This window comes from Chryseotalea sp. WA131a (assembly GCA_025370075.1).
Classification (GTDB): domain Bacteria; phylum Bacteroidota; class Bacteroidia; order Cytophagales; family Cyclobacteriaceae; genus ELB16-189.
In genome coordinates, this window is record CP073016.1 from 1,960,833 (window position 1) to 2,076,175 (window position 115,343).

Below are 115,343 nucleotides of genomic sequence, written 5' to 3' on the forward strand. Positions count from 1 at the left end.
AATAGTAACAATGAATTAAATTTTGGAGCGGAGGCGATCTATTACAACTTTGAACCGGCCAATGCAGTGGGCGTGAGCAATGGGGTGCCAACCGATGTCAGCATTCCAAAAAAATATAACCTTGAAACTTCCGTGTACCTGAGCAACTCCCAAAAAATCAGTCAAGCTTTTTCCATTGATTATGGTTTGAGGTATTCAATATTCAATTCATTCGGGCCTGACTCTACGTACACTTATAGTAATGAAGTGCCCGGCAAGAGAAGAACGCCTATTGGTTCTCAATATCACAAGAGTGGTGAAATAATCGCCACCTATGGAAATTTTGAGCCGCGGCTTTCCTTCAAAATTCAAGCAACACCCAGTTCATCTATAAAAGGAAGTTACAATCGGATGGTTCAATACTTGCACTTGATTTCGAACACCACTGCATCAAATCCTTTGGATGTTTGGAATCCTAGTTCAAAAAATATTAAGCCTCAGATTGGAGATCAATACACCTTGGGCTGGTTCAAAGATGTAGGAGAAAAAAAGCAATATGAATTATCATTGGAAGGATATGTGAGGTTCAATCAAAATCAAGTGGATTATATCAACGGAGCCGACTTGCTCATCAATCGATACTTGGAAGGTGACTTGTTGGTAGGTGATGGAAGAGCGTATGGATTGGAAACTTACTTCCAAAAGAAAACAGGTCGGTTGACGGGCTGGGTAAGTTATACACTTGGCAGAACCGAATTAAAAGTGGAAGGTATCAACCGTAACGAATGGTTTCCCACCCGCTTCAACCAAACACACAATTTAAAAATTGCGGCCTTCTACGAAATCAACAAACGTTGGTCGTTTTCTGCAGACTTTATTTATACATCAGGAACGCCAGCCACCTTCCCTACTTCGCGGGCGGTAGTGCAAGGCATTGTGGTTCCTTACAACGCCAATGAATCGCGTGGCAACGTAAACTTACCCGACTACCACCGTTTGGATATTTCATTTCGATTGGAAGGCAAGAAAGAGAAACATGGTAAGACTCGAAAGAACAGCGATTACTGGGTATTTGGTCTCTACAATGTGTACGCCCGACAAAATCCATTCTCCATTTATTTTTCTCAGAACGACAAGCGCGTGCCAGAAGGGCAACCGATCAGTTCGCAGGCTACACAGTTGGCCATTATTGGAACCATTGTGCCTTCTATCTCTTACAATTTTAAATTTTGATGATTATGAAAAACTCAACCTATATCCTTTTGTTTTTTGTTAGCGTACTATCTCTTTTTTCGTGCGAAACAAAGATTGATCCCGCTCTAGAACAAGTTGAACCAGTTTTGGTGGTGGATGCATGGCTTACCAACAAGCCCGGAAATCAAACTATTATCTTAACGCAAACTCAAAACTATTTTGATTCTTCTACACCGCCTCCTGTAACAGGAGCAACTGTTTCAGTCACTGATAACAACAATAAAGTTTTTTCATTTGTTGAAAATACGGCAAAGCCAGGTTACTATATCTGGAAACCAGTTAGTAATGAAACGATTGGTGTGGTAGGAAGTTCCTACAAGCTATCGATCCTCACCAATGGTGAAACTTATTCTGCTGAATCGCGCATGGGGCCAACAACGCCCATCGATAGTATTACGTTCAAGAAAAACGAGCCCACACAACAAAACCCAGATTTCTATCGAGGGCAGTTTTATGCAAAAGATGTGATTGGGAAAGGTGATACCTATTGGATTCGTACTTACAAAAATGGCGTGCTATTAAATAAGCCAAGCGATATCAATATTGCTTATGATGCAGGGTTTGATGCAGGTGGCAGTTTCTTTAGTAGGATCGGTAAAACAAAAGACGGCAAAAGAGATTCAATCATTCTTGTAGATTTTATTCCACCTATCCGCGGGCGGATTAATCCGAACGATACCGATGCCAACGATAACGCATTGTCTCCGTATGTACCAGGTGATTCTGTTTATGTAGAGATTCACTCTATCACCGTGGCTGCATTTGAATACCTCAATCAAGTAAGTCAACAGACCAACCGGCCTGGTGGGTTTTCAGAGTTATTTGCCCGACCTATCGATAATGTTTCTACGAATATTGTAAATGTGAACTCGAAAGAAAAAAAAGCCGTTGGTTTTTTTAATGTGGCCGCTGTATCTGGTAAAGGACAGAAGTTCAAACAATAAGTAGTGGTGTGGTGTTGCACGTTATTATTTTGCCGATGCGTTTTACGGTGTGCCAGCTACCGCTGAACAAGCCCATTCCTGATTGGGTATATGCGTCTTCATTTTATTCTATTTCCAAAACAACGGATGAATTATCTGTAGTTTGTGAAGAATATTTGGTAAAAGGCGAGATCAAAAAAAGTATTGGTTGGAAATTGCTAAAAATTAATGCGGAGCTCGACCTTTCATTGACGGGCATCACGGCTCAATTTTCAACGGCTTTAGCAAAGGCAGGCGTGAACCTTTCGGTGATTGCCACTTACAATACAGACTATATTTTGGTAGAGAACTTTAAGTTGGATGTAGCCATTCAGGCACTACGAGGTGCAGGGTTTGAGGTAAGTGAATGATAATCTGAACTTTTTTTACTGTACTTTTGTCTTGCCCTTCGTAGCCTAGGCGAAGGAGGGCTTTCCTCACTAACAGAGGCTTTGTTTAGTTCCACCTTTGCTAAAGCTACGGAGGTTAAACCCTCCTACGCTAAAGCTACGGAGGTTAAAGGGGCTGACCGGTTTTGACAGGATGTGTGGGGGTGTGAGTAAGCATGCAGGCTCATGGGATGAGAGCCTTGAAAGATGGTCCCAACAATTTACGTGGCGAAAATACTTACGCCATGGCTGCTTAATCTGACGTATCGTTAGATTAGCTTGTCCCGCTTAAGAAGTGGGAGGCCATCATCGCCCAAACCTCTGTTCTGCGGGTTTGGATCAGCGGTGTCGACAGCTTGAACTGGGCCGCTCCGTTGTTGCGCGGGGCTGTCGAGAAAACAGTAACTAAGGAATTGATGAGGCTGTTGCCTGCCTTTTAGTTCCCGACAATCAAAGTCAACTAAGCATGTAGAAGGTACACGTTCATCTTCTCTGGACCAGGGTTCGATTCCCTGCAGCTCCACAAGCCCGCCATAGCTTTAGCGAAGGCGGGCTTTTTTTTATTTAGGTGTTAAAGTGTGCCTTCTTCGTTTTTCTTGATTGATGTCATGGTCATGGATTGCTAGTCCAACGAGCAAATCTACAATCCAACTTTCTTCACGAAGCATTATGCCCACCGAAACGAATGCGCTGAGGGTAACGATCACTGATTTATTGACTTTCTCCCTAAGTAGTACGTTGAATGATCCTGGCAGCGCAGTCCTAAAAGATGAGTAGATCAATTAGCTCTTTTCCAACTCTATTTAACTCCGAGCAACGGGCTGCCAATGTATCCTAAAACCTCCAGCGCATTTTCGTTTACCAATTTAATCTGGCAGTTGTAGGTTTTTCCGCTCTCCGGATCATAGATAGTACCCTTCCATTTTCCATCTGCATAAGCAAGATTCGAAATGATTTCGAGGCCTTCTAATTTTCTGTTGCGCTTGGGAGGGGATTTGGAACTGCGTCTCATCTCCAACACCAACGGAATATAGATAACATAACTATGAAATACACGTCAACCCCACGAAGTGCTAATATAATGTTGTGCACCGTTTCTCTATTTCGTCAAAAAGTCCTCAATTATTTTAAGCGTCTCTTTTGGTTGTTCCTCGTGCGGTGTGTGTCCGCAGTTTTTCATTATTGTCAAGTCTGATGTCATAATTTTTGAAGCATATATAATTGCATATTTTACCTCCAGATAGTTGTCTTGATCGCCCCAAATTATCTTTACTGGAATTCTAACTTCGCTCATCTTATTTTCTGTAACTGTCCATTTGCAATTTCGCTTTATTTTATAAGCTGCTCTTTGGTTTTGCCTAATTTTTAAAGGCTTGTATGTTTCATTTATGAGTGAATTATCAATGAGAGTTTGGTTAACGTAAACTTTTTGGTATGCTTTTTTAACTGCATTTTTTATAGCCATTTTTGATGCTAACTCCCCAATCAATGGATATTTTAAAATTTCCCACTCAAAAACATCTTTAACATTTAGTCCCGATGGGTCGATGAGTATTAGTTTTTCAACTTTGCCTGGAAATTTCTCTGCGTAATACAAAGCCCAACCACCACCCCAAGAGTTTCCAACAATACTTATTTTGTCAATTTGAAAATGAGTTAGGAAATGGTCAATAAAATTCGCAAAGTCGTCTAACTCATATTTTGGTTCATTTTCGGCAACAGTATAACCATGCCCTGGCATATCACAAGCATAAACAGTATGGTTTAGAGAAAGGCTATCAATAATATTACGCCAACTGTACATCCAAGTTCCACCACCGTGAATTAACAGTATTGGACTACCAACACCCTTTTTTAAACAATGTACTTTGTAATTGTCAAAAGTCAAAAACTTAGTTTCAAATTTAGTTTTAAAATCTATATGTTGTCCTTTTGCATTCATTGCGAAGATTGTCAAAGCGAGTAAAAATGTTCTTTGCATATAAGGTGTTTCTAGAGTCTGCAAAAGGGCGAACAAGGATTCATAGTCTATTCTTTATTATGAATACTTCTTTTCCAGGTTTCAGTTAGACCAAACATTGGTAAACCCACATAACCAGTTAGCTCCACGGTATTTTCGTTTACCAACTTTATCTGACTGTTGTAGGTTTTGCCACTCTCAGGAACATAGATAGTACCTTTCCATTTTCCATCTGCATACGCAAGACCAGAAATGATTTCGAGGCCTTCTAACTTTCTGTTGCGCTTGGTCGGATCGGGATTTTCGGAATCAGTTAGTGGCTTGCCGTTTCCGTCCACATCGGGTGTAAGCCAAATCATTTTGCCAAAATAGCGGGATTCCTTTTGATAGATTTCAATTTTTGCATCCTTATCTGAAGTAAGCCACACTCCTATTATGCGATTTGGTTGGGCGTTGACTTGCCCTAGAGAAATAAAGATGCCGATGCCGATTATCCTTTTCATATCCTTTTTTCTACCAAAGATGAAACAGCCTAGTTTTTTTGAGGGAAAGAAAATCACTGAAGCGTAGAAAATGCGTACTGAAGCGAAGGCAAGTCACTCAAATACCCAACCATGTTTTGAATTCAGGGGCGCTCTCGCGACTTACCAAAACTTCTTCTTTGGTTGGTAAGGTCAGCAGCACTTTAATCTTGCCATTGAAATGTTGGTGGTTGCTTTTTATGGAGCTGAAAGAAATAATGAATTGCCTGTTAGCCCTGAAAAAAAACTGCGGATTAAGTTGATCTTCTAGCTCTTCCATGTTCTGATCCAGAATAAACATTTCCCCAGCCTTTGTATAGAGGTGCGATGTTTTGTTCTCGCTATGAATAAATGCAATGTTGTCTGTAGGAATACTTTTCAACTCATCGCGAAAATGAACCAGCAGCCTTGCACGATATACTTTTTCCTGACCTACAATTTGCTTTATTAACTTCTCGACATCCAACGGAGGTTGATTGTTGTGATTAAAAAGTGTTTTGTATTTTTCAATCGCTTTGCCGAGCTCCTCCGCTTTTACCGGCTTTAGTAAATAGTCGATGCCATTAACTTTAAATGCCTCAATGGCATACTGATCAAATGCCGTGGTAAAAATAATTGGTTTAGTCATTTTCACCTGTTGAAAAATAGCTAAGCTTAGTCCATCTGAAAGCTGAATGTCGCTGATAATTAAATCATAATCCGTATTGGATTGAAACCAGTCGATGGCACTTTCCACCGCATCGAAATGCGCCACTATCGCTGCGTGTGGGGCAACTTGTTCGATCATCCGCTTCAAATGCCGAAGCGCAGGTTGTTCATCTTCTAACAAAACCAGTTTCATACATCTAGTAAGGGTAAAGTAACACGAAAGAGTTGACCTTTATTTTCCACTTTGATTGATTTCTTACTCAATAACTTATACCGATCTTGAATATTTTTCAGCCCCACTTTAGTACTGTTCTCTACGTGAAGCTTCGGCTGAAAGGTGTTTTCTACAACGAGAGCGTCTTTATCAGCACGAATGGTAATTACCAACGGATGCTGCCCATTGATCGTATTGTGCTTGACCGCATTTTCTACGAGATTTTGAAGTGCCAATACGGGTAGTGACAACTTTTGCTGAAGCGGTGGAATGTCCACAGTAACTTGAAGGTGTTCACCAAATCGCTCTTTTAGCAAATGGGTATAAGCCTCAATCATTCCCAGCTCTTCTCTTAGCGACACTACCTTCTGGTCGCGGTTCGACAAAACATATCGGTACACATCACTCATCTTTGATAAAAAATAATTTGCACTTTTTGGATCTTCCTCTATCAAAGATGAAAGCGTATTAAAATTATTAAATAGAAAATGGGGGTCTAATTGCTGCGTTAAAATCTGAATTTGATTTTCCAGATTAGCTTGCTTCAATTGCTCAGCCTCCAATTGCGTAGCTTGCCAGCGTTGAAAAAAGAAAACCCCCACATTTAGGCCCATTACCAATAGACTTAATAAACCTGCTAAAATAGCAGTCGGAATAAAAATAAGTGAAACCTCATGATCGTTCCATTGCTCTAATTGAAACACATATACATACGAAACTAAGCAACAGAACACCACAACCACCGTAAGGCAAAGTTGAATGGTGCTTTGAGTGAGAAAACGCCAAAAGGGTTTTGCTGTCCAAGGGAACACTTTATCAAGCGCATCGCTTACCATGAAACTGATCTCGAGGTTAATTGCCGACCAGGCAATAGCAATGATCAGGTCATAAAAGTATGCCCAGATCCCATATTTTTCGTAGTATTCGTCAAAGCCTTCGTCCGACACCAAAAAGAAGGAAACAATGTAAAGCACAATCCCAAACAGAGGCGATCCGAAATAGCGCATCCAGGTGCGAAGTGAAAATGGAAAATCTTTCATTCGTTGACTTTTGTTGTTTGGAAGAAACCCAAGCTAAAGTTAAATAATCATTTTACTCAAAAGTAGCATTTCCGCAAATCAAAGGGGAGTCTTTATGCCCATTTGAAAACTCATACCATTCAATGCTTGCTGCTGGAGTGGGCTTGTATCTGGAATGGATAAAAATTGACCCTCCAAATAAACGATGAAATTTTTAGTGATCTCAAAATCAAAACCTGAGCCAGTGCGAAATGCAAATGTTTGAATGGATGGTTTATCAATTTGAACACGGCTACCCACCGTTGTTGTAATCTGTGGTAGATTGACCAACCCAAGCCCTAACCCTCCGTAAGCATAGGGCGAAAATCGACCGATTTGCCAAGCATAACCAAAATCCCCACCTAGATTTAATGTCTGCACTCGATCATTGAATGCAAGTGTGATTCCTTGAGTAACCAGCTCATTTTTGTAACCGATATCGTAAGAATCGATAAAGGGTCGTGTAAAGAAGCGGTCTTTGTAATTAATCTGCAGCTGAAAGCTAAACATATTGCCGTTATAGTCAGATTCTTTTGGGCCTTTGGTTGGATAGTAAGCTCCTACTGCACCGTTGAAATAATATTCAAAACGGGAAGGCTTTTTGTTTTGCGCTTCTGCTTGAAAGCATAACCAGCAGCCACCGAACATTACGATTATCTTCTTCATTTGCTGGGATTAATTTTTTCTAATTCGATGAAGGTGCTGTTGAGTTGCATTCTAATACTTGCAATGCCGAACTGTGCCTGAGTTAAGACCAATTCAGAATCTTTCACTTCCAACCATTTTACTAACCCTTTCTTGTATCGATCGGCTTGTGATGCCAAAGAGCGTTGCGCGGATTCTACCACTTGCTTTTGAACATCTAGTTTACGCTGCAACTCTTCATACTTATTCAGTTGCTGTTCATACTCGAGCACCGACCGATTGATGGCGTCCTGATACTGCAACGTGCTTTGCTGTATGTCTACATTCGCCTGCTGCGTTCTTGCTTCACGTCTGAACCCGTTAAACAATGGTATGGTGATACTCGCGCCTACAAACGAACTTTGCGGGAATTTCCAGGTCGCAAGATTTAATCGATCATCTTGCCCTTGCAGTTGCCAATTGCCTGTGAGTGAAAGGATGGGCAAGCTGGCAGATTGTGCTACACGCAAACTCTGCTTTGCCAACGTAATTTGGGATTGGTACACATCCAAGTCCGCCCTATTTGCAAAGTTCGGGTCGCGCTTCTCTTCACTTACGTCATGCGAGAAATCTTCATCGGTTAACTTGATCAACGTTTTGGCTTTCAAACCCAATTGATAACGGAGCAGATTCAATAAATTTTCCTCTGCATAGCGAAGCTGAATCAAATCCAATTCTTGCAATTGCCTATCCGTAAAAACGCGAAGAGTATCGTTGGGGATGGCGAAGCCATTTACCAACATGCCCCGCTGAAACGCAAGTGCCAACGTGTATCTTCTAATTGACTCTTCTACTACGCTGCGCTGCGATTTAATAAACAAGATATCGTTATATGTTTTCTTGATCTCGTAAGTCACTTGTTGCTCGGAAGCCCTTACCTTCTTTTGTGCCATTTCGCTACTGATGGCAGCTTGCTTTATGTTGGCAGACGTTTGTAAATTAATCAGGTCGAAAGTTGCATTGACCCCTGCAACGATAGCATGGTTGCTACCCGCTTTAAGGGCTTGCACGGGGCCAAATATCAATTCACCTGTAGCCGGATCTGCCGAGAGCGAAGGAAAAAACACAACTGGAATCTGCGTGGCATGAAGGTAATTCCCAAAGCCATTCAATTGTGGCAGCCGATAACTAAATGCTTCGCGTTGCAAGGCTTGTTGCTTCAACGGTTCTAGCTTTGCTATTCGCACGGCCGCATTATTTTCCATGCCCAAAGCCAATGCACTTTTTACAGAAAGCTGTAACGTGTCTTGTGCTTGCACAGACGATGGAAGGAAGTTGAAAAATAGAATGACAACAACTGCCGCTGCCTTCAACAGTACTCCTCTATAATTATTGAACCTCGTTGTTAAGTTTTGAATGATGGCATACACCACCGGTACAATCACTAACGTAAGAAACATACTGCTGGTGAGCCCGCCCATAATGGCCCAGGCTAATCCGTTTTTTACTTCCGCTCCGTTGCCCTTCGCGATGGCAATCGGTAACATGCCCAGCACCATAGCGATGGTGGTCATCATGATCGGTCGCAGTCTCGTCTTGCCACTTTCCTCGATGGCGTTCGCTAGTGATTCTCCTGATGCTAAATTTTGATTGATGCGATCTACCAATAAGATACCATTCTTCGCCACCAGCCCCGTCATCATGATCATTCCGAAGATGGAAAAAATGTTGATGCTCTCGCCCGTAAGACCCAAAGCGAGCAATGCCCCAATCACCGCGAGTGGAATAGAGAATAGTACTACAAAAGGATCAATCCATGAATTATACAACGCCACCATGATAAAATACATGAGCAAAATGCCCGCGCCAAAGGCAAGCCCGAGCGGGCCGAAGCTGTCATCCTGATTCGCCAAGTCGCCTTGAAAATCTAACGATACACCTTGTACATCTTTGAGTTGTGCAATGGCGGTTTTGATATCTTCACCGACATCGCCAACAGGCCTGCCTGCCACTCCACAAAAAATCGTCACCGATCCATTCTTGTTGGTGCGCTCCAACATAGCCGGTGTGCTTAATGGTTCAATCCTTGCGACTTGTCCTAACTCAACGAGTTGACCAGATGAACTGTACACTTCTAATTGTGTTAACGTATTGATGTCTTGTTTTGCAGCAGGGTTCAGCGTGATGCGAATGGGAACACTCTCGGTCTTCTCTTCTATCTTCAATTCATCATAACCTACCATCGCGATGCGAACAGCGGTACCGAGGTCGGTAGCGTTTACGCCAAACCGTGCCATTTTATCCTTGTCGGGAATAATTTGTACATCGTATTTTCGGGCTGTGCCGCTGATGCGGATGTCATAGGTGCCTTGAATGGAACGTATAGCAGAAGCCAACTCCTTGGAAATCTCACTCACTTTTTCGCGGTCTGTTCCACTTACTAATAATTGAACCGGTGCCTCATCGGCTGTGCCGAATAAGCCGATCATTGCGATTTTTACTTTTGTACCGGGAGAGGATAAAATACTTCGTTGGATTTCCCTACCCAATTGTTGAATAGACTTAGTACGCTTCTCTTTGCTTTGAAAGTTGAGGCTGAATTCGAAGTTCTTCTCTTCGGGCGCGCCCCATGCTTCGGCTGCAACACCATGGTTCACCATGATGCGGGTAATTTCAGGAAACTGCTTCGTTAAGTTGGTCTCTATTTTTTTGCTAAACGATTCCGTCTCCAACAAGGTAGTTCCAGTAGGCAATTGCACGGTCACGGCCATTTCACCACGGTCGATGCGTGGCGCAAACTCACTGCCAACATAACCCAGTATGGGTAATAGTAGCGAGGCCACAAACAAGGCAAACGCCAGTGCAATTACTTTCATTTTATTTTGAAGAGACCATTGCAATAGTTTGCCATATCCCTCTTCCAATGCTTTAAAGTATTTTTCGAACCACAATCCAAACCGCCCCGCCCAAGTAGCAGCCGATAAATGTTCGAGCCGACCAAAGCGGCTGGCCAACATGGGTGTGATGGTAAAGCAAACGATCAAACTAAACAGTGTGCTGATTACAATCACCATGGCAAACTCGCGCACAATATCACCCACCAATCCGCCTGTCAATGCGAGCGGAAGAAAGACAACCACATCGACAAGCGTAATCGCGAAAGCGGTAAACCCAATTTCTTCGCGTCCATCAATAGTGGCTTTGATTTTATCTTTTCCCATCTCTAAGTGGCGGTAAATATTTTCCAATACCACTATTGAATCGTCTACCAATATGCCCACCACCAAACTCATGGCCAATAGCGTCATCAGGTTTAAGGTGTAACCCAAAAAATACATGAAGATGATTGTACTCAACAATGAGGCGGGCAACGAAACAAGTACAATCATAGAACTACGCATGCTGTGAAGAAAAACCAACATCACCAGCGCCACCAAACCGATGGCCAATAGCAAATCTACTTTTACGGCCGTAGCGGAAGCAGTAGTAAAGACCGAACCATCTTGAGCGATGGCAAACGTTAGTTTCTTATCGGCATAGGTTTGCTCTAACTCCTTTAACTTTTCCTGAATTTGAGCACTCATCTCTACCGCGTTGGCATTGTTTTGTTTAAATAAAATAAGTCCCACAATGCTTTTTCCATCTAAGCGACTGGTTGTTTCTTTTTTCTTGGCATAGCGCACAATTTCTGCAACATCCGCTAACCTAATATCACTTTTCGCCCCGCTAGCGATAAGTGTATTTTTCAATTCTTCAATGTTGATTACTTTGCCTGTGACACGAATACCTTGCTGATAGCCATTGGAGGTGACGTTGCCGGCAGGCACGTTGATTTCTGCTTGCTCTAGGGATGCTACAATTTGTGAAACAGAAATGTGGTAATGCTTTATTTTTTCCGGACTAATCTGCACTATGTATTCCTTCTCTTCCAATCCGATAAAATCAATTTTACCCATCCCCTTCAACCGTGCGAGTTGTGGCTTGATTTGGTTCTTTAGCAATGCGGACAATTCATCGTTGCCCATGTCTGCCGAAGCGGCTGCTTTGATTACGGGAACTTCGTTGATATTGAATTTACTCACCACCGGCTTCTTTGCTTGCGAGGGAAGCCTGTCCACTACTTCGTTCACTTTACGCTGCACCTCTTGAAATGCCTGCTCTACCTCCGCGCCATAAATAAATTCAATATTGAGTAACGAGAAATCTGGGTTGCTGCTGCTGGTGATTCGCTTCACCTTTTCTACACTGGCAACAGCTTCCTCGAGTGGTTTAGTAATCGATTGCTCAATCTCTGCCGGAGAAGCCCCCGGGTACAATGTGCCAATGCTGACATAAGCAATGTTAAACTTTGGCAAAAGTTCGTAGTTCAATTTTTGGTAGGCGAATATTCCACCCAACCCTAAAATGATGAAGATGACCACTACAATAAGTGGGCGCTTAATTGATATTTCTACTATTGACATAAACTGGATTATTTAGTTGAATTGGTTGTGTTGGCAATTGTTAGAATCATTCCCTCCATCACATTCTCAACACCTCTGGCTACTATTGTCGTGTTGGCTGCAATACCTTGTGTTACTTCCACTTGATTTTCGCGAGAGTTACCCAGGGTTACAGATTGAAGGCGTGCCTTGTTTCCTTCCAACACATAAACGGCAGGAGTTACACTATTCAATACCAGCGCGCTTTTAGGAATTAATAAGACGTCAGTGGTATTCCCTTCTTGAAAGAAAGCGCGCAGCGTCATTCCTGCCTTGGCGTTCATGGTGTTGTTAAACTCAACCTGCACTTGAAACTTTCCCGACTCATTGGCTTTGGGGTTCACAAAAATTACTTTCCCTGAAATCAAAACATCGCGCATGGCATCAAGTCGTATTCTCACTTGATTGCCAATCTTAATCGAAGCAATCGCTTTTTCATCCAGCCATAGCAGCGCCTTTAACTTTTCAATATCAATGAGATTAACTACCGGTGTGCCGACTTGGAGATAACCACCAACGTCTGCCAGTTTTTCAACAATCATTCCCGTGAATGGCGCATGAACTGAACTTTCTTTGATTTGTTGCTCGAGTGATTTTATGTTATATCCCCATTGCATCATTTGCAATTGGGCATTCTCCACTTCGGCCGTTGATGTATTATTGGCAGCTTGTAACCGTAAATATTTTTCGTAATCATTCTTTGCTTTATCGTATTGCACATTGGCCGATTTCAATTCTATTTCTTTCAGCGTGGCGTCTACCTTACAAAGTAGTGCGCCCGCCTTCACCACATCACCTTGCTTGACACATAATTGAGAAATCTTGCCGGTGGCCTCGCTGGCTACCACCACTTCTTGAAAGGGCTGGGTGATACCCTGAACAGAAAACCCACTCGATATTGTTTGAGGCAATAGCTGAAGCGATTCTACCGTAGTAGGAATGGGTACTTGTGCCTCCTTTGCCTCACGAAGCTTAGTGTTTTGACTATTTCTTAACTGCCAGGCTAAAACACCTGCTGCTAAACCGACAATAACAACGGCAATGATAATTTTGATAGACTGTTTCATAGTTTTTCTCTTTTGTTGCTCAAAAGTGAAAAGCTTTAGACAGCCGTGTGTTCAGAATATAACCGAAGCGTAGAAATGGGGTACTGAAGTGGTGTCGCGCATAACTATCAAGTGGGCTGCGCAATTGTCGCCCAGGCAATTCAGCTATGATCCGGTCGCAAAATTTAGTTGACCATGAACTGGAAATCCTTTTATCTGCATTGCAAAGAATAGCCTAGCCAACGCATTCTAGGCTGTTCTCAACCAATCCTGCTAGGCTGATTTCTTTCCTAGCATAAAATAGCCGAAGCCAAAAAATACAATTAGGTACACTGGAAAAATAGCCATCGCCCAAACGGAAAACTCAACCTTAAAAACAGTTAGAAGAACCGCAAAATCTAAAAGTGAACAAATCACCACAAACAAGATGGCATACGCATACCACGGGCTTGCTGTGTCGGAAGCTTTTATTTTTCTAAAGAAATAGTAAGCAAGAAGTGCAGTGAGTGCAATCATCACCGACTTGAAAACCGGTATGTTGGGTAGGTACTGATTTGTTTTCGGGTCGTACATAAAAAAACTTACAACAATGGGTATTAACCAAGTAAGCACAGCATATAAATAGGTTTTGCCTTTGAAGTTCATGGTAAAAGGGTTTAGGGTTAGGTATAATGTGAAAAAGAAAAAAGAGCCACCGCTCAGGTAGCTCTCTTACTGGTTATTTCATGGAGTGAAATCCAATCTTGTTGCCTTCCGTATCTAGGAACAAGGCCATAAATCCATTAGGACCCAGCGGTGTTTTTGGTAACAATACTTTGCCACCTGCTTTTTCAACCCTACTCAGTGGAACATTGAGGTCATCACCACCATTTAGGTAAACAACACTTCCATTGGCTGCCGGTACATAGCCATCGGATTGTACAATGGCACCTCCCACGGTTTCAGTCATACCTTGTGCTGTTCCGGGCAAGAAGCCCCAGATACCTTGAGGATTGTCCATTCTTCTTACTTCGCCACCAAGCACCGTACCGTAAAATGTAGAGGCTTGCTCGAAATTTTTGGCTGGAATTTCAAACCAGTTAATCACGTTTGCCATACTTAATTGTGTTAGTTTATTGTGAAATTGATTCCTTGAACATGGCCTAAATGTAGAAGGATAATGTAGAATACTAAGTGAATAAATCTTAAAAACGTAAAGTGGTTAAAACAAGCAAAAGTGTTATTTTTGAAAGAATAAATGGATTTTAGCATCTCATAGCCTCAAAAAACGTAAAGTTGATGTCTAGAAAAGACGGCCTGTTTAGGTTGATTAAATCGCTCACTACAGTCGAGAAGCGATTCTTTTTGCAAATGGCATCCAAAAACAAATCGGAGAGCAATTACATTACGTTGTTTAGGGCCATCGAAAGACAAGAACTTTATGACGAAGCCGCAATCAAGGCAGCTTTCAAAGACAAAAAGTTTGTTACTCAACTCCATGTCACTAAGATCAATCTGACCGAATTGATTTTAAAATCACTCAAAACCTTTAACGCTAGAAATTCTGCGAACGCCTCAATACTCGAACTTCTACGGGAAATAGAACTCTTGTTTGTAAAGGAACTCTATGATTTGTGTTTTCAACGATTGCATAGGGCGCTACACCTCGCAGAAAAGTTTGAAAAATTCCCTTTGCACATGGAGTTGTTGGCATGGCACCGAAAACTCATAGCGGCCACCGCCTCGGTAAACTTGCCGGGGGTCAGCGACATCTTACGGCAGGAAAAAGGTCTGATTGGGAAAATCAGTAATCTCAACAGCTTCTGGAGTGAATCAATGCGCGCCTACGATTCAACTGCTGCTGAAAATGAATTCACCACGAAAGATATCTGCCAAATTGAAAAAGCAGATTCGGTGCAGTCAAAAATTCTTCACCACCATTTTCTTTTTACGCGATTTTACATTGCGGGCAAATTGGAAGACGCCAATCTGGAAGTTAGCAAGTTGATTGCCATGCTAGAGCAAAGTGCTGCCCGAATTGAAGATGACCCCACTTCGTACATTACCGCCATAATGAATAAAGTAGTGCTCTTGTTAAGCTTTAAACGATGGAATGAGCTGCCTCCTCTGCTTCTAAAAGTTAGTGGCATCATCAATTCAAGCCGATTTCAAAACGAAAGCCAATTGACCGTACGCTTGTGGGTTAGACTATATAATGTGGAATTGGAAATGTATCGCGATACCAAAGATCTGGAAAAGGGAATGCGACTGATTGGCGTTATTCAATCGTACATCCAGGCAAGAAAGGCTGCCATCACAGCAGATTATTTGATTATGTTTTATTTTCAATTTGCGAGCATTTTTTTCTTGGCCAAGGATTTCTCCAAATCACTCAAATGGATAAATGAAATCATTAACACCAATTTTGGTTCGATCCGCCTAGACATCCAAAAGTACACACGCATCTTAAACCTGATGGTCCACTTTGAACTTGGCAATACTTCCCTTTTGCAATACGCCACCGATAGCAGTAAGCGCTTTTTAAAGAAGAACAAAATACTGTTTCCGGCCGAAGAGTTGTTGCTACAACTTTTTTCGAAACTTGATCAATTGCAAATTGAAATGCATTCTGTCATATTTAAAAACTCATTGGCTGCTTGGCAGTCGCTGGATCACGCAAAGCGCACACAAATAGAAGACTATGTGGATATCTCAGCTTGGTTAAAGGAGAATCTAATTCAATAAGAAAAATTATTTATCCTTGCTCCTGTTCAGAAATTAGGTGCAGAAGTGGCTTGAGCTACCTATCTAGGCGCACCATTTATAATTTCGTCCCAACAAAGAGGACAAAAAGGGGTAGTTTTTGCATTCAATTTGTTTCAAAAACTTTAATCTTGAGTTTATACTCTTCAATTGCACCCAAAGCAAAGCCTTTTGTGCTTTGTGATGGCAGGGGGCATTTATTAGCAAGTGACTTTGAAATAGAAATACTTGATGAAATGGCAAAGAAAATTTTTCTTAAATATTTAACTCGCGAATCACTGATTAAGAAATAACTCAGCGCCCTTATTTGTTGTCGCGCATGAGCATTTACGCCTAAGCTCACCCGAACGAAGGTGACCAATCTTTGAAGTCGAAATTCACTCCAACTCTTTATCTTTGCAAAAAAACTCCTTGAACAGAACCCTCAAAATTGGCGGGGCCACAGTCAATCAAACACCCATTGATTGGAAGAACAACGTGGCCAATATCATCGAAGCCATAGAAGCCGCCAAAAAAGAACAAGTAGCCATTCTCTGTTTGCCAGAACTATGCCTAACCGGCTATGGCTGCGAAGATTTGTTTCTCAGCAATTGGTTGAGTGCCAAAGCGTGGCAACATCTTGAAATGATTATACCGCATTGTAACAACATCACCGTTAATGTGGGTTTGCCTATTCGAATCAACAACATTACCTACAATGGGGCGTGTGTTATCTCCAATCAAAAAATTCTGGGCATTGCCTTAAAACAAAACTTGGCTCGCGATGGTGTGCATTACGAACCGCGCTGGTTCGATGCCTGGACACCCGGAGTGGTTAAGGAAATTGAAATCAGGGAACAAAAAATAAACGTGGGCGACCTGATTTTTGAAGTTCACGGAATCAAGTTTGGTTTCGAAATCTGTGAAGATGCGTGGCGAAAAGAGAAACGCCCCGGCTATCGCTTGTGCGAACAGGGCGTTGATTTAATTCTGAACCCAAGTGCCAGTCATTTTGCAATGGGCAAAAGCTTACTGCGCGAAAAAGAAGTAGTGATCGATGGCTCGTTAATCTTTCACTGTGTTTACGTTTTCTCCAACCTGCTGGGCAATGAAGCCGGACGCATGATTTACGATGGCGATATTATCATCGGGCAACACGGAAAAATCGTTGCGCTCAACAACCGTCTTTCGTTCAAAAATTTCAACCTCGTTTCCACGGAAGTGAATTTTGATCAACCCGGGTTAACCAAATCGTTGCCCCTCACCGATGGCAAAGAAAAAAACGAAGAGATGGTGCGAGCTGCCTCACTCGGATTATATGATTACCTACGAAAAAGTAAAGCGAAAGGATTTGTTTTAAGTTTAAGTGGCGGTGCCGATTCATCGCTCTGCGCAGTGTTGGTCTCCGAAATGGCCAGGCGTGCAATTTCAGAAAACGGAATCGAAAAATTTCAGCACCAGCTATTGCTCTCGGAAATCAAAAATTCCGCGGAAGCGATAAAACAACTTTTGGCCTGCGCCTACCAAGGTACGCGCAACTCATCAGAGACTACGCTGACTGCCGCAAAAGAATTAGCAAACTCCATTGGAGCAACTTTCCATCAATGGAATGTAGATGACGAAGTAGAAGCTAATAAAGCCACAATAGAAAACGCACTACAACGAAAACTGACGTGGGAAACGGATGATATTGCCTTGCAAAATATTCAAGCCCGTACACGGTCGCCTTTGATTTGGCTACTGGCCAACGTGAAGCAATGCATTTTGCTCACAACTTCTAATCGCAGTGAAGGCGATGTAGGTTATGCCACCATGGATGGCGATACCAGTGGCAGCCTCGCCCCTATTGCGGGGCTTGATAAACCTTTCATTATTCAGTGGTTGAAATGGGCAGAAAAAAATTTAGGGTATACAGGGCTATCATTTGTCAACAACCTTCAGCCAACAGCTGAGCTCCGACCGCTAGAACGCTCGCAGACAGACGAAAAAGATTTGATGCCCTATACCTTATTGGTGGCCATTGAAGAGCAGGCAATCCAATGGCGAAAGTCCCCTACGGAAGTTTACTTGGAACTAACAAAAACCATCCAAGACCCATTGTTGAAACCGTACATCAAAAAGTTTTTCAAGTTATGGTCTATCAACCAATGGAAGCGCGAGCGGATTGCCCCCTCTTTTCATTTGGACGAAATCAATGTAGACCCACGCAGTTGGTGCCGCTTTCCGATTTTATCAGGCAGCTTTGCCGAAGAACTGGCCGAATTGGACAAACTTTAACGATTTCATCATTCGGTTAAACGCCAATCGTGTTTATCTTTACCCGATTGATTTTAAATTATTAACGACCTTTAGCTCTAATGTACACCATGCTTAGTTATTTTATTTGGAATGGCAGCCCCGAAATCTTTTCAATCGGCTTTTTCTCCCTCCGTTGGTACGGTTTGCTTTTTGCACTTGGCTTTTTGATCAGCCAGCAATTGTTGTACTACATCCACAAAGTAGAAGGCAAACCCGAAAAAGACGTGGAGACGCTCACCATTATTATGATTGCAGCCACTATCATCGGTGCACGCTTGGGCCACGTTATTTTTTATCAACCCGAAATGTTGTGGAAAGATCCATGGGGTGTTTTTATACCCTTCGGTTTTTCATCCATTCGATTCACTGAATTCAGTGCCTTGGCGTTGATTGGTAGTTCATTGCCGGTTCTACTTTTTGTCTGGATTTATCTTCAATACAAAAAATCAAAGCATGCGGACATTGTTGGATATGTTTTGGTCGGGTTGGTATTGTTTTTCGTTGCCATGAAATTCTTATTTAACAAACCCATTGGTGATTTCTTTCCTATTGAATTGGTTAACTTCCGATTTACGGGATTCGAAGGATTGGCCAGCCACGGTGGTGCCATTGCCATTCTTTTTGCCTTGTGGCTCTACAGCAGAAAAAATAAACCAGGGCAATCTTACCTTCAAGTATTGGACAGAATTGTAATTCTTGTTTTCTTAACAGGTGCGTTGATCCGATTAGGAAATTATTTCAATTCAGAAATCATTGGTAAACCTACAGATAGCCCCTTGGGTGTTTTAATGGTGAACCCGGTGACACATCAATTGATGATGAAAACCGCCAACGGACCAGCCCCTGTTAGTTCTATTGAATACAAAAAAGACACTGAAAAAGGAGTAACTGCAAATGGAAAGGTTGGGTTAAACATGTATCTTTTTTTTAACAAAGGCGTATCGCCCGATAGGGTTGTATCTTTTCTTGAAGCAGAAGTAAAAAGTGCACTACTAGACCAGAATGAGTTTATTGATGAGCCCATCGGTTCGTTAAACTACAAAATTTCTCAAGAACCGGATGGTTCCTTCGCGGCAAAAGTAATTACCACTGGCATTGTGCGCCATCCTTCACAATTGTACGAATCCATCTCTTGCTTCTTGTTGTTTCTTTTCTTTTGGTGGTATTGGTCCCGTCTCAAAAACGCTTTGCCCGAAGGCAGAATCTTTGGCTGGTTCATGGTGATTTTGTGGAGCTTGCGTTTTGTCTACGAGTTTTTAAAGAAGAACCAGGTTTCGTTTGAAGATGCCATGGATCTGAACATGGGGCAACTATTGAGTATCCCGTTGGTGTTAGTGGGCGTTTGGGTGTTGGTTCGTTCGTATCGAAAACCAACTGCCAACGCTACTTCGTAATGAATTTGTAACCCGAGCAAAATTGAAGGCATGTTGTTGTTGATCTGTGCATTATTGTTTGCTCCCGCTGCGCAGGCTCAAAGCGAACAAGATACCGTCACCACCACTACGGCCGAAGATCGTTTGCTGACCGTGGGCAGGGTGCTCATTATTGGAAATAAAAAAACCAAAGACCGAATCATTTCACGCGAGCTAACGCTGAAGCCAGGCGACACCATCCGTGTAAGCAAACTGACGGAAACACTTCTTTGGGACAAGCGTAAAATTTACAACCTGCGCTTGTTCAATGTGGTCAACATCCGTAGCTTAGAAATGTCGCACGTTACCATTGATCTGCTGGTAGAAGTGGAAGAGCGATGGTACATTTGGCCAGCCCCTATCTTCGAACTTTCGGATCGGAATTTTAACGAGTGGTGGCAGAACTATAACCATGATCTGAACCGGATTAACTATGGACTAAAACTCGATCAATTTAATTTTCGCGGAAGAAACGAGACGTTGAGGCTCACCGCACAATTTGGTTTTAGTCAACGCTTCGAGCTGAGTTACACCATTCCGTATTTAGACAAAAAACAAAAAGGCGGACTCATTTTCGAACTTGGATATAGCGATCCAAAAAATATTGCCTATCTCACACAAGATCATCGTTTGGTTTTTCTGCGAGGCAACCAACCTTTGCGAACCTCCAAAAACATTGGCATTGGCTACACCTATCGCAAATCGTTTTTTGAAACGCACACCATATCGCTTGGCTATCGTAGCAATGAAATTCAAGATACGGTAAGCCTGCTCAACGAAAATTATTTTCAATCCACAGACATCCAAAAATATGCTTCCATTTCTTATGCTTTTAAGGCCGAACATCGAGATGTGATTTTATATCCCTTAAAAGGTTATCAGATCACGGCCACCCTACAAAGAAACGGGCTTGGCTTTGAAGGAAATGTAAGCCAGTGGGTTGTGAACGCTACCTATGCACACCACTTGGATTTAAAAAAGGGTTATTACTTCTCTAACTTCTCGTCCCTCTATTGGAGTAACCCTACTGTGCAACCGTATAATTTGTTTGGGGCACTTGGGTATCAACGACAATTGGTAAGAGGATATGAAGTCTACGTAATAGAAGGGCCTCAATTTTTTGTAAACAAAACAACTCTCAAGAAAAAAATATTTTCACGCGTGTGGCGATGGGAAAAAATGCCAATGGAACAGTTTAGGCATGTACCACTTTCCATCTATTTAAAAGCATTCGCAGATATTGGATTCATTGATAACTACCCGTACTACACGGATCGGAACTTAAACACACGACTGACAGACAAACTTTTGGCTGGCTATGGCACTGGCTTCGATATGGTTTTTCCTTACGATGTGGTTTTTCGATTTGAGTACACCTTCACACGAGAAAATACCCAAGGGTTTGTGTTCAACATCAAAAAAGAGTTTTAGTCTTTTCAATATTTGAGTTACCTTCATCTCATTGAAAGGTACATGAATTACATTCTTCTACTACTTTCATTTTTGATAGCCAATATTACCTTGGCTCAAAGCACCTCTACTTTGATGGGTGCTCGGCAATTGGGCATGGCCAATGCCTCTTCCGTAACTGCGGACGAATGGTCGCTTTGGAATAATGTGGGTGGGATTGGCAAAGTAAAAGAACGAGCAGTGGCAGTTGCCTACGAGGCAACGCCCACACTCGTGGGTGCCAATCGGATGGCCTTGGTTGCCACTAACCCATTCGGTTTTGGAACATTAGCCGTTGGAGCTTTTCGTTTTGGTGATAATGTTTATTCCGAACAATTGATCTCCATCGGCTTTGGAAACCAAGTGGGCATTACTGCCCTGGGAGCAAAGGCAAATATTGTGCAGTATCGTGCCGAAGGATTTGGTACGCGAACCGCGTTGAGTTTTGATTTCGGTGGCATTACACAAATAACTCCTCTCATAAGTATTGGTGCCTATATCACCAACTTGACACAGTCATCTTTTTCTGGCTCTGACAATTATCGCCTACCCACCCGCCTAACTGTTGGATTGGGGTTAAAGCCAACGGAAAAAATTTTCATTGCCACTGAATTAGAAAAAGATTTAGATTTTAAACCCACGTGGCGAACAGGAATTGAATACACAGCTTTAAAAAATTTCTTCATTCGAACCGGGTTCAACTTCAATCCTCAAAACATTTATTTGGGGCTAGGAGGAAAAAAGAAAAACATCAGATTCGATTATGCACTTCGCTATCATCAACTTTTGGGCACCAGTCATCAAATTTCTGCCGCTTATTTTTTACCCTCCAAAATCAAAAAATGAAGCGGCTATTACTAGGTGGTTGCATTTTCTCTTTCGGATTACTACAAGCTCAAGATGATCCCCGAAAAGACATTGATCCATCCACGCTGGTGGACGAAGTTTTTTCGGTGCAAGACCTAAACATCAACTACCAAGATCTGTACGAAAACTATTTGCAACTGCTTTCCAATCCGCTTGACTTGAACAAAGTAAAGGATGAGCAACTGCAATCACTCTATTTGTTAGATGTAGCTCAAATTCAATCATTTCTTACCTATCGCAAAGAAGCCGGCCCTTTTCTTTCCGTGTACGAACTTCAAAACATTCCTGGCTTCACAAAAGAACTTTTTTTAAAGCTAGCACCCTTCGTTACCGTAGAGGATCCCAGCAAGAGTTTCAACAAAAGCATTTTCAAAAGAATTGTAGAAGAGCGAAACAACTACCTGCTCATGCGTTGGGCGCAAACATTGGAGCAGCAGCGAGGCTACTCATCGCAAACAGATTCAGCCAGCCGATACCAAGGTTCGCCAGCCAATTTATATGCGCGCTTTCGTGTGAGCAAGCCCGGGGATTTTAGTTTAGGATTTACATTAGAGAAAGATGCGGGCGAAGTCATTCGGTGGGATCCCGCCAAAAAATATTATGGCTTTGATTATGTGTCTGTTCATGCACAAGTTTTGAACAAGGGAAAAATAAAAAACCTGATCGTGGGCGATTACCAAGCACAATTTGGTCAAGGTATTGCGCTTGGTTCGGTATTTGGAATTGGGAAAAACGGAGAAGCCGTGGCCACAGTGCGGAGAAGCAACGTGGGGTTCTCTCCTTATACTTCCCAATACGAAGCGGGTTATTTTAGAGGGGCGGCCGTTACGTATGAGATGCAGCGAAATTTGTTTTTGCATGCACTTTTTTCTAATCGTACCCGCGATGGAAATATACAGTCAGATACGATCCAAAACACCGCTGATGTGATTTCTTCATTTAGCTATACAGGCTTGCACCGAACACCCAATGAATTGGCCAATCGCGCCAGCATTACCGAAAATAATATTGCCACCATTTTAAATTTCAAGAACCAATCCATCGATGCCGGTTTACTTTTTCACCAAACCAATTTCAATTCACAACTTGTTAGGAACCCAACACCCTACAATCAATTCTACTTCAACGGTAATCAAAACACAAACCTGGGCGCTTTTCTAAACTATTCTTTCCGAAACGTTTCGTTTTTTAGCGAGTGGGTTCATACACTAAATAATGGAAATGCCTTGGTAGCCGGAATATTGACCAGCTTAACCAATAAGTTGGACATGTCGTTTTCATACCGAAATTTTGAACGGAACTTTTATAGCTTTTATAGCAATGCCTTGGCGGAAAACTCAATACCTCAAAATGAAAACGGAATGTATTGGGGATGGAAATACAGCTTCAATAAAAAATATTCAATCTCAGGCTATGCCGATATTTTTGCATTTCCTTGGCTGAAGTTTAGAAGTTACGCTCCTTCGGAGGGAAGCGAATGGCTCTTGCGATTCAATTATAAACCCACCAAAACCATCAGCCTATTCCTTCAAGTACGAGAAGAAAACAAACAACGCAATACAGGCAACGATACCAATTTATACCAAACAAGTTTGGGCACACGCAGAAACTATTGGGCAAACATCGACTATGCGGCCACACCTCAACTTAACTTCAAAACGCGTGTTCAATTCAACACCTTTGATTTCAATGGAAGTCAAACACAGGGCATTGTTCTGCTGCAAGATGCTTCGTTTACGAAAGGAAAGTTCTCCATCACGGGAAGGTACGCCATTTTTGATACCGATAGCTTTGATAACCGATTGTATGTGTACGAACGCGATGTGTGGCTTGCCTTTTCTTTTCCGGCTTACAACGGAAAGGGAACCCGGAACTATGTTTTGCTTCAATATCAAATCAGCAAAAACCTTGACATTTGGCTGCGCTGGGCGCAAACCCATTTTTTAAATCGCAACACCGTTGGAAGTGGTGGAGAAACTATTGTTGGAAATACCGAGAATGATGTTAAATTTCAGCTTCGGTTAAGATTGTAATATGCACGCTACAAAATTGGTAAATGGACAGGTAATATGGATGCTGTGCCTTGGCTTGATAGCATTTATTTTTGTTTTTAGAACAATTTTCAACAAAAAAAGAAAATAGTTTAATTGGGTGCATTTCAAATTGTCGCTCTTAGGCTGCTTTTTTGAATTCGGTTTGCACGAGTTTACTGACCTTGTTCCATTGCCCATTCATCTTTGTTACCCGTAGGTTGAGCATGTTTTGAGCTCCTCTTTTAGTCCACCTTTGCCCTCAGAGTTTAAGTCTTTTTGTACGACTGTCCGATGGGCTGATTCTATGGCGCCTGATCCAATAAGTCCGCACCCTATGGTTGAATATCTCTAGGGAAAGTATCCGTTATCCAGTTCCGGGTCCACGGTGGGCCATCGCAGATAAAGACCAGCCGCCCACCCAATGGGCCATAGGATTCGATGAGCCCATCGGTTTGTCCGATGAAGGAACGATGATCCCCTAAATGGGCGATATACTGTGATTGCTTGATCCAGCCAGGCTTTTCATCTGTTTTAACGCAATCAGAGGAATTGAATATCCGGCCCACCTTTACCTCTTTCCATTTCTCTCCCCGTGTCAATATCATTGATCCATCAACCTCCACATACAGAGTACCTTGTTGTTTTATGGGTGGGAGCGTTCTTCCTTCATTTACTGTTTTGCCAAGTTCCGCCCCATAGGTATCGGTGACCCGATAGACCTGTGCGGCACTTACTTCTGCTTGTAAAAATTGTTTGAGCACCTCATGGCCCTTGCCATAACGATCCAGTTGGCCCGCATACACCATGAGTTCTTGCATCATTGGGCTGATTTGAAAACCATTCTTGCCTTCACTAAAGGCATTGCGCTTGTCAATTTCTATTTGGCCCAGGGCCATGGATCAGAAACTGGATAGCAGATACTTTTCCAGGTGCACTATCAATCTTGGATTATTATCATGCCACTCAATACCTGTACCCCTTTTCGGAATCATGTTTCAAGGACAGGCAAAAGGCGGATCACATTCAAAAGTTGGGGAGTAAAGGCACTAACGAGCTTTTATAAAAATGGGTTGATATTGAAATGTGGATAACTCCACAGATTGGTTTTTGGCTCTTTCAAAGGTTTGACTGTGTGGGAGTTACCCACATTCCAACATCACTATTATTACAATTGGATTTTTAAATGTTTAGATATGGTTTGATAAGACTTACTCCCCAACTTTTAATGCTGACCCCAAAAGGCACAACAGTGGACCGAGGCACAAAAAAAACTTCTGTTGAACAGTGAAGTGGATCGGGTAATGGATACCATCAGGGAATTATTACCCGGCCATCCACAAGCCAGAAAAATTTTGGACTGCTATCAAGCCAATAAAGACAGAATGGACTATAAAAAATATTTACAAATAGGTTGCGGCCTTATTGGTTCAGGCGCCATTGAATCCGCTCATCGAACCGTGGTGCAAAAGCGACTTAAACTCTCCGGACAGCGCTGGACCAAGAGAGGAGCACAGAACATGCTCAACTTACGCGTAACGCACATGAATGGCCAATGGGACAAAGTAGTTAAACTCGTACAAACTGAATTTAAAGCCGCAGCTTAACCGCGTCAATTTGAAATGCACCCTTTGGCATCAATATCTTTCTGGCGTAGCTTGTTTTCTTTATCTTTCCAATCTGGGGGAATAATCCCCTCATTGAGTTGTTGGTTCTCATCGCGGCTGTTTCGTTGAATAGGGACTTCCACAATGGAGGCATCTATCATTCGGCCTTTGTTAAGAATTACACCCCGTTGGCTCAAGGTTTTATCCAGCAAGGAAAACAATTTCTCCACCATCTTGCCTTTGGCAAGTTCATTTTTAAAGTTCCAGATTGTTTTGGCATCGGGCACCGTATCAGATATGGTCAACCCTAAAAAACGCATGAACGATAAACGATCTAAAACCGCATATTCCGTGCCGTCATCGCTTAAATCATAATAGCGCTGCAAAATCAATATTTTGAACATCATCAGATAATCAAAGGAAGGGCGACCGCCCTGGCTTCTGTCTTTTCCCGATTCAAAATGTGCCTCCAAGGGTTTGCGGAAAATCTCAAAGTCAATGTGGGCTTGCAATTTTAACAATGGGTCGTTTTGCTTACCGATTTTATCCAACCGAAACTGCTCATCAAATAATCCTCTCGATTTATTTTTCATCTATTTTCTCCTTTTTCTCAAGAAACAAAATTTATAGATAACTTCGTAGGGTTTTTAGAGATACCCTTAATTTCGTTTTTCTGTTTTTCGGTCAGCCCGTTTATTAGTTTAATAAATTCCTGTTCTCCTATTCTGTTAATTACTTGCGTCAAAACATAACCGAGGTCATAGCAACCAGCAGCCCCACCACACGAAAACTCAGTTAGTTCAATTAAAGCTTGCTGGTCTTTTTCAAGTGTCCGATTTATAATGTTGCAAAATCGCTTATTGGTTGGGTAGTCCTGATTTTCAAATAATGTGTTGCCGATTATAACTCCGTCAATATTGGATTGTCTGCAAGAAGTCAACAGTATAAAGGTGATCGAAGCTACTGTTATGGTAATAAGTTGTCGTGGTGACATAGGTCTGTTCAAAAATGGCAGCTAACGTGAGTATTTGCGTTCGAGCGGGCTTTCGAAGCCGCGTCCTGTCCCCGACACCGAACGCATTAAAGATACGAAAACGTTGGATTACGCGTCAACCCCGCTTGACGCAAATACAGTGTTACCGCCAGTGCCCTTCCTTCATGTCAGTCGTTGTTTGATGTCCACCAATCAAAGTTGTCAGAAATAATAATTTCATTTTTCTCTAAATGATGTGTCGTCTTCATTGGAATTGTCCTGAAGTCCAAATTGTATTTAAAGGCGAGATGTCTTATTTCAGAAGTATCGTCATATGTCAACATATACTTACCCTTCAGCTTTGACGTCAAGTAAAATAGTTTTTCGTGGTCAATGTCAAAGTGAGTGTAAAGACGTTTTCCTGCAACTGTGTAAGGAGGGTCAATGAAGAAATAAGCGCTTGGGTTGTCTCTACTATCTTCTAATATTTCAAAGGCGTCTCCATTTATAAAATCTATTTTACTCTTCACATAGTCAATTGCAATTATTCTGTCGTGTAGTGTCTTCGGATACCAACGAGAAGAAATTCCTTTTCCGTTTTCTCCGTTTTTTATCATTCCTGAACCTTTGGCAAGAATGCCTCCATGAAAGATTCTGTTTTTCAGGATTGTACAAAACGCAACGTCATGAATTTTCTTATTGGGCTTGTCGAATTCTAACTTAACGTTTTCATGATTAAGGTCAAATTTCAATATCTTCTCCGCGAGCCACTTATTTTTTCCGTTTAACATTACTTCCCATACGGCAGCAATTTCTTCGTCCATCTCGACCATTGTTATGTGGTCAGCCAATTTCTCAAATGCAGCTGTCAAACTAACAATGCCACCGCCAGCAAATGGTTCAATTAAAATGTTTGCCGATTTATGATTTTGTTTTAACCATTGTCTAACCGTTGGAATTAACCATGTCTTTCCACCTGGATATCTGAATGGACTTCGCTGTGGAACTGAGGCGACATTTATTACTGCACCTCCTGTCGGAGTTTCTGGAATGTCAAAAATATTTAGTTGACTTCTCATTCCGCAACAATGTTTTCAAGATTGTCAGGGTCAGTCTTTCCAGCTCGCTTTGCATCAAGTTTCTTCTGAAGTATTTTAGTAAACTCTTTTATTGAACCCGCTTCAAATTTTGCGATCTGTTCTAAGGCTTTTGCAAACTTGGTATAAACTACTCTTTGTAGTTTTAGCTCTCGGGTTTTGCTCTTCTTTACTGGAACAAGATCATAGAGGAAAAAAGCAAAATCAGATTCAGCTTTGTCAAACTCTGGTAATTCTGGTAGAGTGTTGTAAAAACTAGTTTGGAGAGCAACAACTTGCTTTTTCTTCCACTGTTTTAAGATAGAACCTTTCGCAATTATTTGAGGAATGAGTCTTTTTCTTGATGATGAAAGATAGTCCGGCTTTGGAAACTTAAACGCTTGAGTCCAAGCAAAATCGGGCGAAGGATTTTCTAAATAAGCTGTAAAAGGCCCTGTTAAATTTCCCGAAATGTAAACTGCTTGAACCTCTAACGAACCAAAATCGACAACACGACCTTTGTCGTCATATGAAACGAGAACGTAGTCAATATTACCTGCTGATTTACCATGTTTATCTTTTAGGCGAACTTCACCCACATGTGTCCATGTTGCCTTTTTGTCAAAAATGAAATCAGCGGCATCGCTAATAATACTCCAGTCTTCCCTAAATCTTATTGGGCAAATGATAACAGGTTTTCCTTTATGATGTAAGCTGCAAACTCCTAAAGGGAACTCTATACTATTTTTAGTGCAGTTGGAAACTATGTTATTGAATGGACAAAGCTTATTGTCTCTATACCGCTTTGCTCTTTCCGACTCGTTATCTATAGGAAACCCAAAGACTTCTGCCAAAGGTTGTTGGGTAGGTGCTTTTTCATTAATCATTCCTCAAATTTAATCAAATCTCGGAGTTTATAGACCCGAATTTTATCCTGTACTAGAGTCTTTAGTGTCTGACTGTCAACCAATTAATTTCTTGTCTGCGTAACAATAATTTTTAAATTTGGTCGTCACTGTCTGCGGGCTCGGGGCATTGGCGGTAGTCGAGTCACCCAAGGGAGTTTCACCCTTAGGTTCTCACGGAACCGTACGTGAAAGTCTCCCTTCATACGGCTCTTCCTGTTTAATCACAAATGTATTTCTACATTATGGATATACCAATTGCTTGGCTGTGATCTCGTTTCAAATTAAAAAATCTTCCCATTGCTGGTTGTCGTTAGATCTGAAACCAAACAGGCTAAGTCCTTCGCTCCATTGCCTTTCGGCAACTTCTCAACTACTACAACTTAGTCCGTCACTGCTATCTCGTGTTACCCTTACACGATCAATGGCTTTTCTGCTCATCGATACGATAGCAACTTCTCTTGTTCCATACAAAAGCCTATGTTGAAGTCTTGTTCGCTTTACCCCGGATGGTATGTCATCGGTAATCAGATCGCCCTTGACACTCTTAACAGGCGTAAACGTAACCACCTGCTTTCACCATCGCTTCTTTAACATTACGAGGCGTCAGTCGCGAATTCACTCTATTCAACTCTTCAACACGCATCTTCGGGAATCTTTGTTCCCATTTTTCCTTATCGTTCACCACCAAAAGCATTTCTACTTTTAGCAGCATAAGGTGATTTGCAAACTCCTTCTGATAGGCGTCTGCGGAAGTCCTTTCCTTCTATCTTAAATTATTCGTTGGCCAGTTCGGTTCGCTCGACTTCCACACGGGGGTAATCTAATTGAGAAGCCTTCCATCTCTTGTACAGCATCATCGTCCTTACAACTGGACTTTGTTCAAGACACACACGTTTGTGTTTGCGCAGTGGTGCGGTTTCGAAGCCGCGTCCTGTCCCCGACACCGAACGCATTAAAGATACGAAAACGTTGGATTACGCGTCAACCCCGCTTGACGCAAATACAGTGTTGTGGGCAGTATTTTTACCCCGACTTTATTTTTCCCGTTTCTAAAAAGTCCAGCCAGTCTTGCTTTGAAAACTCTACATTTCCAGTCCACAATGTCGCTGCTGGCAGGTCTGCCAATACTAAACTCAGGTCTTTAAAAATATTTGAAAGTTTCTTGTCAAAGGTCTCAAATTCAATTTTCACCTGTCCGTTTAATTTTTCAATCCCCTTTATTAAAATACCCATTCCATTCTTTGTCAGTCTAGACTTGAGTTGTAACAGGTAGCCTGCATAATTTTCTGTTTTTAGTTTTTCAGGGTTTGTCTCAAGCTCTCCAAGTAATCTCAAGGTCACGTCATGACCTTTCTTTCTTAGTTCATTTATCCAGAATTCAGCTCTAGGAATTTCTATGGAATTAAAAGTCGCTCCAATCTTTGATGGGTCAATTTTCTTGGGTCTTATTCTCTCAGACTCGTATTCTGTATGTTCAGAGAAGACCTTCCAAAGCTTGGGGAATCGAGTCGGCAATTCATTCTCGTCCCATTTTCGTCCAGTGGGTTCTGTTACATTTTTTTCATTGTCACCTGGGTTGTCGGGCAGCCTAAATTCTTCTCCGGTCTTTTTTTCGTAAGCATCAATTGCACAGTACTCAAGTCCTTCCCATTCGTACTCTTCTTTTGGTTTCAATACACCAATCAAAGTCTCAGGGCTTTCAATGCTTTTGTAAAAAATACTTTCTCCTTGTCCGATTAGCCAAGATCTAAAATAGTCAAACGTGTCGTCCGAGCAACCACCGTTGATTATGTAAGCCGCTCCCCATAAGTCCCAGTTGTAACTTTTAGAAAGCAAGTCACGAAACAGTCTATCAAATTCTAGAACGTCCGCCTTGTCGTGCGTGGATAGAATCTTCGTAAGGTTTTTTATCTGTCGGTCGTGACTAATCTTGCTCGTTGTCCCACGTGACTGTTGTATAATGTCCCAGAACCATTTTCGTCTTTACTGTTCGAAGCACTCATGTTCTTAAAAATATTGCCCACAACGGCCAAGTTTGTGACGGCTGCGGTCTTCGGAGCGCGTCCCTGTCGCACGTGGCAGAGCTAAATTAAGAAAAACAAACCGAATAACCGCACCGACCCCGCAGCTGGCATAAACTTTTTGTTATGCGAACAGCCCCAGAAACTGTTCAGGGGCCGAAAAACCGTCCAACGTGGCGGGTGCGCCTGTGTCCCTGTCCCGGAGCCGTGAAGCGTGGCGCGGTGAAGAAATTGCCGACCGCGTCACCTTCCCCACGCAATGGTGAACCAATTTGAAAAGCTGCAAAACAAATAAGCAAAGGCGCGGGATGAATTTTGTTTTGCGGTCGCAAAATCCTGCGCGTCCGCGGGGCTTGCGCATAACGTTCCCACGCTTGGCGCAGTGGGGGATTTTGGAAAACTAAATTGTCAACCAGCACGAATTTACAATAGAAGCACAAACTTTCTATGAACGGAGTTAGCCCCCATTGCGCCAAACGTGTGTAACCAGTAGTGCTTCTTTTCGGTCGAAGGACTGTCGTGTCAGGTTTGCAGTATCCCTGTGCGGTTGCTTGCAGGCTCTTTTGCTTTTTTTGTGTTGGTTCAAGCGTTGGCAAAAAAGCAAATGTGCCTGCAAATGCGTTGGCATTATAGTAAGTTGTCAGGGTTGAAAACTTCGTCTGCATTTGTCCTGATATTATAAATTTGAAATGCGTCACCAACTCTCCAAATGACTGAAATGTTTTCTGCTGAACAGAATTCAATAATTCCAGTTTCAGGTCTGCTTGAAAACACAATAGCTTCTTTGATATTTGCCTGTCTCATTTGCCTAATAACAATTGAAAACTTGTAATACTTCAATTGTCCAACACCCTTTACGGTTTGTTTTTCTTCGTCCGATGCACTTGCAAGAATTGTTTTTACTTCATATAGCATTGCTGTGTCGTTTTTTATTGCAAGGCAGTCAAATTTTCCTTCATAAAGTCTGAAACCATTTTGCTCATTTAGGTTAGCAAGCAAACGGACAATTTCTTGATGTTCGGCTAACCGTCTTTGCCGAATCCGAATAGCCTCAGCATAATCAACAGTTACTGATGTAATAATATTTAAGTTGGGGTCTCTTGCTATTTCTCCTGCGTTGGTCTCTCTGTAATCTGCTCTTTGCCTTCTATCAGGTCGTTCTTCTGTCGTTACTTCATCTTCAGTAATTATGATTTGACCTACAGGATAAGTATTATTATTTTCTCTAATTATATCCCCTAATTGCTCTGCTATTCCAGGCAATATTTTAACTGCATTTGCAGCCATTGACCTACTTGTTCCAGTATCGGTAATAATTTGCTCGTAACTGAGTTGTGCAAGGTTTGTTATCCTTTCAAACTCTTCATCTGAGTCATTTTCAGCCTCTAATGCAAGCATTAATTTTTTTGTCTCAATTCCCGGAAATGAGTTAACAAGTTTCAATAATATCTTGTAGGGATGACTAATTTCTCCATCTCTGCCTTCCAGTCCTATCTGTAAAAAGGAATTCTTCCAAATTTCAATTCGCCTTTCGGGAGAAACTTCATTTAGAAGTTGGTTGCCAAGGTACTAGGCTGCTTTTTTTGAACAGGTTAAAAGTAGAGTTTTTTTAATTTTAACCTAACAAAACAAGTCAAATGAAAAAGATGAGCTTTACCGAGGCCCAGATTATTGGGATACTCAACGAACAGTCACAGCAAGATCAGAAGGTTTCCGAAGTGTGCCGCAAACACGGCATCAGTGAAGCCACGTTTTACAACTGGCGAAGGAAGTATGTCGGTATGAAGGTGGACGAACTCAAACGGCTTAAGGAGCTTGAGTATGAAAACTCTCGACTGAAAAAGATTGTGGCCAACCAAAGTTTAGAGATCGATGCCATTAAAGATTTGCTCACAAAAAAGTTTTAACGCCTGATCAAAAAGAACACGGCTTGGAGTATCTGGCAGGCCACTACCAGATGAGCCATGCTCAGGCGTGTAAGCTGGTGGGGTGTTCGCGCACCAAAAAGTATTACCAAAAGCGAATGCCCGCCAAAGATGCCGTAGTAAAAAAAGCGATAGAGGAAGTTATTGGCAGCAGTCGGAAAGGAAGAATGAAAGTGATCAAACTGGTGCAGAAAAAGCACCCCGGGATGGGAGATAGTAAAATTCGCAGGGTGTATGAGAACGAAGGTTTTTCGTTGAGCAAAAAGCCACGTAAGCGTATCAAGGACAATCCTTCTAATCCTATCTCTATTCCATTAAAAGCCAACCAGGAATGGGCGATGGACTTTATGAGCGATGCGCTGAGCAATGGGCGAAGGATTAGAACACTTAACATTGTCGATCATTTCAATCGACAGTGCAAAGGCATTGAGGTCGATTTCAACTTACCAGCTCGAAGGGTGATTGAAATAGTGGAGTTGGCTATTGAACGTTATGGTAAACCGCTTAAGGTCCGTACTGACAATGGCCCAGAGTTTCGCTCCAAACGGTTTCAGTTGTGGATGCAAAACAACCATATAGAATGGAGCCGCATACAGAAAGGAAAGCCACAGCAGAACGCCATCATTGAGCGGTTCAACAAAACGTACCGTGAAGATGTACTGGATGCGAATCTATTTCACTCTATTGAACAAGCCAATGAAGTAACTGCTAAATGGGTCGATGATTACAATCATGAAAGGCCACATCAATCGCTCAACTATCAAACCCCGATGGCTTATGCAGCGTAAGGTTTTCTTAAGGCATAAAGCTCTTGGAATGATCCAAAAGAAAAGCCCTGCGCTTCAGGCAGGGCTTGACCATTCCAGTCGGTTGAACGTAACCCTGGCAGGTTGCTCCTCAGCAGAGCCCGCTTCCGTTTCAGTTCAACTATGCAAAATTCAAAACAGTAATCTATATTTACAACCTGTCAAAATTCTCAGCCATTTACCGTTCCAATCTGAATATTTAATGAACGGACTTTATAAAATATTTGGTATCGAATCGGACAACCTAAGTGAATTTCAACAATCGGACATAGTGGACTGTGAGACTATTGATGGAGAACTTGTTGCAGTTAGACTAATCGAAAGACAAACAAAAATATAAGTGTGGACATGCGGCAACTACAGCCAACAAAAGCTTATTGCAAGCGGGCGGGACAGTGCGTCATTGCAGTTTGTAGTTCTTTATTTATCTTTATCTTGTTGGACAGGGCGCAGGTTTTAATTGCCCGCCAGCAATAAGCTAACCGTTGTGGGCAATTGGGTGGACACCTTTGACGTTGACGAGTTGACAAATGGATTATTTAAAGACCAACTTGAAAGATTTAGGTTTCGAATTTATCATACCTGAAAATATTCGGCTAGATTGTATTGATTTCCAATTTAAGACCAAGGACTGGGGCGGAGTTAAGTTTGATCAAGGACTTCTGGAGAGTAGCTTTGGAAATAATTTTAAACTAATAAAGACACCAGTTCCTATTTCTCACCTTAGACGACTTCCAAAACAATACAGTAAAGACAATTGGGTTTGCATTTCAGTACAAGGAGACGGGCTTGAGATTTACGCAATGAATTTGTTGGGCGAGAGAGAAGAAGAAACTGGATTTGCGCTGAAAGACTTAATTGAAAATATTTTAAAATTTAAGGGACATTGGGCAGTTGTTTTTGAGCCTGACTATGATTCCGAATCAATAGTGTCCTAAACGTTTGGTCAGGAATTGGGATTAATGGAATCAAGTTCCAAGGTAATGGTTTTTAAAGATTGTCAGAATAGTATCCCCTGTATGGTTATTGGTGTTGATGTTTGAGGTGGTTCTTCGAAGGGTTTGTCAAGCCAATCTTGCAGGGTTATCTTTACAAAAATGTTCAGCCTTATAAAGGCCACCAAGTTGGACAAATGCCAGTTGAACTTGGCTATTGCCCTCAAGGCTTTCAGTACCAGAATGGTTATCAAGGCAGTCCATATTTGTATCATCACGGCATTTTCGGTGGTGCCTATAAATGTTTTGATGTGGAGCAGTTGTTTGATCTCGCGGAAGAATATTTCTATCTGCCAACGGCTTTTGTAGAGTTCGCCAATTGTGGAGGCAGTCCACGAGAGTTGGTTGGTAATGATTTCTATGGTCTGCCCATTGACATCATCCCAAAGTGCCACCCGTCTTAATTTTTTTGGGTACTTCTCTTTAGAGCCCGTATTCTTTAGTTCAATGATCTCGTCTTTAAGGATGTTGTTGTGGCGGTTTTCAGGCAACTCGTTTTCTTTTAGGGTAGTGTACTGAAGGTTCCCTTTGTGGCGGATGACAAAATATACCCCCTTGCTGTCCCAGATGTTGAGCAGGGCGAAGTCGTTATAAAACCGATCGGCCACGATGACACTGCCCTTCAGCAACGGCACATCGTATGCGCCTTTATTGTCAGCGGTTTTGCCATCGGTAATGTTTACATAGGCCGGCAGATTGCCATCATAATCGAGCAGCGTGTGCATTTTCACTGCGCCTTTCGCGGTCTTGTACTTGGCCCAGTCGAACAAAGACAGGCAAAGGCTGATGGTGGTGGGGTCCAACAGAAAAATCTTCGACTTGATCTTGAACTTCACTTGCTTAAAGCGCGCCTGCTGTCCTAAACTTTCCAACAGTGAAAAGTAGTAATCCCTGAAAAGCTCCCAGGGGCGATGCTTGTTCTGGTAGCTGATGGTTGACTTGGAAGGGGCTTTGCCAATGCCCAGGTGATTGAGATTGCCGGTAGCCGAGCGGAGCCCATTGCTGATATCACGCACCGATTGGCTTTTTGCAAATTGACAAAACAACATCGATACCAAATGAGTCCAGCTATTAAAACCTTTGTTGTGCTTATCGGATTGCTTTTCCTCGACCAGTGCAGAAAACTTTCTGCGATCCAGCTTAGAAATAATTTGGGAGAATAGGGTTATGTTTGACATGGGAAGGGGGATAGTTTTTTTGTGCTCCTCAAAGGTAACTTTGAGTTAAAAAACTTCCCTTCCTTTTTAAAACGTTTAGGACGCGATTGATTCCGAATTGGAAATTAAACAGGCGACAATTGACGACATACTCGAGAGTATTAAATTTTCGCTGACCATAAAGAAGAGAGGTTTCTTGTATTACGGAGAATCATAAGGAGCGGGAGTTCCAACTGCCCACAACAAAAGCTTGTGGCAAGCGGGCGGGTCTGTGCGTCATTGAAGTTTGCAGTTCTTTATTTATCTTTATCACGTGGGACAGGACGAAGGTTTTTAGTTGCCCGCCTGCCACAAGCCAAACGTTACCACCAATGCAAAAAGACGCTGATGAGTAGACCAACAGTAACAGTTTTAATCGGACTGACTTTATTTTTTAATCCAACGTTTGGGCAGACGTTTAAACAACGGTTTGCTGACCTCGTGTCAAAACAAGACACAATAGGACAACGACAACTTTTGCAAAAATGGGAAAAGGCCGACAGCAATGACCCCGAACTTTATGTTGCATATTTCAACTTCTATGTAACCAAAAGTAAGAAGGACTTCATTGAATTGGGCAATAATCCAAAGGGTGAGAATGTTTTCAAAATCATGGACAAAGACACCTCAAAAAGTGAACCTGTGGGTTATATGTATGGCAATTCAAATTATGATCCAAAAATAATTCGAAGAGGTTTTGACTATGCCGACAAAGGAATTCTTAAAAATCCGACAAGACTTGATATTCGCTTTGGAAAAGTTTACATGTTTGGTGAGTTACAGGACTTCAAAGATTTTACAAACGAAATCTTAAAGACAATCGACTACTCAGAAAAAATAAAAAACAAATGGACTTGGACTGATAATAAACCGGTGGACGACCCGAAGCAATTTTTGTTAAGCTCAATTCAGACTTATCAATTACAACTCTACAATACAAACAATGACGATCTTTTGGACAACATGCGCCAAATTGCAGAGACCATTCTTAAATATTATCCCGACCATGTTGAAAGTCTATCAAATCTTTCAATTGTTTACCTTATCAAAAAGGAGTACGACAAAGCGTTGACGGCACTTTTGAAAGCGGAGAAATTAGCGCCAACCGACTACATTGTATCAAGCAATATCGCTCAGGCTTACAAGTTAAAAGCGGACTATAAAAATTCAATAAAGTACTAGGAGCTGACAATTAAATACGGGGACGACCAAGCTAAGAATTACGCAAAGGGACAGATTGAGGAACTCAAAAAGAAGTGAGTTGCACTGGTGGTAACAATGTATTTGCGCCAGGCGGGTTGACGTGTAGTTCAAAGTTTGTTATCTTTATTCCGTTCGGTGTCGGGGACAGGACGCAGTTTCAAATTCCCGCCCGATCGCAAATATTGCCGTTGGTGGCAAGCCCTGGGACGACCGAGTTAACAAGATGAATTTCGAACAAACTAAATACCCATTAATATGAAAAGGACAATCAAGAGAATTCTAGCAGTGACGACATTGGCAATTGTTGTTACTTTTTCGGGACTGTTTACAATTGTTTTGTTTCCGCAACCATTATTTGCTAACAAAGTGGAGCACAAACAATTCTCTGTCTACTCCAATGATAAAATAACCAGCGACATCATTCCTCTTCTGGACAATGCGCTGGCTCTGGTTGAGAAATCCGAAATTAACGACCCTAACTATAAATACGACATCTTACTTGCTTACAATTCCCTGTTCAATGAACTTGACGACAAGTTATTGGGACACGGCCCAACTGCTAGGGGGACTGACAATAACGTAACAATAAAAGTTGAAATTGACGCGAAGAGAGATCTGTTCTTTCCTACTTTTCATGGAAAATGTCAAGCAAATCTTACAACTCTGTTAGCACATGAAATGATTCATTGCTTGCAGGCAAACAAATATGGAATCTTAAAATTTAATCCACTTAGTCATCCTGAAATGTGGAAGCTTGAAGGATATCCTGAATACATTGCACGACAACCAAAACTTACAGCAAGTGATTACAGATTGACAGATGAAATAGACAGGTATATTGAACTTGAGAGCAAAGCGAGCGACATATGGATTCTAATTGAAGACGGAGCATGCGAAGCTCCGAAATACTATTATAAAGGCAGGTTGATGGTAGAATATCTAATGGACATAAAGCATTGGTCTTACGACAAGATACTCAGTGACACGACTTCAACAAATTCAGTTTATGCCGACATGCTAAACTGGAGGAATAAAATTAAAGGGCAAAAAAATTAGACTGGACTGGGGCCAGCCACCAACACTGTGCTTATGCAATAGCGGGGTGACGTGTTGGCAAGTTCGTTTTGTTTTCTTAAATTTAGTTGTGCTTGTGGGACAAGGCGCAGTTTCAAAATTCCGCTACTGACATAAGCACAAATCGTTGGTGGCCATAACATGTACGATAGATGAAGCTTCGACTTTTCTTAATTGCCATGGGACTGTTTATCGCGACAATTATTATAATGCCTCATTAGTGGCCAGTTAAAACAGGTCGAAATTTAATTGAATATAGTTTTGTTCTTTGACATCTTGATAATTTGGGTTTGACAGGAGTTCCTTCAAAGGGATTTTGTCGAGCAAGGCAACGCTGAGGATTTGCAATATTTCGTAATTCGAACGGGTTGATTTGAGCTTGCTTTTCACGATCACTATTGAACAATAGGTGATGATGGCGGTATAGATTTGAACCTTTACTGCATTAGGTGAAGTTCCCCAAAAGGATTTCACTTTCAGGTGTTGCTTTATCCATTTGAAGAAAAGTTCGATCTTCCATCGATACTTGTAAAGCAACGCGATGTCTTCTGGGGCAAGCGTAAAATTGTTGGTAATGAAAACGAACCGTTTTTCTGTTCCCTTGTCGATAAACCTTATCCTGCGAAGAGGCACTGGATATTTCTCTGAAGAATGGAAGCCTTTGAGATTGATGGTCTGGTCACAGAGAACACCTTTTTTCTTTTTCACTTTACGTGAACTAACGCGAACAAAATCCAAGTTCTCCTTGGCACGCGTTACAAAGTATGCCCCGCATTGATTGATCTTAAACAACCTTTTAAAATCTACATATCCTCGATCCAGTACGTAAAAACCGCCTGTTTCGTATTTTAGGACATCCAGGCCATGGACATCATGGGTTGCACCATCAGTGATATGGACAAAGCATGGGATGGAAGTTTTTACATCAATGAGGGTATGGATTTTAACAGCCGCTTTTGTTGTGCGGAATTCAGCCCACCAGAAAACGCTAAGGCATAAATCGATGAGCGTTGAATCAAAGGCGTAAACAGGCCCAGCGATTTCCAAAGTGAAATCAGCATCGGGCAACGAACATGATCTTGCCCGATCGATCATCGCGTAAGCAAATTCCTCAAAGATCCTGTAGTCCCTTTGCTCGTTTGCAAGCTGTAGGTTTGACCTGGTCACACTTTTTCCAAAACCCAAATGGTAGAACTTTGCCTTGTGCGGGATTATGCTGACGAGCAGATCCCGAAGGCTATCCCGTCCACAGAGTTGACCGAACATCATACACATCAGCTGGTTCCAACACGTGAAATGTTTTACATATCGGTTTCCTTTGTAACGGTCCACGCAACGGTCAAATATCCGCGAGGGCAAATAGAGACTTATCTGAGAGAAAACATATTTGCCAGAGTACATAAATTCGATTTTTCTCGAATCTACGGCTCAAGTCGTCACCGTCATTTTAAGAGCCTAAACCCTTGTAAATCAAGATTTCAAAGAACATTTTAAATGCTTTTAATGGCCACTAATGATAATGCCTATTTATTTTTCATTTAAACACATGGCTGACATACTTGAATTTGACCACCCAAGTCAAAACATAGAACATTCGGTTAAAAAGAAAATATTTATTGACAGCTTGTTAGTTTTAAATCCTGACACTATCAGAACAAATAGGACCGAAAATATCGGCATCTTGCCAACAACATCGTGGATTGAAAAAAGGGCTTTTTGGAAATCTCAAGTTGTGGACTTGGACTCTCTTGGTTTCTACTCGGACACACTAGATCTAATAGTCAATTTTGAAAACTATGTGGATGGACAACGCTGGAAACCAAAAAACAATGGGTTCAACATTGCTGAATTTCAAAATATCAATGGCGACAGACAATCGGTTTATATGGATGACAATATGACTCAACTTGCTTTTAAAATGACTATCAAAGAACTTAAAGACTCAATTAGACTTAAAGGGACTGACGGGCAAGAAATATTGCTTAGACGAGTGAGGTAGTTACGGCCGCCAACAATATATTTGCGCCAGGCGGGGTTGACGTGTGATTCAAAGTTTTGTTATCTTTATTATGTTTGGTGTTGGGGACAGCACGTAGTTTCAAAATCCCGCCCGATCGCAAATATTCACGTTAGCGGGCATTTTCGCGGACGTACCAAACGACAGCTTATGCAAAGTGACAAATTATATTATCGACTTTTTAAATACGGACTTCTTTTCGTTGGACTCTTAATCCTGGTACTCGCTTTGACATCTTGGTTCATGCCAGATTCAATGACAATCAATGGCGAAAAAGGAACTAGAGACATTTTCGTAACTTCTATACTTGGACTTTTTGGACTGTTTTTTATCCTGACTTTCATTGCCATTAAGGACAAGTTTGCAGTTGTAAAACTTGGTAACCAGACAATTCAAATTGAACACCACGGACAAGACGTTGTCGTTAACTGGTTGGACGTAGAAAGCATTTCGCAAATCCAGTTTGTTCACCCACCACTTTATAAAATTAAAACTAGGGGCAACGAAAGTATTTTATGGTTTAACACAGAACCAAAATACTTTAATATAGCGGGCTTTGTGACGGACATAAGCGACATGGGAGAATTTATCAAAAAGAAAAAGAAAGAACTGGGTATATGAAAACGCCCGCTAACAAAATGTCCTATGTATATAGGATAGTTGTCAATAGCGAGAAGTAAATTTCTTTTGAAAGCAAGAGGTTGTTTTAGCCCCCTGCCTTCTCAAGTTATTCTGTTGGTCGTTTAAAATTAGTTTTACGTTTCCATATCTGCAAGTTTTTTTTCATTATCCATTACCAGCATCCTATGAGTAGATACCACAAGGGTTGGCACTACAAGCTTCTTTGATTAAACTGATAATTTTATAAACAAACTGCTACATGCTTTGCTGAAGTCAATACTTCGCTGTTTGGGTATGTCACGATGACAAATTTTGTTTTGTAGTCAGCTTGTTGTACCAGTCAGCCTTTTGGCTGTTAATCTTTGTTTTGTTAAGGCAACGGATAAGTTATTTATTTAATAATTTAATTTTAGACTAATCTATTTAACCACGGCACATTGATAGGGCTGATTGGTTCGCCACACGCAGCGGATGCGGCTTACCAATTTGCGGGCCACCTTGACGATGGCCGCTTTTCCATTCTTTCCCTTTTTTACTTGTTCGGTGTAATATAATGCCAGTGCGGGGTCGGTCCGTTTGGCCGTCCAGGCGCACTCAATGAGATCGCTGCGCAATTGGCGGTGCTTTCTAATGGTTATCCTGCTGCGGATCTCTTTCTCCCCGCTGCTGTGCTCCATGGGCAGCAAGCCTATGAAACTGTTGAGGTGATAAAAACCTTCAAACCGGTTGATGTCCCCAATCTCGGTGATCAGCGATGCGGCCGTGAGCGGGCCAATGCCGGGCACGGAGCGCAACAAGTAATACAGGTTATTGTATTTCTTGCCCCTCATGAGCTTTCGGATGGCATTACAGATGCTGAGCATTTGCTTTCGCAGGGCTTCCAATTCGTCCAACTGATAATTTAATGTGACCCTGCTGGCGGGATGTTCAAATTCAAGTCCCCGCAGCCAGCGGATGAAATTGAGGCTCCAGTTAGGGTTATCGAAACGGGCAGGGACAATGGTCCCCATGTAATCCAAGAAAGCTTTGATCCTGTTTTTGCAACGCACCAGGTCAGCCCATAATTTTTTTCGTTGCCTGACCAGTTGGCGGTCAGCTTCTTGTTCTTTATCGGGCACAAAGATGCCCCTTAGCAAGCCACTGCTCAGGGCTTGGCCAATGCCTCGGGCATCGCGGGCATCGGTTTTATAGACGTTGTCCTTGTGGGTGCTGGGTATATCGGCAGGGTTGACGACCAGACAGTCAATGCCCATTTGTTTGAAGTGGCGTTGGATCCAAAAGCCGAACTTTCCACTTTCATAAGCGCAGGTGCAGTGTGCCCCCGGGTAGTTGGTAGCGAGAAAGTGTTGTAAAGCTTGGGGCTTGGGGGTTGGTGAATGTTGCGGATGAAATGGTCACCAAGGAAAATGGCAGCGTTCCAACTGCGTTTGTGCACATCTAATCCAACAAACACTTTTTGGTTTTCGAAATTTGCTTTAACTTTAATCATGGCGTTTAGGGGTTGATATTTGAAACATATATTTTGTAGCCTTCGCTAATTTAGTGAAGGACTACTTTTCTCCCTAGACGCCTACTTTTTTATAGCATAGAAGCTTTGCGCAATGGTGCGTTGACGTGTAGCCCAAAGTTTATATCTTCGTTCAACGTTTGGTATCGGGGACAGGACGCGGCTTCGAAACCGCACCACTGCGCAAACTTTAGCGTTGCCAGCAATGGGGCCGGAAAGATTAACGTTATCAAAATGAAATTGACTAAGCGACAAAAAAAAATCGGAATCATTGGACTGGTAATCGTGACATTGACCATAGGGACAAAGACTTACCTCCGACAAGAAAAAATTCGCGTAGCACTTGAGTTCGGCCATCTTGCAAAGCTACCCGACAATTCATCAAACATTCAAGTTGACACTAAAGGAGGAATGTTTTCGAGGACGTTCTGGCTGACATATGAATCAACACAAGACGAAATCAAGACTTGGCTAACAAAATCAAAGCAATTAAGGAAAAAAGGGAAACCTGTTGATATGGACTTCAAAATCATTACGAAAGACCCAGAGACAGGAGAATTGAAAGAGATAACAAAACCAAAAAAAAGCGGACTGCCTAAATGGTTTTCCCCTGACGACTCGTTGGACACCGTGGACGTGTTTGAAGTTTCTATTCCCGAAGAAGCTCTTTACGGGACGGTTTGGATTGACTGGAAAGAGAACAAAGTTTATATCCAGACAAGTTACAGTTGACATCCCACTGCTGGCAACAATAGCTTGTGGCAAGCGGGCGGGACTGTGCGTCATTGAAGTGTGTAGTTCTTTGTTTATCTTTATCACGTGGGAAAGGGCGAAGGTTTTTATTTGCCCGCCTGCCACAAGCCAAACGTTGTGCGCCATTGCTTCGGGACAGATGAGAGTAAAATGTAAATATTGTGACGTTGATTTAACGGACGACTTAAAAGAGGTTCAAGCACCTAGACAATTGAAAGAAGTGGACGGAGAAGATTTCATCGACCGTGGACAATTTTTCATAAGTGACGGAGAATATTACTCAGGGACCAAGAATCAAATAATTATTAACAAGGACGACTTAAGAAACTCCAAAAATCATCCTGACCTTTCAAGACTAAATGGTTGCTGTGGACTAGACGGTTTAGACGGACTAAACAAAGTCTGTGTAAACGGACATGAAATTGGAACTGAGAAGTCGGACTGCTGGATTGCTCATTCAATAATATTTGACAACGAGAAAATAAAAATAGAGTGAAAGCAACGGACGCACAACAACTGTATTTGCGTCAAGCGGGGTTGACGCGTAATCCAACGTTTTCGTATCTTTATTGCGTTCGGTGTCGGGGACACCACGCGGCTTCGGAAGCCCCGCTCGAACGCAAATACTCACGTTATGCACAATGCCGCGGGACAGACTCGGTGCTTCGAACATTGGCACTTTTGCTTGCCGCACATTCCCGCGCGACACCAAAGCAAGCAAAAGAGCCAAGTTTTCTTTAACACTTAATCTTGAAATCTAAAAAATACTGTAAATTTACTTATCAAAAATTTGAGGGACTAATTCAACTAGCGAAGAAAAACTGTGACGATTTAAGCAACATAAAAGAACAAACTATGAAAACTCTTATTTCAATTGGGCTAACGGCTTTATTGCTGTGCTGCCAAAAAAAGGAAGTAGCGATTAGTGACTTTGAGAAACTATGCTCATATAAGGGGAAGGCGACCGATGCCCAATCTGAACCATGCAAGTCATCGGAGTTTATTGTCCAGTTAAAAGATATCAATGGAAGTATCGCTTATGTTGACGAGTTGAAAAGCTATTGTGTCATTTCGAAGTTAGACAATACATACGATTGCCAATTTATCGGGATACTATGCGGTGATTACAAAGACGTTCTGAAAAAAGATATTAGTTTTTCAGCAAAGTTCAACTATTACAACGGTGACTATCGACCGCCTATTGGAGGGCAGAGTGTTTACGTTATTAGTGATTTAATTTACACGCTAAAGTAGTTTTGATATATGAAAATTTATACTCGGACTCTCTTCGTGATAGTCATATTTTTTTCGACTACTCTATCCAACGTTAAGTTGTTCGCCCAGATTCTTTATGATAATGGCCCAATCTTTGCCCCAAGCATTCCTCCACCTAATGGCTTTGTTACTGATGGCAGAGCTTGGGATTGTAGAGTAGTTTCGTTCATGTTTATGAATGGCACTAACGACATAGTCGGTGATGGAGAAAGAGCGCCTGTTAGGCAGGCTTTTCAACTTTGGCAACAAGAAGCTGGCTTAGTATTTAGAGAGGTTTTCAATGAAAATGAGGCTAACATTAGGATAAGTTGGGTTACTTTCGAACATGGCGACCCCTGCGTTTGCGCCTTCGATGGTCAGAATGGTACATTGGCTCATGGTTTTTTCCCTCCACCCAATCTAGACGCATTTGCTGGAGATATTCATTTTGATGACAGTGAAGATTGGACGATTGACACTAGAAATAATTCTGACCAACCTATTGATTTGATGACCGTTGCTGCTCATGAAATTGGCCATGCGCTTGGTTTAAATCACACCACCGTTGCAAATTCATTGATGAATGCAAGTTACAATGGGTCACATAGATTTTTAGGGCAAGATGATATTGACGGAATACGTTCAATTTATGGTTTGCCTATGGTAATTCTTGGGGTGAACCTTTTATGTAATGCAAACTTAAACACTTTTTCTGTTCAGAATCAGCCTGCCAACTCAGTTATCACTTGGTCTTCCTCCAATCCGCTTGCCCTGTCATTCAACCCGGCTATGGGCAATAACACAATTCCAACTCGATTGAATAATTTCAATGGAGAAGTCACTATCACCGCAACTTTAGGCGGGGCGTGCGGTAATGTGAACTTCATTAGAACAATTTGGGTTGGCACCCCAGTCATAAATTCTTCTTTCGTTTCATTAAACGAGCTAGACCAGTGTGAACATTGGATGGTCTTGGGTGCCAATGTAACCCCCAGTAGCAATAACGGGATAACAAGATTTCATTGGACAGAGAACGACCCAATCGGCAATTCAACGAGTATAGGTGAGGTACAACTATGGTCGCTGACATTTATGCCCCACCCCTGGCCGGCATCAGCAGGACAGTCTATGCCTTTGCAAGTAATGCATGTTCCTCACCTATACAATTAGGTAGTAAAGAATACGAATATCGGGATTGGGACACTTGCACCTCACCCCCACCGTACGGTTGTGGAGCTTTTGTTTGCCTAACCTCTTTTCCCAACCCAACAAGTAACGAGTTGACAGTATCATTCAAGGGAAATAGTGATAACATCAAGGAAAACAAAACCAAGAAATCAAAGCAATCTGGTACAGCCCAAGTTCGGATATTCGATGAAAACCAAAAAAACTGGATATTCCTGTCTGCCAAAGACAATGATGAATTAAAAATCTCGGTAAGCCAACTGCCCAAGGGAACGTATTATTTGGACGTCACCCACTCTAAAGGTGACCACTTTAGAAAAAGAATTCTTATCGAATAGCAGTTGATGACATCTGGCTAAACAGGAAAGATTGCGGTTCGTTCATTAAGCTCAAGTTAGCGAAGTATTTTTAAGTGCTTCGGAAAAACACACCAATGCCAGTACCGCGCATGCCGACACGCAACCAAAGCACTGGCATCCGTGTGTTTTAGTACAGTGACTGCGGCACATGTGCATAACAAGATGTATCGTATATGGCCGGGTACGGTGTTGCGATCAAGAATAGTTTTCTTAACTTAGTCCCTCCACGTGGGACAGATTGGCGTTTCAAAAGCCCGCCACATCCGATACACACACGTTGGCGGCAAGGCGGGGACGGGTTGACGACAAAGGACTCCAACGACAACGCGACTTCAATTTCACTTGACGGACTTCAAAAACTCAACCGGACTTTGAAATAAAAAAAGACTTAAGACACAAAATGATTCAAACTATCCTTGAATATTTTGTGTCTAACAGAACAATATGAAAACAACCGTACTTACATATTTTGTCTTTCTATTAATCGGGACGGTTTTGACTAGTTGCGAAAGCAACAAAGTAAATCCACAAATTAACACCGTGACAGAGATGTCATTTAACGGGACTTTTAGAACAAGTAATTCGGACAACGTAACTGGGACTGTTACACTTGAAATCTCGAAAGGCTACTATAAAAGCTCAACTAATTTGCCTTATGGTGTTGGTGCAGGAAAATTGAGTGTAAATGGTTCAACAATAAATTTTATTGACACTCTATTCTTTGCAATTCCAGCATTATATGGACCTTCATATGTTCTTAGCGGACAACATCAATATGATTTTGACGGGAACAACTTAAAAATTTGGAGAACCAAAAATGTCGGGGAAGTAGAATATAATTTGAAAGTAAAAAAATAGAAAGGAAACAGATAAATCGAGTTGCCAATGAAGCTCAAAAACCTGTTCGGCTGGAAGGCCAGTTCGACCTAGATTTCAACTGCGACAAAGATTCGTTACGCGACAACGACTTTTTTAAGCGACTACGACTGGAGGAATAGATTTCGGTCGACTGACCGCCCAGCCGCCAACAATGTATTTGCGTCAAGCGGGGTTGACGCGTAATCCAACGTTTTCGTATCTTTAATGCGTCCGGTGTCGGGGACAGGACGAGGTTTCACAAGCCCCGCTCGAACGGAAATACTCACGTTGTGCGTCATGCCAATGAGACCTTAGCGAAGTATTACATATTTAGAAAAATGATTTATGAAAAGATTTATTTTAGTTTTTATCATTTGTGGAAAAACTCTTTTTGCTCAAGAAAGATTGCCGATAATAAATGCAACCTCAATATCAGTTGACATTCGTGATGGCGACAATTTTCAGAAGAATGTTTGGACAATAACTCCCGAAGCTCAACCTGATATTTACACAACCTCTTCCAAAGGGAAATTGGTAACATTTTATACTGACAAAGATTCTATTTCAGTAAAGGTAACGACTACTACAAAGTTTAACTTTATCATTTTATTAAACGGAAAGAAGGCGTTGACGCAGATTAAATATGAACCAAGCTATCTGGAGATTTTAAAAGGAGCCGATAAGTATGACTTTAAAGACGTAAGACCAATTCCAACCTTTACCTACCAATCAAAGGATGACAATAATTTGACCGCCCTTCGCAAAGGATTCAAATTGGACTCTATTGCTGGAGAAGGTAGTGAAGTCTCTAAAATACTCAACCTTTTGCGTTGGGTACATAATATTATTCCTCATGACGGTAACCATGAAAATCCAGTTGTGAAGAATTCGTTGAGCATGATTGCTGAATGTCGTAAGGGAAATCGCGGACTGAATTGCAGAGGACTTTCGACAGTTCTTAATGAATGTTACCTATCTTTAGGTATACCTTCAAGGTTTGTGACATGTATGCCGAGGGACTCAGTTTTTTAGGACTGCCATGTTATCAATATGGTTTATTCTTATGACTTGAAAAAATGGCTTTGGATAGACCCTACTAATGATGCTTATGTGATGAATGAGAAGGGTGATTTATTAAGCATTGAAGAAGTTCGAGAAAGGATAGTTAATGACAAACCTTTGATCTTAAATCCAGAGGCCAATTGGAACCACAAGGTTTCAAAGACCAAGGAGGAATATCTCTACCAATACATGGCGAAAAATTTATATCGAATGGAGTGCGCAATAGCAAGCAAGTACGACACAGAAACCACCGAAAGTGGTAAAGTCATTACTTATGTGGAATTGTTACCTTTAGGTGCATACAATCAATTTCCGCAAAAAATAATTAAGACGTATCCCAAAAGTGGGACAACATTTATTAATTATAAAACAAACAATCCGACATCATTTTGGGCAAGACCAGAGTAGGGAAGCACGAAACGCACAACACTGTGCTTATGCAATAGCGGGGTGACGTGTTGGCAAGTTCGTTTTGTTTTCTTAAATTTATTTGTGCTTGTGGGACAGGACGCAGTTTCAAAATCCCGCTACTGTCATAAGCACAAATCGTTATGGCCAATTTGCGAGACGAGTGTGCGACCCAAATTTCGCTGACGACTAATTAATAGACGACTGACTTTTGCTCGTTGACAATTCATCAATATTCCGCGGACTTTGCTTCACACGACTGACGGGAAATTTTAAAAATCAAAGCCGCACTTGTTTAAACTTTTTTCCTTGTGGACATTTTTCTTGGCGGACGACTCGCCTCGGAAACATTTGCGATCGGACGACCCGTTCGCGCACGACAACTCTTAACGACACTTTGTAACGGACGACCAAACTCTTTCGCTGGACGACTTGCTCGCGAGACTTCTAGGTGGACAATATTTTCTTTTTCCCGGTCGACATTAAAACGCTAATCTCGGTTGCAAACTGGCCATAACACTAGCTTGCAGAAAAGCGGGCGGAGTGTGCGTTAGGAAAGTTCAGTGCGTTTCATTTATTTTATCACGTGGGAGAAGGCGCAGGTTCTAATTGCCCGCCTTCTGCAAGCCAAACCGTTAGCGGCAATTTTTTTTGGACAACTTGGACAATGCGACAACGACTACTAATAATATTTTTGACCTTAATAACCGTGGACACATTCTCTCAAGAATTGGAAATTATTGCTTCCGACAAAACACATGTCACAGTCAAAATTATTGACGATAAGACAAAACAAAAACTTCTGACAGATTTTCAAGGATTTCAAGACAATGACCTAAGAAAAAGGCTGACAGCAAGAACCTTTCGACTTTCCGACAACAGACTAATTGTTGAGTTTGTCTCGTCCTGATCTGGGTTTACACGAATTAACGTGTAAACAAGATGATAAAATCAGAAAAAACAGTTCAGGAACAAGAGGCTATCATTGCAGAGTATTTGCTGGGCGATACGACCTATCGTAAATTGGGGGCCAATCATGGAGTTGACTTTAGAGCAATCCACCATTGGGTCACACAATTTCAAGGAAAGCCGGTGAGAAAAACAAAGCCCAAGATCAAGGTCAAAGACGATCTTCCCCTGGAAGAACTGCCTACCGATGTAAAGCTACTGCAGGAAGGACTCCGAAAAGCTAAGTTGCACAATAAGTTGCTCAATGCCATCATTGACATAGCTGAGGGGCAGCTTAAGATCGACATCCGAAAAAAGTCTGGCACCAAGCAGTAGAGCAGGTGGAACAAAGTACGCCCCGTTGTATCAACGGGCTTTGTTTGCTGCTTGGTTATAGTAGGCAGTCCTACTATCAAGGCATAGATTATATTCATCAGAAGGCTTATGAATCGGATGTTATTATCGAAGAGGTGTTGCGGCATCGAAAACATCTCAAACGTATCGGTACTCGAAAATTGTTAGATGAGATGCAAAGTTTTCTAACGGCCCATGGTTTTAAAATCGGGCGGGACGCAATGTTTGATTTGCTGGCAGACAGAGGCCTGTTGGTCACGAAACGAAAACGGAGAGGCCCAGTGACCACACTATCGAAACACCGCTTTAAAAAGTACCCCAACATTGTCCGTGATTTTATCCCAGTTGCCCCTAACCAGCTTTGGGTCAGTGACATAACCTACATTCACTTGAATGAGGGGTTTGCTTATTTGTCGTTGGTCACAGACGCATACAGCCGAAAGATTGTAGGGTTTTATTTGAGCGAGGGCCTATCGGCAAGAGGGCCGCTGGCCGCCTTGAAAATGGCGTTGGCTTCAAAACCCCCTGCACGATGGGCTTATCCATCACAGCGACAGAGGGGTACAGTATTGCTGCGATGGATATGTGAAATTATTGGAACAGCATGGGGTCAAGATCAGTATGACCGAGAAAGGTGACCCGTTGGAAAATGCACTGGCCGAAAGAGTGAACCCAGATTTTGCAGTAGAACTATCCAGTCAGACTTAGTGGCAGGTTTATTTTTTGGACATTTGAGAATAATCCATCATACCATTGCCTTCTTTTGAGTGGGACGGACATTTTCAGTACCCATTTTTGGGCTTCCTGCTCCACCCAACTTCCAACTGCAAAGCAGTTGAACCTTAATGTGGAAAGCTTGGGCTGTGGCTGTTTTTGATGGGTTATTTGGCGGAACAGGCTCATCAAATTATAGGCTACCATCACAAAGCGCATAGCTGTTTCAGTAGCACAAAAACTATCCATGCAAAAGCCTTCTGTACCGAAATCTTCTTTCAACTCCTTGATCCTGTTTTCGGCATCACCCCTGCGCTTATATTGTTCCCATATTTCTGTTGCCGGCAGGGCTTGGTTAGTGACAAAGGCATGGTACCTTTTGCGGTACACTTTTTCGTCCGCTATGCCCACGCTGCTGAATAATGTCTTGAGCTTCTTACCCGTTGCCCTGGCCCTGATTTCTTCACTTTGTTTGATGACCACAATCCTACGGGCTTTGCCCCAGCCGCCTTGCTGGTAGTTTATTTCCGATACCCATAAGCCTTCGCCTATCGCATTCCATTGGGTGATACCATAAATGCTGGCTTGTAAATTGGCATACAGCTTACAGGCAATGACGTAGGGGATATTTCTCTGCTCAATGAAATCCAAGACTGTACCGGTACAAAACCCACTATCGGCCCTGAACAACCCTACTGTTTTGTTTTTGAGGATGGCAAAGGTCTCTTCTAAAAAATGGATGCAGTTGCTGTTGCTCCCTGTATTGCCGCTGCGGTTCCAGCAATTGGCCACCATGCGTATGTCATTGACAAAAGCAAACAAGGGATGATGGCTGCCACGGCCAGGCTTCTTGGGGTTGTACCCTTTTTTGCTGCCTTCCTGTTCCCCGTAACGGGTGATCACACTGCTGTCCATATCCAACGTATAATTGTCGAATTGGATCTGCTCAAAAAACCACGTGTACAGTTCAATGAAAATTTGGTGGTTCATTGAGGGCGTAAACTTTTTAAAGAACCGCCCGAAGGTGGTCCCCGAAGCAACCCGCTTCCATCCAAATATCTGGCGCAACACTTCATCAACCCGCACCACCGCTGTGTGACTAAAACGAAAGCAACCAATCCAGATGCCCACCCAAAAACTCTCTATTATACCCACGGCATCTATCCGGTTGTTACTCTTGCTCTCAGGCAAACCAAGCTCGGCCAACTTCTTGCTGATCCCAGTTTGGTCAATCAATATTTTCATCTCTTTCATCCCGCCCCACGCTGTTACTAATTTATCGGTATAGTGGTGTTCCATATTCAAATATAAGACACCTTGTCACTATTTCATTCTACTGCAAAATCTGGGGTGAACGGGATTTTGAAGCAAGAGTTACTGGAAGAGGCATTCCCTGATTATGCAACGGCCCAAAAAGAAGTGGCCATTGCGTGCAGCACCTATAACCATCTTCGCCCACATGGAAGCATTGATAACCTAAAGCCTGCCCAAGCGCATCAACAAAGCGGCCCGATCAAGAAGCGGTGGACCAACTATTGGCAGAAGAACAAAGGAAAGGAGGTCTCAATGGCATAGCCCCGCTGCGCGGGGCAGGTTTTAAAAGGCATAAAGGTGTTCAAAAGTATACCCCTCAAAAAAAGCCAAGCGGTTAAACTTGGCTTCTATTGAACAACATACTTCGTCACACACTGGTTTAATTCCTGGTAGGTTGCACCTCTGCAGGGCCTACTTCCGCTTTCACCAGTAACACAAAATTAAAAAATGTAAACGGTATTCAGGATTAACTTAAAGCTGTAAACTTGCAGTAGGATTCTTAACCAAATTGTGTAAACTTTTTTCAGGACGAGACAGTTCTATGACAAACAAGCCATTGTCGTTGACAATCTTGCAGACTTCAAAAGACTTGAAGAGGTGACTTTTGTAAAGAATATAGTTTGGAACTTAAAGAAGAACATTTCATACAAAATTGACTTACCCTTTGAAAAGGGGGCAGAAATTGTAAAAACTGAAAAGCCAAAGCAACTGACACAGTTTGTGAGTGACCTTCCCAAGTATTGGAATTTCGAAGTTTACCAATTGCCGACCAATCAAATACTTTTTATCTACAAGTCTGAATCTGAAACAAACGCGACAATCTATCGAGACTTAAAAACTCTCGCATCAGAAAACTCTAGAATTAGCGAGCAACACTACGCATATGATGACGAATATTTGATGCAGCAGCTTGCGAAGGGCGATAGTCTCTCTGACTATGAACCAAATGAACACCTTGTTTATCCAAAGTATGTTAAGCAAATCATTAAGAATCATAAACTGAAATTGGTTCAGCAGAGAGTATTTGTTAATGATTTTTATGGAAATCTCTATTCATCCGAAAATGGGTACCATGTTCTTATAGATGAAGAAAATCAAAAGAATGGTGCTGGCGACAAAATGCAAATTCTTACACTAAGAATATACTCGACACTTGATGACGTTAGGGGTGCACAAAAAAATATGAACAATTCAAACGTGATTTTAAACCGGGACAGTCAGAGCATTTTTATCAACAATTATCTAAAAGATATGTCGACCAATTTCCGCAACACGTTGTTTCACTAATTGACAGTTTGCCCATTGTACTAAACTTCGACAAAGAGCAATTGACTTTGGACGAAGGAGGTATTGAAATTATTGATGAAGCATTAAAATGGAATGGGACAAATTTCAGTTTGTTTGAGAGTTGGTTTCCTTCTGCACTAGCTTACTACGGACAGTTTTTTATCACCAATAAAAATGAGGGTAAATGGACAGTAAAATTCAACAACGAAAATAAAGTTTGGATACCGGAGGTTTTACTGAACGACAATACAAGTGCTTTCGACAGCAATGACTTTTATAAGAGCATGTACGAAGAACCTATTCCTATGAAATGGGCTGGGGACTTTGACCAAAGCAGAAAGAAGTGGAAAAGTGAGAGGTAAAAAAACTGCCGCTAACACTGGTAGCTGATGCGCAACTCTTCAAAAAAAGGTGGGTTTAGGAAATTCAAGCCAAAAATGGCTTTATCAGGTTCGTTTTAAGGGACAGTGATGTGTGGGGCGGAAAACAGAGTGCGGAAAAATGGTGATGCCATAACCGATTTTACCAAGCACAGGAATGGCGATGAAAATGTGGCCGTGGTTTCCCCCAACAGTTCCATTTTCTTTATCATGGCAGTCACTTTTGGAGATTCAAAACGTAAATACTTTTTCAAGTTGTATGCCAGTGCGGCCATGATCACATGCTTGTTGGCTTGGCGTATGCCCCGCGTGTTCACACGCTTCATGTTCATAAAGTTGATCAACGTACCCAACACGGGCTCAACTGTTTTGCTGCGGATGCGGCCCATTTGTTTGGCATAGGGTGTTTGCATTTTTTTATGCATCACATCGTAGAGTGGTTTATGGATGCTGTCCTCTATCTTTTTAAACTTGGTGCTCTTGCCGCAACAGGCCACGCGCAGGGGACAATCTTTGCAAACCGATTCGCTGCTCCGATATGTTTTTTTCTGATACCCTTTGCGATCTGATCTTTCACCTTTGCAGGGCAGTATTGCTTTTTTCCCACGCTGGCATCCATACTGATCTTTCTGTTGATTGTAGATAAACCCTTCGCGGTGCGCTATGTATTGCCCAAAGTTGGGGATGTAGGCATCCACATTTTTTTCCTTCAGGTACTTTAATGCCTCACCGCTAGAGTAGCCGGTGTCGGCCGTGATTTCCTGTAGTGCCATGTTGTTGTCGGCTAGATTTTCTTGTGTGAGATCAAGGATATTGGCCATACATTGGGAGTCCCTTTTGTCAGCAAAATCGGCACATGCCCCTGTGATGACATGGTGGGCATCGTCCACGGCCACTTGCCCAAGGTAATTCAACTGCCGTGCCTTGCCGGGCTTTACGGATATGCGCGCATCAGGGTCGGTGGGGGAATGGTGGGTGTGGTTGCTCAAGAACCTGGGGCGTATCAAGTTGCCGTGTTCATCTACTTGCTTGGGGTTGGTATTGCTTGGTTGACCATGATAGGCTTCTGCCTTCCAAGCATGATGTTGATCTACTTGCTTTTTCTTTTCTGTGGTAACGGTGCTTTTCGCTTTGTCCCCATGCTTTATCTTTTCTTCGCTGCCTTCGTTGAGTTCATCGGCATAAGCTTGGGCATCGTCTGTGATTTCCTTTTCAATAAGGGAGCCCAAGCTGGCATTGGCTTTGATGAAGGCACTGTCGATTGCTTGCCGCTTGCCACGCACCATTCCTTTGTCAACACAGAGGCTGAGGATCTTTTTGAACAAGGTGATGAATACTTCTTCCCCATAGAGTTGGCGTGTTCGGCTGATGGTGCTGAACCAGGGCAGCTCTTCATCAATATCGTAGCGGAGGAACAAGCGCACGTCCAAACAGTTGGAGCAGTGGCGCAGCAACTGGCGGTCGCTATTGATGTTGTTGAAATATCCCACCAAGATAATTTTGAAGAACACCACCGGGTCTATACTTTCATTTCCCTCTGAGCCATAGTACTTACTGGTGGCTTTGTAGAGGAAATGGAGGTTGAGGGCAGCGTCCAGTTTTCTGTAGAAATTGTCTTGGGGGACAAGCATGTCCAAGTGGACCTGGTACATGATTTTTGGTGAGAGGTCTTTTCGTCCTTGCATGGTGCAAAGATAATTTTCATTAGTATATTTATAAAGTAGTTGTGCAACAGGCACACTGTATTTGCGTCAAGCGGGGTTGACGCGTAATCCAACGTTTTCGTACCTTTAGTGCGTTCGGTGTCGGGGACACCACGCGGCTTCGAAAGCCCCGCTCGAACGCAAATACTCACGTTATGCACAATGCCGCGGACAGATTCGGTACTTCGAACACTGGCACATTTGCTTGCCACACATTCCAGCGCGACACCAAAGCAAGCAAAAGAGCCAATTTGTGTTGACTTTGAATAATTTAAATTACAACTAAACAATAGTTTTGCGTGTCTATTTATTAACTTCGTCTAAAACTTAAGAGCATGAAAACAAGATTTAGGTATTTTATTCACCTCACTTCAATATTATTCGCTGTTGGCTGCGATAGTGAGAAGGCAATAACCAAGGATTGCGTGAAAGGCCAATACACTGGCAATTACTGCGAAGGCATTGTTGTTAAAATATTAGATGACCATAAAATTGGTAGGAACTGGGACAGTATGGATGGTACAGTTTCTTATAGCAATTCAATTGTGGCAAGCGTGGATTCCTTGTTGTTGAAATCTTTAAGTAATCCGACCTCCTATTTCTCTAAGGACTCTATTTTTTATTTCCAATACAAAGAGGGAGGTTATGCGAGAAAGCAATATAACATTTGTGAGCCATACTCATTCGTAACAATTTCATTTGTATCAAAAAATCCTTGTCCTAAGAATGAAAACTAAAACGAATCTCTCTCTATATTTTTGTCTATTTTTTCTGCTGACTTCTGTTCTTTGTGCTACTGAGTTGAAAGCTCAAATAAGGAACAAAATTGTTTCTGGTGAGAAGCAGTCAGAGATTGGAACTCTATCTGTAAAGGCATCAAGAATGCGGAACTATGAGTTGCCAAATATTGACTTGAAAAATCTATTAAAAGAGGACTCTCTTGAACGTACACAAGGAAAGCCATTTCGATTTGGTAAAGCTGTGGAGGTCGATATTGATTTTATCAGAGATGCGACCAAATTGACAATTGGTGACTCAAGTATCTTTTTTTACAAAATTTCATCAAAGAAGGCTTATAGCATTAACTTAATTTTCGATCGCTTTAGTCTTGCTAGCAATGCATCTCTAGAAATCTACAATAATCAAAAAACAATGATCTATGGTCCAGTGACCAGTAAAAACAATCCATCAAATGGAGTCTTTTGGACTGACTTGATAAAAGGCGAAAGCATCATTGTTCAATTAACTGTAATTGGTAAGGACACGCAACAAACTAAACTTCATATTGACAAAGTAATTCACGGATATCAAAATACTTTTGCTGGATTTGGTCAGTCCGCCAATTGTAATAGAGATATCGCTTGCCCTGAGGGAAATCCTTGGAGAAACGAAGGGAATGCAGTAGCAATGTTGCTTTTGTCAAATGGACAAAGGTTCTGTACAGGCTCGCTATTGAATAATGCATGTCAAGATTTAACACCCAATTTCCTGACAGCGTTTCATTGCCTTGATTCTGATGCTAACGGTGCACTCTCAACAACTGAACAAAATTCGGTTAACAACTTTGTATTCCGTTTTTTGTATGAAAGCCCAACATGCGGTGGAGTAGACGGGACAGTATTTCAATCAATAAATGGCTCCGCTTTAAGATCAGCCTTTCAGCCAAGTGATTTTGCTCTCCTTCTTTTAAATGCTCGCCCCACGGGGAATGTAACTTATGCAGGCTGGTCTAGAGCTAATATTCCAGCTACTTCGGCTGCATCTATTCACCACCCCAATGGAGATGTAAAGAAGATATCAATAGACAATGATGCTCTTGCGAATGTGGCTATCACGACAACTTGGGTTACTGATGTCTTCGGAAATCCAATCGTGCAATGCCCTCCTAATACGCATTGGCAAACCATTTTTGAAACCGGGACTGTTCAACCTGGCTCATCTGGGTCTCCAATTTTTGATCAGAATCGAAGAGTTGTAGGGCAGTTACACGGTGATTTCTTGAATACTAACAATGACTTCTGTGCTAATAGACGCGGTCACTATGGAAGATTTGATGTTTCATGGAATGGAGGTGGTACCGCTGATTCACAACTTAGTATTTGGCTTACTAATGACCCGAATGTTACCCAAACGAATACGATAACGATTCCTTTTATTACAGGCCCTAACTTAGTTTGTACTACAGGCGGTCAATTTACTTTCAATAATCAACCAACAGGAACGACAGTTAACTGGACATCAAGCAATTCTTTAGGATTATCAATCAACGGCTTGACGGGATTTGCTACGAGACAAAATAACTTTAACGGTCAAGTTACAATTACTGGAAGCATTGGCGGAGGCTTATGTCCAATTTTTAGCTTGAATCAGTCGGTCGCTGTTGGTGCTGGAATAACTGACCCATTGTTTGAACAAAAGAAAGTACTGTGCCTACCAGGCACAAATTGGTATCAAGTGGACGCCCGCGTAACCTTGCCAGCAAATTCAAGTAATATCACTTACACATATCGTTGGTATATTGACAACGTACTAAAAACGACTATTACTAATAATAATTTTGCTAGTGTGCCTGGAGGTATAGTCGACAACCTTTGGCACACCCTCAGGGTCGAGATTTCAAATACGTGTACATCAATAAGTACAGCTAACCAAGAAGGTCGCTTCCGAGCATCTTGTGGAGGTGGTGGAGGTCAGTTGAGAACTTTCCCAAATCCATCAAGCAATCAACTCATTGTAGAACTTGTAGATCCCACCGTAGACAAAGAGACAGTATACCTCTCCTCGGAGAAAAATGCTTTAATAGCAGTGCCATTTACAGTAAAGCTTTTTGATTCTCAGGGAACGCTTCGAAAATCCATCAAAGGGGAATTAGGTGCATTAATTGTTGACACTTCTGATCTGCCCAACGGTATTTACTACTTGCATGCCCAAACAGAAATGGAGCGACTGACTTCTCAGATTATTGTAAAGCACTAACCCCTTAAAACGGGCTAACGAATAACCACACCAATGCAGTGCCGCACATGCCGACACGCAAACCAAAGCACTGGCATCCGTGTGGTTTGAGTACGGTGACTGCGGCACATGTGCATAACAATGGCTTGCTTCAAGTGGGCGGGTCTGTGCGTCATCAAAATGTGTAGTTCTTTTTTATCTTTATCACGTGGGAGAGAGCGTAGGTTTTAATCGCCCACCTGCAGCAAGCCTAAACGTTGTGCGCAAGGCCGGACAAACCAACTAACCATGAGACTGACTAGCAACTTGGGAGTTTTAACTATCGGGACAATAATAATCGGTTGCGCAATTATGCCGCCAAGACGGCAATATGATAAAGAATCAACACAACAAATAATACCAAGAGAGTTACTTAACAGTCAGTGGACACTTGAGACCTTCGACAACAAAAAATCTGACTGCAATTTATTAATAAATTTTTACGACCAAGGACGATTTACCTTTACGCTTCAAGGACATTTATTTGAGGGCGATTATTTGTATTACGTTGTAAAGGATTCAATAATTCAATTTCATACCCGACCTGTTGATAAATTTGCTTGGCCGACATTTGATTGCGAGCTAAAGCCTGACAACTTGGCTCGACATCTATCTTGGCGTGACAAAAGATTTAAAATCGTTGGCGACAAACTATTTTTAGGGAATAGCGATCGTACGGATTTTTTCAAATTCAAGAGGACGTGACAGGCCCATGCGCACAACAAAAGCTTATTGCAAGCGGGCGGGACTGTGCGTCATTGAAGTTTGTGGTTCTTTACATATCTTTATCACGTTGGACAGGGCGCAGGTTTTAATTGCCCGCCAGCAATAAGCTAAACGTTATGGGCAACTTGTTTTGTTCTCGTGGGACTTTAGCTCGTTGACAGTTTTTCGTTTGACGTTTAAGTGCGCACTCCGTTGACAGGGGAAGACAGCACGTTGCTGAGAGTTTGCCGCATGACGACATCGGGACGAACTTTGTGGAGCGTGACGTAGGACAGCAGCCCATAACATTAGTAGCTGATGCGCAACTCTTCAAAAAAAGGTGGGTTTAGGAAATTCAAGCCAAAAATGGCTTTATCAGGTTCGTTTTAAGGGACAGTGATGTGTGGGGCGGAAAACAGAGTGCGGAAAAATGGTGATGCCATAACCGATTTTACCAAGCACAGGAATGGCGATGAAAATGTGGCCGTGGTTTCCCCCAACAGTTCCATTTTCTTTATCATGGCAGTCACTTTTGGAGATTCAAAACGTAAATACTTTTTCAAGTTGTATGCCAGTGCGGCCATGATCACATGCTTGTTGGCTTGGCGTATGCCCCGCGTGTTCACACGCTTCATGTTCATAAAGTTGATCAACGTACCCAACACGGGCTCAACTGTTTTGCTGCGGATGCGGCCCATTTGTTTGGCATAGGGTGTTTGCATTTTTTTATGCATCACATCGTAGAGTGGTTTATGGATGCTGTCCTCTATCTTTTTAAACTTGGTGCTCTTGCCGCAACAGGCCACGCGCAGGGGACAATCTTTGCAAACCGATTCGCTGCTCCGATATGTTTTTTTCTGATACCCTTTGCGATCTGATCTTTCACCTTTGCAGGGCAGTATTGCTTTTTTCCCACGCTGGCATCCATACTGATCTTTCTGTTGATTGTAGATAAACCCTTCGCGGTGCGCTATGTATTGCCCAAAGTTGGGGATGTAGGCATCCACATTTTTTTCCTTCAGGTACTTTAATGCCTCACCGCTAGAGTAGCCGGTGTCGGCCGTGATTTCCTGTAGTGCCATGTTGTTGTCGGCTAGATTTTCTTGTGTGAGATCAAGGATATTGGCCATACATTGGGAGTCCCTTTTGTCAGCAAAATCGGCACATGCCCCTGTGATGACATGGTGGGCATCGTCCACGGCCACTTGCCCAAGGTAATTCAACTGCCGTGCCTTGCCGGGCTTTACGGATATGCGCGCATCAGGGTCGGTGGGGGAATGGTGGGTGTGGTTGCTCAAGAACCTGGGGCGTATCAAGTTGCCGTGTTCATCTACTTGCTTGGGGTTGGTATTGCTTGGTTGACCATGATAGGCTTCTGCCTTCCAAGCATGATGTTGATCTACTTGCTTTTTCTTTTCTGTGGTAACGGTGCTTTTCGCTTTGTCCCCATGCTTTATCTTTTCTTCGCTGCCTTCGTTGAGTTCATCGGCATAAGCTTGGGCATCGTCTGTGATTTCCTTTTCAATAAGGGAGCCCAAGCTGGCATTGGCTTTGATGAAGGCACTGTCGATTGCTTGCCGCTTGCCACGCACCATTCCTTTGTCAACACAGAGGCTGAGGATCTTTTTGAACAAGGTGATGAATACTTCTTCCCCATAGAGTTGGCGTGTTCGGCTGATGGTGCTGAACCAGGGCAGCTCTTCATCAATATCGTAGCGGAGGAACAAGCGCACGTCCAAACAGTTGGAGCAGTGGCGCAGCAACTGGCGGTCGCTATTGATGTTGTTGAAATATCCCACCAAGATAATTTTGAAGAACACCACCGGGTCTATACTTTCATTTCCCTCTGAGCCATAGTACTTACTGGTGGCTTTGTAGAGGAAATGGAGGTTGAGGGCAGCGTCCAGTTTTCTGTAGAAATTGTCTTGGGGGACAAGCATGTCCAAGTGGACCTGGTACATGATTTTTGGTGAGAGGTCTTTTCGTCCTTGCATGGTGCAAAGATAATTTTCATTAGTATATTTATAAAGTAGTTGTGCAACAGGCACACTGTATTTGCGTCAAGCGGGGTTGACGCGTAATCCAACGTTTTCGTATCTTTAGTGCGTTCGGTGTCGGGGACAAGGCGTGGCTTCGGAAGCCCCGCTCGAACGCAAATACTCACGTTAGGTGCCATTTAGAACAACCTATAAACCACATGACAAGAAAAGTTTTGTACTTCGCGACAATAGGTTTTATTTTTCAATCCTGCGGTTTTTGGTTTTATAACTATCGCGCTTCTTATGACAGTAATTTTGTTATTCCTAATGAGAATGCGGATACAACTATTCGTTATAAAGTCGGACAAATGATTTTTAGACAGTCTTTTAAATCTGACCTATATCATCGCTTCGCCTCTAAGACCTACGACACACTTAGTTTTTACGGACCTGACTACCATACTTTAAAATTTAGAATATCAGAATCCAATAAATCGACAAATGTTCATTTTAATTTCTTTGCGTTCAATGGTTGGCGTAGTCGACCGCCAAACAAACTTTTCATCCAGTCATTTAGCGACAGCCTAAAAAATAAATTTCATGCGACAGAGACGGTGGTTAAGGACATTAACAACGAAAAGAAAAGGAAAAACGGCACCTAACAAAATGTCCTATGTATATAGGATAGTTGTCAATAGCGAGAAGTAAATTTCTTTTGAAAGCAAGAGGTTGTTTTAGCCCCCTGCCTTCTCAAGTTATTCTGTTGGTCGTTTAAAATTAGTTTTACGTTTCCATATCTGCAAGTTTTTTTTCATTATCCATTACCAGCATCCTATGAGTAGATACCACAAGGGTTGGCACTACAAGCTTCTTTGATTAAACTGATAATTTTATAAACAAACTGCTACATGCTTTGCTGAAGTCAATACTTCGCTGTTTGGGTATGTCACGATGACAAATTTTGTTTTGTAGTCAGCTTGTTGTACCAGTCAGCCTTTTGGCTGTTAATCTTTGTTTTGTTAAGGCAACGGATAAGTTATTTATTTAATAATTTAATTTTAGACTAATCTATTTAACCACGGCACATTGATAGGGCTGATTGGTTCGCCACACGCAGCGGATGCGGCTTACCAATTTGCGGGCCACCTTGACGATGGCCGCTTTTCCATTCTTTCCCTTTTTTACTTGTTCGGTGTAATATAATGCCAGTGCGGGGTCGGTCCGTTTGGCCGTCCAGGCGCACTCAATGAGATCGCTGCGCAATTGGCGGTGCTTTCTAATGGTTATCCTGCTGCGGATCTCTTTCTCCCCGCTGCTGTGCTCCATGGGCAGCAAGCCTATGAAACTGTTGAGGTGATAAAAACCTTCAAACCGGTTGATGTCCCCAATCTCGGTGATCAGCGATGCGGCCGTGAGCGGGCCAATGCCGGGCACGGAGCGCAACAAGTAATACAGGTTATTGTATTTCTTGCCCCTCATGAGCTTTCGGATGGCATTACAGATGCTGAGCATTTGCTTTCGCAGGGCTTCCAATTCGTCCAACTGATAATTTAATGTGACCCTGCTGGCGGGATGTTCAAATTCAAGTCCCCGCAGCCAGCGGATGAAATTGAGGCTCCAGTTAGGGTTATCGAAACGGGCAGGGACAATGGTCCCCATGTAATCCAAGAAAGCTTTGATCCTGTTTTTGCAACGCACCAGGTCAGCCCATAATTTTTTTCGTTGCCTGACCAGTTGGCGGTCAGCTTCTTGTTCTTTATCGGGCACAAAGATGCCCCTTAGCAAGCCACTGCTCAGGGCTTGGCCAATGCCTCGGGCATCGCGGGCATCGGTTTTATAGACGTTGTCCTTGTGGGTGCTGGGTATATCGGCAGGGTTGACGACCAGACAGTCAATGCCCATTTGTTTGAAGTGGCGTTGGATCCAAAAGCCGAACTTTCCACTTTCATAAGCGCAGGTGCAGTGTGCCCCCGGGTAGTTGGTAGCGAGAAAGTGTTGTAAAGCTTGGGGCTTGGGGGTTGGTGAATGTTGCGGATGAAATGGTCACCAAGGAAAATGGCAGCGTTCCAACTGCGTTTGTGCACATCTAATCCAACAAACACTTTTTGGTTTTCGAAATTTGCTTTAACTTTAATCATGGCGTTTAGGGGTTGATATTTGAAACATATATTTTGTAGCCTTCGCTAATTTAGTGAAGGACTACTTTTCTCCCTAGACGCCTACTTTTTTATAGCATAGAAGCTTTGCGCAATGGCGGGGTTCGGTGTCCTCATTACTTTCGTTTTCTTTATTTACACTGTGCCATGGGACAGGTCGCAACTGGTCGGCCTTAGCATTTCGCTTCGCTCCATTGCTAAGGCCTCCTATGCCCGCCACTGCAGAAACACAAACGTGTGTGTCTTGAACCCAGATTTTGCAGTAGAACTATCCAGTCAGACTTAGTGGCAGGTTTATTTTTTGGACATTTGAGAATAATCCATCATACCATTGCCTTCTTTTGAGTGGGACGGACATTTTCAGTACCCATTTTTGGGCTTCCTGCTCCACCCAACTTCCAACTGCAAAGCAGTTGAACCTTAATGTGGAAAGCTTGGGCTGTGGCTGTTTTTGATGGGTTATTTGGCGGAACAGGCTCATCAAATTATAGGCTACCATCACAAAGCGCATAGCTGTTTCAGTAGCACAAAAACTATCCATGCAAAAGCCTTCTGTACCGAAATCTTCTTTCAACTCCTTGATCCTGTTTTCGGCATCACCCCTGCGCTTATATTGTTCCCATATTTCTGTTGCCGGCAGGGCTTGGTTAGTGACAAAGGCATGGTACCTTTTGCGGTACACTTTTTCGTCCGCTATGCCCACGCTGCTGAATAATGTCTTGAGCTTCTTACCCGTTGCCCTGGCCCTGATTTCTTCACTTTGTTTGATGACCACAATCCTACGGGCTTTGCCCCAGCCGCCTTGCTGGTAGTTTATTTCCGATACCCATAAGCCTTCGCCTATCGCATTCCATTGGGTGATACCATAAATGCTGGCTTGTAAATTGGCATACAGCTTACAGGCAATGACGTAGGGGATATTTCTCTGCTCAATGAAATCCAAGACTGTACCGGTACAAAACCCACTATCGGCCCTGAACAACCCTACTGTTTTGTTTTTGAGGATGGCAAAGGTCTCTTCTAAAAAATGGATGCAGTTGCTGTTGCTCCCTGTATTGCCGCTGCGGTTCCAGCAATTGGCCACCATGCGTATGTCATTGACAAAAGCAAACAAGGGATGATGGCTGCCACGGCCAGGCTTCTTGGGGTTGTACCCTTTTTTGCTGCCTTCCTGTTCCCCGTAACGGGTGATCACACTGCTGTCCATATCCAACGTGTAATTGTCGAATTGGATCTGCTCAAAAAACCACGTGTACAGTTCAATGAAAATTTGGTGGTTCATTGAGGGCGTAAACTTTTTAAAGAACCGCCCGAAGGTGGTCCCCGAAGCAACCCGCTTCCATCCAAATATCTGGCGCAACACTTCATCAACCCGCACCACCGCTGTGTGACTAAAACGAAAGCAACCAATCCAGATGCCCACCCAAAAACTCTCTATTATACCCACGGCATCTATCCGGTTGTTACTCTTGCTCTCAGGCAAACCAAGCTCGGCCAACTTCTTGCTGATCCCAGTTTGGTCAATCAATATTTTCATCTCTTTCATCCCGCCCCACGCTGTTACTAATTTATCGGTATAGTGGTGTTCCATATTCAAATATAAGACACCTTGTCACTATTTCATTCTACTGCAAAATCTGGGTTGAACAAAGTCCAGTTGTAAGGACGATGATGCTGTACAAGAGATGGAAGGCTTCTCAATTAGATTACCCCCGTGTGGAAGTCGAGCGAACCGAACTGGCCAACGAATAATTTAAGATAGAAGGAAAGGACTTCCGCAGACGCCTATCAGAAGGAGTTTGCAAATCACCTTATGCTGCTAAAAGTAGAAATGCTTTTGGTGGTGAACGATAAGGAAAAATGGGAACAAAGATTCCCGAAGATGCGTGTTGAAGAGTTGAATAGAGTGAATTCGCGACTGACGCCTCGTAATGTTAAAGAAGCGATGGTGAAAGCAGGTGGTTACGTTTACGCCTGTTAAGAGTGTCAAGGGCGATCTGATTACCGATGACATACCATCCGGGGTAAAGCGAACAAGACTTCAACATAGGCTTTTGTATGGAACAAGAGAAGTTGCTATCGTATCGATGAGCAGAAAAGCCATTGATCGTGTAAGGGTAACACGAGATAGCAGTGACGGACTAAGTTGTAGTAGTTGAGAAGTTGCCGAAAGGCAATGGAGCGAAGGACTTAGCCTGTTTGGTTTCAGATCTAACGACAACCAGCAATGGGAAGATTTTTTAATTTGAAACGAGATCACAGCCAAGCAATTGGTATATCCATAATGTAGAAATACATTTGTGATTAAACAGGAAGAGCCGTATGAAGGGAGACTTTCACGTACGGTTCCGTGAGAACCTAAGGGTGAAACTCCCTTGGGTGACTCGACTAGCGGCCATTTTGCGATTGACAAAATAAAGAACGACTTTAGAGGATAAATTTTAACAAAATGGTAATTGAACGGACAAAAAAAGAGGTAATTATCAGACTTCCATCCTACATCGACACTGAGGGGCTTCAAAACCTTATTAACTACTTGATCTATAAAGAGGCGACAGATAAATCCCAAGCAAAGCAGGACGATGTTGACAAATTGGCCAAAGAAATTAAAAAAGGTTGGTGGAGCAAAAACCGCAGACGATTTATTAAGTGAAAATAATAGTAGACACCAACATAATTTTTAGTGCTTTACTAAAAACACATACGACATTTGGCCAAATAATCTTCAATTCGGACGGAATATTTGAGTTCTACTGCCAATGTCGTTAAGTTAAGGAAATGACGATTAAAAGTGATTATTTTTATGGCATAGTATAAGGGGCATGTTGCATTCGAACCTGTATCTGACCAGTACCGAGAAAACCTATCCGAGAAACTATTAAACCACATATCAAATGACAATTTTAAAAGCCGTTCAAAAGACGGTTCGAAGGGGGCATTTACAAGGGTCCGGAAACTTCCCTTTGAGCATTTGATAGTGAGCATGTTAACGATGGGCAACTCCTCGCTCCAACGTGAGATGGACAAGTTTATACGTGAGGCCCACGGAAGGGAATTCAATATCCGTGGCATCACCAAAAGTGCTTTTAGCCAAAGCCGCAAGCAATTAAAGCCGGAAGCATTTTTAGAGCTCAATGAGTTGGTTTGCAACGAATTTTATGAAGGTGCCCCTTACCTTGGATATAACAACCACCGTGTGCTTGGCCTGGATGGAAGCCGTCTTTTATTGCCCAACAGTGAAGACATTGCCCAGGGGTTTGGTACAGTGGGCTATGGCCCCAATGCCGATGTACAGCGAAGCTTGGCAACGGTATCTTTTCTCTACGATGTGGGCAATTACCTTACCCTTGATGCGCAAGTGGCAGCCCAGGGGGGCAGTGAAAAATCGTTATTGTACAAGCATTTAGAAAAAGTAAAGGCAGGCGACCTGTTGCTCATGGACAGGGGTTATCCAAGCAAAGCGTTGTTGGGTATCCTGGCCGGCAAGGGGATCGAATTTTGTGTGCGCATGAAAGAGGACTGGTGGTTACAGGTCAACAGCTTTGCGCAAAGCAACGCAGTGGATAGTGAAGTTGTGTTTGAACCCTCTGACAAAGACAGAAAAGAATACGGGGCCCAGTACCCAGAAATGAAACAAAAAGTGAAATGCAGGTTAGTAAAAGTCTTGCTCGACAATGGCCTTACCGAAATCCTGTGTACCTCTTTGTTGGACACACAGAAATATCCGCTTGCAGACTTTAAAGAAGTCTATCACTTGCGTTGGGGCATAGAGGAGGGCTTTAAAATGTTCAAATCAAGGGTCAACATCGAAGCCTTCACAGGAAAATCCGCAGTGTCGGTCAAGCAGGACATTTATGCCAAGGCCATGATGATGAGCCTGTGCGCAGCCTTCGCCTTCCCCATCGAGCAAAAGGTAAAAGCAGAATATGCGGCCAACAAAGACTTGAAACATCCCCAGAAAATAAACAGGACAACCGCTTATGCCAATACCAAAGCAGTGGCCATAAGCATGTTCTTAAAAAGCAAGATAAAACAGGCCATTGCCGCCTTTGATGATATTGTATATAACACAAGGGAAATAGTAAGGCCCAACAGAAAAAACCCACGCAACCACAGGCCCAAGCAACAACACTATATGAACTACAAACACATCTATACACAGCGACATAAGTAATGCAGTATAATTATTAAATTGTTATCTTTGTTTTCAACAAACTAAAAATGAAGACAAATGAAACGGTTATTTATTAAAGACGACAAGAACATGCACATAGCCATCCAACAGGAGATACACAGATCGGATGATTCCAAGTACGATCATAGGCTACACGGTTTATTGTTGGTTCTTAACGGCTATGATTGTTATACCGTGGGAGAATTGTTTGGTCAATCCCCTACTACTATTCAGAGATGGGTAAAAAGTTTTAACAGCAAAGGGTTTTCTGGTTTGGCAGAAGGAGGAAAGTCAGGTCGGCCTGGTAGTCTAAGCGAGAAGCAATGGCAACAATTAGGTGATGACTTACGCAAAAGCCCTGTCGATTTTTCTTATGGACAGAATTTTTGGGATGGTAAGTTGATGTCCGCCCACCTTAAAAAAAAGTATAAGGTTGAACTGGGCGTCCGTCAATGCCAACGGATATTTAATTCGATGGGATTTCGACTACGAAAGCCGCGCCCACTAATTGCAAATGGAGACCCAAAAGCCAAAAAGGCTTTTAAAAAAACTCCTTTTGATGGCAATAAACAAAAATAACGATTTGCGTTTTGAGGATGAATGTCATTTTCAGCAGCATGGTTCAAGGTGCAAAATGTGGTTTCCGCCCGAAGATAAAGACCCCGTTTTGCTTCATGCCCCCACACGGAAAACCATATCACTTTTCGGGGTGGTAAGTGCAAGTACTGGACAGATGACAACAATGCTAACCAAAGTGTTCAACGCAATGACCTTTTTGGCGTTCTTAAAAAAAGTCCTCAAGACAAGAAAACGCGGGAAGAAATTGATCGTGGTTCTGGACAACGCAAGATATCACCATGCTATTTTGTTGAAGTCGTGGCTATCGGAAAACCAGGATAAAATCGGCCTAATGTTTTTGCCACCATACAGTCCCGATCTAAACAATATTGAGCGGGTTTGGAAGATAACACGCAGGAAATGTACCCACAATAAATATTTCTCCACACTGGGCGAAGTAGAGTTAATTATAAAAAAACAAATGAAAGAGTGGGGAAAGCCAAATGAAACAATACATAAATTATGCTGCATTATTTAAGTCGCTATGTATAGCTTAACTTAACGACATTGCTTTTAAAAGGAAAAATAAAAACCTGTCCATTTTACTTTAACCCAGATTTTGCAGTAGAACTATTCAGTCAGACTTAGTGGCAGGTTTATATTTTGGACATTTGAGAATAATCCATCATACCATTGCCTTCTTTTGAGTGGGACGGACATTTTCAGTACCCATTTTTGGGCTTCTTGCTCTACCCAACTTCCAACTGCAAAGCAGTTGAACCTTAATGTGGAAAGCTTGGGCTGTGGCTGTTTTTGATGGGTTATTTGCCGGAATAGGCTCATCAAATTATAGGCTACCATCACAAAGCGCATAGCTGTTTCAGTAGCACAAAAACTATCCATGCAAAAGCCTTCTGTACCGAAATCTTCTTTCAACTCCTTGATCCTGTTTTCGGCATCACCCCTGCGCTTATATTGTTCCCATATTTCTGTTGCCGGCAGGGCTTGGTTAGTGACAAAGGCATGGTACCTTTTGCGGTACACTTTTTCGTCCGCTATGCCCATGCTGCTGAATAATGTCTTGAGCTTCTTACCCGTTGCCCTGGCCCTGATTTCTTCACTTTGTTTGATGACCACAATCCTACGGGCTTTGCCCCAGCCGCCTTGCTGGTAGTTTATTTCCGATACCCATAAGCCTTCGCCTATCGCATTCCATTGGGTGATACCATAAATGCTGGCTTGTAAATTGGCATACAGCTTACAGGCAATGACGTAGGGGATATTTCTCTGCTCAATGAAATCCAAGACTGTACCGGTACAAAACCCACTATCGGCCCTGAACAACCCTACTGTTTTGTTTTTGAGGATGGCAAAGGTCTCTTCTAAAAAATGGATGCAGTTGCTGTTGCTCCCTGTATTGCCGCTGCGGTTCCAGCAATTGGCCACCATGCGTATGTCATTGACAAAAGCAAACAAGGGATGATGGCTGCCACGGCCAGGCTTCTTGGGGTTGTACCCTTTTTTGCTGCCTTCCTGTTCCCCGTAACGGGTGATCACACTGCTGTCCATATCCAACGTATAATTGTCGAATTGGATCTGCTCAAAAAACCACGTGTACAGTTCAATGAAAATTTGGTGGTTCATTGAGGGCGTAAACTTTTTAAAGAACCGCCCGAAGGTGGTCCCCGAAGCAACCCGCTTCCATCCAAATATCTGGCGCAACACTTCATCAACCCGCACCACCGCTGTGTGACTAAAACGAAAGCAACCAATCCAGATGCCCACCCAAAAACTCTCTATTATACCCACGGCATCTATCCGGTTGTTACTCTTGCTCTCAGGCAAACCAAGCTCGGCCAACTTCTTGCTGATCCCAGTTTGGTCAATCAATATTTTCATCTCTTTCATCCCGCCCCACGCTGTTACTAATTTATCGGTATAGTGGTGTTCCATATTCAAATATAAGACACCTTGTCACTATTTCATTCTACTGCAAAATCTGGGTTAAACAGCCTTTGCTCCAGCCCCTGCACCATAACCTGACCTGGTCGATGGATTTCATTCACGATGGCCTTTTGCATGGAAAACCATTCCGGGCTTTTAACGTCATCGATGATTTTAACCGTGAAATACTCAACATCACCATCGATACCAGCCTGACCAGCAAGCGCGTGGTCTGTGAACTTGACCGCGTAGTGGAATGGCGCGGGAAACCCGAGCGGCTCCGTGTCGATAACGGCCCTGAGTTTATCGCCCAGGCGTTGAAAGATTGGTGTGGTGAGAGCATCGAACTTGTGTTCATCGAGAAGGGCAAGCCGCAACAAAACGGATACATCGAGCGATTCAATCGAACGTACCGCGAAGAAGTGCTAGATGCTTATGCCTTTGAAAACCTTAACCAGGCACGGCTCCTCACGCAAGCTTGGATGTGGGTCTACAACAATGAAAGGCCGCACAGCTCCCTAGGATACAGAACACCTTCGCAGTTCCTGTTGAAATATGGAAAACTCCACCACCCGTTGAGCGGGGTGGAGTTTCCCACATTCCAACAGGATGCCAAGTTCACCTGGAAATCTTTAATTTTGGATGCTACTAAGTAAGGGGAGCTTTCAGTACAACAAGCTGACTACAAAACAAAATTTGTCATCGTGACATACCCAAACAGCGAAGTATTGACTTCAGCAAAGCATGTAGCAGCTTGTTTATAAAATTATCGGTTTAATCAAAGAAGCTTGTAGTGCCAACCCTTGTGGTATCTACTCATAGGATGCTGGTAATGGATAATGAAAAAAAACTTGCAGATATGGAAACGTAAAACTAATTTTAAACGACCAACAGAATAACTTGAGAAGGCAGGGGGCTAAAACAACCTCTTGCTTTCAAAAGAAATTTATTTCTCGCTATTGACAACTATCCTATATACATAGGACATTTTGTTAGCGGGCGTTTTCATATACCCAGTTCTTTCTTTTTCTTTTTGATAAATTCTCCCATGTCGCTTATGTCCGTCACAAAGCCCGCTATATTAAAGTATTTTGGTTCTGTGTTAAACCATAAAATACTTTCGTTGCCCCTAGTTTTAATTTTATAAAGTGGTGGGTGAACAAACTGGATTTGCGAAATGCTTTCTACGTCCAACCAGTTAACGACAACGTCTTGTCCGTGGTGTTCAATTTGAATTGTCTGGTTACCAAGTTTTACAACTGCAAACTTGTCCTTAATGGCAATGAAAGTCAGGATAAAAAACAGTCCAAAAAGTCCAAGTATAGAAGTTACGAAAATGTCTCTAGTTCCTTTTTCGCCATTGATTGTCATTGAATCTGGCATGAACCAAGATGTCAAAGCGAGTACCAGGATTAAGAGTCCAACGAAAAGAAGTCCGTATTTAAAAAGTCGATAATATAATTTGTCACTTTGCATAAGCTGTCGTTTGGTACGTCCGCGAAAATGCCCGCTAACGTTTGGCTTGTGGCAGGCGGGCAAATAAAAACCTTCGCCCTTTCCCACGTGATAAAGATAAATAAAGAACTACACACTTCAATGACGCACCGTCCCGCCCGCTTGCAACAAGCTTTTGTTATGGCACGTTTTCACTTCCTGTCAAAAAACTCCATTAACGTCTTGTTGAAACGTTCTGGGTTTTCCCATGGTTCGAAGTGCGTCCCCTTGTCAAATATTACCAAGTCTGCTCGTGAAATTTTACTTGCAATTAGCTTTGTATGATTTTCTTTGATAACGTCCTTGGAGCCAGCCATTACCAAAGTCGGACATTTGATTTTGTTAAGACTATCAGGATTTATTTTTGGTTCATTCAGAAGAAGGTCAATCATCTCAATTCTAAACATATCGTTTTGCCTTTTTTGCTTTATCAACTGCTCTTTCTCCTTTTTTAACTGATCATTAATTTCGTCCCGAATGGAAGTATTATTGTTAAATAGATTTGCTCCCATTATTGCTAAACGTTTGACCTTATCGGGGTGATTCATTGCTAGAATTAGGCCTATATTACCACCATCGCTCCAGCCAAAAACGTTTACGTTTTTGTAATTCAATTTATCTAACAAAGAGTTAACATCATCTGCGATTAGTTCGTAAGTTATTTTTCTGTCGTCTTTGGTGGTGTTACCTTGACCACGCGAGTCAACGGCTACAACAAAAAATTGCTTTTCCAGCACTGGGATTTGCTTGCTAAACGAATCAATTGACATGGAATTACCATGAAGTAGTAAGATGGTATCACCTTTACCGTACGTCTCGTAGTGAATATTTATTCCATTTGCGGATACAAATTTACCTTTGAGGGACTTAATGTTTGTATTCACCAGCAAACAGTAACTTCCCTCAGATGGGTTATCACCCACTAAATGGGTTTCAAATCCAAGATCAAAGAACGATTTCCAGTCGGTCTTAGATGATTGCTCTTCAAATCCTGGATTAACCAAATCTAGCTTCTCCCAGTTTCCATTTTTTCCTTTTATATCTACACTAAAATTGTCAAAATAGAATTTACCTTTTCCTAAGTACATCGCACCTATAAATAGTCTTTGGGCACCGTTATCAATTTTACCTTCGATTATGTATTGATTCCAGCTGTCAGTTGTTATTGGACGGTCTTTCATATTGTCGAGGAAACTATAACCTTTCTTTTTATCCACTCTTGCCATTAGCCTTGCACTAGCTTCACCGTTGGCGCAATTAGCTCTAACAAATCCCTTAAACCTAAATTCGCCTCCTTGGTATGCTGTCACATCAAAGTTTTGTGAAAATCCATCCCAATCCTGAGCTTTTGAATATTGAGTAATTAACAGAACCGCTAGGAAACATTGAAAAAATGGGATCTTCTTCATTTTTTTGAGCTTTATCTAATGTATCTATTTCTGCACACGTAATGTTATAGGAGTCATTTGCTTTATGAAAAGTATTCCATCGAAAACACGATTCCAATTTCCTACTAGCTCATCGTGAAAAAATCCAGCCATTCTAAATTTAGACTCTATACCGCACGACTGGAAATTTACAAACGAGTAATCAAATCCATTTGTATTCAAAAAACTTTCAATGCTACCTTTAGTCCTAGGTTTCATTTCAATGTTTCTAAAGTTATCTTCAGGTACGGATCGCACTCCTTTGTAACTTACTAGTCCAATTGAGTAAATGTTGTCGTTCATAAGTTCCGATAAATAATCACCCATTGCGGCAGCCTTAGTATTTTCAAAGTACTTATCCCTCATTACCTCTGAACTCACATTTCTAGCAATATGATAATTGGCAGCCCAAACAATGATTTTCTGATTCTTGTACTTTTCGGTAGTTAGCCAAGCTATATTATCGGCCATTTGCTTGTCACGGATGTTTCCGCTTGACCACCAGTTTTTCCTAGTGTGTGCATCCTTCTGCCACCATGCTGTTCCAAGGGCCAAGAGATTCTTAAATTCTTGTCTCCAAAAAATTGCTTGGTAGTCACTTCTTTCGGCTAGTTCACTTAAAGTCGTATTGATTTGGTTTAAAAAAATCTTTTGATCATTCACTTCAGGAATGAACGTAATCCCCTTCGTTAGCAAATCAACTAAAATGGATTTAAACATTGGATTGTTAGGAATACGTGAATTTCTAGTTATCGAATCAACACTCTTTACGTATTGTTCTATTTCAATCTTTCTAAGAAATGGCAAATCAATTCCGGCTAATTGGATTTCCTTGGTCTTAGCTATTTCGAAAAGTGGCTGCATTTCAACTGAATTAGCCCAGTGTTTGTAGACAAGTGACTTTTCCACCTCTTCAATATTTGCTTGGTCTTTTACGAATTTGTCCCACGTGGTCAATGTGCTGTAAAATGGAGTTTCAAATGCAACTATTTTAAAGCCTAACTTTTTATTAAGAAATTTAATCAGTCTTATTTTAGCTTCGAAAGCTGCTCCATCACCGTGTTCTTGTTCACCCAATAAAACGATTCGTTTCGACTCTAAAATGGGAACAAGAAACTCGAGATCACTAAAACTAGTGTCAGTCGGATTTATTGTCCGTATTGACGATGTGCAGTTCTCAATTAATTTGAAATCCTGTCCGCTTAAATTTGAAAAAATCAAAAAAAGTCCTACTGCTAAAAGTCTCTTCATGTCGGTAATACTAAGTTGCTTGGTTGTCTCGAAAATGTGCCATAACGTGAGTATTTGCGTTCGAGCGGGGCTTTCGAAGCCGCGTCCTGTTCCCGAAACCAAACGTTGAACGAAGATAACACTTTGAGCTTACACGTCACCGCACCATTGCGCAAACATTTTGTGCCTGTTGCACAACTACTTTATAAATATACTAATGAAAATTATCTTTGCACCATGCAAGGACGAAAAGACCTCTCACCAAAAATCATGTACCAGGTCCACTTGGACATGCTTGTCCCCCAAGACAATTTCTACAGAAAACTGGACGCTGCCCTCAACCTCCATTTCCTCTACAAAGCCACCAGTAAGTACTATGGCTCAGAGGGAAATGAAAGTATAGACCCGGTGGTGTTCTTCAAAATTATCTTGGTGGGATATTTCAACAACATCAATAGCGACCGCCAGTTGCTGCGCCACTGCTCCAACTGTTTGGACGTGCGCTTGTTCCTCCGCTACGATATTGATGAAGAGCTGCCCTGGTTCAGCACCATCAGCCGAACACGCCAACTCTATGGGGAAGAAGTATTCATCACCTTGTTCAAAAAGATCCTCAGCCTCTGTGTTGACAAAGGAATGGTGCGTGGCAAGCGGCAAGCAATCGACAGTGCCTTCATCAAAGCCAATGCCAGCTTGGGCTCCCTTATTGAAAAGGAAATCACAGACGATGCCCAAGCTTATGCCGATGAACTCAACGAAGGCAGCGAAGAAAAGATAAAGCATGGGGACAAAGCGAAAAGCACCGTTACCACAGAAAAGAAAAAGCAAGTAGATCAACATCATGCTTGGAAGGCAGAAGCCTATCATGGTCAACCAAGCAATACCAACCCCAAGCAAGTAGATGAACACGGCAACTTGATACGCCCCAGGTTCTTGAGCAACCACACCCACCATTCCCCCACCGACCCTGATGCGCGCATATCCGTAAAGCCCGGCAAGGCACGGCAGTTGAATTACCTTGGGCAAGTGGCCGTGGACGATGCCCACCATGTCATCACAGGGGCATGTGCCGATTTTGCTGACAAAAGGGACTCCCAATGTATGGCCAATATCCTTGATCTCACACAAGAAAATCTAGCCGACAACAACATGGCACTACAGGAAATCACGGCCGACACCGGCTACTCTAGCGGTGAGGCATTAAAGTACCTGAAGGAAAAAAATGTGGATGCCTACATCCCCAACTTTGGGCAATACATAGCGCACCGCGAAGGGTTTATCTACAATCAACAGAAAGATCAGTATGGATGCCAGCGTGGGAAAAAAGCAATACTGCCCTGCAAAGGTGAAAGATCAGATCGCAAAGGGTATCAGAAAAAAACATATCGGAGCAGCGAATCGGTTTGCAAAGATTGTCCCCTGCGCGTGGCCTGTTGCGGCAAGAGCACCAAGTTTAAAAAGATAGAGGACAGCATCCATAAACCACTCTACGATGTGATGCATAAAAAAATGCAAACACCCTATGCCAAACAAATGGGCCGCATCCGCAGCAAAACAGTTGAGCCCGTGTTGGGTACGTTGATCAACTTTATGAACATGAAGCGTGTGAACACGCGGGGCATACGCCAAGCCAACAAGCATGTGATCATGGCCGCACTGGCATACAACTTGAAAAAGTATTTACGTTTTGAATCTCCAAAAGTGACTGCCATGATAAAGAAAATGGAACTGTTGGGGGAAACCACGGCCACATTTTCATCGCCATTCCTGTGCTTGGTAAAATCGGTTATGGCATCACCATTTTTCCGCACTCTGTTTTCCGCCCCACACATCACTGTCCCTTAAAACGAACCTGATAAAGCCATTTTTGGCTTGAATTTCCTAAACCCACCTTTTTTTGAAGAGTTGCGCATCAGCTACCAGTGTTAGCGGCTGGCGTTCCTTCTCACTTATTGTAATTCTCAGGTGTTGTCGTCTTGAAACTGTATTTAATTCCTTCCGCTGTCTCAAAAGACTCTGGAACTTGGGTTGATCTTCGCTTGTACGTCCCGTCAACCGTAACACCTTGTCCGAAGCCGCAGTCATAAGATTTTTCAATTGTCGCGATTGTCAAAGTGTTGTTTAAAAATTTCATTGTCCAACGGCAACCTTTGTCTTTTGTTTCAAATGTTCCTTTTTCGCCTTCTATTTTTAATCGTCCGAAGAGAGAACCCATGTTGTATGAAGGTGCTCCGCGATTCAGGTCGACATATAACAAAATTGTGTTGTCTGTCTCTGGATAAACTAGAACCGTCCCCGAAGCCTTGTCACTGCCCAAACTGTATGAAAAAGTCCCAGCGAGTCTTGAAGTGCTTAAGACTTTTTGCTGTCCGAAGCTTAATATAGAAAAACAAACAAATGTCAGAATACTTATAAGTCGTCCCATAGTTGTTGAGTTACTCTGTCAACGCTTCTGACTAACGTTTCACAAGTTGCTGATATTCAATTGCAATCCGAGGTCGTCAGGTGTTATATCAAACTTATGAATTAGCTTTTTCATTTCCATTACTTTCCTCTTTCTTTTTTGATCTAGGAATTCATAGGTGTTTTCCGGCTTGTATGGGATCTTCTTGACCAGCATGTTCCAAATGATGACGGCCAGCTTTCTTGCTGTTGCTGAAATAGCTGACACCCTTCCTTTGCGAAAGGCGATCCGTTTGAAGAAATCGGATAGCGCTGTGCCTTTTAGGTTCCCAATCACATTGGCTGCATTGCGCAGTGCAATTTTTAAGCGGTTGCTACCTTTGGGTATTCTGTTGCTCAGTACTTTCCCACCACTGATTTTGTTATTGGGCGATAGCCTGAGCCATGAAGCAAACTGCTTGGCGGTATCAAATTTATATATCCCATTCCCAACCTCACTCATGATGGTAAGAACCGTGGAATGGCCCAGCCCTTCAATGGATAATAAGTCTGTGCCTTCAAAGTATTGATATGAGAGCAGGTTGATGTCAATGTTCTTGGGGTTGTTCTTGTTCACCCGCTTATGTACCTTCTTTTCAATATGGTGTTGCTTTTTATTCTCGTCACTGCTGATTTGCGCTTTCAATAAAGTATTGATCTCTGCGTCACACTCCTCTATACGTGACTGAAGGGTAACATACATTTCATATTCGTGCCTCAGGGCAAAAAGATAATCCTTACGCCCATTATATTGCAATGCCTTGGCGATCTCCTCTTCCGATTTCTTGCAGTTCCCATTGCGCAGGGAAGCCAGCTTTTCTGGATCGGTCTCACCCTTGCAGATCGCTTTAATAATGGAAAGCCCTGTCAAGCCGGTCACATCATTGACCACTATATCCAAGCGGAAATTTAACAGCCGCAGGTACTTCTGTAATTTGCGTATTGTATCGGCACCCTGTTCTATCAAATTCATCCGATGACGGCAATACGTGCGGAGCTGTTCGGTTGCTTGATCGGGTAAAAAACTCCCGCTCAACAATCCAAGGGTGTGCAATTTTTGTATCCATTGACAATCCTGCACATCACTCTTCTTCCCTTTAATGTTCTTGGTGAACTTCCCGTTGCACAAAATTACCTCAAACCCAGCTCCTTGTAGTACGGTGAACAAATTCTGCCAATAGGTTCCTGTGCTTTCCATGGCCACCGTCTTTATCCCGTGATCGGACAACCATTTGGCAAGGGACGATAAGTCTTCATTGTAAACACCAAACTCTTTCACATCCTCTTCTTTTTGCCCAACAGCAACAAAATGAGAACGGCTCCCAATATCAATTCCGGCTGCATTGGGGTTGACTACTTCCATTGATAGATCTTTCATAAAACATTTTTTAAGTGATTGTTCAAAAATGCCCTAAGGGAATGTATCTTTGACATGAAAGTATTCTGAACGGGGTACTCGCGAGAGCCCACCACTGAAATCATCTCAAAGCCTTCTTGCTAGAACAGGAAGGCTTTTTACATTCCAACCAGGATTGCCTCGGGCTATTATGCACCAACGCGTACATCGGCCTTGCAAAGGACTCCGTCAAGATAGCAAAATTTCAATCGATGGGAAGGTGTCCGGATGGACGTAACGTTAGCTTTGGAAATCAATTCTTTTTCAGAATAGGGAGGCTTGCCACCAACGTTTGTGTTTGCGCAGTGGTGCGGTTTCGAAGCCGCGTCCTGTCCCCGACACAAAACGTTGAACGAAGATATAAACTTTGGGCTACACGTCACCGCACCATTGAAGAAACATTTTGTTGTGGCTTCGTTGCTTACTCCAAATTATCTCGAATCCACGCTCTAATTTTGTCGAATGTTAATTCTCCTTTTGCTGTTTTGATTACAAAGTCATATTTAACGTCTTGGTCAACATTGATATCAAGTTGGTTTCTCTTGAGTATTAGTCTTAATAGAACGTATGCAGTTCTTTTGTTTCCGTCAACAAATGGATGGTTTGAAACAATACTCTCAAAAATTGCTGCGGCTTTGTCAACGGGGTCAGGATATAAGTCTTTGCCATCAAAAGTCTGAAATGGTCGTCCGATGGCCGATTCTAAAATTCCTTTATCTCTAATTCCTTTTGCTCCACCAAATCGGTCAATAAGAATGTCATGAATCCTTTCGACTTCACTAACTTCTATCATTTAGCAAGTCGTTCGAGAAGTTCTTTGTCTTCGGCAAAAATATCTCTTAAATCCCTTATTAGATTTAACCTGCCTGCAGGTTGATTCTCAGCCTGTTTTAAAAAGTCTAAGATGTCCTGAAGAACGCTTTCAGGAACGTTGTCCAAGGATTTCTGGATCTCAGATTTGATCTCGTTTGTAGTCATAATTCTTTTATTCTAACCCGAATTTATTAAAATTTTCCGAATCTTTCTTGGGGGGTCTGGCAATGAGCCACAACGGTTAGGCTTGCAGAAGGCGGGCAATTAAAAACCTGCGCCTTCTCCCACGAGATAAAATAAGTGAAACGCACTGAACTTTCCTAACGCACAATCCGCCCGCTTTTCTGCAAGCTAGTGTTATGGCCAGTTTGCAACCGAGCTTAGGGTTTTAGTGTCGACCGTGAAAAAGGAAAAATGTCCACCGATAAGTTTTGCGAGCAAAGTCGTCCAGCGGAAGAGTTTGGTCGTCCGCCAGAAAGTGTCGTTATGGGTTGTAGCGCGAGAATGGGTCGTCCGATTGCTGCAAATGTTTCCGAGGCGAGTCGTCAACGAGCAAAAGCGTCCGCAAGAAAAGAGTTGAAAAAGGCGTCTTTGATTTTTTTAATTTTCCGTCAGTCGTTTGAAGCAAAGTCCTCGGAATGTCGATGAATTGCCAGCGAGCAGAGGTCAGTAGTCTATTAATTTGTTGTCACCGAAATTTCGGATGCACACTCGTCCCGCAAATTGGCCATAACGTTTGTGTTTCTTCAGTGGTGCGCTTCCGAAGCCGCGTCCTGTCCCCGACACCAAGCGTTGAACGAAGATATAAACTTTGGATGACACTTCACCGCACCATTGAAGAAACATTTTGTTGGCGGCTGCTGGCATTGATTTTCAACATCGTCTACGAAGTCGAAACTTGTCCACTGTGAATAAACTTGTAACGAAGTTTTTCTCGAAATATTTCTTGTCTGTCTGCGAAATTGAATTTACTTACATGTTGAGATATGTCCGCAAAGCCATTTAATGCAGTTCAATCTTTACTATAAAATTTGGGTGAGAATATTCTGCTTGTCCACTTTCATAAATTTGTTGAGCGATTTCTATAGACTCAAAACCTGTCGCAACATTTTTAACTTTAAAATATTGAGTAGAATACTTTGCATTAATCAATTCCAGATTCTTTGTCTCGGCATAATCTTTAAAGTCAGATTCCGAAACAATATTCTCGTCATGCTTTGTTAGAACTTCACTTAAAACAACAAAATATGAATTTGGGTCGTTCTCATTTGTGTAAAATATTGGGGTAGCTGAAAATATTTCATCGTCTTTGTTTAATTCTTTTAAGTAATCATTGACTTGAGTGCAGTCAGTCAAGGTTTCATTGATTCTTCCCCAAATTTCATGGTAGTTATTGTTACCTGCTTTGGTGCTATTGGTTATGAAGGGATATTTACTCAATATAGAATCTGCTAACCCTTTTGTTACTTCTTCTTGTTTAAACACAATATAAATCTCGGACAATGATTGTTTTCCAAGATATATTTTCCCTCCTCCCGAATAGTAGAAATTTCCATTGTCTGCGCATAATCTAATTTTTGATTTCGGTTCATCTTTTTCACATGAGATTAATAGTGTAAATCCTATGGTTGCGAATATGAAGAATACACGTAATCTTTTCATTATTTCTTTTTTGTCGTTAGACACACATTATTGTCAAATGGTTGTTAACCCTTTCAATTTTACGTCACGAAGCTAATTCTTTCAGTTTAACGCTCTCTTTTTGCTGTGCGCGCCAGTTGCCGCCAACGTGAGTATTTGCGTTCGAGCGGGGCTTCCGAAGCCACGCCTTGTCCGCGACAACGAACGCATTAAAGATACGAAAACGTTGGATTACGCGTCAACCCCGCTTGACGCAAATACATTGTTGTGGCCAGTTGGGTTTTGTCCGAAATCGTCAACCGTCACTAAAGATTAATTGTCAAATTTGTTGTCTTGTCGGGGGTTATCTGAAAGGCTCTCCGTTGCGAGAAATTTCCTCCGTTTAAATCGTCATGTCGAAAATATTCGATTAAGTAATTACCATAATTCAATTCAATGGTCAAATTACCTTTTGAATCTGCGGCAAGGTTCTCAAACAAGGGATAATTCAGATTACTTAGTTCATAAATTTTAGAACCAAGTGTAAGCTCGGAACTGTTAGTGAAAGTCACATTTAGTCGGCCTGTAAATGTTAGCTGGTCTTTCTGACATCCAAGTAGTCCGACAAAAATTAAGGTTATCAATAGTGGTCTCATTTTTTTTGAGTTGTGTTTTGTTTCCTTTTAACTTAATTTGTTCTGCATTGCCGAGTCTATTTGCTTTTTAAGTCCACCTTTATTGATTCGTCAGTGGATACTAATTTTCCCTTTTTATTTTTTTCTCCACCGTCTGCGGAGATGTAACTTGTCAATGTGTTATAGACTGCATATGGAGAAGTCAACTTTTTTTTGTCGACCGAAATACTGCCAGTTTGTTCGTCCCTGTCCACGGAGCCAACCCAATTGGCCACAACGTTTGTGTTTGCGCAGTGGTGCGGTTTCGAAGCCACGTCCTGTCCCAGACACCAAAGCGTGGAACGAAGATAACACTTTGAGTAACACGTCACCGCACCATTGAGCAAACATTTTGTTGGCGGTAGTGCCTTACTTCATCTGCTTTTTTTAAGTTTAAATTCCACCTCCTCGTTGTCCCGCTTAACTTTCATATTTAAACTGTCAGCCTGATAAAGCATGTCTCTTATTTTGAAAAAACTATCGCATAAATTCGCGGTGTCAACCGATAATTTGTCCACGCTAACTAAAGTGTCATTCAGCTTTATACCGTTAATGTCACCACTCAATCCTTTATATAGTCTGCTTATGTAGATGTCCTTACCATTCATGTTCATATCTACTCCGAATGAATTGAATTGGTCAATTGGAGTTTCACTAAAAGGTGTTAATATCAATTCCTTTTCTTTGAAATTGAGTGTCACAATAAAATATCTAGCTAACTCTGAACCAATCAAATTATAATTGTTTGACTTAGAATAGAACGCAACTTGATTAGCTACACTTTGTCCCGCAATTTTAACAGTTTTCAAACGTGAAACATACATTGATTCCTTGTTCACCCCGTTTGCACCAATAGTCCCTTCACCATATGTTTCAATAGAATTGGCAAACTGATACTCATTGGCTGTCTTTTCTGTTAGTGAAATGAAACCACCATAACCAAAGTCTAACATAAACTTTTGATTGCGTCCATCAATTTCTACTTGAATAAAAGGATTTAGTACTCTGTCTAGCTCAACTTTGAGTTTAACTGAATTCTTGAGATTTGGCATTTTCTCTAAATTGTCAGCCAGTCGTATAATTTTGTTGTGATAGTCAATCTGCCAGACTGCTTGTTTGATAACTCCTTTTCCAAGAAGTCCACCGTTAGTATAGCACTTAATTACTGGAGCTTCATTAAAATCAAAGTTAAAAACTCCTACATCTGTAAACTGGACGTCACCAACCTTAAGTCTGGGTATTTTACTTAGAACTATTTCGGACTTAATTTGATTCGAACTACCAACGGAAACCTTCATTAGTTCAGGTAGCATATTCTTAGTCATGATGTCGGTTGTTACCGTATTGTATCCTCCAGTGTCAAATATGTAGTCGTATGTCTGTGAACCTATAGTAACAGGAATGATAAAGTAGCCACCTCTGTCAGTAAATGAGATTTCCTGATAAAAATCTGTCAAAACTACATTTGCAGCGTTAGCAATTTTAAGCTGCTCTTTTGGACTTTGTCCGAAGCTATAAACTGTCAGCGAAACAAAAATTGAGGTTAGCAGTCTTTTAGTCATCAAGTTCAATTATATCAATCTATTTTCTTGGTCGTCAGCGGGCATTACCGCCAACGTGAGTATTTGCGTTCGAGCGGGGCTTCCGAAGCCACGCCCTGTCCCCGACAACGAACGCATTAAAGATACGAAAAACGTTGGATTACGCGTCAACCCCGCTTGACGCAAATACATTGCTGTGGCCAGTGCTTGACCCACTCTTATTCGTTCTTTAATAGGTCAACCGGATTAATTCTAGTGCTTCTAATTATGTTTGTCACTATACCCAATATTAGAATCACCGCAATTATAAGTCCAGAGAGTCCAATGGTTGAAATTCTCAAATCTGTCCGGAATGCATAATCTGAAAGCCAGTACTGACTCCTGTCCCATGCGAAAGGGACTGCTACTGCAAAGCTGATTAGGAATAGAAATAGAAACTCTCTTGATAATAGGATCGTCAATGAACTCTGACTGATACCCAGTATTTTTCTAACACCAATTTCTTTTGTCCGCTGTAATAGTATTAGATTGGAAAGAGAGTACAAACCGATTGTCGCAAGAAAAATTGCTAATAAACTGAATGCTTGCGTAACTCGTCCTGTTGTCGTTTCCTGTTCAAACATCTTTTTAACTCTTTCGTCCAAGAATGTGTATTCAAGAGCGTCCATTGTTGATAGCTTTGAATAAATGCCTTCAATATTCTTTAAGTCTTCAGGCCTTTTTAATTTAATTAATACTTTTTTGCTGTCGTTGCTTGTTGAATTAATTGGAAGCATGACAAGTGGCTTAATTGATTGTTGAAACCCTTGATAGTTGAAATCGGACACAACTCCAACAATTCTAATTTTCTCATCAAATGCATATATAGTCTCACCAATAATATTTCTCACATTATCAAACCTTGCCATTTTTACAAAAGTTTGATTCACTACTGCTTGTTTAATTATTTCATTTTGTTGGGGAGCAAAGTTTCCTCCAGCAAGGAATTTTATCCCCAGTAGTTCTGAAAATATGCTATCAACTTCGAATAGATTAAAATTCGCTTCAATTCTATTGTCATTGTTGTAAATCCAACCTAATTGATAACCTAATCTTTCGCTTCCTGGGTATGACAATTCGTTAATTATAGAGAAATCATTTGTCGGACGATCCTTTTGCAAATAGTCTGTAAAGGTTCTTAAGTTATTTCCACTTGAAAGCTCTTTTGGTAATGATACCATAACTATGTTATCTGAGTTGAACCCATAGTTTCTGTTTCTCAAGAAACTTACTTGGTTATGGACAGTAAGCGTAAAGAAAACAAGACCCACTGTAAAAGTAAGCTGGCCAACTGTAAGAAACTTTCTAAGTCTATTGTTACCTAAACTCGAAAAGCCCTTTAGCCCCGTTAGGGTCGAGTTACGGAATGAATAGAAAACAGGATAAAAACTTCCAGAAATAACAACTATCAAGAAAATTGTCGCTAGGATTACCAATGTTGTAGTGTCATAGAGATGTGAAAGTGTCAAACTTTTGCCTGTCATTTCTTGAGTGAATGGCAATAAAATGGTGTACAAAGCAATTGAAATCAAAATTACTAACACTGCTATTGTTACTGATTCGACCACAAATTGCTTTAGTAAGCCCGACTTGCCAATACCCATTAGCTTTCTAACACTTAACTCATGGATTCGTTCGGTATAGATTGAAGTCGAAAAGTTCGAGTGATTAAATATTACAATTAGAAAGATAACCACTCCAAGTGTTATCAGCACCTTTAAATAAATTGGATTTCCTTTTATCGCATCTCCGCTCAGTTGTTTCGAGAAATGAATTGTACTTATAGGCTGTAATGAAAGTCTGATATTTGATTTCATGTCATATTCCTTGACAAAAAATGAGAGCGCTTTCTCTACGGCAATTAAATTTATCTTGGATTCAAGCTTGTTTGCGGTTTCTGAATTATTCAATAAGACATAAGTAAATCCTGCTGGGTTACCCCAATCATCGTCATATTGGGAGAAGTCATGAGATAGCAGTGCTTCGTAATAGAAATCTGAATTTTTTGGAAGGTCATCAATTACTCCAACCACTCCATACATTTGGTTGTCGACAAGGACAGCTTTGTTTACTGGTGATTTGTCACCAAACAGTTTCTTCGATAAGGATTCAGTTACTATGATTGAATTGGGCTTTGAAAAGTCCATGTCATTGCCATTTATGAATGAGTGCCGAAAGACCTTGAAAAACTCCTTATCAACTTTATATGTATTTTCGGCTTTAAAAACATTACTATTACCTGATTTGAATTGAATGGTAATATTTCCTTTGTATGGAAGGACTCTTACAGCTTCTTCAACTTCGGGAAATTCCTTTTTTAATGTTGGTGAAATTCCCAAGAAAGACTCAGCCATAGCTAAATCAGTCCCCGAATTAGTTTGATATTCTGTCGTTACTCGATAGATTCTTTCATGATTTTGTATGTGCTTGTCATATGACAATTCATCTATAGAATAAACCGTAATAAATATTACTGAACAGATTCCGAAGCTGAGTCCAACTATATTCAGACTGAAAGCAAAAAATCTCTTTCGCGCTTTTCTTAATAGAATTGTCAAAGTAGTTTTATTCATAATTCTGCTTAGTTAACCCAAACGTCATTAAGCATTGGCCACAACGGGCAGCTTATTGCTGGCGGGCAATTAAAACCTTCGCCCTGTCCAACGTGATAAAGTTAAATAAAGAACTACAAACTTCAATGACGCACAGTCCCGCCCGCTTGCAATAAGCTTTTGTTGGCTGCATGTGGGTTTACAAACCTGTTCCTAATTCTAAATGAATGTCGTCTGGTTCTTTTTGATATAATTCCAAGTCCAACTCCTTTGTCATAACAGCGCCCAGCCTTAAATAAAAGTCCACAGTGTTTATTGTCGGTGTTGCAGAAATGTATAATTTACTCGCTCCGAATTTCCTTGCAGCCATTTTACTTTCGTCAACAAGGCGACCTCCTAACCCCAATTGCCTGTAATTATTGCTTAAATAGAGGATGTCCATTTTACAATAATTCATTTCCATTCCTCTCCGCTTATTTTCAACTGAAGCAACTCCCACCATTTTCTCATCGTCAAATACTCCGATTACTGCTCCACCCTCACTTTTTATCTTTCTTTGTCGATTCATAATATCTGCTAGTTCGTCTGCGTCAAAAGAGTATACGTGTTCATAATTCTCAATAACTGTCAAAGCCCCATCTTTCAATTTGTAGTAACCAAGTATTTCTTCCTCTCTTTGAATTTCTCCAATCTTTTCAATCTCATTGTTTTCTATTTCTCGTATCAGTATCATCAAAGTTTATCGAATTTGTCAACGAGCTGTCCCCATTCTGACTAACGTTTCACAAGTTGCTGATATTCAATTGCAATCCGAGGTCGTCAGGTGTTATATCAAACTTATGAATTAGCTTTTTCATTTCCATTACTTTCCTCTTTCTTTTTTGATCTAGGAATTCATAGGTGTTTTCCGGCTTGTATGGGATCTTCTTTACCAGCATGTTCCAAATGATGACGGCCAGCTTTCTTGCTGTTGCCGAAATAGCTGACACCCTTCCTTTGCGAAAGGCGATCCGTTTGAAGAAATCGGATAGCGCTGTGCCTTTTAGGTTCCCAATCACATTGGCTGCATTGCGCAGTGCAATTTTTAAGCGGTTGCTACCTTTGGGTATTCTGTTGCTCAGTACTTTCCCACCACTGATTTTGTTATTGGGCGATAGCCTGAGCCATGAAGCAAACTGCTTGGCTGTATTGAATTTATATATCCCATTCCCCACCTCACTCATGATGGTAAGAACCGTGGAATGGCCCAGCCCTTCAATGGATAATAAGTCTGTGCCTTCAAAGTATTGATATGAGAGCAGGTTGATGTCAATGTTCTTGGGGTTGTTCTTGTTCACCCGCTTATGTACCTTCTTTTCAATATGGTGTTGCTTTTTATTCTCGTCACTGCTGATTTGCGCTTTCAATAAAGTATTGATCTCTGCGTCACACTCCTCTATACGTGACTGAAGGGTAACATACATTTCATATTCGTGCCTCAGGGCAAAAAGATAATCCTTACGCCCATTATATTGCAATGCCTTGGCGATCTCCTCTTCCGATTTCTTGCAGTTCCCATTGCGCAGGGAAGCCAGCTTTTCTGGATCGGTCTCACCCTTGCAGATCGCTTTAATAATGGAAAGCCCTGTCAAGCCGGTCACATCATTGACCACTATATCCAAGCGGAAATTTAACAGCCGCAGGTACTTCTGTAATTTGCGTATTGTATCGGCACCCTGTTCTATCAAATTCATCCGATGACGGCAATACGTGCGGAGCTGTTCGGTTGCTTGATCGGGTAAAAAACTCCCGCTCAACAATCCAAGGGTGTGCAATTTTTGTATCCATTGACAATCCTGCACATCACTCTTCTTCCCTTTAATGTTCTTGGTGAACTTCCCGTTGCACAGGATCACCTCAAACCCAGTTCCTTGTAGTACGGTGAACAAATTCTGCCAATAGGTGCCTGTGCTTTCCATGGCCACCGTCTTTATCCCGTGATCGGACAACCATTTGGCAAGGGACGATAAGTCTTCATTGTAAACACCAAACTCTTTCACATCCTCTTCTTTTTGCCCAACAGCAACAAAATGAGAACGGCTCCCAATATCAATTCCGGCTGCATTGGGGTTGACTACTTCCATTGATAGATCTTTCATAAAACATTTTTTAAGTGATTGTTTAAAAATGCCCTAAGGGAATGTATCTTTGACATGAAAGTATTCTGAACGGGGTACTCGCGAGAGCCCACCACTGAAATCATCTCAAAGCCTTCTTGTTCTAGCAAAAAGGCTTTTTACATTCCAACCAGGATTGCCTCGGGCTATTATGCACCAACGCGTAAATCGGCCTTGCAAAGGACTCCGTCAAGATAGTAAAATTTCAATCGATGGGAAGGTGTCCGGATGGACGTAACGTTAGCTTTGGAAATCAATTCTTTTTCAGAATAGGGAGGCTTGCCGCTAACGTTTAGCTTGTGGAAGGCGGGCAAATAAAAACCTTCGTCCTGTCCCACGTGATAAAGATAAATAAAGAACTACAAACTTCAATGACGCACAGTCCCGCCCGCTTGCCACAAGCTTTTGTTAGGTGCCGTTATTTGTCCCTCTAGGTGTCAGATAAAAAGCTCTTTTAATTCCGTAACCACGTATCCGCTCAGTCCGATTGAAAAAACCCATTTTTTTTAAAGTCTTGCTGACTAAGGTCCTTGTCAGTTGAAAATTGACTAATGGTTGAATTTTTTGCAAAAGTTCTGTTGCCGAATATTTTTCAATTAAGTCGTTATTATTAGGTATTTTGAACAAACTATTTAGAAGATCTTTAAGATTTGTTTCAGGTTCAAAGCCAGAAATCGTTTTTTGGTAACTGTTTGGGTAATTGAGGTCAGTTGTAATTTCGTAGATAGATTTTAGTATGTCTGACTTGTGCAAAACAATTAAGTCTGGGTCGGAATATTTATTAAAAATTGCCTTTATCTGTTGAAATTTTTCGATGTCTGATTGAAGTTGTCCCACGTATCTAGATTTTACGTTCGCTAAATAGCTTTCGCAGCTTTTCACTTTTTCATGAGTCAAAAAAAGTTGAGGTTTTTTCGCTAGCTTTTTTGAATTACACTTTTGGCAAACAGGCAAAATATTCCAAGGCACATGCTGTCCACCTTTACTCACTGGAATAAAGTGGTCGATTTGTATTTTATTTCTAATATGTCCAGTAAAGAGTAAAGAATCACAATACGGGCATTTCTTGTCAAAGTAATTAATGGCATCGTGTATAGCCTCGTCAATTTTTTTGTCTAGGTCAGGAAGAACTACGAATTCCTTTTGTGTCATTATTACTGATACCAATTTTCAAAGTTACAATACTTTCCGGGCAGGTGTCTAATGGCACCTAACGTTTGTGTTTGCGCAGTGGTGCGGTTTCAAAGCCGCGTCCTGTCCCCGACACCAAACGTGGAACGAAGATAAAAACTTTGGGCTACACGTCAACGCACCATTGCGCAAACATTTTGTTGGCGGCTGGGCATCTCGTCACTAGTTACTGTTTAGTCCAAATGAGTTTGTCCCCAATTTATTTTTAAAAAGTCGTTCTTTCTCAATTGCTTGGTCTGCCGTTATTGTCTTTGGTAAAATCATTAAAATTGAAAACTGAAAGTTCTCGGCATAGCCGTCTTTCTTTAGAATCAATTCTTTCAATTGCTTGTTTCCACCATGTCCGTTTGTCGAAACATAGGAATTCCATCGTCCCCAAATACCCTCTTCTCCGTAAGCTGACCCAACGTAAAGTTTACCAGTCTTCGAGTCACTTATTAGGTATATTCCTTTTGCTCCAGAAAGCATTCTTTTCCAGTCGTTGTACCCGTTTGTGACAATTTCTTTTAGCTCATTGAAGTTCAAAATGAAGTCAGAGTAGTCAGTGAAATGCTTGTAGTGAAGTCCCGGGTGTATTTCAATAACTTCCATTTCGTTTTTAATCCACTGATGCCAAGAAATAGCATTGCTCCATTTTACGATAACTCTTTCTTTTAAATCATCGAAATTTAGTATTTCTTCGAAGTCGTATTCAATGTTATAAGGAGTGTCAATAACACTCACTTGCACTTTTGGTAGATGTCGGCAGCGTAAAACTTTATAGACTCCTACAAACCTTGAAAGAAGTCCTTCTTCTCCAATAAAAGAAACTATGTAGTCAACACCATTAAAGACTTCTTTAGCTTGTTGCTGTTGGTACTTTAAGAATATTTCTCGTTTTGTTCTGTAAGCGTTATAGAGGTCAATTCTTGAATCTTTATGTCTTACAAGTTTGATTCTTGATTGTCTGTCGAGTCCGCGATTGAACAATAACTCCTGAATTGTTATCATCTGCTTGTCCGTCTACATTTGTACACACTTTGTCATGCCTTGCCGCCAACGTGTTTGCTTCTGCAGTAGCGCGCTTTCGAAGCCGCGTCCTGTACCCGACACCAAACTTGGAACGAAGATAACACTTATAACTTACACGTCACCGCGCTATTGCAGAAGCATTTTGTTAGGCGCTGGCCTGTCGTCCGTTTAGTTAAATAATTCTTTGTCAATTCTAATAAGCATGTTATTAAGTCCTCCGTCAGAATTTGCAAAAATAATTATTGCGTTCTGCTTAGTCACATCCATTAATGTCCACGTCACAACTCCCGGTTCTCCACCACTGTGTAGGTAATATGTGTTTTTGGAAAATGTCGAATCCACTCTCCAAGTGTAATGCTTTAATCTTTTGTCACTAGGGTTTGGAGTAATCGTCTCAGTCGTTATGCTGTCAAGTATAAACTTCCCATTCTGCGAATTAATATAACCGAGTATGAAACTTGAGAAATCCGAAATTGATGTTCTAAGTTGTCTGCATGGATAATATGGATAACCCATAAAGCCTTTAAACTCCTGCCCATTGGACTTTGTGGAAGCATAGGGTTTGGCTACTAATGACTTGTCAAGATTATTCAAGAACCAACTCGTGTTATTCATTTCAAGCGGGTTAAAAATGTATTTTCTGCAAAACTCCTCAAAACTTGTCTTGGAAACATTCTCAGCTATATAGCCCAGTAATCCATAGCCAATATTTGAATATCTGTACGAAATCGTATCCTTAACAAATCGACTTTTGTGATATAGTTTTCCTTTCACACTTAAAAAGTCCTTTAGAAATTCTGAAAGTTGAATTTTGGAATCTCCTTCGTAAGTCCAGAATTGCATTGCGTCTCCATCGTTAATACCGGAATGATGATTTAACAACTGACTAATTGAGATTTTCGAGTTTGGGAAATGTGGATTGATAACTTGGAAAGGTAAGTAGTCATTAATGTCGTCAGTTAGTCTTATCTGTTTTAATTCCATTAGTTTAAATATCGCAGCACTCACAACTGTCTTTGAAACCGATGCTATTGTGAATGGTGTGTTGATTGTTGCCTCTAGATTATTTTCTTTGTCCCTGAGTCCATAAGCTTTTAAGTGAACGAGTTCACCTGATTTAATAACAGCAACGGATAGTCCTACTGTTCTTTTAGCTGTCATCTCCTCTTTGACAATAGCATCAATCGCATCTAAATTCTGTCCAAAGACGGTAATGTGAGATGTCACCAATAAAATCAACAGACACTTTTTCATTTTTAAAATTTAATTGTCAACTAAAACTGTCTACGAAGTTGTGGGCTTGCGCCTAACGGTTGGGCTTGCAGAACGCGGGCAATTAAAAACCTGCGCCTTCTCCCACGTGATAAAATAAATGAAACGCACTGAACTTTCCTAACGCACAGTCCGCCCGCTTTTCTGCAAGCCTGTGTTATGGCCAGTTTGCAACCGAGCTTAGGGTTTTAGTGTCGACCGTGAAAAAGGAAAAATGTCCACCGATAAGTTTTGCGAGCAAGTCGTCCAGCGCAAGAGTTTTGGTCGTCCGCCAGAAAGTGTCATTAAGAGTTGTCGCGCGAGAATGAGTCGTCCGATTGCTGCAAATGTTTCCGAGACGGTTCGACAACGAGCAAAAGTGTCCGCAAGAAAAGAGTTGAAAAAGGCGGCTTTGATTTTTTAAAATTTCCGTTAGCCGTTTGAAGCAAAGTCCACAGAATGTTTTTGAATTGTCAGCGAGCAGAAGTCAGACGTCTATTAATTTGTCGTCACCGAAATTCTGGAGGAGCACTCGTCCCGCAAATTGGCCATAACGTTTGTGTTTCTGCAGTGGTGCCTTTCCGAAGCTGCGTCCTGTCCCACGAAACTAAACGTGAACGAAGATAAAACTTAAAATCAACACGTCACGGCACCATTGCAGAAACATGCTGTTATGCAACGTGCCGCGCTTACACTACACTTAACCACACGGATGCCAGTGCTTTGGCTGTGTGTCGGCTTGTGCGGCACTGGCATTGGTGTGGTTTTCGAAGGCTGTATTTCTGTCGTCAGTGTCGTTTGTATGAATTAAACCTATTCAATTCTCAATACATTCACGGGGTTAGTAAGGGCAGTCTTTATTGATTGATATGATACAATTAGTAACGTAGTCAAAATCACCGATATTGCTGTCAACAAAAAAATCCAGATGTTAATCTCAGCATGAAACGCGTACTTACTCAAAAACTGTTGTCCAACATAATAGCCAATTGGACAGCCAATCAAAATGCCAAAAATTACGAGTCTTATGAAATCTTTGCAAAGCATGACGACTATTCCGTACACAGTGGCACCCATTACTTTCCGAACGCCAATTTCCTTAGTCCGTCTTTCAGTTGTAAATGAAGCAAGACCAAAAAGCCCAAGACAAGAAATAAAAATTGCTATTAAGGTAAAAGATGATGAAAGCTTGCCAATCAAAATCTCGTTTTGATATTGACGGTCAAATGTTTGATCCATAAAGGAGTATTCAATTGGAAAATCAGATTCAAACTTCTTGTAAATTGTTTGGATATGGTTTGTAGCCTGTTCAACCTTCCCTGCCTCATATCGAATAAATACTTGTCCCACTTCGTTTGGCCGCATTGAAAAAATTACTGGTTCTATTGGTCCCTGTAAACTACCACTGTGAAAGTCCTTGATAACCCCTACAATCTTACCTTTTCTTGGAGCGATTAATACCTGACCAATCGGATCCGAAAGTTTCATTCTCCGAACAGCTTCTTCATTAATGATATAATTTGTCGTATCGGTGGTGAATTCTTTTGAAAAGTTTCTTCCCTCCAAAATACTGAAACCCAATGCAGGCAAAAAGTAATCATCGCATACAAGGGTCTTAAATATTAGGTTGTCCTCTTTTGCTTTTCCTGGCCAAGCATTGTCACCCAAGACCATTCCTGCAAAATTGTCCATTGGATTGTTATCACCACGAGCAACTGAACGTATTGCTGAAGTTTGAAGTAATTCCTGTCTAAAGCTTTCAAAGTTTTTGAGAATATCTGGGCTCACATTAAAATATAGTATGTTTTCCTTATCAAATCCAAGATTTTTACTTTTCATAAAATCCACCTGATAGTAAACTATTAATGCTGAAATAATAAGAACGATTGAAACGCCAAATTGAAAAACAACGAGTCCTTTTCGAATACCCGCTCCGCTTAGTCCAGAGAATTTACCTTTTAACACATTGATCGCTTTTAAAGAAGAAAGAAAAAATGCTGGATAGCTTCCTGCAATAAGTCCTGTTAGCAATGCAACTGAGATGAGACTAATACTAATAACAGGGTTGAGATAATCAATGATAAGCTTCTTTCCTGTCAGTTCGTTGAAGTATGTCAATAATAATTCAACAATAAATAAACCAAATAGAAACGCAATTAGTGAAGTTAGAATAGACTCACCCATGAATTGCTTTGTTAAGGATCGTCTGGCTGCGCCAACTACTTTGCGGACGCCAATTTCTTTTGCTCGGTTCATTGAACGAGCGGTTGCAAGGTTCATGAAGTTGATGCACGCTATCAAGAGAATAAAGCCAGCGACAATGGAAAAAATTCTAACGTATGTTATTCGTCCTCCGTCCTGTATTCCGTTGTTGAAATTATTATAAAGTCTCCAATCAGTAATTGGGAACAAGAAGAGTTCTACATTAGAATCCCATCTAGGCCAAATCTTCGGTTTAGTCAAAACCTCGGCTATCTTCTCATTTAAAAGTGCAACGTTACTACCTTCTTTCAGTTTAACATAGGTTTTCCCTCCAGTCCAAGCTCCCCATTCTTTATTGTATTGATCTACTTGGGAATAAACGGGGTATGGAATAATAAAATCAAATTGAAGAGTTGAGTTACTGGGAAGATCATTGAAAACCGCTGTTACTTTAGCTTCAGATTTTGAGTCTAAACGAAATACTCTTCCCAATGCGCTTTCATTCTTGAAATATTTGCTAGCTAGTTTTCTAGAGATAGCAATAGAATTAATGTCTGGAAGTGGATTTGTGGTATTCCCTTCAGCTAATGGTATTGTGAAAACACTAAAGATTGAGGTGTCTGCAAATACTCCGTTTTCATAAATCGATTGAGTTCCATGATTGAAAAGGATTCGGCCCCCTCCAAATCTTATTCTACATGATTCTTCAACTTCCGGTAATTCAATTAGTCCCTCTGCTAAAGGCCCTGGAGTTTGTTCCAACGTCTGAGTGCCATCGGGAAAAGCATGGTTTCCCATGACTTGAAATATCCTCTCTTTATCTGCATGGAACTTGTCGAAGGTAGTTTCATCTATTATCCATAGTAGAATAAAAATACTGCAAGCAAATCCCACTGCTAAGCCTGCAACATTTATAAAGGAGTAGCTTGGATTCTTAAATGTTGTCCTAAAAAATATTTTAAGAAAGTGATTAAGCATAACTTTTTATTTAGGGTTAGTTGTTCAGAAGTATGTTGTCAACAATGAGGCCAAACGATATAATCCAACAATTTAGAGTAATTTGTTGTGATAGATGTCCGCTACTGGAACTCAATTGTCCGGATTCATAAAAAGTTTACGTTTAGTCATCTTTTTAATTCGTTGTCGCGGATGGGAAGGTTGGCTCTTTTGCTTGCTTTGGGGTCGCGTTGGAAAGTGCGGCAAGCAAATGTGCCAATGCGGGTCGCCCTCTCTGTCCCGCGGCATGTTGCATAACGTTTGGCTTATTGCTGGCGGGCAATTAAAACCTGCGCCCTGTCCAACGAGATAAAGATAAAAAAAGAACTACAAATTTCAATGACGCACAGTCCCGCCCGCTTGCAATAAGCTTTTGTTGGGCACCGTTGCTCACTCTATGACTACATAAAACCAAGGTGTTTTTAGAAGTCCCTGTCTAAGGTAAATGTCAACTGTGTCCCCTTTGGCTGTAACTTCATACTCGTCCTTTGTCACGCTTACTCTTTCTGTTTCAGTTCTAGGTCCCCAAGGTTTAAGTGTCAAATAGTAGGTTGTCGACTTTCCAGAACTGATTTCTTTGTCGGTCACTTCACTTTTAAATATCTCTGGCTCGGATTTGTCAAACAGACAATTTGACGTTACATAAGTCCCGTAAGAATAACATAATATCATTCCTGCTAATGATAAGGTCGTCACATAATCAACAAATTTATGGAATTTAATCTCCTTCGTCCCAAGAATGAATAAAAAGGTCAAGGTAATTGTGCTAATAGATATAGCAATCCAAATACTCTTATACTCAAGCATCTCATAGTCCATGATAGCTCTAATCAAAAGTCCAACACTGGCAAGGAGAAACCCGTAAATTATAGACGGATGAGCGCTGTTCCTCCTCTCATCAAATCTGATAAGTCCGCGATAGATATAAACAGATACAAAAGCAAGTATAGGCACTACCATTCCTACTGAAATACTAAATAAGTATGGTCTCGGATAAAACCATAACCAAGCACAGGTCAATCCACCAACAATATTTATGTACTTAGCAACCGTTCTTGCTTCATTAAGTTTGTATTCACGTGTCTGCACATTGATTCCAAACTCAAGGTTTGCCAAAATTTGTTGCTCTTCCTGTTTCGCTTCGTGACTGTCGAGCTCGATGAAGTTATTTGAAACCCATTCTATTATCTGTCCGGACTTCTCGATGTAAAGACTTATATTAATTGACTTCTTGTTTTTGAAGTTTGAAATTATACGAATATAATTTTCATCTATTCTAAAACCCTTGATTTCTTGGAAGTCCAAAGTTCTTGGTCCAAGAATGCTTTGGCTTGAAATTGAATTTGCCGCAATAATGATTCTGCTTCTTATTGTCTCTACTAATCCATATATGAACAAAATTGTCCCCACAAGCGAAATTGGAATTAGTATGAGTTTGACTGTTAGATTAGAATTCTCTGAAGTGAAGGGTATGAAACCCACATATATAAACAGTCCGATGAGAAGTGGTGAAAATATATAGATGAATATTCTCCAACCTTTTGCTGTTCTAAATTCTCCTGTCATTGTACTCAACTCTTTTTTAGCAATGGTGCCCAACGCTAAATGCTTATGTCAGTAGCGGGATTTTGAAACTGCGCCCTGTCCCACAAAACAAAACGAAGTTATGAAAGCAAAACTAAATAACCACACGTCACCCCGCTATTGCATAAGCATAATGTTGTGTGTTCGTGCCGCAAAACCTCCATGATGTGAGCCACATGGACTTGTAAGCTTTGGCCGTGTGTAGGTCGCGCGGCTTGCAAGTTGGTGTGGCGGATTGACTTCACTCAAAAAGGTGTCTTATTCTTTCCCAATAGATTAACACAATAAGACCTCCAACTACTGTAATAATTATACCCATAACTAAATTAAAAGATATGTTTGATAGCGTCCAAGTACTAGGTTTTTGTATGGTCTCCTTTGGTTTTGGTGGATTATTGGTACTATGTATTGTTTTGTTAAAGGAACGGTCATCAAAAGATTGATTTAGAGGTGCATTGATAACTGAACTATTTACATTGATTACCATCGTGGAATCGTTTTTGTTGGCAGTCTGGTTGAGCATATTTTTTACATACTCAATCCCGTCAATAGTTATTATTGCTTTTCTACTGTAGTCAAATTCACCTCCATTTTTTTGATTGTTATCACCTAAAATAAAGAATCCGTAATCAAATGGCTCGCGAATTTTTACCAAACCTTTTGCCCTCAACTCATTCAATTTTTGGTCTCTCTGACTGGCAGTATATGACTCAAACACTTTGTAGATGTCGGAATAATATTTTGTGTCACGTTGCTCATAAAGATGAGATAATATTTTTTCGTGTAACTCCATTGTCGTTGTATGTTAAGTGGCTTATTGCCTTGCTTTGGTTACGCGGTCGCACGTGCGGCAAGGCAATGTGCCACTTCTCCCTTGCGGGTCGGCTTGCCCCGTGGCGGGTTGGGTTTGCGCCCGTCCGCGAGCAGGGGCAACCCTGTCGGCTGTCTAGCGGCATGACACACAACGATTCGTGCTTATGTCAGTAGCGGGATTTTGAAACTGCGCCCTGTCCCACAAGCAGAACGAAATTATGAAAACAAAACGTAAAGTCAACACTTCACCCCGCTATTGCATAAGCACTGTGTTGGCAGTTCGTACTATTATACTCCACTTTTGTTCAGAAACTCAATTACCTTGTCCGCATATTCGTCACCGTAGTCGTTCTTTTGGAATACATTCATTCCGTTCAAATGGTCGCCCTTAAATTCAATAATCGTCACGATGTTTTGTTTGGCAAATTCTTTTGCGTCTTCTGTGATTGTAGTTTTGTCGTTGCTTGCACAAAAAATCATTGTCGGGATTTTCTCATCGAGTTTAACAATTGCTTTTGCAAATTGAGGAAGTAAAACAACCTTTCCTTTGTTTACTTTAATCCTGTCTATAACTTTTTGCGGGTCGTGATAAAACCCTTCTCCTATTAAGAAGTCTACTTTTTCCTTCCTCAATAAGCTCACGTATGTCCCCATTGAAAGTGAATATAGTCCGATTTTATCATTCGGGTATTTTTCCCTTGTCGCCTTGATTACGGAATCCAAGTCCAAAGAAAACTCAGGGTAAAAAAGAAAGTCCTTGTTTATTGTAAAGTCTGAACTCTTTCCAAAGCCTCTGTAGTCGAATGCGATAACTCTAAATCCTTTACTTAAAAATGCGTTTGCCTGCCAAATCAAATAACCCATATTTCCCGCATCTGTACCAACCAATATAATCGTCCGGTTGGATTTCAATGAATCGGGTCGTGGATACTCCCAAACGTTAATCGCGTAGTTGTCTGTCGTTTTTAATTGGTATTCAGAATAGCTTATACCCCACCTGTCGGGTGTAAATTTATACTCCCTTTCAGGGTTAATTGCCTTAACCGTTGTCGTCAAACCTAGCAGAATAAATAAAAGTATTCGGTTCATATGTCTTGAGTTAATTGGTACAATCTTTCTTGTCGGGTATGACCGCCAACGTGAATATTTGCGAGCGGGCGGGAATTTGGAACTGCGTCTTGTCCCCAGCACGAAGCGCAATAAAGATAACAAAACTTTGAACTACACGTCAACCCCGCCTGGCGCAAATATATTGTTGGCTGCCGTACTTAAACTAGTCTTGGTATTAGGTTCAAGATTAGAGCAACAAAAAGTAGTCCAATAGTCAAACGATATGCGTTAAACCAACCTGCGATTAGTCCGCTACTGATAAGAATATCCTTTTCGTCTGCGTCAATTGCGTTGCTCGTCACGATAAAACCTTTTCTCATTGATTTTAAAGTCGCAAAAGAATACTCTACAACGGGAACTCCTTGCGAGTCAATCCATTTTAAGTTGCGTCCGATTAAGTTTGACGAAAGCTTGTAAGTCTTACCACTTTTAAGTTTTAGGAATGTCTGTCCCACGAGTCTATTACCAATTTCTCCTACGAACTCATTGTTCCTTTTCAAGATAACTTTGTTGTCCCAAAAACCAACTCTACTAAATCTTATTTGTTCCTTCTCACTGTCAAAGCTTGCGTTAGAACTCAACGGGCTCAATAGAGTCAGTGTCCCCAATAATTGATTACCAATTTCGAAGTCAAAAGTGTTTCCTTTCAGGTCCGAATTTTTCCAAGTTATAGTTTCCATTGTCAAAATTGTTTAGTCGTTTTGTCGAGTCCCACAGTATGGCAGCCAACGTTTGTGTTTGCGCAGTGGTGCGATTTCGAAGCTGCGTCCTGTCCCCGACACCAAACGTTGAACGAAGATATAAACTTTGGGCTTCACGTCAACGCACCATTGCGTAAACATTTTGTTGTGTGTTCGTGCCCAAGTCCTACACTTTGTGAGCCTCACGGACTTGCTAGCTTTGACTTGCGCAAAGGATGTGGGGCTTGCAAGTTGGTGTGGCGTGAGGTCATTTCTTTTTGCTATGTAAGTCAACCGTTAAACTGGTCACCAATGAGTTCAATTTTCTATTTGTAGTAATTTTGTGTCTTCGGGTCAACTTTAAATCATTGAACAAACCAAATTATTTCCGAAGGTCTTTACTTTTAAAGTCGTGAAAGATTTTACCATCATAACGATGCACGCCATCAGCGCCCAACCAAATGCTTCCATCATAAGATTCTAGAATCGTGAAAAGTGCTCCTAGTTCGGGTTTTATTTCGGTTACAGTAGGCTCCTTGTTGTCCAATGACTTAGCCTCATAACGAGAAAGTACCCAATTTTGCTCATTAGGGCGACTAGAACTTGTCCAAATGTTACCATTTCTATCTTCATATACATAAAGAACGGAACTCGAGGTGAAGTTGGTAAATGTACTTCCATCATAGCGAGTCCCACCGAGCCAGATATTACCTTTTTTATCTTCGATAATGTTACCAACATTCTTAAAAGGTTTGCCCTTGTTAGCGAAAACTGAAAATGTTTTTCCATCATAAATGAAAGTATTAACATTGGTAGCAAACCAAAATTTGCCTGTTCTGTCCTCGATAATTGAATTAACTCCATAAGGCTGGCGTTCTGAAAAAGACTTCCCTGTTCTATCCTCATCCATGACCTGCCCATTTATTGTATAGCTTCGGAAGGAAGTACCATCATAGCGACTTGCTCCGCCACTGCCACCAAACCAAATATTGCCAGCTTTATCTTCATAAATGCAACCAATCTCATTGCTAATAAGGCCTTCCTTTGTTGTGAAATTTTGAAAAGTATGCCCATCGTAGTAGAAAACACCTGAGCCAATTGTGCCGAACCAAAAGTTACCGTTTCTATCTTCTAAAAGAGAAAAGAATCTAGCTGAACTTACTTTACTGGTGATATTGGTAAAAGATTTTCCATCATAACGGAAAATTCCCTCCCAGGAGGTCATCCAAATGTTACCCTTTCTATCTTGTTTGATTGTACGTACAACACTGGTAGGTCCGTAAGAGATAACCTCTTCTCTCGTCTCTGACTTGGCATTATCTGTCTGTTGGTCGGTTTTGTTTTGTCTTTCGCAGGAAGTGCAAAAAACAAACACTAAGAACAAAGTGTAAATCAGTTCGTAGTTCTTCATTTTCATTTTTAAATTTAACAAATGTAAAATATAGTCATACACAATGTCTGATATCTGTCAGATAGAAATTAACGCTACAGTCTAAGTGGCTTGTTGGCTTGCTTTGGTTGGAGTGTCGGCAGGTGTGGCAAGACAATGTGCCACGTTGCTATCTGTCCAAGGGCATGACACACAACGTGAGTATTTGCGTTCGAGCGGGGCTTTCGAAGCCGCGTCCTGTCCCCGACACCGAACGCATTAAAGATACGAAAACGTTGGATTACGCGTCAACCCCGCTTGACGCAAATACAGTGTTGTGGGCTGGCATACTACACCACACTTAAATTATTCTCTTGAATTACCTTTTTTAAATTCGGTCCCCAAAATTCAATTTGTCCAAAGTTGTCCAAGCAGTCCTGTAACGAATTTAACTTTTCTAAGAACGGTATTATGTGATTTTCAAAGTCCGACTTCATTTCATTTTTAAAATCGTCCATATTCATTTTGTCTGTCAGCGTGTAACCTGTCTTGTTTTTGTATTTGTACTCTTGTCTGTCGTCAGGTAGATAAAAACCTTCTCGCAGATAAACATTTAAATCATGCACGGTCGGTTTTTTCCCTATCTTGTCCGTCATTGTCGCCTTAACAGCAATTCCAATGTTAAAACAAAAGTCAACACTGTCTTTACTGTTCCATGAAAAGTTTTGAAGATTAATTAATGTAAAAAAAACTCCTTTGTCTTTCCACCAAGTTTGTCCCGAAGTCTGATACCCAAACTGTTTAAGTGTCGGTTTCAGATATGTTTTAATTATCTCCGTCTGTTTTTCCTTAGCTGTCATCTTTGTCGCTTAACTTCTCTGTCGAGCATGCTTGCCCACAACGATTGTGTTTGCGCAGTGGTGGGACTTTAAAACGCTTCACTGTCCCACGTGACCAAGCGTTGAACGAAGATAACACTTTGAACAAACACGTCACCCCACCATTGCGCAAACATTTTGTTGGTAGCTGTAGGGCCCATGTCCAAACTTCATTCATAGCCTTGTCTTTCGTCACCCGTTAATGTTACGTGTCGCTTTTTTTTCAGTCGTGCGGTGGGGCATTTTTCGTTTCTATTTTGTCCGCTTACACGAAACTAAGCACACTTATTGACTGGCTTTGGATGCGGGTCGCATGTGCGGCCAGACAATGTGTGTGCGAAATATGAAACTACTTTTTGAATTTAGTCGCCCAACCTTTTACAATTTGAGGCAGTCGGTCAATAACTTCTTTTCCAAACAGGGCTTCGGTTAATATTCCCATATGAAGCATGTCTATTATTCTGCATAAGTAAGAACGTCCGAGTGTCCACCATGTATAGTAGTCGTCAACGATTAAGAAGTGCTCGACTTCAACATTAAGGTTTTCCCTGACTTCTCTTAATTCCAGTCCGTCAAGTAATGTCTCATAAACACCATCAGCTACACGACTTCCAAAGGTAGTCGTGTAGTAATATTCCTTTATTTCCCAGATTGCAATTGGATTTATGACATTAGGGAATGCGCCATCGACCCTTCGTGAGAGTGTTCTCACTGGGAATTTTTTTAAAGTCACGGCAGTCAATTCTTTAGGGTCGTAGTCACAGGGAAGCCCGTTTGAGGCTGCCTCAATTAGCATATTGACGATCCCTGTTAAAAAGGCAAAGTCTCTCTTCTTTCCCTTTTGCTTATTCATGGGCAAAGGACAAGTTGGTTTGAGTTGCTTTTTTAAACTGCTAAATAGCTTCTTAGCTTCTGCTACCTTCATTAAGCTCGGCTCAACAACATCTTGAAGCACGTCAGACCGGTGTTTGAAGTACGCGATCAGAAGAGTACCGAATTCAGTCAGCTTATCATTGGCATCTACGATTTTGCTAGAATCAAGTCCATTGGCTTCATAGACGGATTTGAGTTCATCAATTGTTGGGATTTTTATTCTCTTGGTTTTCTTGTCCGTATAGCCAGCTTTTTGGCTTATTAGTTTTACGTTAGCCCAAAACTCCAATGGCTGATTGAGAAATAATTTATTTGCCTTCATTTAGTGCCTTTTCAAATTCATAAGTAAACTCCTTAATGTCTGAACCAAGAGCCTTGCAAAGCGCACGGAGTTCTACCAGATCAATTTTCCTTTCGCCACTTTCAATTTTGCTAATAAATGATTGTGGAACTCCCAGTTTGTCCGCGAGGTCAGCTTGCCTAAGGCCTGAACCAAGCCGGAGACGGTAGAGTTGTTCCAGTAGGACTTTATACTCCTTTTTAAAAAGGCTCTTTTTCACGTGATTCAAAAATATATCCTAAATTCGCATATCCCATTTTAGGATTTTAGCACAGGAGTATCTACTTTAGCCGAAAGACTTCAATTTATCAGGTATGCAGCTAACTCTCGAACAAAAATTTTTGACTTACTATCCACCAAAGTCACAATTGTTAAAATGGGTAGGAAATAAACAGAAGTTCGCTGTTGAGATTACTAAATATTTTCCCACTGACTTCAATAAGTATTATGAGCCGTTCCTTGGAAGCGGAGCGATAATAGCAACTGTCGCTCCCTCAAAGGGTGTTGGGTCTGATACGTTTAAGCCATTAATCGAAATTTGGCAAAAACTTGCAGTAGACCCAGATGGGCTTGTCGAGTGGTACAGTGAGCGAAGGAATCGAATCGGTTCTGAAACAAAAGAGAAAGTCTATGAAAGTGTAAAAGCTTCATATAACTCATCACCTAATGGAGCAGATTTTTTGTTTCTCAGCAGGGCAGCATATGGAGGAATTGTCCGATTCAGGAAAGCTGATGGCTACATGTCAACTCCGTGTGGTGTTCATACGCCAATCCCTGTTGAGAGTTTTGCTGCTCGTGTTAAAGAATGGAGAAGGAGATTAAAGGGTGTCAATTTTGAACATCTTGATTATAAAGAAGCATTTGAATTGAGTCGACCCGGTGATCTGATCTATTGTGATCCTCCGTACTCCCACAGTCAAAGCATTCTTTATGGGGCACAAGACTTTCGGTTAGAAGATTTATTAGATCAAATTGATCGTGCAAAGTCTAAGGGGGTAAAGGTCGCCTTGAGTATTGATGGAAATAAAAAATCAGGGAATTTCCTATGTGATTTACCAATTCCAAAAGGTCTTTTTGATAATGAAATTTTTATCGACTGCGGTCGCTCGATGCTAAGAAGGTTTCAATTGGAAGGTCAGTCATTGGAACATGAAGTTGTCGCTGATCGGTTACTACTAACCTATTGAGTAGTCGAAGTCGCGGGATTGGCGATTTGGCTCTTGCCATAGCTTTGGTGTCGCGGTGGCTTGTGAGGCTATGGCATGTGCCAAATAGGTGGGGCGAGTCGAAGCACAATCTTCTTAAAAATGCGAAGGGTCGGCTGTATTGGTTTTTTTCTGTCCCACGTTTTAATCTTTTCAAAGTCCAAGTTGTCTGCGAAGCGGTTCACTTGTCCCCGTGGGAAATCTTTGTTACTAAAGTGTCGTCCGTTTTGTTTGAGCCGCAAATTTGTCCGGGCCCTATTGCTACCAACATGAGTGCTTATGACGGGCGGGGATTAGCCACCTGCGTCTTATCCCACGGCACGAATATAAATAGAAAGCACGAAAAGTTGATGAACCACAAAACCCCCGACTGGCATAAGCACATTGTTGTGGCCAGTACGTTTACACTCAATCTTTAATCAGGGTCAATACTGTTTCCATCGCTTTGTCAACACCCTGAGTAATGTCGTCAATGGAGTAGTGAATTTTGTGGTCAGGGATTGTCCCACGTCCAAAATTGTTACTCGGTGTCACGTTGTTCTGGTATCGGGCAACAGGAATATTAACTTTGATTTTTGTATTAGGCAAGGTTATTAGAAAAGTATAGTTACTTGTATTTCCTAAATAACTTCCGCCTGTCTCTTCTCCGACAAAAGTTCCTCTCTTATTAAAATGAACTAATGCTGTAAAATCTGAGGTCGTTGAAAAGCTCCCTCGATTTGTCAATACATAAACGCGTCCCTTAAATGAATTCTCGCTGGGTCTATGCATACTGGTAGCCTTGTCATTAGTAAGTAGATAGGTTGAGTCATTAATTTTTTTATGCCTTAGCATGGTTCTGAAAGCCATGTACTCCAACCAACCTACGTTGCTGTATTTGCGGAATGAGAAATGAGTTGATCTGAAGTCAATTTGCTTATAACCGATAAACGGTTTGTCAGTCAGGTAAGAGAATAGTAATAGACCATACTTTTCATTGCCGCCATCATTATCCCTTACATCTATTATCAGATTTTTGGTTTTTGAAGAGTCCACTTTTATAAAGCATCTCTCCAATTCATTGTCGAAATGAATTTTCTTTCCATTTATTTTCCAGTCCGAAAATTCTTTTACCCTAAGCAAGGCCGCGGAGTTGTTGTCTATGAAGCTTAAATCAATATTGTTTACTTCCTTCTCTTTCGTGTCTGGATATCTTCTTTTGGAAATGGATTCAATATCTTTTAAGGGAAGAGGCTGCATTATAACCTCCTTTACCTGCCCATCCACTTTTTTGATTTTAATGTGGTATTCATCTGGTTGTCCGACAAACAAGGTAAAAAACTGATTAAACACGTTGTCCAACAGGCGCAATTTTCCGACTTCAATAAATCCGTCTCCCCAGGAAAATTTGCTTGATAACGTTAATAGTGAATCGATGCTGTAATTGTTTATACTTAGAATCTGATCTCCTCTTTGAATGGAAGTCGAATCATTACTATTGTTTTGAAGACAATAGGCCTCATTCTCTATGAATTTCAATTTTAAGGGAAGAACTTTACCGTCTTCCCATATTTTTTTCTGTGTTGGCTCTGTCGTTCCAATCCATGTATGTCCGCAGCCTATTTTAGAAATTAATGGTGCAACTATGCGGTAATACTCCAACTCTGTCATTTCACGATTTAAAGACTGATAAGCAGCGTTAAAAGCTTTGTCCATTTCAGCCTTTGTACGATACCAATAAATGCCAGCATGTGACTCCTCCAGTGCGCCTCTTAATATATTAAAATCCTGTTGAAGGCTACCGATACTGTGTTTATAATCGGCCTGTCCAAACGAAACTTTAGTCAGAAGGAAAAGAATTAATGAAAGGGTCGACTTTCGGAGCATCATTGTCTTTAAACGTATTGGCCACAACGTTTAGCTTATTGCTGGCGGGCAATTAAAACCTGCGCCCTGTCCAACGAGATAAAGATAAATAAAGAACTACAAACTTCAATGACGCACAGTCCCGCCCGCTTGCAATAAGCTTTTGTTATGTGGCGTTTTTTAACGAATCCTAGTCTTCGGTCAACATTAAGTAAAGTCCGTAAAGTACACAGCCAATTGCAAATAGTCGCATGATAATGCTGAATGTCGAATACTTAGTCTGCGCATTTTCAATCGTCAGTGGGAGAACTCTTTGAACACTCCAGTCATCATTTAATTGCATTCCAAACTGGTAATTGGTATTGTCAAGTGTCCTTATTTTTAGGACTTGTCCACCTCCAAATAAAGAGTTAATTTTCACAAGTTGAGCAGTTGAAATGTTGTCAATTGGGATGGTCCACTTGCCACAAACAATTTTCTCGGTTGTCATAATTATCACTGCTCGCTGCGAATTAACCCAATCAATACCGCGTCTTACGTCTTGATTGTCAGTTGTCACTATGCCCTTTGAAGCGTCTGCTGCTACAACTGTCTCACTTGGGTTGTCAATCTGATATTTTTCTTTAACTCGGCTTGTCCCGTAAATGAAATCTACAAATCCCTTCACTAATTGATTTTTCATTGTCGTCTGGTCTGTCTTACAAAATGCCACATAACGCGAATATTTGCGATGGGCGGGGATTTTGAAACTGCGTCCTGTCCCACAAGCACAATTAAATTTAAGAAAACAAAACGAACTTGGCAACACGTCACCCCGCTATTGCATAAGCACAGTGTTAGCAGCTGGCAGTTTTCACTTACAATATGTTTTAATATTCTCGTCTGCCGTTTCATCCCCGAGTTCATTAGCTTTCGACCAGTCGTCACATGCTCCTTGCTTGTCGCCTTTACGAAATTTAGAATTTCCTCTATTCAAATAAGAAATTGAACTCTCAGGATTAATTTCAATCGATTTTGTATAATCAGCTATTGCTCCATCATAGTCCTTCATCTCATCTTTTATTGCTCCTCTATTTTCCAACGCTTCATAAAAATTTGGGTCAATTATAAGTGCAGCTGTATAATCTTCAATTGCTTCAAGTTGTCTACCTGTCGAAGCTTTTATATGCGCCCTGCTGTAATATGGTAAAGGAACTCTTTTCTCCAAGTCAATTGCTTTCGTGTAGTAAGCTTCTGCTTTTCGAACTTGTCCTTTGTCGAAAAACGCTGTCCCTTGGTTATAGTATTGTTCAGCGGTCAATCCTTCTTCCACTGTAAAATCTCCTTGGTCGGGGTTTGTCCCCCAGCCGTCAAAGTCGCAGTCATTATCAAAACCAATTTTGCACATTTGTTCGGTCCACTTTGTAACAGAACCGATATCCATCTTAATAGGTGTTGTCCACCCTGTCACCACCCAAAGTTTTGAGTCACTTGCTGATTTGTCTACAGTCTTAATATTATAACTCAATTTCTTTAACTCAATAGCGAGGTTACTTGCTTTATCTTGCTGGTCGGTATAAAAGAAAAACTCAAGGCTAAGTTCCGAGTCGTCACCCACGTGATATTTGTTCAATTGAGCCAGTGTTTGACTATTCATTTCCTTTTGCTTCTTGACAGTCTTTTTAAATGTCGATTCGCTAACATATCTGTCGTCCCTGTTGCCGAAAATGCTAAATAGTCCCATTGCTATAAAAATTAAAACTGTCGATATAATTATTATTTTAGTCCTCACTTTCTCAAAACTGCTTGCTGCTAACGGGAATATTTGCGATCGGGCGGGAATTTGAAACTGCGTCTTGTCCCCAGCACGAAACGCAATAAAGATAACAAAACTTTCAACCACACGTCAACCCCGCCTGACGCAAATATAGTGTTGGTGGCTGTGTGGCATTCTCCTCACTTCATTCTTAGCTGCGTCTTTCGTTCTCTTGTTCGTCTGAAGAACTTATTTTTTAGTTCTATATTCTCCTTCTTTAAGTATCTCAAGTCCAATTTCTCTCCTTGCTTTATTTGTCGTTTCAATATCGTCTACAGTAGGAGGCATTTCTTTCATTAGTTCTCTACTAAATTCAATATTTGTCCCATATAACTGACTCTTTCCATGCTTTAATCTCATGTTGTCAACGAACATACCAAATTGATTAGGGTCCATTCTCTTCTCCTTTACTTCTTTAAGTAAAAGTGTCTCCATTGACTCTATCTTTTTTGTCGGTGTATGAAAAAGCAGTACTTCGGCCGAAATTTTGTCGCCAAGTCTATTGTCTGATGGCCAACCATATTTTGTCACGATTTTTTCAAGAGCTATTATGTTTTCCAAGTCTAAGTTATTTTGCATCGTCCATAATGAGTCGGATATGTTCTTGGCCAACTTCTTCTTATTACTCATCATGAATTTCATTTGCTCATCATTTGATAAACTTTTGATACTGTCAGCTGTCTCTTGTCTTAATGTCCCGTAAGATAATAATGAACGATACTTTTGGTCGCTTTTTAACATTCTTTGTATTTCGGTCTTTATTAATTCCTTGTCTTCGTTTTTTAAATCTTGTCCATAAGTCAAGGTCATAATTACTGTTACTAATCCTGTCAAAATAAATTGTCTCATAGTTACTTTTTTATTTGTCGTCTCTTTTTAGCCACATGGCCACCAACGTGAGTATTTGCGTTCGAGCGGGGCTTCCGAAGCCACGTGCTGTCCCCGACAGCGAACGCAATAAAGATACGAAAATGTTGGATTACACGTCAACCCCGCTTGACGCAAATACATTGTTGCATGCTGTTGGGTTTCGTCCGTTAATCGTTACCGAGTCTTTCATTGTCAGCCGTTAAATTTAAAGCCCAAGTCCTTGTCGTTGGTCAAGAAACCCAACTGCGTAAATATTTGAATTTAGTCTTAACCCAATTCGCTCCCAAACTTTATCATCGTGTAAGTCACTGTCCATGGAGCCAGCGCAAAAACGCTGTTATCGGCAGGCTTTAAAACTCTCTCTTTTGAGTTCTTTTAAATTTAAACCTTTCCTATTCCTATTTACAGTTTCAAAGTCCTCAATACAAGGTTTCTCTTGTGGGTATAGTCCATACATAGACTTTTTAAGGTAGTGTGTATAGTATCTATCAAATGCTAAGCCTAATTCCCAACCTTCAATATTCCCTTTTCTACACTCAGCTAAATAAAGTTCATAATTCTCTATTTCAATAAGTCTGTCAGGATTATGGATTAAAATTAGAAAAGGGTTTACAGAACAGTCTGAGTCACCAATTCTTTTTTTGTCTGGATAACCAAACATTTTTGTAATCATTGTCAGTTGATAAAATTGAACAGAGTCAACTTTTTTTTGGATTTCGATTGATACAATTTCAGTTCTTACTCTCCTGTCCTCAGAAAGCATTTTACAAATAACAGTTCTTAAGGAGTCTTTCGTTACCTCGTTAATGAATTGTCCGCTACTTGTTAATGAACAAAGTGTCAAAATGATTGTTATAATTTTTACATGCATAGACTTGCCTCTACGGATTAATAATGTTGAAAGTGTCATTTTGGTTTTTGTCGGACCTAAACTTTATCATCTTATACGTCACTGTCCACGGAGCCGACCCAATTGCATGCAACGCTAATATTTGCGATCGGGCGGGAATTTAGAACTGCGTCCTGTCCCACACACGAAGCGGAATAAAGATAACAAAACTTTGAACTACACGTCAACCCCGCCTGGCGCAAATATATTGTTGCCAGCTGTTTTACTTACTCAAATCAAAGTAGTCCGTCTCGTTTGTCGGCATATAATTTATATTTCTCGCCAAACTCAAGTTCAAGTCCAATGCGTATCAGTCCCGGAAATGCAAACCAAAATCCTTTTTCAATTTTTAATTCGAGATTTTCAACAGCGTTGTCCTCTCTGTACCATTTTAAGTGTTGTTCGTCCAACGGTTCACTATCGATCTTTAATAACTTCGTCCGATGTCGAGTCATTAAGTTTTTAAACTTTGCGACAGTGTCAACTCCAAAGTCCAAAAGTTCTTTTAATTCCTCTTGGTAGTCCGACTTTGAAAAGTCGTTCTGACAAGGAAATAACGTCAACATTGTCGAATATACTTTGTCAGCTGTCAATTTCATTGTGTCGTGTCTGTCCCGTAAAATTGCTGGCAACGGCCAAGTTTGTGACGGCTGCGGTCTTCGGAGCGCGTCCCTGTCGCACGTGGCAGAGCTAAATTAAGAAAAACAAACCGAATAACCGCACCGCACCCGCAGCTGGCATAAACTTTTTGTTATGCGAACAGCCCCAGAAACTGTTCAGGGGCCGAAAAACCGTCCACCGTGGCGGGTGCGCCTGCGTCCCTGTTCCGGAGCGGTGAAGCGTGGCGCGGTGAAGAAATTGTCGACCGCGTCACCGTCCCCACGCAATGGTGAACCAATTTGAAAAGCTGCAAAACAAATAAGCAAAGGCGCTGGATGAATTTTGTTTTACGGTCTCAAAATCCTGCGCGTCCGCGGGCCTTGCGCATAACGTGAAAATTTGCGATCGGGCGGGAATTGGGAACTGCGTCCTGTCCCACACACAAAGCGCAATAAATATAACAAAACTTTGAACTACACGTCAACCCCGCCTGACGCAAATATATTGTTGTGGGCAGCCCTTCACCTAACTTTCAATATTCCTTTGTCCCAGAATTCGGTCTCTAATTTATTAATCACTTTGTTTAAGGTGTCGGTTGGTACGCTTTCAAGGAATACGTCCTGTTTATAATTATTTAAGTCCTCAAAAAAATCGGTTCGCATTACTCTCCAAAGGAAATAAGTTTGGTTTTCAAACTTATAAGTCCAAATACTGAAGTCGTCAGTAAAGGTTGATCCTTTGACCAAATATTTGTCCGATTGCTCATACTGTCCGCTAGCGAGTAGATCAAAAAGTCGATCCTTTGTTAACTGCCTTATTTCGTCCTCTAATTCTTTAGCTCTTTCAAATTCGTTCAGAGTCCCAAGTAAGTAACCGCTTAAAAATATTATGTCCGTGAATGTCCCGATAAACTTATTCTTTATCCATATTCTTCCATATCCCATGTCTCTCGGGTAGTCGTCCGAGAATGAGTATTCAACAGCAAATTCGTCTTTGTCCCCGATGATCATACTTTGTTAAAGGTTGCCCACAACGATTTGTGCTTATGCCAGTAGCGGGATTTTGAAACTGCGTCCTGTCCCACAAGCACAACTAAATTTATGAAAACAAAACGAACTTGCCAACACGTCACCCCGCTATTGCATAAGCACAGTGTTGGTGGCTGGCGTTTTTCAGTCACTCTTTATTACTTGCTTTATCTTAGTCCAAAAGCTTTTCCGCTTTCTGTCGTCCAGATTCTTTTTCCAGTTTACGTCAAACTTTTTTCCGTTTTCGGAGTAATCAAAAGGTAATGTCACTGATGCTTTAAATGGACCGGTTCCCCTGTCCAAATAATATGTTTCTTTTTCGTCTCTAAATTGCCTACTGAAAAATATCTTAACAACAGTCACGTCTCTAGTTGAGTAATAAATACTACAATCCGCCCATTTGGGAGTATTTCCATTTTTGTAAAACAAGTCTACCACTTTGTCAAAAGAAAGCTGCTGATTTTCTAATCGATTCCAAATCTTCAAATAGTCGTTCTCCGTTGCGGTCAAATGGTCGCTTGTTTTTCTATCACTCGGCTCCAATATGAATTTGTAATTTGTTGCAAGCTCGTTAAAACACAATTGTCGTGTCAAGTCGTCAAGTTGATTTAACATGAGTCGAAAATTATTTTTGAATGTCTCTTTGTCCATGATTGTGCTCTTTCCAAAAACGCTTGCCACCAACGTTTGTGTTTGCGCAGTGGTGGCTTTTCGAAGCCGCCACTGTCCGCGTGGGCAAACGTTGAACGAAGATAACACTTATAGCTTACACGTCACCCCGCCATTGAGCAAACATTTTGTTGCCAGCAGTTGCTTCTTTCAACTTAACTAATTCATCAACGTTGTCCCCATAAAATTCTATGTCTCTCTTTTTTAATTGCTCTGCTAGTTCATAAAACTCTCTGTCCTTATTTAGCATTAATTTGAGACACATATTCATTATTGGCATTTTCGCGGCATTCTTTGCTGGATAGTTAATTGTGTCGATCAAAGTGTTTAAACTTTCTAATGAGTCAAATCTGTCTGCGAAGGGAATTAGTTTGTTTTTTATTATTCCTTTAACTTCTTCATACATTTCATTTTCATTTGGTATGTCCCAGTACTTAACTTTAGGTTTTGTCGAGAAGTCCGTTAAGATGTCATTTATTGTGCAATAAAAAACACCTGTCTCGGCACTACCCTTGAGGTAGGAGTCGTCTTTCCATACTATTTCTAAAATCTTGGGAACTGTCACTGCAAAATAGATTGTGAACGCTCTCTTGTTGTCACCCGTGCTAATGAAGTGAACATCGATAATTTTTGAGAAGTCGCCTGATAGTTCAAAGAATCTGTTCTTGACTTTTTTATAAGTCGTCAGTTCGTTTTTAAACAGGTTTAAAACTCTTAGTTTGTCGAACTTTATCATTGGTTAGTCTTCACCGTCCCGAAGCAATTGCTGGCAACGTGAATATTTGCGATCGGGCGGGAATTTGAAACTGCGTCCTGTCCCCGGCACCAAACGGAATAAAGATAACAAAACTTTGAATCACACGTCAACCCCGCCTGGCGCAAATATAATGTTAGTGGCAGTTCTATTGTTCTTCAATTAATTTAAAGTTGTCGTCCAGAGTCACGACCTTACCAATTTTGCAGTCCTTTATCTGGCTTAGATAGTCTTTCAAGATTTGGGAATATTTATCTTTCTCGTCAGTACTTAAAGATGTCACGTCAGCAAGTTTGTCAAGTACCTTATTTTCGTCAAGGTCAACTCCGGTGTAAATTACCAGTCCAAAGTCGTAAACCATCTTACTCTTAATTCCAATCAGTCTACTTTTGTCGTCAAACACGTCAGGAATTAGAAATTCGCTTTTGCATTTCTGTCCATTTATTTTCTTGTCGGTATGGATAAACTTCTTTGTCATAGAGTCTCACTTTTGGAGCAGGCTAAATTGCCACTAACGACCTGTGTTTGCGCGGTAGCGGGCTTTCGAAGCCGCGTCCTGTCCCCGACACAAAGCGTTGAACGAAGATACAAACTTCTAACAACACGTCACCCCGCTATTGCCGCAAACACTTTGTTATGCACATGTGCCGCATTCACCCTACCCAAACCACACGGATGGCCAGTGCTTTGATTTGCGTGTTAGCAGGCGCGGCAATGGTATTGGTGTGGTTTTCCGAAGCTCTATTTAGTGTGTTTGCCTACAAACGGTTAGTGATAAACCACAATCATTTCTGCCTGTCAGGTATTCACCAAAACTATTCTATAAGAATCCTTTTTCTAAAGTGGTCACCTTTTGAGTGGGAGACGTCCAAGTAATAGGTTCCCTTAGGCAGTTGGCTTACCGGGATTTTCAAATCTTCATTGTCTTTGGCTGAAAGGGATATCCAGCTTTTTTGGTTTTCATCGAATATCCGAACTTGGGCTGTGCCCGTTTGTTTTATCTTCTTGGTTTTGTTTTCCTTTATGTTTTCACCATTTCCCTTGAATGATATTGTCAACTCGTTACTTGTTGGATTGGGAAAAGATGTGAGGCAAACAAAAGCACCACAACCGTACGGTGGGGGTGACGTGCAAGTGTCCCAATCCCGATATTCGTATTCTTTGCTGCCCAATAAAATTGGAGGTGAACAATCATTTCTACCGAAAGCATATACTATCCTGGTAATACCCACTAAAGGGGGAACGTAAATATCTGCTAAATACGTAAGTCCTTCACCGATGCTTTGGCTGGTGCCTGTTGGATCGTTTTCAGTCCAATAATATCTAGTAACACCATTGTTAGATGCAGGGTCAACCACGGCACGAAGAACCATCCAATGTTCGCAGGCGTCAATATCGTTAATAGTCACATAGGAAGAATTGACTATCGGGGTTGGGGTCACATTTAGATTGATTTCTGATGCGTAATTTCCAGCAATAGCTCTTAATATCACCGTTCCACTTCCTGCTGCTTGAATTGTTACTTGATTATTTCCGATTGAGTTTATTGTAGCAGGACCGGCAACAATTGTCCAAGTTGGTGCTAAACAATTTGGATTCGTTAAATTCACCACACCTGTACAGATAATGTTGGAAGTTGGTTGTTGAATCATGAAATAGTTATTGAGAAATGCTGCCCTTGGTCCACCTGCAGCAAAAATTGCTCTTCCCCTAAGTCTTTGTCCATTCGTAAAAACATTCATACAATTATCATCTGTATAGTCCATATAGTTCATGAACATAGAGCTTGGGTCGGCCACGTTGCACCTTGGGCCAAACCATCTTTGTGCAGTATTTACAGCAACCAGAGGAAAAGTGGGGCAGCCAAAATTGCTGTTTTGTTGCACGGGCGTATCAGCAACAAAGTCATCGCCACAAGTTGAATCGCCCCAAATGTGGCGGAGGTTCAACCAATGGCCTACTTCATGTGTGGCTGTGCGACCTCCGTCATATGGTGCAGTTACATTTCCTGTTCTGCCCATGGACGTGGTCGAGATCACAACTCCATCAACGTTTGGATTTGTTAGAAAGTCAGCTGGCCACGTTGCATATCCCAACGTTCCATCAGTAAAATTCCCAACCCAAATGTTCAAATAACGGTCAGTCGGCCATGGGTCTTGACCACCCTGATTGGTTATCTTTATGCCAATTGAAGTTTCGTCTGTTATTCGCTCATTTGGGTTATTTGGGTTGACGATTGTACTAAAAGTAAACCCAGTCTTGTTTGTGGATCTCCGGGTTACCCCATTTGTAGTATTTCCATTTGGGTCTTGACAGGCTAATCGAAATTCAAAATTATAATCAGAAGCTACACCCGCAAATGCAGCCGGTGTATTTGTTCTATTTGCATTCAATCTCCTGAAGTCCTCGTTGAGCACATCAATTTGCGATTGGATTTGCGCTAAGCTGATATTCAATCCAGTGCCTTCAGTCTCGTTACGGTGCAGCACATGTACCACTACAGGTATGATTATTATACCATTCGGGTCGGCAAGGCGATAGCTTGCGCCTGATTGGTTATTTATATAATTAGTGGTAAAACTCTCCAAGTACACAAACCGTTGGTAACGAGCTGGGTTCTGAATCTGCATCGAGTTGAGATCAAGGCTCATTGGACAATTTCGACTTTGACTAAAAGTAACAATCGCAAAGAGTAAAATGGTGGATGTAGATAATAGCTTTTTCATAGGATACGAATTTAGTTTGTAATCTTTTTCCAAGTATTTGGTCCGACAACACTTGATACATATTGGTATTGAAGAATGTAATAGCTCTCACAGATGACTATTGGTACATACGAGGTTCTTGCTCCTGTTCTCAAATCATAGAAGACCATAACTGGATCTTCATCCTCAGGAAAATTGGTCCCTGAAATTTCCTTTAACCTAACAATTGCAAATTTAGACTTACCAGTTAAAGCTCCACATTTATAGCTAATTGTGGAGTCTCCACTCAACTTCACCATATAGCTTACGCCTTCAGTTTGGGGCGTTAAGTACTTTGTTGGTTGACCGCGCTGAACTCTTTCTTCCTGTAACCAAGTCCATGTTCCCTGAATATACATTTTTACGGAATCCATATTCTTAGTCAATTTGCATGGAGCAACAAATGGTGCTTTTACATTTTCGAGAATGCATGGGTTTTCCTCATCGCTTTCATTGCAAGCGGAAATCAATAAGAGATTAACTAATAGGAAAGAAATTATTTTCATTTAGGTGCGATCTGTTTTTCAACGATTCTGATAACATAAATATAAATTTAGACACTCGTGAGATTAAAAGGTTGCAAAATGTGAAATTAATTTTTGGTAACAGTATCATAATGTATTGTAACTATTGGCTCTTTTGCTTGCTTTGGTGTCGCGCGGTAAGGTGTGGCAAGCGAACGTGCCAATTTTCGAAGCGCGAATCTGTCCCGCGGCATTGTGCATAACGTTTAGCTTGTGGAAGGCGGGCAAATAAAAACCTTCGCCCTGTCCCACGTGATAAAGATAAATAAAGAACTACAAACTTCAATGACGCAAAGTCCCGCCCGCTTGCCACAAGCTTTTGTTATGCACCGTTTTTTTGTATCTCTCCTCTAAATGTTTTTCCTTGTCGAACGTCTTTGTCCCAATGTCAACTAATATGTCAGCCAATGAATATTTCAATTTCTTTGCCATTGGTCGGGCGTCATGGACCAGCGAGTAAACGGTCAATTTTTTGTCTGTCGCTAAATAGTTCCCGTCCTCCAAGTCGTAGAATGCATAAAAAGTCCGATTATCGAAGTCAATGTCGAATATGTCGTCAGGGTTTAATCTGCTTTTTAAATTGTCGTCAAGTTGTTCGTAAAACAAATCTACTTCCGAAGCGGGAAAGTCCACTGAAGTCTGTTGAAGATTTGAACATTCAATTCTGTTTAAATCAAACTCGTCAAGTTCATAATTTGAGTTCTCAATTCTTAGTCCAGCTAAATAGTTGTCATGAATCAGGAATTCAACATTTGCATAGTCGTTCTGTTTTCTCGAAAAAATTCTCTGTCCAGAAAGTCGGTAGTTTCGTTTTCGCTTTTTAAAGTCGTTCAGCGTTGTTCCTGGAAACCCAATTGTCATGAACTTAAAACCTGGGAACAAATCCCAGTCGCTTAGATTGAACAAGTTAGTCCTTCGTCTTTGTTCTTTCAATTCATTAAAGTCGTCAGATAAACTATTTATTAAACTGTCTACTAACGTAGTCCATTCTTGTCGTTGAACCTTAGACGTGTAAGGAGGAAATATTCGTCCGATTATTCTTTGCAGTCCTGTCATTCGTTTAAAAATGGTGCATAACGACCTGTGTTTGCGCGGTAGCGGGCTTTCGAAGCCGCGTCCTGTCCCCGACACAAAGCCTTGAACGAAGATACAAACTTCTAACAACACGTCACCCCGCTATTGCCGCAAACACTTTGTTATGCACATGTGCCGCATTCACCCTACCCAAACCACACGGATGGCCAGTGCTTTGATTTGCGTGTTAGCAGGCGCGGCAATGGTATTGGTGTGGTTTTCCGAAGCTCTATTTAGTGTGTTTGCCTACAAACGGTTAGTGATAAACCACAATCATTTCTGCCTGTCAGGTATTCACCAAAACTATTCTATAAGAATCCTTTTTCTAAAGTGGTCACCTTTTGAGTGGGAGACGTCCAAGTAATAGGTTCCCTTAGGCAGTTGGCTTACCGGGATTTTCAAATCTTCATTGTCTTTGGCTGAAAGGGATATCCAGCTTTTTTGGTTTTCATCGAATATCCGAACTTGGGCTGTGCCCGTTTGTTTTATCTTCTTGGTTTTGTTTTCCTTTATGTTTTCACCATTTCCCTTGAATGATATTGTCAACTCGTTACTTGTTGGATTGGGAAAAGATGTGAGGCAAACAAAAGCACCACAACCGTACGGTGGGGGTGACGTGCAAGTGTCCCAATCCCGATATTCGTATTCTTTGCTGCCCAATAAAATTGGAGGTGAACAATCATTTCTACCGAAAGCATATACTATCCTGGTAATACCCACTAAAGGGGGAACG

At 41.4% G+C, this 115,343-nt stretch carries 108 protein-coding genes, 1 other RNA gene and 3 pseudogenes (2 of these 112 cut by a window edge); 44 read left to right on the top strand and 68 right to left on the bottom strand.

The genetic code is table 11. The annotated features are described in order from the left end of the window. From KA713_08800 to ssrA, 4 genes are all read left to right on the top strand, one after another. Positions 1-1,212, top strand: the 3' portion of a protein-coding gene (locus KA713_08800) for a carboxypeptidase-like regulatory domain-containing protein (GenBank protein ID UXE68649.1). The gene continues 1,170 nt to the left of window position 1, outside the view; 1,212 of the gene's 2,382 nt are visible here — the last part of the coding sequence; its start codon lies beyond the left edge, outside the window; it ends in the stop codon at positions 1,210-1,212. Positions 1,213-1,217: 5 nt separating this feature from the next. Continuing rightward, positions 1,218-2,177, top strand: a complete 960-nt coding sequence (locus KA713_08805; GenBank protein ID UXE68650.1) for a DUF4249 domain-containing protein — start codon at positions 1,218-1,220, stop codon at positions 2,175-2,177. Positions 2,178-2,185: 8 nt separating this feature from the next. Then, positions 2,186-2,566: an ACT domain-containing protein gene (locus tag KA713_08810; GenBank protein UXE68651.1), complete on the top strand. Its 381-nt coding sequence runs from the start codon at positions 2,186-2,188 to the stop codon at positions 2,564-2,566. Positions 2,567-2,716: 150 nt separating this feature from the next. Further along, positions 2,717-3,110, top strand: a transfer-messenger RNA (tmRNA) gene (ssrA, locus tag KA713_08815). A gap of 273 nt (positions 3,111-3,383) precedes the next feature. Here the strand turns inward: ssrA and KA713_08820 are convergent. The 10 genes from KA713_08820 to KA713_08865 all read right to left on the bottom strand — a co-directional run bounded on the left by KA713_08820 (position 3,384) and on the right by KA713_08865 (position 14,232). Further along, a complete protein-coding gene (locus KA713_08820) occupies positions 3,384-3,596 on the bottom strand; it encodes a DUF2147 domain-containing protein (protein UXE68652.1) in 213 nt (70 codons plus the stop codon). An 87-nt stretch (positions 3,597-3,683) separates the two neighbouring features. Then, positions 3,684-4,565 carry an alpha/beta hydrolase gene (locus KA713_08825; protein UXE68653.1) on the bottom strand — a complete coding sequence of 294 codons (882 nt, stop codon included), beginning with the start codon at positions 4,563-4,565 and terminating at the stop codon, positions 3,684-3,686. 47 nt (positions 4,566-4,612) lie between these two features. Continuing rightward, positions 4,613-5,047, bottom strand: a complete 435-nt coding sequence (locus KA713_08830) for a DUF2147 domain-containing protein (GenBank protein UXE68654.1) — start codon at positions 5,045-5,047, stop codon at positions 4,613-4,615. Between the two features lie 97 nt (positions 5,048-5,144). After that, on the bottom strand, positions 5,145-5,906 hold the full coding sequence (locus tag KA713_08835) for a response regulator transcription factor (GenBank protein ID UXE68655.1): 762 nt from the start codon (positions 5,904-5,906) through the stop codon (positions 5,145-5,147). Beyond that, positions 5,903-6,967 (bottom strand): histidine kinase, encoded by a 1,065-nt coding sequence (locus KA713_08840; GenBank protein ID UXE68656.1) that lies wholly within the window; start codon positions 6,965-6,967, stop codon positions 5,903-5,905. Before KA713_08840 ends, KA713_08835 begins: the two co-directional genes overlap by 4 nt. Positions 6,968-7,045: 78 nt before the next feature. Continuing rightward, positions 7,046-7,651, bottom strand: a complete 606-nt coding sequence (locus tag KA713_08845) for a hypothetical protein (GenBank protein ID UXE68657.1) — start codon at positions 7,649-7,651, stop codon at positions 7,046-7,048. Then, positions 7,648-12,072: an efflux RND transporter permease subunit gene (locus KA713_08850; GenBank protein ID UXE68658.1), complete on the bottom strand. Its 4,425-nt coding sequence runs from the start codon at positions 12,070-12,072 to the stop codon at positions 7,648-7,650. Before KA713_08850 ends, KA713_08845 begins: the two co-directional genes overlap by 4 nt. 8 nt (positions 12,073-12,080) lie before the next feature. Then, positions 12,081-13,157 (bottom strand): efflux RND transporter periplasmic adaptor subunit, encoded by a 1,077-nt coding sequence (locus KA713_08855; protein ID UXE68659.1) that lies wholly within the window; start codon positions 13,155-13,157, stop codon positions 12,081-12,083. A gap of 252 nt (positions 13,158-13,409) precedes the next feature. Beyond that, the gene (locus KA713_08860) at positions 13,410-13,781 is read right to left on the bottom strand and encodes a hypothetical protein (protein UXE68660.1); all 372 of its coding nucleotides are present in this window, start codon (positions 13,779-13,781) and stop codon (positions 13,410-13,412) included. Positions 13,782-13,854: 73 nt separating this feature from the next. Further along, positions 13,855-14,232 carry a VOC family protein gene (locus KA713_08865; protein UXE68661.1) on the bottom strand — a complete coding sequence of 126 codons (378 nt, stop codon included), beginning with the start codon at positions 14,230-14,232 and terminating at the stop codon, positions 13,855-13,857. 182 nt (positions 14,233-14,414) lie between these two features. Between KA713_08865 and KA713_08870 the strand changes: the two genes are divergently transcribed. From KA713_08870 to KA713_08900, 7 genes are all read left to right on the top strand, one after another. Then, positions 14,415-15,860, top strand: a complete 1,446-nt coding sequence (locus KA713_08870; protein UXE68662.1) for a hypothetical protein — start codon at positions 14,415-14,417, stop codon at positions 15,858-15,860. A gap of 149 nt (positions 15,861-16,009) precedes the next feature. Further along, positions 16,010-16,171 carry a hypothetical protein gene (locus KA713_08875; protein ID UXE68663.1) on the top strand — a complete coding sequence of 54 codons (162 nt, stop codon included), beginning with the start codon at positions 16,010-16,012 and terminating at the stop codon, positions 16,169-16,171. Positions 16,172-16,289: 118 nt separating this feature from the next. Next, complete coding sequence (nadE, locus tag KA713_08880) at positions 16,290-18,134, top strand: NAD(+) synthase (protein UXE68664.1); 1,845 nt, start codon at positions 16,290-16,292, stop codon at positions 18,132-18,134. An 80-nt stretch (positions 18,135-18,214) separates the two neighbouring features. Continuing rightward, a complete protein-coding gene (locus KA713_08885) occupies positions 18,215-19,549 on the top strand; it encodes a prolipoprotein diacylglyceryl transferase (protein UXE68665.1) in 1,335 nt (444 codons plus the stop codon). 30 nt (positions 19,550-19,579) lie between these two features. Then, complete coding sequence (locus KA713_08890) at positions 19,580-20,998, top strand: hypothetical protein (GenBank protein ID UXE68666.1); 1,419 nt, start codon at positions 19,580-19,582, stop codon at positions 20,996-20,998. A gap of 42 nt (positions 20,999-21,040) precedes the next feature. Further along, a complete protein-coding gene (locus KA713_08895) occupies positions 21,041-21,862 on the top strand; it encodes a hypothetical protein (GenBank protein ID UXE68667.1) in 822 nt (273 codons plus the stop codon). Then, positions 21,859-23,916 (top strand): helix-hairpin-helix domain-containing protein, encoded by a 2,058-nt coding sequence (locus KA713_08900; GenBank protein ID UXE68668.1) that lies wholly within the window; start codon positions 21,859-21,861, stop codon positions 23,914-23,916. Before KA713_08895 ends, KA713_08900 begins: the two co-directional genes overlap by 4 nt. A gap of 332 nt (positions 23,917-24,248) precedes the next feature. Here the strand turns inward: KA713_08900 and KA713_08905 are convergent, their stop codons facing one another. After that, positions 24,249-24,812, bottom strand: coding sequence for a hypothetical protein (locus KA713_08905; GenBank protein UXE68669.1), 564 nt, complete (start codon positions 24,810-24,812; stop codon positions 24,249-24,251). Positions 24,813-25,193: 381 nt separating this feature from the next. Here KA713_08905 and KA713_08910 point away from each other — a divergent pair, with 381 nt between their 5' ends. Further along, entirely contained in the window at positions 25,194-25,520 is a 327-nt protein-coding gene (locus tag KA713_08910) for a hypothetical protein (GenBank protein UXE68670.1), read from the top strand. Between the two features lie 5 nt (positions 25,521-25,525). On the opposite strand, the gene KA713_08915 is transcribed toward KA713_08910, so the two are convergent. The 7 genes from KA713_08915 to KA713_08945 all read right to left on the bottom strand — a co-directional run bounded on the left by KA713_08915 (position 25,526) and on the right by KA713_08945 (position 31,941). Further along, positions 25,526-26,113: a transposase gene (locus tag KA713_08915; protein UXE68671.1), complete on the bottom strand. Its 588-nt coding sequence runs from the start codon at positions 26,111-26,113 to the stop codon at positions 25,526-25,528. Positions 26,114-26,130: 17 nt separating this feature from the next. Beyond that, positions 26,131-26,514, bottom strand: coding sequence for a hypothetical protein (locus KA713_08920; protein UXE68672.1), 384 nt, complete (start codon positions 26,512-26,514; stop codon positions 26,131-26,133). 167 nt (positions 26,515-26,681) lie between these two features. Next, positions 26,682-27,572 carry a DNA adenine methylase gene (locus tag KA713_08925; GenBank protein UXE68673.1) on the bottom strand — a complete coding sequence of 297 codons (891 nt, stop codon included), beginning with the start codon at positions 27,570-27,572 and terminating at the stop codon, positions 26,682-26,684. Further along, the gene (locus tag KA713_08930) at positions 27,569-28,456 is read right to left on the bottom strand and encodes a hypothetical protein (protein UXE68674.1); all 888 of its coding nucleotides are present in this window, start codon (positions 28,454-28,456) and stop codon (positions 27,569-27,571) included. Before KA713_08930 ends, KA713_08925 begins: the two co-directional genes overlap by 4 nt. Positions 28,457-29,021: 565 nt before the next feature. Further along, complete coding sequence (locus KA713_08935; GenBank protein ID UXE68675.1) at positions 29,022-29,189, bottom strand: hypothetical protein; 168 nt, start codon at positions 29,187-29,189, stop codon at positions 29,022-29,024. A 311-nt stretch (positions 29,190-29,500) separates the two neighbouring features. Further along, entirely contained in the window at positions 29,501-30,439 is a 939-nt protein-coding gene (locus tag KA713_08940; GenBank protein ID UXE69087.1) for a DUF4240 domain-containing protein, read from the bottom strand. A gap of 686 nt (positions 30,440-31,125) precedes the next feature. After that, positions 31,126-31,941, bottom strand: a complete 816-nt coding sequence (locus tag KA713_08945; GenBank protein ID UXE68676.1) for a hypothetical protein — start codon at positions 31,939-31,941, stop codon at positions 31,126-31,128. 194 nt (positions 31,942-32,135) lie between these two features. On the opposite strand from KA713_08945, the gene KA713_08950 reads away from it, so the two are divergent. The 4 genes from KA713_08950 (at position 32,136) to KA713_08965 (ending at position 34,167) form a co-directional block, all read left to right on the top strand. Then, positions 32,136-32,405: a transposase gene (locus KA713_08950; protein UXE68677.1), complete on the top strand. Its 270-nt coding sequence runs from the start codon at positions 32,136-32,138 to the stop codon at positions 32,403-32,405. A gap of 23 nt (positions 32,406-32,428) precedes the next feature. Continuing rightward, a complete protein-coding gene (locus tag KA713_08955) occupies positions 32,429-33,211 on the top strand; it encodes an IS3 family transposase (protein UXE68678.1) in 783 nt (260 codons plus the stop codon). 28 nt (positions 33,212-33,239) lie between these two features. Further along, positions 33,240-33,569: a hypothetical protein gene (locus KA713_08960; GenBank protein ID UXE68679.1), complete on the top strand. Its 330-nt coding sequence runs from the start codon at positions 33,240-33,242 to the stop codon at positions 33,567-33,569. 190 nt (positions 33,570-33,759) lie between these two features. Next, the gene (locus KA713_08965; GenBank protein ID UXE68680.1) at positions 33,760-34,167 is read left to right on the top strand and encodes a hypothetical protein; all 408 of its coding nucleotides are present in this window, start codon (positions 33,760-33,762) and stop codon (positions 34,165-34,167) included. Between the two features lie 62 nt (positions 34,168-34,229). Here KA713_08965 and KA713_08970 read toward each other — a convergent pair whose 3' ends face one another. Beyond that, positions 34,230-35,402, bottom strand: a complete 1,173-nt coding sequence (locus tag KA713_08970) for an IS4 family transposase (GenBank protein UXE68681.1) — start codon at positions 35,400-35,402, stop codon at positions 34,230-34,232. Between the two features lie 366 nt (positions 35,403-35,768). Between KA713_08970 and KA713_08975 the strand changes: the two are divergent. Next, positions 35,769-36,680 (top strand): annotated as a pseudogene (locus tag KA713_08975) (tetratricopeptide repeat protein). 198 nt (positions 36,681-36,878) lie between these two features. After that, positions 36,879-37,679 carry a hypothetical protein gene (locus tag KA713_08980; GenBank protein UXE68682.1) on the top strand — a complete coding sequence of 267 codons (801 nt, stop codon included), beginning with the start codon at positions 36,879-36,881 and terminating at the stop codon, positions 37,677-37,679. 246 nt (positions 37,680-37,925) lie between these two features. Here the strand turns inward: KA713_08980 and KA713_08985 are convergent, their stop codons facing one another. After that, on the bottom strand, positions 37,926-39,098 hold the full coding sequence (locus tag KA713_08985; protein UXE68683.1) for an IS4 family transposase: 1,173 nt from the start codon (positions 39,096-39,098) through the stop codon (positions 37,926-37,928). Between the two features lie 112 nt (positions 39,099-39,210). Between KA713_08985 and KA713_08990 the strand changes: the two genes are divergently transcribed. Together KA713_08990 and KA713_08995 are read left to right on the top strand one after the other, a co-directional pair. After that, complete coding sequence (locus KA713_08990; GenBank protein ID UXE68684.1) at positions 39,211-39,696, top strand: hypothetical protein; 486 nt, start codon at positions 39,211-39,213, stop codon at positions 39,694-39,696. Positions 39,697-39,864: 168 nt separating this feature from the next. Continuing rightward, on the top strand, positions 39,865-40,335 hold the full coding sequence (locus tag KA713_08995; GenBank protein ID UXE68685.1) for a hypothetical protein: 471 nt from the start codon (positions 39,865-39,867) through the stop codon (positions 40,333-40,335). A gap of 419 nt (positions 40,336-40,754) precedes the next feature. On the opposite strand, the pseudogene KA713_09000 reads toward KA713_08995, so the two are convergent. Then, positions 40,755-41,699 (bottom strand): annotated as a pseudogene (locus KA713_09000) (IS110 family transposase). Between the two features lie 377 nt (positions 41,700-42,076). Between KA713_09000 and KA713_09005 the strand changes: the two are divergent. The 10 genes from KA713_09005 to KA713_09050 all read left to right on the top strand — a co-directional run bounded on the left by KA713_09005 (position 42,077) and on the right by KA713_09050 (position 49,661). Beyond that, complete coding sequence (locus KA713_09005) at positions 42,077-42,574, top strand: hypothetical protein (protein UXE68686.1); 498 nt, start codon at positions 42,077-42,079, stop codon at positions 42,572-42,574. Positions 42,575-42,734: 160 nt separating this feature from the next. Next, on the top strand, positions 42,735-43,091 hold the full coding sequence (locus KA713_09010; GenBank protein UXE68687.1) for a hypothetical protein: 357 nt from the start codon (positions 42,735-42,737) through the stop codon (positions 43,089-43,091). A 359-nt stretch (positions 43,092-43,450) separates the two neighbouring features. Further along, positions 43,451-43,849, top strand: coding sequence for a hypothetical protein (locus KA713_09015; protein UXE68688.1), 399 nt, complete (start codon positions 43,451-43,453; stop codon positions 43,847-43,849). Positions 43,850-43,858: 9 nt separating this feature from the next. Then, positions 43,859-45,019: a matrixin family metalloprotease gene (locus tag KA713_09020; protein ID UXE68689.1), complete on the top strand. Its 1,161-nt coding sequence runs from the start codon at positions 43,859-43,861 to the stop codon at positions 45,017-45,019. A 110-nt stretch (positions 45,020-45,129) separates the two neighbouring features. After that, positions 45,130-45,372, top strand: coding sequence for a T9SS type A sorting domain-containing protein (locus KA713_09025; GenBank protein ID UXE68690.1), 243 nt, complete (start codon positions 45,130-45,132; stop codon positions 45,370-45,372). 465 nt (positions 45,373-45,837) lie between these two features. Beyond that, positions 45,838-46,251 (top strand): hypothetical protein, encoded by a 414-nt coding sequence (locus tag KA713_09030; GenBank protein UXE68691.1) that lies wholly within the window; start codon positions 45,838-45,840, stop codon positions 46,249-46,251. A 345-nt stretch (positions 46,252-46,596) separates the two neighbouring features. After that, positions 46,597-47,283 (top strand): transglutaminase domain-containing protein, encoded by a 687-nt coding sequence (locus KA713_09035; GenBank protein UXE68692.1) that lies wholly within the window; start codon positions 46,597-46,599, stop codon positions 47,281-47,283. A gap of 18 nt (positions 47,284-47,301) precedes the next feature. After that, positions 47,302-47,721: a hypothetical protein gene (locus KA713_09040; protein ID UXE68693.1), complete on the top strand. Its 420-nt coding sequence runs from the start codon at positions 47,302-47,304 to the stop codon at positions 47,719-47,721. Between the two features lie 942 nt (positions 47,722-48,663). Further along, a complete protein-coding gene (locus tag KA713_09045; GenBank protein ID UXE68694.1) occupies positions 48,664-49,005 on the top strand; it encodes a hypothetical protein in 342 nt (113 codons plus the stop codon). A gap of 5 nt (positions 49,006-49,010) precedes the next feature. After that, entirely contained in the window at positions 49,011-49,661 is a 651-nt protein-coding gene (locus KA713_09050) for a DDE-type integrase/transposase/recombinase (GenBank protein UXE68695.1), read from the top strand. A 52-nt stretch (positions 49,662-49,713) separates the two neighbouring features. On the opposite strand, the gene KA713_09055 is transcribed toward KA713_09050, so the two are convergent. Continuing rightward, the gene (locus KA713_09055) at positions 49,714-51,036 is read right to left on the bottom strand and encodes an IS1380 family transposase (GenBank protein UXE68696.1); all 1,323 of its coding nucleotides are present in this window, start codon (positions 51,034-51,036) and stop codon (positions 49,714-49,716) included. A gap of 18 nt (positions 51,037-51,054) precedes the next feature. On the opposite strand from KA713_09055, the gene KA713_09060 reads away from it, so the two are divergent. The 3 genes from KA713_09060 (at position 51,055) to KA713_09070 (ending at position 52,700) form a co-directional block, all read left to right on the top strand. Beyond that, positions 51,055-51,312, top strand: coding sequence for an integrase core domain-containing protein (locus KA713_09060; GenBank protein UXE68697.1), 258 nt, complete (start codon positions 51,055-51,057; stop codon positions 51,310-51,312). A 336-nt stretch (positions 51,313-51,648) separates the two neighbouring features. Then, positions 51,649-52,338 (top strand): hypothetical protein, encoded by a 690-nt coding sequence (locus KA713_09065; protein UXE68698.1) that lies wholly within the window; start codon positions 51,649-51,651, stop codon positions 52,336-52,338. Between the two features lie 8 nt (positions 52,339-52,346). Beyond that, entirely contained in the window at positions 52,347-52,700 is a 354-nt protein-coding gene (locus tag KA713_09070) for a hypothetical protein (GenBank protein ID UXE68699.1), read from the top strand. A 95-nt stretch (positions 52,701-52,795) separates the two neighbouring features. Here the strand turns inward: KA713_09070 and KA713_09075 are convergent, their stop codons facing one another. Continuing rightward, a complete protein-coding gene (locus KA713_09075) occupies positions 52,796-54,403 on the bottom strand; it encodes an IS1182 family transposase (GenBank protein ID UXE68700.1) in 1,608 nt (535 codons plus the stop codon). 353 nt (positions 54,404-54,756) lie between these two features. Here KA713_09075 and KA713_09080 point away from each other — a divergent pair, with 353 nt between their 5' ends. Both KA713_09080 and KA713_09085 read left to right on the top strand, forming a co-directional pair. Beyond that, positions 54,757-55,158 (top strand): hypothetical protein, encoded by a 402-nt coding sequence (locus tag KA713_09080; GenBank protein ID UXE68701.1) that lies wholly within the window; start codon positions 54,757-54,759, stop codon positions 55,156-55,158. Further along, a complete protein-coding gene (locus tag KA713_09085) occupies positions 55,148-57,397 on the top strand; it encodes a trypsin-like peptidase domain-containing protein (protein UXE68702.1) in 2,250 nt (749 codons plus the stop codon). The genes KA713_09080 and KA713_09085 overlap by 11 nt, the downstream gene beginning before the upstream one ends. A 1,109-nt stretch (positions 57,398-58,506) precedes the next feature. Here KA713_09085 and KA713_09090 read toward each other — a convergent pair. Beyond that, positions 58,507-60,114: an IS1182 family transposase gene (locus tag KA713_09090; protein UXE68703.1), complete on the bottom strand. Its 1,608-nt coding sequence runs from the start codon at positions 60,112-60,114 to the stop codon at positions 58,507-58,509. Between the two features lie 203 nt (positions 60,115-60,317). Here KA713_09090 and KA713_09095 point away from each other — a divergent pair, with 203 nt between their 5' ends. Continuing rightward, positions 60,318-60,761 carry a hypothetical protein gene (locus KA713_09095; GenBank protein ID UXE68704.1) on the top strand — a complete coding sequence of 148 codons (444 nt, stop codon included), beginning with the start codon at positions 60,318-60,320 and terminating at the stop codon, positions 60,759-60,761. A gap of 406 nt (positions 60,762-61,167) precedes the next feature. Here the strand turns inward: KA713_09095 and KA713_09100 are convergent. Continuing rightward, positions 61,168-62,112 (bottom strand): annotated as a pseudogene (locus KA713_09100) (IS110 family transposase). Between the two features lie 411 nt (positions 62,113-62,523). Beyond that, on the bottom strand, positions 62,524-63,846 hold the full coding sequence (locus KA713_09105; GenBank protein ID UXE68705.1) for an IS1380 family transposase: 1,323 nt from the start codon (positions 63,844-63,846) through the stop codon (positions 62,524-62,526). A 222-nt stretch (positions 63,847-64,068) separates the two neighbouring features. On the opposite strand from KA713_09105, the gene KA713_09110 reads away from it, so the two are divergent. The 5 genes from KA713_09110 (at position 64,069) to KA713_09130 (ending at position 67,525) form a co-directional block, all read left to right on the top strand. After that, positions 64,069-64,236, top strand: coding sequence for a hypothetical protein (locus KA713_09110; GenBank protein UXE68706.1), 168 nt, complete (start codon positions 64,069-64,071; stop codon positions 64,234-64,236). Positions 64,237-64,704: 468 nt separating this feature from the next. Then, a complete protein-coding gene (locus KA713_09115; GenBank protein UXE68707.1) occupies positions 64,705-64,908 on the top strand; it encodes a hypothetical protein in 204 nt (67 codons plus the stop codon). Between the two features lie 234 nt (positions 64,909-65,142). Continuing rightward, positions 65,143-66,429, top strand: a complete 1,287-nt coding sequence (locus tag KA713_09120; GenBank protein UXE69088.1) for an IS4 family transposase — start codon at positions 65,143-65,145, stop codon at positions 66,427-66,429. 57 nt (positions 66,430-66,486) lie between these two features. Continuing rightward, a complete protein-coding gene (locus KA713_09125; protein ID UXE68708.1) occupies positions 66,487-67,008 on the top strand; it encodes a transposase in 522 nt (173 codons plus the stop codon). Continuing rightward, positions 66,989-67,525 (top strand): IS630 family transposase, encoded by a 537-nt coding sequence (locus tag KA713_09130; protein ID UXE68709.1) that lies wholly within the window; start codon positions 66,989-66,991, stop codon positions 67,523-67,525. The genes KA713_09125 and KA713_09130 overlap by 20 nt, the downstream gene beginning before the upstream one ends. Before the next feature lie 92 nt (positions 67,526-67,617). Here KA713_09130 and KA713_09135 read toward each other — a convergent pair whose 3' ends face one another. Further along, complete coding sequence (locus tag KA713_09135) at positions 67,618-68,940, bottom strand: IS1380 family transposase (protein UXE68710.1); 1,323 nt, start codon at positions 68,938-68,940, stop codon at positions 67,618-67,620. A gap of 62 nt (positions 68,941-69,002) precedes the next feature. On the opposite strand from KA713_09135, the gene KA713_09140 reads away from it, so the two are divergent. Continuing rightward, on the top strand, positions 69,003-69,587 hold the full coding sequence (locus tag KA713_09140; GenBank protein UXE68711.1) for a transposase family protein: 585 nt from the start codon (positions 69,003-69,005) through the stop codon (positions 69,585-69,587). A 349-nt stretch (positions 69,588-69,936) separates the two neighbouring features. On the opposite strand, the gene KA713_09145 is transcribed toward KA713_09140, so the two are convergent. From KA713_09145 to KA713_09155, 3 genes are all read right to left on the bottom strand, one after another. Then, on the bottom strand, positions 69,937-70,494 hold the full coding sequence (locus tag KA713_09145; protein ID UXE68712.1) for a hypothetical protein: 558 nt from the start codon (positions 70,492-70,494) through the stop codon (positions 69,937-69,939). A gap of 83 nt (positions 70,495-70,577) precedes the next feature. Further along, positions 70,578-71,834 carry an alpha/beta fold hydrolase gene (locus KA713_09150; protein ID UXE68713.1) on the bottom strand — a complete coding sequence of 419 codons (1,257 nt, stop codon included), beginning with the start codon at positions 71,832-71,834 and terminating at the stop codon, positions 70,578-70,580. 24 nt (positions 71,835-71,858) lie between these two features. Next, a complete protein-coding gene (locus KA713_09155) occupies positions 71,859-73,103 on the bottom strand; it encodes an erythromycin esterase family protein (GenBank protein ID UXE68714.1) in 1,245 nt (414 codons plus the stop codon). A 216-nt stretch (positions 73,104-73,319) separates the two neighbouring features. Between KA713_09155 and KA713_09160 the strand changes: the two genes are divergently transcribed. Next, entirely contained in the window at positions 73,320-74,927 is a 1,608-nt protein-coding gene (locus KA713_09160) for an IS1182 family transposase (GenBank protein UXE68715.1), read from the top strand. Positions 74,928-75,027: 100 nt separating this feature from the next. Here KA713_09160 and KA713_09165 read toward each other — a convergent pair whose 3' ends face one another. The 24 genes from KA713_09165 to KA713_09280 all read right to left on the bottom strand — a co-directional run bounded on the left by KA713_09165 (position 75,028) and on the right by KA713_09280 (position 100,833). After that, positions 75,028-75,507 carry a hypothetical protein gene (locus tag KA713_09165; protein ID UXE68716.1) on the bottom strand — a complete coding sequence of 160 codons (480 nt, stop codon included), beginning with the start codon at positions 75,505-75,507 and terminating at the stop codon, positions 75,028-75,030. Positions 75,508-75,546: 39 nt separating this feature from the next. After that, on the bottom strand, positions 75,547-76,902 hold the full coding sequence (locus KA713_09170) for an IS110 family transposase (GenBank protein UXE68717.1): 1,356 nt from the start codon (positions 76,900-76,902) through the stop codon (positions 75,547-75,549). 439 nt (positions 76,903-77,341) lie between these two features. Continuing rightward, positions 77,342-77,713 carry a type II toxin-antitoxin system death-on-curing family toxin gene (locus tag KA713_09175; protein UXE68718.1) on the bottom strand — a complete coding sequence of 124 codons (372 nt, stop codon included), beginning with the start codon at positions 77,711-77,713 and terminating at the stop codon, positions 77,342-77,344. Beyond that, positions 77,710-77,898 carry a hypothetical protein gene (locus KA713_09180; GenBank protein ID UXE68719.1) on the bottom strand — a complete coding sequence of 63 codons (189 nt, stop codon included), beginning with the start codon at positions 77,896-77,898 and terminating at the stop codon, positions 77,710-77,712. The genes KA713_09175 and KA713_09180 overlap by 4 nt, the downstream gene beginning before the upstream one ends. A gap of 837 nt (positions 77,899-78,735) precedes the next feature. Then, the gene (locus KA713_09185; protein UXE68720.1) at positions 78,736-79,419 is read right to left on the bottom strand and encodes a hypothetical protein; all 684 of its coding nucleotides are present in this window, start codon (positions 79,417-79,419) and stop codon (positions 78,736-78,738) included. A gap of 260 nt (positions 79,420-79,679) precedes the next feature. Next, positions 79,680-80,009: a hypothetical protein gene (locus KA713_09190; protein UXE68721.1), complete on the bottom strand. Its 330-nt coding sequence runs from the start codon at positions 80,007-80,009 to the stop codon at positions 79,680-79,682. A 56-nt stretch (positions 80,010-80,065) separates the two neighbouring features. Next, on the bottom strand, positions 80,066-80,263 hold the full coding sequence (locus KA713_09195; protein ID UXE68722.1) for a hypothetical protein: 198 nt from the start codon (positions 80,261-80,263) through the stop codon (positions 80,066-80,068). Positions 80,264-80,401: 138 nt separating this feature from the next. Beyond that, on the bottom strand, positions 80,402-81,589 hold the full coding sequence (locus tag KA713_09200) for a hypothetical protein (GenBank protein ID UXE68723.1): 1,188 nt from the start codon (positions 81,587-81,589) through the stop codon (positions 80,402-80,404). A 197-nt stretch (positions 81,590-81,786) separates the two neighbouring features. Next, positions 81,787-84,180, bottom strand: coding sequence for an ABC transporter permease (locus KA713_09205; protein UXE68724.1), 2,394 nt, complete (start codon positions 84,178-84,180; stop codon positions 81,787-81,789). 178 nt (positions 84,181-84,358) lie between these two features. Beyond that, positions 84,359-84,892: a GNAT family N-acetyltransferase gene (locus KA713_09210; protein UXE68725.1), complete on the bottom strand. Its 534-nt coding sequence runs from the start codon at positions 84,890-84,892 to the stop codon at positions 84,359-84,361. 49 nt (positions 84,893-84,941) lie between these two features. After that, positions 84,942-86,297 (bottom strand): IS110 family transposase, encoded by a 1,356-nt coding sequence (locus KA713_09215; GenBank protein ID UXE68726.1) that lies wholly within the window; start codon positions 86,295-86,297, stop codon positions 84,942-84,944. A gap of 167 nt (positions 86,298-86,464) precedes the next feature. Next, positions 86,465-86,653, bottom strand: coding sequence for a hypothetical protein (locus KA713_09220; protein UXE68727.1), 189 nt, complete (start codon positions 86,651-86,653; stop codon positions 86,465-86,467). Positions 86,654-86,723: 70 nt separating this feature from the next. Continuing rightward, the gene (locus tag KA713_09225) at positions 86,724-87,467 is read right to left on the bottom strand and encodes an HNH endonuclease (GenBank protein ID UXE68728.1); all 744 of its coding nucleotides are present in this window, start codon (positions 87,465-87,467) and stop codon (positions 86,724-86,726) included. Between the two features lie 201 nt (positions 87,468-87,668). Further along, a complete protein-coding gene (locus KA713_09230) occupies positions 87,669-88,496 on the bottom strand; it encodes a GIY-YIG nuclease family protein (protein UXE68729.1) in 828 nt (275 codons plus the stop codon). A gap of 189 nt (positions 88,497-88,685) precedes the next feature. Further along, the gene (locus KA713_09235; protein ID UXE68730.1) at positions 88,686-89,771 is read right to left on the bottom strand and encodes a beta-lactamase family protein; all 1,086 of its coding nucleotides are present in this window, start codon (positions 89,769-89,771) and stop codon (positions 88,686-88,688) included. Positions 89,772-90,581: 810 nt separating this feature from the next. Further along, positions 90,582-92,948 carry an ABC transporter permease gene (locus tag KA713_09240; protein ID UXE68731.1) on the bottom strand — a complete coding sequence of 789 codons (2,367 nt, stop codon included), beginning with the start codon at positions 92,946-92,948 and terminating at the stop codon, positions 90,582-90,584. Between the two features lie 408 nt (positions 92,949-93,356). Next, entirely contained in the window at positions 93,357-94,532 is a 1,176-nt protein-coding gene (locus tag KA713_09245; protein ID UXE68732.1) for a hypothetical protein, read from the bottom strand. Between the two features lie 259 nt (positions 94,533-94,791). Then, positions 94,792-95,343, bottom strand: coding sequence for a hypothetical protein (locus KA713_09250; protein UXE68733.1), 552 nt, complete (start codon positions 95,341-95,343; stop codon positions 94,792-94,794). 308 nt (positions 95,344-95,651) lie between these two features. Beyond that, entirely contained in the window at positions 95,652-96,452 is an 801-nt protein-coding gene (locus tag KA713_09255; GenBank protein UXE68734.1) for an alpha/beta fold hydrolase, read from the bottom strand. Between the two features lie 179 nt (positions 96,453-96,631). Further along, positions 96,632-97,153, bottom strand: a complete 522-nt coding sequence (locus KA713_09260) for a hypothetical protein (GenBank protein ID UXE68735.1) — start codon at positions 97,151-97,153, stop codon at positions 96,632-96,634. 382 nt (positions 97,154-97,535) lie between these two features. After that, positions 97,536-98,564 carry a histidine kinase gene (locus KA713_09265; protein ID UXE68736.1) on the bottom strand — a complete coding sequence of 343 codons (1,029 nt, stop codon included), beginning with the start codon at positions 98,562-98,564 and terminating at the stop codon, positions 97,536-97,538. A gap of 308 nt (positions 98,565-98,872) precedes the next feature. Further along, entirely contained in the window at positions 98,873-99,382 is a 510-nt protein-coding gene (locus KA713_09270; GenBank protein ID UXE68737.1) for a DUF4304 domain-containing protein, read from the bottom strand. 367 nt (positions 99,383-99,749) lie between these two features. Further along, entirely contained in the window at positions 99,750-100,595 is an 846-nt protein-coding gene (locus KA713_09275; protein ID UXE68738.1) for a hypothetical protein, read from the bottom strand. Next, positions 100,582-100,833, bottom strand: coding sequence for a helix-turn-helix transcriptional regulator (locus KA713_09280; GenBank protein UXE68739.1), 252 nt, complete (start codon positions 100,831-100,833; stop codon positions 100,582-100,584). The genes KA713_09275 and KA713_09280 overlap by 14 nt, the downstream gene beginning before the upstream one ends. A gap of 94 nt (positions 100,834-100,927) precedes the next feature. Between KA713_09280 and KA713_09285 the strand changes: the two genes are divergently transcribed. Next, positions 100,928-101,800 (top strand): DNA adenine methylase, encoded by an 873-nt coding sequence (locus tag KA713_09285; GenBank protein ID UXE68740.1) that lies wholly within the window; start codon positions 100,928-100,930, stop codon positions 101,798-101,800. A 426-nt stretch (positions 101,801-102,226) separates the two neighbouring features. Here KA713_09285 and KA713_09290 read toward each other — a convergent pair whose 3' ends face one another. From KA713_09290 to KA713_09355, 14 genes are all read right to left on the bottom strand, one after another. Next, entirely contained in the window at positions 102,227-103,687 is a 1,461-nt protein-coding gene (locus KA713_09290; GenBank protein ID UXE68741.1) for a hypothetical protein, read from the bottom strand. A gap of 166 nt (positions 103,688-103,853) precedes the next feature. Further along, positions 103,854-104,345, bottom strand: a complete 492-nt coding sequence (locus KA713_09295) for a hypothetical protein (protein UXE68742.1) — start codon at positions 104,343-104,345, stop codon at positions 103,854-103,856. Between the two features lie 171 nt (positions 104,346-104,516). Further along, the gene (locus KA713_09300; protein ID UXE68743.1) at positions 104,517-105,386 is read right to left on the bottom strand and encodes a ribonuclease E inhibitor RraB; all 870 of its coding nucleotides are present in this window, start codon (positions 105,384-105,386) and stop codon (positions 104,517-104,519) included. 261 nt (positions 105,387-105,647) lie between these two features. After that, on the bottom strand, positions 105,648-106,307 hold the full coding sequence (locus KA713_09305) for a hypothetical protein (GenBank protein ID UXE68744.1): 660 nt from the start codon (positions 106,305-106,307) through the stop codon (positions 105,648-105,650). A 358-nt stretch (positions 106,308-106,665) separates the two neighbouring features. Next, positions 106,666-107,238 (bottom strand): hypothetical protein, encoded by a 573-nt coding sequence (locus KA713_09310; protein UXE68745.1) that lies wholly within the window; start codon positions 107,236-107,238, stop codon positions 106,666-106,668. Positions 107,239-107,453: 215 nt separating this feature from the next. Then, complete coding sequence (locus KA713_09315; protein ID UXE68746.1) at positions 107,454-107,783, bottom strand: hypothetical protein; 330 nt, start codon at positions 107,781-107,783, stop codon at positions 107,454-107,456. A gap of 555 nt (positions 107,784-108,338) precedes the next feature. After that, a complete protein-coding gene (locus KA713_09320) occupies positions 108,339-108,827 on the bottom strand; it encodes a hypothetical protein (GenBank protein UXE68747.1) in 489 nt (162 codons plus the stop codon). Between the two features lie 162 nt (positions 108,828-108,989). Next, on the bottom strand, positions 108,990-109,460 hold the full coding sequence (locus KA713_09325) for a hypothetical protein (GenBank protein ID UXE68748.1): 471 nt from the start codon (positions 109,458-109,460) through the stop codon (positions 108,990-108,992). A gap of 151 nt (positions 109,461-109,611) precedes the next feature. Beyond that, a complete protein-coding gene (locus KA713_09330; GenBank protein UXE68749.1) occupies positions 109,612-110,250 on the bottom strand; it encodes a hypothetical protein in 639 nt (212 codons plus the stop codon). A gap of 166 nt (positions 110,251-110,416) precedes the next feature. After that, positions 110,417-110,746, bottom strand: a complete 330-nt coding sequence (locus tag KA713_09335) for a hypothetical protein (protein UXE68750.1) — start codon at positions 110,744-110,746, stop codon at positions 110,417-110,419. A 337-nt stretch (positions 110,747-111,083) separates the two neighbouring features. Further along, positions 111,084-112,994: a hypothetical protein gene (locus tag KA713_09340; protein ID UXE68751.1), complete on the bottom strand. Its 1,911-nt coding sequence runs from the start codon at positions 112,992-112,994 to the stop codon at positions 111,084-111,086. A gap of 11 nt (positions 112,995-113,005) precedes the next feature. Beyond that, on the bottom strand, positions 113,006-113,518 hold the full coding sequence (locus KA713_09345) for a hypothetical protein (GenBank protein UXE68752.1): 513 nt from the start codon (positions 113,516-113,518) through the stop codon (positions 113,006-113,008). A gap of 300 nt (positions 113,519-113,818) precedes the next feature. Further along, a complete protein-coding gene (locus tag KA713_09350; protein UXE68753.1) occupies positions 113,819-114,592 on the bottom strand; it encodes a hypothetical protein in 774 nt (257 codons plus the stop codon). Between the two features lie 321 nt (positions 114,593-114,913). After that, positions 114,914-115,343, bottom strand: the end of a protein-coding gene (locus tag KA713_09355) for a hypothetical protein (GenBank protein ID UXE68754.1). It continues 1,484 nt past the right edge of the window; 430 of the gene's 1,914 nt are visible here — the last part of the coding sequence; its start codon lies off the right edge, out of view; the stop codon is at positions 114,914-114,916.

Excerpts from the sequence above, each read along its gene's own strand:
- KA713_09300 (UXE68743.1), bottom strand. The coding sequence starts at position 105,386 with ATGGGACTATTTAGCATTTTCGGCAACAGGGACGACAGATATGTTAGC.
- KA713_09165 (UXE68716.1), bottom strand. The coding sequence starts at position 75,507 with ATGGGACGACTTATAAGTATTCTGACATTTGTTTGTTTTTCTATATTA.
- KA713_09230 (UXE68729.1), bottom strand. The coding sequence starts at position 88,496 with ATGATAACAATTCAGGAGTTATTGTTCAATCGCGGACTCGACAGACAA.
- KA713_08965 (UXE68680.1), top strand. The coding sequence starts at position 33,760 with ATGGATTATTTAAAGACCAACTTGAAAGATTTAGGTTTCGAATTTATC.
- KA713_09125 (UXE68708.1), top strand. The coding sequence starts at position 66,487 with ATGAAACGGTTATTTATTAAAGACGACAAGAACATGCACATAGCCATC.
- KA713_09015 (UXE68688.1), top strand. The coding sequence starts at position 43,451 with ATGAAAACTCTTATTTCAATTGGGCTAACGGCTTTATTGCTGTGCTGC.
- KA713_09215 (UXE68726.1), bottom strand. The coding sequence starts at position 86,297 with ATGAAAGATCTATCAATGGAAGTAGTCAACCCCAATGCAGCCGGAATT.
- KA713_08850 (UXE68658.1), bottom strand. The coding sequence starts at position 12,072 with ATGTCAATAGTAGAAATATCAATTAAGCGCCCACTTATTGTAGTGGTC.
- KA713_09265 (UXE68736.1), bottom strand. The coding sequence starts at position 98,564 with ATGAAGAACTACGAACTGATTTACACTTTGTTCTTAGTGTTTGTTTTT.
- KA713_08990 (UXE68684.1), top strand. The coding sequence starts at position 39,211 with ATGATAATGCCTATTTATTTTTCATTTAAACACATGGCTGACATACTT.
- KA713_09160 (UXE68715.1), top strand. The coding sequence starts at position 73,320 with ATGCAAGGACGAAAAGACCTCTCACCAAAAATCATGTACCAGGTCCAC.
- KA713_08985 (UXE68683.1), bottom strand. The coding sequence starts at position 39,098 with ATGTACTCTGGCAAATATGTTTTCTCTCAGATAAGTCTCTATTTGCCC.
- KA713_09090 (UXE68703.1), bottom strand. The coding sequence starts at position 60,114 with ATGCAAGGACGAAAAGACCTCTCACCAAAAATCATGTACCAGGTCCAC.
- KA713_09345 (UXE68752.1), bottom strand. The coding sequence starts at position 113,518 with ATGAAAATAATTTCTTTCCTATTAGTTAATCTCTTATTGATTTCCGCT.
- KA713_09005 (UXE68686.1), top strand. The coding sequence starts at position 42,077 with ATGAAATTGACTAAGCGACAAAAAAAAATCGGAATCATTGGACTGGTA.
- KA713_09310 (UXE68745.1), bottom strand. The coding sequence starts at position 107,238 with ATGACACTTTCAACATTATTAATCCGTAGAGGCAAGTCTATGCATGTA.
- KA713_08950 (UXE68677.1), top strand. The coding sequence starts at position 32,136 with ATGAAAAAGATGAGCTTTACCGAGGCCCAGATTATTGGGATACTCAAC.
- KA713_09285 (UXE68740.1), top strand. The coding sequence starts at position 100,928 with ATGCAGCTAACTCTCGAACAAAAATTTTTGACTTACTATCCACCAAAG.
- KA713_09260 (UXE68735.1), bottom strand. The coding sequence starts at position 97,153 with ATGGAAACTATAACTTGGAAAAATTCGGACCTGAAAGGAAACACTTTT.
- KA713_09315 (UXE68746.1), bottom strand. The coding sequence starts at position 107,783 with ATGTTGACGTTATTTCCTTGTCAGAACGACTTTTCAAAGTCGGACTAC.
- KA713_08960 (UXE68679.1), top strand. The coding sequence starts at position 33,240 with ATGATCCAAAAGAAAAGCCCTGCGCTTCAGGCAGGGCTTGACCATTCC.
- KA713_09150 (UXE68713.1), bottom strand. The coding sequence starts at position 71,834 with ATGAAGAAGATCCCATTTTTTCAATGTTTCCTAGCGGTTCTGTTAATT.
- KA713_08980 (UXE68682.1), top strand. The coding sequence starts at position 36,879 with ATGAAAAGGACAATCAAGAGAATTCTAGCAGTGACGACATTGGCAATT.
- KA713_08915 (UXE68671.1), bottom strand. The coding sequence starts at position 26,113 with ATGAAAAATAAATCGAGAGGATTATTTGATGAGCAGTTTCGGTTGGAT.
- KA713_09080 (UXE68701.1), top strand. The coding sequence starts at position 54,757 with ATGAAAACAAGATTTAGGTATTTTATTCACCTCACTTCAATATTATTC.
- KA713_08905 (UXE68669.1), bottom strand. The coding sequence starts at position 24,812 with ATGGCCCTGGGCCAAATAGAAATTGACAAGCGCAATGCCTTTAGTGAA.
- KA713_09020 (UXE68689.1), top strand. The coding sequence starts at position 43,859 with ATGAAAATTTATACTCGGACTCTCTTCGTGATAGTCATATTTTTTTCG.
- KA713_08890 (UXE68666.1), top strand. The coding sequence starts at position 19,580 with ATGTTGTTGTTGATCTGTGCATTATTGTTTGCTCCCGCTGCGCAGGCT.
- KA713_08830 (UXE68654.1), bottom strand. The coding sequence starts at position 5,047 with ATGAAAAGGATAATCGGCATCGGCATCTTTATTTCTCTAGGGCAAGTC.
- KA713_08900 (UXE68668.1), top strand. The coding sequence starts at position 21,859 with ATGAAGCGGCTATTACTAGGTGGTTGCATTTTCTCTTTCGGATTACTA.
- KA713_09270 (UXE68737.1), bottom strand. The coding sequence starts at position 99,382 with ATGACAGCTAAGGAAAAACAGACGGAGATAATTAAAACATATCTGAAA.
- KA713_09350 (UXE68753.1), bottom strand. The coding sequence starts at position 114,592 with ATGACAGGACTGCAAAGAATAATCGGACGAATATTTCCTCCTTACACG.
- KA713_09105 (UXE68705.1), bottom strand. The coding sequence starts at position 63,846 with ATGGAACACCACTATACCGATAAATTAGTAACAGCGTGGGGCGGGATG.
- KA713_08995 (UXE68685.1), top strand. The coding sequence starts at position 39,865 with ATGCAAAGTGACAAATTATATTATCGACTTTTTAAATACGGACTTCTT.
- KA713_08920 (UXE68672.1), bottom strand. The coding sequence starts at position 26,514 with ATGTCACCACGACAACTTATTACCATAACAGTAGCTTCGATCACCTTT.
- KA713_09030 (UXE68691.1), top strand. The coding sequence starts at position 45,838 with ATGAAAACAACCGTACTTACATATTTTGTCTTTCTATTAATCGGGACG.
- KA713_08970 (UXE68681.1), bottom strand. The coding sequence starts at position 35,402 with ATGTCAAACATAACCCTATTCTCCCAAATTATTTCTAAGCTGGATCGC.
- KA713_09235 (UXE68730.1), bottom strand. The coding sequence starts at position 89,771 with ATGAAAAAGTGTCTGTTGATTTTATTGGTGACATCTCACATTACCGTC.
- KA713_09275 (UXE68738.1), bottom strand. The coding sequence starts at position 100,595 with ATGAAGGCAAATAAATTATTTCTCAATCAGCCATTGGAGTTTTGGGCT.
- KA713_09075 (UXE68700.1), bottom strand. The coding sequence starts at position 54,403 with ATGCAAGGACGAAAAGACCTCTCACCAAAAATCATGTACCAGGTCCAC.
- KA713_09040 (UXE68693.1), top strand. The coding sequence starts at position 47,302 with ATGGTTTATTCTTATGACTTGAAAAAATGGCTTTGGATAGACCCTACT.
- KA713_08860 (UXE68660.1), bottom strand. The coding sequence starts at position 13,781 with ATGAACTTCAAAGGCAAAACCTATTTATATGCTGTGCTTACTTGGTTA.
- KA713_09210 (UXE68725.1), bottom strand. The coding sequence starts at position 84,892 with ATGATACTGATACGAGAAATAGAAAACAATGAGATTGAAAAGATTGGA.
- KA713_09135 (UXE68710.1), bottom strand. The coding sequence starts at position 68,940 with ATGGAACACCACTATACCGATAAATTAGTAACAGCGTGGGGCGGGATG.
- KA713_09175 (UXE68718.1), bottom strand. The coding sequence starts at position 77,713 with ATGATAGAAGTTAGTGAAGTCGAAAGGATTCATGACATTCTTATTGAC.
- KA713_08805 (UXE68650.1), top strand. The coding sequence starts at position 1,218 with ATGAAAAACTCAACCTATATCCTTTTGTTTTTTGTTAGCGTACTATCT.
- KA713_08820 (UXE68652.1), bottom strand. The coding sequence starts at position 3,596 with ATGAGACGCAGTTCCAAATCCCCTCCCAAGCGCAACAGAAAATTAGAA.
- KA713_09295 (UXE68742.1), bottom strand. The coding sequence starts at position 104,345 with ATGAAAAATCAATTAGTGAAGGGATTTGTAGATTTCATTTACGGGACA.
- KA713_09225 (UXE68728.1), bottom strand. The coding sequence starts at position 87,467 with ATGACACAAAAGGAATTCGTAGTTCTTCCTGACCTAGACAAAAAAATT.
- KA713_08825 (UXE68653.1), bottom strand. The coding sequence starts at position 4,565 with ATGCAAAGAACATTTTTACTCGCTTTGACAATCTTCGCAATGAATGCA.
- KA713_08865 (UXE68661.1), bottom strand. The coding sequence starts at position 14,232 with ATGGCAAACGTGATTAACTGGTTTGAAATTCCAGCCAAAAATTTCGAG.
- KA713_09180 (UXE68719.1), bottom strand. The coding sequence starts at position 77,898 with ATGACTACAAACGAGATCAAATCTGAGATCCAGAAATCCTTGGACAAC.
- KA713_09155 (UXE68714.1), bottom strand. The coding sequence starts at position 73,103 with ATGAAGAGACTTTTAGCAGTAGGACTTTTTTTGATTTTTTCAAATTTA.
- KA713_09095 (UXE68704.1), top strand. The coding sequence starts at position 60,318 with ATGACAAGAAAAGTTTTGTACTTCGCGACAATAGGTTTTATTTTTCAA.
- KA713_09170 (UXE68717.1), bottom strand. The coding sequence starts at position 76,902 with ATGAAAGATCTATCAATGGAAGTAGTCAACCCCAATGCAGCCGGAATT.
- KA713_08855 (UXE68659.1), bottom strand. The coding sequence starts at position 13,157 with ATGAAACAGTCTATCAAAATTATCATTGCCGTTGTTATTGTCGGTTTA.
- KA713_09305 (UXE68744.1), bottom strand. The coding sequence starts at position 106,307 with ATGAGACAATTTATTTTGACAGGATTAGTAACAGTAATTATGACCTTG.
- KA713_09045 (UXE68694.1), top strand. The coding sequence starts at position 48,664 with ATGATAAAATCAGAAAAAACAGTTCAGGAACAAGAGGCTATCATTGCA.
- KA713_08930 (UXE68674.1), bottom strand. The coding sequence starts at position 28,456 with ATGATTAATGAAAAAGCACCTACCCAACAACCTTTGGCAGAAGTCTTT.
- KA713_09205 (UXE68724.1), bottom strand. The coding sequence starts at position 84,180 with ATGAATAAAACTACTTTGACAATTCTATTAAGAAAAGCGCGAAAGAGA.
- KA713_09340 (UXE68751.1), bottom strand. The coding sequence starts at position 112,994 with ATGAAAAAGCTATTATCTACATCCACCATTTTACTCTTTGCGATTGTT.
- KA713_09255 (UXE68734.1), bottom strand. The coding sequence starts at position 96,452 with ATGAACCGAATACTTTTATTTATTCTGCTAGGTTTGACGACAACGGTT.
- KA713_09110 (UXE68706.1), top strand. The coding sequence starts at position 64,069 with ATGCTGCTAAAAGTAGAAATGCTTTTGGTGGTGAACGATAAGGAAAAA.
- KA713_09290 (UXE68741.1), bottom strand. The coding sequence starts at position 103,687 with ATGATGCTCCGAAAGTCGACCCTTTCATTAATTCTTTTCCTTCTGACT.
- KA713_09245 (UXE68732.1), bottom strand. The coding sequence starts at position 94,532 with ATGACAGGAGAATTTAGAACAGCAAAAGGTTGGAGAATATTCATCTAT.
- KA713_09330 (UXE68749.1), bottom strand. The coding sequence starts at position 110,250 with ATGATAAAGTTCGACAAACTAAGAGTTTTAAACCTGTTTAAAAACGAA.
- KA713_08835 (UXE68655.1), bottom strand. The coding sequence starts at position 5,906 with ATGAAACTGGTTTTGTTAGAAGATGAACAACCTGCGCTTCGGCATTTG.
- KA713_09130 (UXE68709.1), top strand. The coding sequence starts at position 66,989 with ATGGCAATAAACAAAAATAACGATTTGCGTTTTGAGGATGAATGTCAT.
- KA713_09190 (UXE68721.1), bottom strand. The coding sequence starts at position 80,009 with ATGAGACCACTATTGATAACCTTAATTTTTGTCGGACTACTTGGATGT.
- KA713_09320 (UXE68747.1), bottom strand. The coding sequence starts at position 108,827 with ATGATCATCGGGGACAAAGACGAATTTGCTGTTGAATACTCATTCTCG.
- KA713_09085 (UXE68702.1), top strand. The coding sequence starts at position 55,148 with ATGAAAACTAAAACGAATCTCTCTCTATATTTTTGTCTATTTTTTCTG.
- KA713_08925 (UXE68673.1), bottom strand. The coding sequence starts at position 27,572 with ATGAGAAGTCAACTAAATATTTTTGACATTCCAGAAACTCCGACAGGA.
- KA713_09035 (UXE68692.1), top strand. The coding sequence starts at position 46,597 with ATGAAAAGATTTATTTTAGTTTTTATCATTTGTGGAAAAACTCTTTTT.
- KA713_08845 (UXE68657.1), bottom strand. The coding sequence starts at position 7,651 with ATGAAGAAGATAATCGTAATGTTCGGTGGCTGCTGGTTATGCTTTCAA.
- KA713_09010 (UXE68687.1), top strand. The coding sequence starts at position 42,735 with ATGAGAGTAAAATGTAAATATTGTGACGTTGATTTAACGGACGACTTA.
- KA713_09335 (UXE68750.1), bottom strand. The coding sequence starts at position 110,746 with ATGACAAAGAAGTTTATCCATACCGACAAGAAAATAAATGGACAGAAA.
- KA713_09200 (UXE68723.1), bottom strand. The coding sequence starts at position 81,589 with ATGACTAAAAGACTGCTAACCTCAATTTTTGTTTCGCTGACAGTTTAT.
- KA713_09325 (UXE68748.1), bottom strand. The coding sequence starts at position 109,460 with ATGTTAAATCAACTTGACGACTTGACACGACAATTGTGTTTTAACGAG.
- KA713_08870 (UXE68662.1), top strand. The coding sequence starts at position 14,415 with ATGTCTAGAAAAGACGGCCTGTTTAGGTTGATTAAATCGCTCACTACA.
- KA713_08840 (UXE68656.1), bottom strand. The coding sequence starts at position 6,967 with ATGAAAGATTTTCCATTTTCACTTCGCACCTGGATGCGCTATTTCGGA.
- KA713_09055 (UXE68696.1), bottom strand. The coding sequence starts at position 51,036 with ATGGAACACCACTATACCGATAAATTAGTAACAGCGTGGGGCGGGATG.
- KA713_08935 (UXE68675.1), bottom strand. The coding sequence starts at position 29,189 with ATGCTGCTAAAAGTAGAAATGCTTTTGGTGGTGAACGATAAGGAAAAA.
- KA713_08885 (UXE68665.1), top strand. The coding sequence starts at position 18,215 with ATGTACACCATGCTTAGTTATTTTATTTGGAATGGCAGCCCCGAAATC.
- KA713_08895 (UXE68667.1), top strand. The coding sequence starts at position 21,041 with ATGAATTACATTCTTCTACTACTTTCATTTTTGATAGCCAATATTACC.
- KA713_09115 (UXE68707.1), top strand. The coding sequence starts at position 64,705 with ATGGTAATTGAACGGACAAAAAAAGAGGTAATTATCAGACTTCCATCC.
- KA713_09250 (UXE68733.1), bottom strand. The coding sequence starts at position 95,343 with ATGGAGTTACACGAAAAAATATTATCTCATCTTTATGAGCAACGTGAC.
- KA713_09240 (UXE68731.1), bottom strand. The coding sequence starts at position 92,948 with ATGCTTAATCACTTTCTTAAAATATTTTTTAGGACAACATTTAAGAAT.